90 protein-coding genes and 2 tRNA genes (1 of these 92 running past the window's edge) are annotated in these 115,343 nt (G+C 51.3%); 40 read left to right on the forward strand and 52 right to left on the reverse strand.

The features are described from left to right. The 8 genes from tnpA to BUF15_RS13480 all read right to left on the reverse strand — a co-directional run. Positions 1-249 (reverse strand): IS66 family insertion sequence element accessory protein TnpA (gene tnpA, locus BUF15_RS13445; RefSeq protein ID WP_327021867.1); only part of this gene is annotated, 249 nt, incomplete at its 3' end. 42 nt (positions 250-291) lie between these two features. Further along, entirely contained in the window at positions 292-471 is a 180-nt protein-coding gene (locus BUF15_RS28350) for a PQ-loop domain-containing transporter (protein ID WP_073614017.1), read from the reverse strand. A gap of 196 nt (positions 472-667) precedes the next feature. Further along, positions 668-1,678 carry a hypothetical protein gene (locus tag BUF15_RS13455; protein ID WP_073614018.1) on the reverse strand — a complete coding sequence of 337 codons (1,011 nt, stop codon included), beginning with the start codon at positions 1,676-1,678 and terminating at the stop codon, positions 668-670. A 42-nt stretch (positions 1,679-1,720) separates the two neighbouring features. Further along, positions 1,721-2,962 (reverse strand): MBL fold metallo-hydrolase, encoded by a 1,242-nt coding sequence (locus BUF15_RS13460; RefSeq protein WP_073614019.1) that lies wholly within the window; start codon positions 2,960-2,962, stop codon positions 1,721-1,723. A 102-nt stretch (positions 2,963-3,064) separates the two neighbouring features. Then, the gene (locus BUF15_RS13465) at positions 3,065-4,021 is read right to left on the reverse strand and encodes a radical SAM protein (RefSeq protein WP_073614020.1); all 957 of its coding nucleotides are present in this window, start codon (positions 4,019-4,021) and stop codon (positions 3,065-3,067) included. A 7-nt stretch (positions 4,022-4,028) separates the two neighbouring features. Further along, positions 4,029-4,496 carry a PcfJ domain-containing protein gene (locus tag BUF15_RS13470; RefSeq protein WP_073614021.1) on the reverse strand — a complete coding sequence of 156 codons (468 nt, stop codon included), beginning with the start codon at positions 4,494-4,496 and terminating at the stop codon, positions 4,029-4,031. 20 nt (positions 4,497-4,516) lie between these two features. Continuing rightward, on the reverse strand, positions 4,517-4,984 hold the full coding sequence (locus BUF15_RS13475) for a WapI family immunity protein (protein WP_073614022.1): 468 nt from the start codon (positions 4,982-4,984) through the stop codon (positions 4,517-4,519). Positions 4,985-5,087: 103 nt separating this feature from the next. Beyond that, a complete protein-coding gene (locus BUF15_RS13480) occupies positions 5,088-5,759 on the reverse strand; it encodes an SGNH/GDSL hydrolase family protein (RefSeq protein ID WP_084553981.1) in 672 nt (223 codons plus the stop codon). A 247-nt stretch (positions 5,760-6,006) separates the two neighbouring features. Here BUF15_RS13480 and BUF15_RS13485 point away from each other — a divergent pair, with 247 nt between their 5' ends. After that, on the forward strand, positions 6,007-7,521 hold the full coding sequence (locus BUF15_RS13485; RefSeq protein ID WP_073614023.1) for a sigma-54-dependent transcriptional regulator: 1,515 nt from the start codon (positions 6,007-6,009) through the stop codon (positions 7,519-7,521). Positions 7,522-7,665: 144 nt separating this feature from the next. Here BUF15_RS13485 and BUF15_RS13490 read toward each other — a convergent pair. The 4 genes from BUF15_RS13490 to BUF15_RS13505 form a co-directional block, all read right to left on the reverse strand. Then, positions 7,666-7,743 (reverse strand) — tRNA-Pro (locus BUF15_RS13490). A 52-nt stretch (positions 7,744-7,795) separates the two neighbouring features. Continuing rightward, positions 7,796-7,871, reverse strand: a tRNA-Asn gene (locus BUF15_RS13495). Positions 7,872-8,092: 221 nt separating this feature from the next. Beyond that, a complete protein-coding gene (locus BUF15_RS13500) occupies positions 8,093-8,953 on the reverse strand; it encodes a hypothetical protein (RefSeq protein ID WP_073614024.1) in 861 nt (286 codons plus the stop codon). A gap of 168 nt (positions 8,954-9,121) precedes the next feature. Beyond that, positions 9,122-10,282, reverse strand: coding sequence for an aminotransferase class V-fold PLP-dependent enzyme (locus BUF15_RS13505; RefSeq protein WP_073614025.1), 1,161 nt, complete (start codon positions 10,280-10,282; stop codon positions 9,122-9,124). Between the two features lie 473 nt (positions 10,283-10,755). Here BUF15_RS13505 and BUF15_RS13510 point away from each other — a divergent pair, with 473 nt between their 5' ends. Beyond that, positions 10,756-12,552, forward strand: a complete 1,797-nt coding sequence (locus BUF15_RS13510; protein ID WP_073614026.1) for an AMP-dependent synthetase/ligase — start codon at positions 10,756-10,758, stop codon at positions 12,550-12,552. 28 nt (positions 12,553-12,580) lie between these two features. On the opposite strand, the gene BUF15_RS13515 is transcribed toward BUF15_RS13510, so the two are convergent. Continuing rightward, entirely contained in the window at positions 12,581-14,743 is a 2,163-nt protein-coding gene (locus BUF15_RS13515) for an alpha/beta fold hydrolase (RefSeq protein ID WP_073614027.1), read from the reverse strand. Positions 14,744-15,141: 398 nt separating this feature from the next. Here BUF15_RS13515 and rocF point away from each other — a divergent pair, with 398 nt between their 5' ends. The 5 genes from rocF to BUF15_RS13540 all read left to right on the forward strand — a co-directional run bounded on the left by rocF (position 15,142) and on the right by BUF15_RS13540 (position 22,646). Beyond that, complete coding sequence (rocF, locus tag BUF15_RS13520; RefSeq protein ID WP_234981177.1) at positions 15,142-16,035, forward strand: arginase; 894 nt, start codon at positions 15,142-15,144, stop codon at positions 16,033-16,035. A gap of 290 nt (positions 16,036-16,325) precedes the next feature. Then, complete coding sequence (locus tag BUF15_RS13525) at positions 16,326-17,624, forward strand: OmpP1/FadL family transporter (protein ID WP_073614028.1); 1,299 nt, start codon at positions 16,326-16,328, stop codon at positions 17,622-17,624. Between the two features lie 50 nt (positions 17,625-17,674). Further along, positions 17,675-19,180, forward strand: coding sequence for a cyclic nucleotide-binding domain-containing protein (locus BUF15_RS13530; protein ID WP_073614029.1), 1,506 nt, complete (start codon positions 17,675-17,677; stop codon positions 19,178-19,180). A 74-nt stretch (positions 19,181-19,254) separates the two neighbouring features. Beyond that, positions 19,255-20,979, forward strand: a complete 1,725-nt coding sequence (locus BUF15_RS27400) for an HD-GYP domain-containing protein (RefSeq protein WP_073614030.1) — start codon at positions 19,255-19,257, stop codon at positions 20,977-20,979. Further along, positions 20,976-22,646, forward strand: a complete 1,671-nt coding sequence (locus BUF15_RS13540) for an HD-GYP domain-containing protein (RefSeq protein WP_073614031.1) — start codon at positions 20,976-20,978, stop codon at positions 22,644-22,646. The genes BUF15_RS27400 and BUF15_RS13540 overlap by 4 nt, the downstream gene beginning before the upstream one ends. Before the next feature lie 114 nt (positions 22,647-22,760). Here the strand turns inward: BUF15_RS13540 and BUF15_RS13545 are convergent, their stop codons facing one another. From BUF15_RS13545 to BUF15_RS13560, 4 genes are all read right to left on the reverse strand, one after another. Continuing rightward, positions 22,761-24,092, reverse strand: a complete 1,332-nt coding sequence (locus BUF15_RS13545; protein WP_073614032.1) for a TRAP transporter large permease — start codon at positions 24,090-24,092, stop codon at positions 22,761-22,763. Next, complete coding sequence (locus BUF15_RS13550) at positions 24,092-24,637, reverse strand: TRAP transporter small permease subunit (RefSeq protein ID WP_073614033.1); 546 nt, start codon at positions 24,635-24,637, stop codon at positions 24,092-24,094. The genes BUF15_RS13545 and BUF15_RS13550 overlap by 1 nt, the downstream gene beginning before the upstream one ends. Before the next feature lie 155 nt (positions 24,638-24,792). After that, positions 24,793-25,866 (reverse strand): TRAP transporter substrate-binding protein, encoded by a 1,074-nt coding sequence (locus BUF15_RS13555; protein WP_073614034.1) that lies wholly within the window; start codon positions 25,864-25,866, stop codon positions 24,793-24,795. A gap of 304 nt (positions 25,867-26,170) precedes the next feature. Continuing rightward, positions 26,171-26,872 carry a FadR/GntR family transcriptional regulator gene (locus BUF15_RS13560; protein WP_073614035.1) on the reverse strand — a complete coding sequence of 234 codons (702 nt, stop codon included), beginning with the start codon at positions 26,870-26,872 and terminating at the stop codon, positions 26,171-26,173. Between the two features lie 526 nt (positions 26,873-27,398). Between BUF15_RS13560 and acs (BUF15_RS13565) the strand changes: the two genes are divergently transcribed. From acs (BUF15_RS13565) to BUF15_RS13580, 4 genes are all read left to right on the forward strand, one after another. Next, positions 27,399-29,540: an acetate--CoA ligase alpha subunit gene (gene acs, locus BUF15_RS13565; protein ID WP_073614036.1), complete on the forward strand. Its 2,142-nt coding sequence runs from the start codon at positions 27,399-27,401 to the stop codon at positions 29,538-29,540. Further along, a complete protein-coding gene (locus BUF15_RS13570; protein WP_073614038.1) occupies positions 29,530-31,410 on the forward strand; it encodes a bifunctional acetyl-CoA hydrolase/transferase family protein/GNAT family N-acetyltransferase in 1,881 nt (626 codons plus the stop codon). The genes acs (BUF15_RS13565) and BUF15_RS13570 overlap by 11 nt, the downstream gene beginning before the upstream one ends. A 256-nt stretch (positions 31,411-31,666) precedes the next feature. After that, complete coding sequence (gene cimA, locus BUF15_RS13575) at positions 31,667-33,262, forward strand: citramalate synthase (RefSeq protein WP_073614039.1); 1,596 nt, start codon at positions 31,667-31,669, stop codon at positions 33,260-33,262. 45 nt (positions 33,263-33,307) lie between these two features. Continuing rightward, the gene (locus BUF15_RS13580) at positions 33,308-34,258 is read left to right on the forward strand and encodes a YbgA family protein (protein WP_073614040.1); all 951 of its coding nucleotides are present in this window, start codon (positions 33,308-33,310) and stop codon (positions 34,256-34,258) included. Positions 34,259-34,270: 12 nt separating this feature from the next. On the opposite strand, the gene BUF15_RS13585 is transcribed toward BUF15_RS13580, so the two are convergent. Beyond that, positions 34,271-35,860, reverse strand: coding sequence for an HD domain-containing response regulator (locus BUF15_RS13585; RefSeq protein ID WP_159441299.1), 1,590 nt, complete (start codon positions 35,858-35,860; stop codon positions 34,271-34,273). 336 nt (positions 35,861-36,196) lie between these two features. On the opposite strand from BUF15_RS13585, the gene BUF15_RS13590 reads away from it, so the two are divergent. From BUF15_RS13590 to BUF15_RS13600, 3 genes are all read left to right on the forward strand, one after another. Then, positions 36,197-39,808 (forward strand): hydantoinase B/oxoprolinase family protein, encoded by a 3,612-nt coding sequence (locus BUF15_RS13590; RefSeq protein ID WP_073614042.1) that lies wholly within the window; start codon positions 36,197-36,199, stop codon positions 39,806-39,808. A 232-nt stretch (positions 39,809-40,040) separates the two neighbouring features. Next, entirely contained in the window at positions 40,041-41,018 is a 978-nt protein-coding gene (locus tag BUF15_RS13595; protein ID WP_073614043.1) for a malate dehydrogenase, read from the forward strand. Positions 41,019-41,287: 269 nt separating this feature from the next. Beyond that, positions 41,288-43,159 carry a hypothetical protein gene (locus tag BUF15_RS13600; RefSeq protein ID WP_073614045.1) on the forward strand — a complete coding sequence of 624 codons (1,872 nt, stop codon included), beginning with the start codon at positions 41,288-41,290 and terminating at the stop codon, positions 43,157-43,159. 271 nt (positions 43,160-43,430) lie between these two features. Here BUF15_RS13600 and BUF15_RS13605 read toward each other — a convergent pair. Then, positions 43,431-44,560, reverse strand: a protein-coding gene (locus BUF15_RS13605; protein WP_407642616.1) for an IS3 family transposase whose coding sequence is annotated in 2 segments (ribosomal slippage) — positions 43,431-44,299 and positions 44,299-44,560 — 1,131 coding nt in all. Because the reading frame shifts where the segments join, the coding sequence is not laid out codon by codon here. 204 nt (positions 44,561-44,764) lie between these two features. Further along, positions 44,765-45,877, reverse strand: coding sequence for an Sfum_1244 family protein (locus BUF15_RS13615; protein ID WP_073614052.1), 1,113 nt, complete (start codon positions 45,875-45,877; stop codon positions 44,765-44,767). A 315-nt stretch (positions 45,878-46,192) separates the two neighbouring features. Between BUF15_RS13615 and BUF15_RS13620 the strand changes: the two genes are divergently transcribed. Next, positions 46,193-48,466 carry a diguanylate cyclase gene (locus BUF15_RS13620; protein WP_073614054.1) on the forward strand — a complete coding sequence of 758 codons (2,274 nt, stop codon included), beginning with the start codon at positions 46,193-46,195 and terminating at the stop codon, positions 48,464-48,466. 57 nt (positions 48,467-48,523) lie between these two features. Beyond that, positions 48,524-49,036, forward strand: coding sequence for a DUF2721 domain-containing protein (locus tag BUF15_RS13625; RefSeq protein ID WP_073614056.1), 513 nt, complete (start codon positions 48,524-48,526; stop codon positions 49,034-49,036). A gap of 6 nt (positions 49,037-49,042) precedes the next feature. Here the strand turns inward: BUF15_RS13625 and BUF15_RS13630 are convergent, their stop codons facing one another. From BUF15_RS13630 to BUF15_RS13640, 3 genes are all read right to left on the reverse strand, one after another. Then, positions 49,043-50,800: an aldehyde ferredoxin oxidoreductase C-terminal domain-containing protein gene (locus BUF15_RS13630; protein ID WP_073614058.1), complete on the reverse strand. Its 1,758-nt coding sequence runs from the start codon at positions 50,798-50,800 to the stop codon at positions 49,043-49,045. Continuing rightward, positions 50,797-51,219, reverse strand: coding sequence for a 4Fe-4S binding protein (locus BUF15_RS13635; protein ID WP_073614060.1), 423 nt, complete (start codon positions 51,217-51,219; stop codon positions 50,797-50,799). The genes BUF15_RS13630 and BUF15_RS13635 overlap by 4 nt, the downstream gene beginning before the upstream one ends. 398 nt (positions 51,220-51,617) lie before the next feature. Beyond that, on the reverse strand, positions 51,618-54,089 hold the full coding sequence (locus tag BUF15_RS13640) for a bacteriohemerythrin (protein ID WP_073614062.1): 2,472 nt from the start codon (positions 54,087-54,089) through the stop codon (positions 51,618-51,620). A 283-nt stretch (positions 54,090-54,372) separates the two neighbouring features. Between BUF15_RS13640 and BUF15_RS13645 the strand changes: the two genes are divergently transcribed. From BUF15_RS13645 to BUF15_RS13655, 3 genes are all read left to right on the forward strand, one after another. After that, on the forward strand, positions 54,373-55,245 hold the full coding sequence (locus tag BUF15_RS13645) for a hypothetical protein (protein ID WP_073614064.1): 873 nt from the start codon (positions 54,373-54,375) through the stop codon (positions 55,243-55,245). A 364-nt stretch (positions 55,246-55,609) separates the two neighbouring features. After that, on the forward strand, positions 55,610-57,097 hold the full coding sequence (locus BUF15_RS13650) for an FAD-binding oxidoreductase (protein WP_200802386.1): 1,488 nt from the start codon (positions 55,610-55,612) through the stop codon (positions 57,095-57,097). Positions 57,098-57,114: 17 nt separating this feature from the next. Continuing rightward, positions 57,115-58,419, forward strand: coding sequence for a (Fe-S)-binding protein (locus tag BUF15_RS13655; protein WP_073614065.1), 1,305 nt, complete (start codon positions 57,115-57,117; stop codon positions 58,417-58,419). A gap of 200 nt (positions 58,420-58,619) precedes the next feature. On the opposite strand, the gene acs (BUF15_RS13660) is transcribed toward BUF15_RS13655, so the two are convergent. From acs (BUF15_RS13660) to BUF15_RS27405, 9 genes are all read right to left on the reverse strand, one after another. Next, positions 58,620-60,656: an acetate--CoA ligase gene (acs, locus tag BUF15_RS13660; RefSeq protein WP_073614066.1), complete on the reverse strand. Its 2,037-nt coding sequence runs from the start codon at positions 60,654-60,656 to the stop codon at positions 58,620-58,622. A gap of 88 nt (positions 60,657-60,744) precedes the next feature. After that, the gene (locus tag BUF15_RS13665) at positions 60,745-62,070 is read right to left on the reverse strand and encodes an L-lactate MFS transporter (RefSeq protein WP_073614067.1); all 1,326 of its coding nucleotides are present in this window, start codon (positions 62,068-62,070) and stop codon (positions 60,745-60,747) included. A 980-nt stretch (positions 62,071-63,050) separates the two neighbouring features. After that, positions 63,051-63,680, reverse strand: a complete 630-nt coding sequence (locus tag BUF15_RS13670) for a CBS domain-containing protein (protein ID WP_073614068.1) — start codon at positions 63,678-63,680, stop codon at positions 63,051-63,053. A gap of 62 nt (positions 63,681-63,742) precedes the next feature. Further along, positions 63,743-65,701, reverse strand: a complete 1,959-nt coding sequence (locus BUF15_RS13675) for a hybrid sensor histidine kinase/response regulator (RefSeq protein ID WP_073614069.1) — start codon at positions 65,699-65,701, stop codon at positions 63,743-63,745. 165 nt (positions 65,702-65,866) lie between these two features. Continuing rightward, positions 65,867-66,358, reverse strand: coding sequence for a xanthine phosphoribosyltransferase (gpt, locus tag BUF15_RS13680; protein ID WP_073614070.1), 492 nt, complete (start codon positions 66,356-66,358; stop codon positions 65,867-65,869). A 373-nt stretch (positions 66,359-66,731) separates the two neighbouring features. Further along, positions 66,732-67,466 carry an amino acid ABC transporter ATP-binding protein gene (locus BUF15_RS13685; protein ID WP_073614071.1) on the reverse strand — a complete coding sequence of 245 codons (735 nt, stop codon included), beginning with the start codon at positions 67,464-67,466 and terminating at the stop codon, positions 66,732-66,734. Then, positions 67,459-68,418 carry an amino acid ABC transporter permease gene (locus BUF15_RS13690; RefSeq protein ID WP_073614072.1) on the reverse strand — a complete coding sequence of 320 codons (960 nt, stop codon included), beginning with the start codon at positions 68,416-68,418 and terminating at the stop codon, positions 67,459-67,461. The genes BUF15_RS13685 and BUF15_RS13690 overlap by 8 nt, the downstream gene beginning before the upstream one ends. 17 nt (positions 68,419-68,435) lie before the next feature. After that, entirely contained in the window at positions 68,436-69,236 is an 801-nt protein-coding gene (locus BUF15_RS13695; protein WP_234981178.1) for a transporter substrate-binding domain-containing protein, read from the reverse strand. A 76-nt stretch (positions 69,237-69,312) separates the two neighbouring features. After that, positions 69,313-69,474: a hypothetical protein gene (locus BUF15_RS27405; RefSeq protein ID WP_200802387.1), complete on the reverse strand. Its 162-nt coding sequence runs from the start codon at positions 69,472-69,474 to the stop codon at positions 69,313-69,315. 321 nt (positions 69,475-69,795) lie between these two features. Here BUF15_RS27405 and BUF15_RS13700 point away from each other — a divergent pair, with 321 nt between their 5' ends. From BUF15_RS13700 to BUF15_RS13715, 4 genes are read left to right on the forward strand one after another with little or no spacing between them, the layout of a single operon-like run. Then, positions 69,796-70,425, forward strand: coding sequence for a QcrA and Rieske domain-containing protein (locus tag BUF15_RS13700; RefSeq protein WP_159441300.1), 630 nt, complete (start codon positions 69,796-69,798; stop codon positions 70,423-70,425). 31 nt (positions 70,426-70,456) lie between these two features. Then, positions 70,457-71,953, forward strand: coding sequence for a cytochrome b (locus BUF15_RS13705; RefSeq protein ID WP_084553985.1), 1,497 nt, complete (start codon positions 70,457-70,459; stop codon positions 71,951-71,953). Continuing rightward, complete coding sequence (locus BUF15_RS13710; protein WP_073614075.1) at positions 71,943-72,740, forward strand: cytochrome c; 798 nt, start codon at positions 71,943-71,945, stop codon at positions 72,738-72,740. The genes BUF15_RS13705 and BUF15_RS13710 overlap by 11 nt, the downstream gene beginning before the upstream one ends. Continuing rightward, positions 72,715-73,839, forward strand: coding sequence for a c-type cytochrome (locus BUF15_RS13715; protein ID WP_073614076.1), 1,125 nt, complete (start codon positions 72,715-72,717; stop codon positions 73,837-73,839). Before BUF15_RS13710 ends, BUF15_RS13715 begins: the two co-directional genes overlap by 26 nt. 60 nt (positions 73,840-73,899) lie before the next feature. Here the strand turns inward: BUF15_RS13715 and BUF15_RS13720 are convergent, their stop codons facing one another. Next, the gene (locus tag BUF15_RS13720; protein ID WP_073614077.1) at positions 73,900-75,402 is read right to left on the reverse strand and encodes an alkaline phosphatase PhoX; all 1,503 of its coding nucleotides are present in this window, start codon (positions 75,400-75,402) and stop codon (positions 73,900-73,902) included. Positions 75,403-75,755: 353 nt separating this feature from the next. Between BUF15_RS13720 and BUF15_RS13725 the strand changes: the two genes are divergently transcribed. Further along, on the forward strand, positions 75,756-76,193 hold the full coding sequence (locus tag BUF15_RS13725) for a GNAT family acetyltransferase (protein WP_073614184.1): 438 nt from the start codon (positions 75,756-75,758) through the stop codon (positions 76,191-76,193). Next, positions 76,186-76,779 carry a DUF3786 domain-containing protein gene (locus tag BUF15_RS13730; protein WP_073614078.1) on the forward strand — a complete coding sequence of 198 codons (594 nt, stop codon included), beginning with the start codon at positions 76,186-76,188 and terminating at the stop codon, positions 76,777-76,779. The genes BUF15_RS13725 and BUF15_RS13730 overlap by 8 nt, the downstream gene beginning before the upstream one ends. 56 nt (positions 76,780-76,835) lie before the next feature. Here the strand turns inward: BUF15_RS13730 and BUF15_RS28085 are convergent, their stop codons facing one another. After that, a complete protein-coding gene (locus BUF15_RS28085) occupies positions 76,836-76,967 on the reverse strand; it encodes a hypothetical protein (protein ID WP_268753188.1) in 132 nt (43 codons plus the stop codon). Between BUF15_RS28085 and BUF15_RS13735 the strand changes: the two genes are divergently transcribed. Next, positions 76,966-78,702 (forward strand): cache domain-containing protein, encoded by a 1,737-nt coding sequence (locus BUF15_RS13735; RefSeq protein WP_073614079.1) that lies wholly within the window; start codon positions 76,966-76,968, stop codon positions 78,700-78,702. The two genes, BUF15_RS28085 and BUF15_RS13735, sit on opposite strands and share 2 nt — an antisense overlap. A gap of 9 nt (positions 78,703-78,711) precedes the next feature. Here the strand turns inward: BUF15_RS13735 and BUF15_RS13740 are convergent, their stop codons facing one another. The 3 genes from BUF15_RS13740 to BUF15_RS13750 are packed head-to-tail and all read right to left on the reverse strand — an operon-like array spanning position 78,712 to position 83,520. Further along, positions 78,712-79,152, reverse strand: coding sequence for a hypothetical protein (locus tag BUF15_RS13740; protein ID WP_073614080.1), 441 nt, complete (start codon positions 79,150-79,152; stop codon positions 78,712-78,714). A gap of 9 nt (positions 79,153-79,161) precedes the next feature. Next, positions 79,162-82,563, reverse strand: a complete 3,402-nt coding sequence (locus BUF15_RS13745) for an AAA family ATPase (RefSeq protein ID WP_073614081.1) — start codon at positions 82,561-82,563, stop codon at positions 79,162-79,164. Between the two features lie 15 nt (positions 82,564-82,578). Beyond that, positions 82,579-83,520, reverse strand: coding sequence for an SPFH domain-containing protein (locus tag BUF15_RS13750; RefSeq protein ID WP_073614082.1), 942 nt, complete (start codon positions 83,518-83,520; stop codon positions 82,579-82,581). Between the two features lie 381 nt (positions 83,521-83,901). Between BUF15_RS13750 and BUF15_RS13755 the strand changes: the two genes are divergently transcribed. The 5 genes from BUF15_RS13755 (at position 83,902) to BUF15_RS13775 (ending at position 87,684) form a co-directional block, all read left to right on the forward strand. After that, positions 83,902-84,411, forward strand: coding sequence for a ferritin family protein (locus BUF15_RS13755; RefSeq protein ID WP_073614084.1), 510 nt, complete (start codon positions 83,902-83,904; stop codon positions 84,409-84,411). Positions 84,412-84,414: 3 nt separating this feature from the next. Beyond that, on the forward strand, positions 84,415-85,326 hold the full coding sequence (locus BUF15_RS13760) for a tRNA modification radical SAM protein MnmL/YtqA (protein WP_073614086.1): 912 nt from the start codon (positions 84,415-84,417) through the stop codon (positions 85,324-85,326). A gap of 75 nt (positions 85,327-85,401) precedes the next feature. Then, positions 85,402-85,959 (forward strand): DJ-1 family glyoxalase III, encoded by a 558-nt coding sequence (locus BUF15_RS13765; protein WP_073614088.1) that lies wholly within the window; start codon positions 85,402-85,404, stop codon positions 85,957-85,959. A 220-nt stretch (positions 85,960-86,179) separates the two neighbouring features. Further along, entirely contained in the window at positions 86,180-86,875 is a 696-nt protein-coding gene (locus tag BUF15_RS13770; RefSeq protein WP_073614090.1) for a FadR/GntR family transcriptional regulator, read from the forward strand. A gap of 14 nt (positions 86,876-86,889) precedes the next feature. Next, on the forward strand, positions 86,890-87,684 hold the full coding sequence (locus BUF15_RS13775; RefSeq protein WP_073614092.1) for a sulfite exporter TauE/SafE family protein: 795 nt from the start codon (positions 86,890-86,892) through the stop codon (positions 87,682-87,684). A gap of 56 nt (positions 87,685-87,740) precedes the next feature. On the opposite strand, the gene BUF15_RS13780 is transcribed toward BUF15_RS13775, so the two are convergent. Next, a complete protein-coding gene (locus BUF15_RS13780) occupies positions 87,741-90,104 on the reverse strand; it encodes an SLC13 family permease (protein ID WP_073614094.1) in 2,364 nt (787 codons plus the stop codon). Between the two features lie 281 nt (positions 90,105-90,385). Here BUF15_RS13780 and BUF15_RS13785 point away from each other — a divergent pair, with 281 nt between their 5' ends. Then, on the forward strand, positions 90,386-90,769 hold the full coding sequence (locus tag BUF15_RS13785) for a PA2779 family protein (RefSeq protein ID WP_073614096.1): 384 nt from the start codon (positions 90,386-90,388) through the stop codon (positions 90,767-90,769). A gap of 14 nt (positions 90,770-90,783) precedes the next feature. Further along, positions 90,784-91,710: a PA2778 family cysteine peptidase gene (locus BUF15_RS13790; protein ID WP_073614098.1), complete on the forward strand. Its 927-nt coding sequence runs from the start codon at positions 90,784-90,786 to the stop codon at positions 91,708-91,710. Positions 91,711-91,846: 136 nt separating this feature from the next. On the opposite strand, the gene BUF15_RS13795 is transcribed toward BUF15_RS13790, so the two are convergent. The 3 genes from BUF15_RS13795 to BUF15_RS13805 all read right to left on the reverse strand — a co-directional run bounded on the left by BUF15_RS13795 (position 91,847) and on the right by BUF15_RS13805 (position 94,754). Beyond that, positions 91,847-92,407, reverse strand: a complete 561-nt coding sequence (locus BUF15_RS13795; protein WP_073614100.1) for a nitroreductase family protein — start codon at positions 92,405-92,407, stop codon at positions 91,847-91,849. 94 nt (positions 92,408-92,501) lie between these two features. After that, on the reverse strand, positions 92,502-93,905 hold the full coding sequence (locus BUF15_RS13800; protein ID WP_073614102.1) for an MFS transporter: 1,404 nt from the start codon (positions 93,903-93,905) through the stop codon (positions 92,502-92,504). 168 nt (positions 93,906-94,073) lie between these two features. After that, on the reverse strand, positions 94,074-94,754 hold the full coding sequence (locus BUF15_RS13805; RefSeq protein ID WP_073614104.1) for a DUF2293 domain-containing protein: 681 nt from the start codon (positions 94,752-94,754) through the stop codon (positions 94,074-94,076). 434 nt (positions 94,755-95,188) lie between these two features. Between BUF15_RS13805 and BUF15_RS13810 the strand changes: the two genes are divergently transcribed. The 3 genes from BUF15_RS13810 to BUF15_RS13820 all read left to right on the forward strand — a co-directional run bounded on the left by BUF15_RS13810 (position 95,189) and on the right by BUF15_RS13820 (position 97,905). After that, a complete protein-coding gene (locus tag BUF15_RS13810; protein WP_073614106.1) occupies positions 95,189-96,232 on the forward strand; it encodes an energy-coupling factor ABC transporter permease in 1,044 nt (347 codons plus the stop codon). Positions 96,233-96,334: 102 nt separating this feature from the next. Then, positions 96,335-97,147: a cobalt ECF transporter T component CbiQ gene (gene cbiQ, locus BUF15_RS13815; protein ID WP_073614108.1), complete on the forward strand. Its 813-nt coding sequence runs from the start codon at positions 96,335-96,337 to the stop codon at positions 97,145-97,147. Next, positions 97,144-97,905, forward strand: a complete 762-nt coding sequence (locus BUF15_RS13820) for an energy-coupling factor ABC transporter ATP-binding protein (RefSeq protein WP_073614110.1) — start codon at positions 97,144-97,146, stop codon at positions 97,903-97,905. The genes cbiQ and BUF15_RS13820 overlap by 4 nt, the downstream gene beginning before the upstream one ends. Positions 97,906-97,916: 11 nt before the next feature. On the opposite strand, the gene BUF15_RS13825 is transcribed toward BUF15_RS13820, so the two are convergent. The 11 genes from BUF15_RS13825 to BUF15_RS13880 all read right to left on the reverse strand — a co-directional run bounded on the left by BUF15_RS13825 (position 97,917) and on the right by BUF15_RS13880 (position 111,078). Continuing rightward, complete coding sequence (locus tag BUF15_RS13825) at positions 97,917-98,540, reverse strand: LysE family translocator (RefSeq protein ID WP_073614112.1); 624 nt, start codon at positions 98,538-98,540, stop codon at positions 97,917-97,919. Positions 98,541-98,624: 84 nt separating this feature from the next. Then, positions 98,625-100,514 (reverse strand): transketolase C-terminal domain-containing protein, encoded by a 1,890-nt coding sequence (locus BUF15_RS13830; protein ID WP_073614114.1) that lies wholly within the window; start codon positions 100,512-100,514, stop codon positions 98,625-98,627. Between the two features lie 219 nt (positions 100,515-100,733). Further along, positions 100,734-101,504: an IclR family transcriptional regulator gene (locus BUF15_RS13835; RefSeq protein ID WP_073614186.1), complete on the reverse strand. Its 771-nt coding sequence runs from the start codon at positions 101,502-101,504 to the stop codon at positions 100,734-100,736. A gap of 277 nt (positions 101,505-101,781) precedes the next feature. Then, positions 101,782-102,750, reverse strand: coding sequence for an ABC transporter ATP-binding protein (locus tag BUF15_RS13840; RefSeq protein ID WP_073614116.1), 969 nt, complete (start codon positions 102,748-102,750; stop codon positions 101,782-101,784). Continuing rightward, complete coding sequence (locus tag BUF15_RS13845) at positions 102,747-103,748, reverse strand: ABC transporter ATP-binding protein (protein ID WP_073614118.1); 1,002 nt, start codon at positions 103,746-103,748, stop codon at positions 102,747-102,749. Before BUF15_RS13845 ends, BUF15_RS13840 begins: the two co-directional genes overlap by 4 nt. 5 nt (positions 103,749-103,753) lie before the next feature. Then, the gene (locus BUF15_RS13850; RefSeq protein WP_073614120.1) at positions 103,754-104,665 is read right to left on the reverse strand and encodes an ABC transporter permease subunit; all 912 of its coding nucleotides are present in this window, start codon (positions 104,663-104,665) and stop codon (positions 103,754-103,756) included. A gap of 6 nt (positions 104,666-104,671) precedes the next feature. Further along, complete coding sequence (locus tag BUF15_RS13855) at positions 104,672-105,682, reverse strand: ABC transporter permease subunit (protein ID WP_073614122.1); 1,011 nt, start codon at positions 105,680-105,682, stop codon at positions 104,672-104,674. A gap of 84 nt (positions 105,683-105,766) precedes the next feature. Then, complete coding sequence (locus tag BUF15_RS13860; RefSeq protein WP_073614124.1) at positions 105,767-107,362, reverse strand: ABC transporter substrate-binding protein; 1,596 nt, start codon at positions 107,360-107,362, stop codon at positions 105,767-105,769. A 452-nt stretch (positions 107,363-107,814) separates the two neighbouring features. Next, positions 107,815-109,140, reverse strand: coding sequence for a uracil-xanthine permease family protein (locus tag BUF15_RS13870; RefSeq protein ID WP_073614128.1), 1,326 nt, complete (start codon positions 109,138-109,140; stop codon positions 107,815-107,817). Positions 109,141-109,313: 173 nt separating this feature from the next. Beyond that, positions 109,314-109,940, reverse strand: a complete 627-nt coding sequence (gene upp, locus BUF15_RS13875; protein ID WP_073614130.1) for a uracil phosphoribosyltransferase — start codon at positions 109,938-109,940, stop codon at positions 109,314-109,316. A gap of 235 nt (positions 109,941-110,175) precedes the next feature. Then, positions 110,176-111,078: a DMT family transporter gene (locus BUF15_RS13880; RefSeq protein WP_073614132.1), complete on the reverse strand. Its 903-nt coding sequence runs from the start codon at positions 111,076-111,078 to the stop codon at positions 110,176-110,178. Between the two features lie 270 nt (positions 111,079-111,348). On the opposite strand from BUF15_RS13880, the gene BUF15_RS13885 reads away from it, so the two are divergent. The 4 genes from BUF15_RS13885 to BUF15_RS13900 all read left to right on the forward strand — a co-directional run. Continuing rightward, the gene (locus tag BUF15_RS13885) at positions 111,349-112,116 is read left to right on the forward strand and encodes a DeoR/GlpR family DNA-binding transcription regulator (RefSeq protein WP_073614134.1); all 768 of its coding nucleotides are present in this window, start codon (positions 111,349-111,351) and stop codon (positions 112,114-112,116) included. A gap of 248 nt (positions 112,117-112,364) precedes the next feature. Then, a complete protein-coding gene (gene glpD / locus BUF15_RS13890; RefSeq protein ID WP_073614136.1) occupies positions 112,365-113,867 on the forward strand; it encodes a glycerol-3-phosphate dehydrogenase in 1,503 nt (500 codons plus the stop codon). Between the two features lie 29 nt (positions 113,868-113,896). Next, a complete protein-coding gene (locus BUF15_RS13895) occupies positions 113,897-114,985 on the forward strand; it encodes an ABC transporter ATP-binding protein (RefSeq protein WP_073614137.1) in 1,089 nt (362 codons plus the stop codon). Between the two features lie 12 nt (positions 114,986-114,997). After that, positions 114,998-115,343 carry the 5' portion of an ABC transporter ATP-binding protein gene (locus BUF15_RS13900; RefSeq protein ID WP_073614140.1) on the forward strand. 740 nt of this gene lie beyond the right edge of the window, so only the first 346 of its 1,086 coding nucleotides appear in the window; the start codon lies at positions 114,998-115,000; its stop codon lies beyond the right edge, outside the window.

The raw sequence follows: 115,343 nt of genomic DNA on the forward strand, positions 1-115,343 counted from the left end.
GACAGTATTGAAACCTGAACTCTGCTTTTCCTGGACCTGGGATTGTACCGCAAGAGGAAAAAAACGCGGTTGCGGTTCGTGAGAAACCTTCAATGAGCTCTTTCGACGCCAGTAACCAAATGTCGCCAAAGAGAGCATGTTCTCCCGGCAATATGATGATTGCGTCAGGCCGCTACTCTCCCATGAGCGGATGTGTTCCTGCCAATATTCCTGCTTGGCCGACCGATTCTTGCTATGCTCTGTTTTCATTGTGCCCTCCCGTGGTCTGGTTTGCCACAATGAAACAGATTGTTAACGATATGAAAAGATGGCGTTTGTTGAGCGCTTACGTATCACCCGCCACACCTGAGGTACAAAGGCCAGGCTTGTAAGACAAGCGGCAACAATACCGATCGAGGACGAAAACGTCATAGCATTCAACTGGTTCAGGAGGAAAAAGAAAAACGGGATGCAAAACTTTTCAGTCCACATCCCGCTTCAATATCATTGCATGGTCGGGGCGGAGGGATTCGAACTATCAACCTCCTGCTCCCAAGGCGTCAGACCTAAAAAGCGATATACACCGTAGTGATCTGTTTTTCAAGTAGATTAACGAGTTAACAAAAACAGCGTTTTCGTTTCACCCCTACTTATTTCGTTTTACATGGATCTAATTTGATTCAAACGTCTAATTATCGTTTAATAATTCTTTTTTCTTGCATTGCTTAAGGGAGGTTTCAATTTTTTTAATGCACTGATTTTCCTCTTGAAAATACAAGTAATGTAAGTGAAAGAAGTCTTGCTTATAATTAATCACTTTTTCCGCGAAAGAGATATCATTTACCTCTGATGACGGCATCGTACATACAATGTAAAGTTCAAGAGAGTCTGGAAGTTTCCCTTTAAACCCAAAAATTTTCCACCACAAATCTCCACTTTCACTTCTAAGTAGATTCAAAACAAATACACCATAGGATAGTCCTTGCAAAACTGCATTTCTAGGTGGCTCTGCTGCAACATTTTCATCTTTTACCTCCATGACACATAGTTTTGTACCTCTTCCAATACCAATCCGTGAAATTATGTCAATACCGCCACCAGATCCTGCTTTTTTTTCGTAACAAATATTGGATATATTACTTGAAGTTAAAGGCGTTTTCATCTGAAACCGAGCAATTCCTGAAAACTTAACAGGTTGAATGTTACAAATCATTTTGTCTTTGCTATCGGATTTAGAAAATTCAGTTAAAAGTAGACTTTCTACTCGATGTTCATCATTTTTTTTCGAGACATCTAATCTTATAGGTTTATTAGAAAAATGTTTCCTGAAATCTGACGCCTCTTTAGAACTCCATGAGTGATTGCTCAGATGGATATTACATCCAAAATCCCTCATATTTCGCTCAGTGAACGAATTAGTTGCGATAGTAACACCTTGTCCATCAACTTTTAGCTTAGCGACATCCTGCCCAACATATCGTAAACTAAAAAGCAAATTTCCTTTTGCTTCACCAATCGTCATGTACAAATACAAAGGAGCCCATTCATTAAAATTAGTTTTTTTATATTTCAGATCGTCTTCGTTTAATAATATTTGTTTTGCATATCCGCCATACCTTTGCACCCATTCAGAATTGTATTTAAGTATTTCATCAACTTTCTTAATCAGACTACAACACTGACTTGTAAAATCGTCCACAATAGACCTCTAAATTCTAATAATCTTTATAGTATCTTAGTTTCAAACGTCGTGACACTCGTTATCTGACAATTTTACTACATTGCTAAAATGATCTTCATAATTATCACCATATTCAGTGTGTATCGGTATGAGATTTTGGGGTTTCACTGCATCAGCAAACTGTTTCAAATCATCCAACACAGCGTGCCCACTCGTATGTGCATACACAAAACTAACTTCAGCATCGCCACGATACCTTGAAACAGCTTCTGCACCAAAATACTCCTCATCTAAGCAGTCCAGATACCCTAGCCACTGTGAGTAAATCACATTTACTGGTTTATCAAAGTTTCTATACAGATTTATCACCTTATGTTTAGACATCTTAGAAATCACTACGTAATCAGATGGGTTGGACTGTAACTCTTCTTTTGTAACACGAGAAGCATATGCCCTCTTTCTAAAATCACCAAAGTACTCAAGGTTGTCTTTCACGATCTGATCTGGGCGATAATCAGCATACAAACAAACATAATCCCAATCTACGTTAGGGACACTTTGCGAAACTGACTTTACTTGCTCCAGTATCCATGCAGTATAAAAATCGACAACTAGCTTTTTCCCAGTCCTGAGACAAGCCCTATAGGCCGACACAATTCTATCTATGTTCTGCGATGAACAGACTAAGAAACTGATATTTGATTGATCGCGAATAGTCTCTACAATTTTCTCTTCAACTGCTGCTTCACTAGGAAAGTCACTATTACTCCTTTTGAGCATGGTACCCTCCATCAGCAGTACATCAACATCCTTCGGGGGATTTGCGATTAAACGGTCAAATAAAATTGACTTCCTGCCATGCGCCCTAAAGTCACCACTATAAAATACCCTCTTTCCTTCTGCTTCAACAAGGAATGAATAGGCATCAACAGCAGAGTGGTCTACCAAGTAAGGTGTGATAGAGAAATCACCGACCTTGATTGTCTTTCTGTCAGAAATATATTGAAAGTGATTCGAATTAAGTTCCTTTCCTAAAAACATCTTAGTCGCCTCAATCAAATTCTTACCAAGCTCACCAATATAGACTGGCACTTCATCGGTTAATTCGTTGACGAGTCCATAGTGGTCCTGATGAGGATGGCTAATAAATACTGCATCTGGTTTTAATTGTGTGATGTCAATAGGTTTACTATCCAGGGACAGGGGGAGTCCTATATCTAAAAGAATATTTGTATTTGCAGTCAACAACTGAATGACTGTTCCGCCAATTTCACTGGCCCCACGATGGATAATGATTTTCATTTTCACTCATGAAATGTGTGTAAGAATTAAGTTGTGAAGTTGTAGGCGGTTGTTTGTCATTGTATGAAAAAATGAGATTTTGGACAAAACACAAAGAGCCTTCTACTTCTTCTTTAGCTCGATATCTTTTGCAATTTTTACCGCTAGAGCACATGGGTGTTTAGGTAAATGATTATCTTTGCGCGAGTAAATTTGCTCAACAAGATTACTTCTTGCGTCACAGTTGCTACTAAAAAATTCAACTACGACATTATTGTAAAATTTATCAGCAATTTCATTAAGGGATTCATGGTTGATATTTCCCAACCAACTTGAACCGGAAGCGTACATACAGGTGCGGGCTCCACCACTTGGGTTAACATGTAAGAACTGTGGCCGATAGAAACCTTTTCCCCCGCAATGCATTTGAGATTCTATATTTATGTTATCTGAGCCGGAAGCTTCTCCCAAATCAACCATTTCCATATTCACAGGGATCATATAGTCGAAGCGAATCTTCTTCTCTTGCTCCAACCTCTGCCAAAAGTGAGTACTTTCTGTCTGTAATGATCGAGTGTGTATCAGCTGATAATATAATCCTTGCTCTTCACACTCTTGCATTACGCTTAAAACTGAATTTAACAGCACAACATTTCTTTCATATCGTTGATCAAGGCTTAAGGCTAGAAGTGCAATATCCTGTCTCTTCAACCACTTGACAACTTGCCTGCCAGATGAAAAATACTCAGACCCGATGTTAATATCCTGACGCCCACCCCACCATCCATTGGTGTTCACCCTTACGTCAAGACCCAAACACTTCGCAGCCTTTAACCTTTCAGGGAGGTTACTTCCTCCAAGGAAAGGTTCACCACCTGTAAAATTCACTCCGGAATCTGTAAAGCCAAGCTCTTGCCCCTCCTTCATGCATCTAATTACACTTTCGGTATTCACCCATGAGTTAGCCCCCTGTTTCCTAAATTCATGCTGAAGGCAATGAGGACAGGACATGTTGCACTCGTAGGTAAGTTCAACATTTATAGCTTTAACAAAATGGAGAGAAGGTTTCTTTTTTACCATTAGACACTCATAAGACGGTGTATTCGCAATTCAGCAACCGAACGACTTCATGGGCAACTGAGAATATTTCAGTGTATTCCATCTCGTGAACAACAAGGTGGTCTGCACCGAGAGGCTCAATAGTTGTTTCGATAACATAGGTGTTATTTTTTCCGAGGCAATCGTCGAAATACCAACGATTATCATGCTTCCTAACACCTAATGTTGCGACCTTTTCTCCTGGTAAATTTTGAATCGAGAAGAGTAAGTAGTCGCCGCTCTTGCAGAGGTGAATATATTGTCGGACACAATTCTGCATTAAATACCCTTCAGATTTGATCATTCTTGCTGACGTTAATGGATTTACAACATACTCACCGATAATTCTTTTGGACAATTTACATGCCCACCTCGGGGATCGTTTACTAGTGTTTGCTCCTGACAACTCACCAGTAAGCAGGGTATTCAATTCATCAACTATTAATTGTGACAGCATTGTCTCCCCTCCTTATGAACTTAACAATTTGAATCCCCTCTCATGGGAAAATAGCCTATTTCTTTCTTAAGCTGTCTTGCAATCCCCCTCAAGCAGTCTTCTGTATGGTCAAAAATCATAATAAAATCTTCACCAGATTCCCCAATCGCGAAATCTGGTTTAAAACTATCATCAAGATGAATCGCATATTGGATACAATCAGGCGACCTACCAAGGAGTTCAAAGTGAAAAAGCTGCTCTAAAAAACCTAAGTGCGTACGCCTAGGAATTCTGTCGTTGGAAATAGATTGGAACCAATTGAAAATATCTTGAGCCTCACAGGTTAGCAAAGCAGGATCAGTAGCACAAAACTCTTTATCCTGAAAATTGACTTTAATATTAATCATTAACCAATTAGCATCAAAACCTGATGTAATATCAGGATACTCATAACGTTCAATGCCGAAAGAGAATTTTAACTGTTTTGAAGGATCTGCAAACTCGATCATCAGGTCTCCTATAATTTTGAGATCGTTAAATTTGATTCGGCTTAACAATATTCGGATTGAAAATGTGACTCAACACGCTGATAGGTTAATTATACAAAATTCGTTAATGATAAATGACAGATTTGCAAATTGAGAAATCACGCTTTTCCATCAGGTTTTTTATAACTTTCGCTATTTTCAGCCCACCTGTCTCAGAGGGCTCAATAGGTGATATCGAGGAATAATCGGAAGGACTATTACAAGTATGTCGGAAGTCTAAAACAGGAAACCCCAGTTTGAAAGCCTCATAAAATATGACATCATTAAAAACAGACAGTGCCGTTAACAATGGGACCTCTACTCCAGGGCATGTGTTGTAGATAGTACACAAAGCAACTTTCTTATCAAGTGAGACAACCTCCGCGAGCATCTCTTGATATGATTTTTGGAATTCATATTTTATCTCTGATAGATACTGCATTCCTTCATAGACAGATGATACTGTTTCTTCAAATATACTAATGTACCCCAAAGCGTTATTCCCACCAATACTGACAATAACATGATTGATCTTTTCATCGACTTTCTGACATTGAGTTGAAACATCTTTTAAGACGGCACCATCGACAGCTAGCAATTCTGCGTTCCAACTTGCTCTATCTAATAAGTTGATCTGATCAATTACTGCCTCGCCTGGCAACACATACTGCTCGTTGTCAAAAATAGAGTCACCAAGTAACGCCACTCTATTTACTGTTTTGATCTCAGCTTTCTTCTCAAACGCCATGTTCTGCATCGACCTCCTGTTCTCTTGGATTAGGTAACGGGTTCCCATATCATTTGCAGACACCATGCCAAACGATCGACTCTTCCAGTATATTGTTACATTACAGGTATATAGTCAGAATTAGGACGAAACAGACAAAGAGCTACATGTGTCATTATTTTGGATAAATTTATCCATTATTGACTAACTGTATCAATTTGTGATACGGTACATCCAAACTGCAGAGCAATCCAATCACCCTCGTTAAATCCTAGCAATGGCATCATTCATAATATTCCCAACGATCTCTTACACTTACTTCGCAACCCACATCTGCAATACGAGAAGTCTCACAATTGACAATATCTCCGTTTCAGCAAGGCATAACATAGTCGAGAAAATTGGAGCTTTTATTGAAAACTATGTCCCTCAAACCTTATTGATTTTTGCACCGTTCCTTTTTAACGAAACACTACAAGCCATGCTAGAGCAGGCTAGCAACGATAGAGTGAGGCTAGAATGGTATGGAGAATTTGATAAGGAAATTTGTAAAATATTAAATGGATACTCTATTCTCAAGACACATCCATCCAGCACCTTACCAACACCACCTCCACATATTGAAGATTATCTTAGATACAAAAAAACATTGGCTTTTTTAGGTGACGAGAATGGTAATTTTGCAACGATCCACCTCAAAGGTGCAATCGAGCAGTTAGCCAAAACGCCTAAAATAATCCCTGAGAACGATGAACAAGCAGTAATTGATTTTGCTGAAACAGATTTCCCCGCCATTGAGGGCTTGTCTTTCAAGATGACCTATCTAAAGAGGGAAATCCACAGAGTTGCTCTCGCAAGTTTAGATAAAATCCTTCTCCTAGGAGAAACAGGTACAGGTAAAGAGGCCGCAGCTTTCTTCCTACATACCCTTGATCCAAAAAGGAGAAAAGGAAGATTCGGCTCAATTAACTGCGCAGTCCTCCAAGAGGAGTTGCTCATATCAGAGCTTTTTGGACACGAGAAAGGAGCCTTTACTGGCGCAACAAAACAGAAACACGGCCTTGTATCAGAATTGAACGGAGGGACACTTTTTCTAGACGAACTACCAGATTTACCACCAAGAGTTCAAGCAATGCTGTTGAGATTTTTAGAAAGCGGAACCTATACCCCCTTAGGAAGTACCAAAACAAAGCAAGCAAATACAAAAATCATCTCAGCAGCTCAAAAAAGCCGCTTGATCGAGAAAATCAGCACCAAAGAGTTTAGGCAAGACCTGTACTACAGGATAGCTGGGAAAACAATCACACTCCCAAGTCTCAATGAAATACCAGAAGACATACCTGCGTTAATTGTCCATCTTGCTTACAAATTTGAACAAGACATTGAAAAAAGAGATCAAGCAATATCATACTTCCTCGGGCGAATGGAGGAACTGCAAAAACATTCATGGCCAGGGAATGTGAGAGAACTTGCTAACTATATAAACAGAAGGATAAAACTCGGTCAGGATGAACTCATTGACTTAGAAGAACATCGTTTCTTCTTAGAACAAACCCCTCAAGTCAACGAACATTATTCATCAAAATTTGAGATCGATAACTTCTTCAATCGTATCAAAAAGCCCGCATCTCCAAACGACCCCGGCATTGATACCATTGATACAATTAAAAAGGCCTACGCAAGGACTGTTTACGAATCTTTAACCAGCCAAGGGATATCACAGAACCAAGTAAGTAAACTTCTGGATGTTTCTGTAAACACCCTCAAAAGATTGATAGGCGACAACTACTGACAACTGGAATTCAGCAGATAAATATCGGTCAGAAACAATTTACGACTCCCTCCCATTTAGCTGCATCAATCCTGAAGAAGGAAGGGGAGCGGGAAACGAAAAAAGCCAACCACTATGCAAGTGATTGGCTTTTCCATGGAACGATGGTCGGGGCGGAGGGATTCGAACTCTCGACCTCCTGCTCCCAAGGCAGGCGCGCTAACCAGGCTGCGCTACGCCCCGACACAATGAAAAAAACAGCCCGATTTCTGTTACAAAATCGGGCCTGTATATCTGGCTCCCCGGGACGGACTCGAACCGCCGACAAGGTGGTTAACAGCCACCTGCTCTACCTACTGAGCTACCGAGGATTAGAAAGCTTCACAGAGCCGCAGTGCGTCAGCTCATCGAAATCTTGTAGCGCGAGAATGTACACGGATGGCTGGGGTGTGTCAACGTTTTTTTCCGCATCATATTCCACTTTTCTTCACAGCACCGGTGACGCGCACAATTACAGCAAGATCTCTCAAGTTCCACCTGGACTTTTCAATAACGTCATGCCCTACAAAGCATCTAATCAGTTTACCACAGATTACTGGCCGGCAGCACCCGGCATGGCACCTTGCATCCCTTTCATCATCTCTTCCATCTGCTTCATCATATCTGCCTGGTCCTCAGCGGGAACATATTGCATCCGTTCCGACTGGCCCATCTCGGCCATTGGCAATGGCTTGTTAGCAGCATCAGGATCTTTCAGCCAGGCAATAGCCTGCTGTGCCATCTGACGAGACATGGCATCCGCCTCTTCATCATGCTCCACCTCTATGCCTTCCGGGTGGGCAAAATATTTTTCACCAACCGGTCCGATATCAATGGCGGTGGCGACGTTCTGCATCTTAAAACCCATCATTTCCGATTCGGTTTTCATGACAACCGAAGAGCCGTGCAACGAATACACAATCGCACCCATGGCTTGCACCCTGTCGCATTGATACCCGAGAATTTCTGCCGCATTCTCCTCAACCTTACCACCCATACCGCTCATACTGCTCATCCCGATAAGCTTCCGGTTTTTCAAAACCTGATCTTGCTCTGCCCCGCTCAGTTTATCGAACTCCTCTTTCATATAGGACATGGGGTTATGGCTTTTCACGCCAACCTTTTCTACCAGATCAAAACTGTAGACCCAGTCACCTTCTACGATCTCCAACGTCTTGTTCTGTATCGTCATCCCCATCATGCTGGTGGCTGTCTCGCTATAGGCAGCGCTTCTGTTTCCGTAATCATCAATATAGACCGTCTCTCCGCCCTGCTCCATGCCACTCACTTCATAGGTAATGGTTGCACTTTTAAAGGGCAGCTTTTCTTCAAATGGATTTTCGGCCCAGGCAGTGGTAATTCCCAAGACAATAGCCATCCAGGCCAGCGGCAACACTGACTTCCTCATTCTCATTTTCTTCTCCTTTTCCGTTATGTAAAAATGGTAACTCACCTTATCCCATATAGAAATGGCAATAGTATCGAAGCCTCCTGACATTCACCTTACATCAATCCACGCTGGCGGATCATACTGCGATGGTAAAGACATCCCCCTATATCTTTACCTCTGCATCGGAGAAGATCATCTGCGGAGCACAGTATTCAATATTTCCGCCCCCCGGATCATTTGACTATCACTCATATAAAAATGGGGCGCCAGGCGTAGCACCCCGGTAGGCCCGGTAATCACTACTCCTCGTTCCTGCATGGCAGCCATGACATCCCTGGCTCTTGACCGGCCCCGCAACCGCAGCATAACGATTCCCGAACGATGGTGGTCGGAGAGAATGAGTGGTGAGACCCGATCACGATCGAGGTGGTCAATAAAAACATCCTGCAGTCGAAAGACCTCATCACGAATATTTTCCATGCTGTTTGTCAAAAACAACTCGGCGGCTGCTGCCTGTAGGGCCGCAATATGGTCCCAGGCACCGGTGGAAAACTCAAACCGGCGACCATCTTCATACGGGTCCCAACTGTGATCAAGATAATCAAACTCCTGCCGCATCATCCCGGGACCGGTCAACACCGGCTTGAGCTTTTTCCGGAGTTCTGAACTCGTATACATCACCCCACCCCCAAGCGGCCCCATCAGCCATTTCCAGCCAGAGCTGGCCAATGCCGCGATATTGTACTCTTCAGGGTAGACGGGCAAGCACCCGAGACTCTGAGCACAGTCGACAATGAGATCGATATTCCGCGCCTTACAGAATGCACCAAGATCAGCGAGATCGGCAGCAAAACCGCTGGCAAACTGGACATGGCTGATAGCCACAATCCTGGTTCGACCGGTTACTCGTCGCTCCAGCTCCTCCATCGACCAGCCCTGCAGCGACGCTGCACTTTTTCCATCACCAACATCTGACAGCAATATAAGCTCTACACCCCGCTCCTGCTGAAGTACCCATGGATAATGGTTGCTCGGGTATTCATGGGCATAACTGATCACCTGGTCACCCGGCTCAAACGGATAGCCATTGGCGATCATCGACATGGCCGTGGCGGTATTTGGCACGTAGGAAATATTTTCATCCGTTGTTTTCAACATGGATCCAAAAGTTTCACGAAATTCTGGCAACAGATGAGAATATTTCGGCAACGCGGTTATTCCGCCCTCAGCCACTGCCTCGGTAAAACTCCGCATTGCCGAAACCGCACCGGAAAACAGTGGCGATACGGCACAATGACCCAGAAAAACCTTATCCGTCGTACAGGTGAACCACGTCGAGCATTTATTGAGCATAACCATCACCAGATTGAAAAGCTTATACAGTTGAGGATCTCGTAAAAGTCATCATGACGCTTTAGATGGACTCCGAATAAAGCTCGATGGCCGGTGTAGTGTCTAAAAAAACGTAGCCCTGGCTTTTTACGAATCCAGCAAAGTTCATCGAACCCGTCTCACTGCTCTTATAGCAAAAGACAAGACAATGTCCATACTTTCGAAATATTTACACCGTTCCACTGGTGTAAGATGTAACTTTTTGCTTATACTATAGATAACAGCATACCATCTGCTGCCTCTCTTGCAAAATGGTGACGGTCGCAAATTCAGCAGGCTTATTGATTCATCTGCCCTGCCTGTCATCACCCAGCTAGCCACACAAGAGATGCTGCGCGCATGAAAGCGCAGATGCATACCGCAATGCTGCCCCTTCTGAACCAGAACAGCCGAAGAACACCGTAATTGGCTCCTTCGGCAAAGGAGAAGAACGGATGAGATCCTCACCTGACATCATCAGTCCGGAAGTGGCCACGACCCTCGCCCGCTTACTTGAAGAGAGAGTTCGCAGGAGCCCGGCCAACATTGCCTACCGCTACTACAACAAGGTAACAGGCAAATGGCAAAATCTCACCTGGAAAGAGACAGAACAGCGAGTATCACTCTGGCGTGCAGCCTTGTCGCAGGAAAACCTTACGACCGGTGACCGGATCGGCGTTATGTTGCCCAATGGACCGGACTGGGTCTGCCTTGATTTTGCAGCCCAATCCCTCGGCCTCATTATCGTGCCCCTCTATGTTAATGACCGCCCGGAGAATGTCGCCTACATCCTGGAGGACACCGGAGCAAAAGTGTTCGTTCTCCCCGGCAAAAACTATTGGGAGCAGCTACGCCAGACCATTCGGAAAATCGATTGTCTCACCCGGATTATCACCAGTGACGAATGTCGCACGATTGAGGATGATTCGCGCATTACCTGCCTCTCCGACTGGCTGCCGGAAGCTCCCGCACCGGATCCGCAACTCAATATTTCTCCTGACGACATCGCTACCATCGTGTATACCTCGGGCACTACCGGTCCCCCGAAAGGTGTTATGCTCAGCCACCGCAACATGATCTCAAATGCGGCTGCCGGTCTTCAATGCATCGACATCTTCCCCGAGGACCTGTTTCTCTCCTTTCTGCCACTCTCCCATATGCTGGAGCGCACCGCCGGCTACTATCTGCCGGTGATGGCCGGGGCCACCGTGGCTTTTGCCCGCTCGATTCCCGAACTGGCCGAGGATCTGGTCCATATCCGCCCAACTGTCATGGTAGCCGTGCCGCGGATCTTTGAGCGAATCCACAGTGGCTTGCGCCAAAAAATAGACAAAGCCTCTCCATTTGCCCAAAAGCTCTTTGCCGCAGCCGTCGATATCGGCTGGAGCCATTTCGAATATCGCCAAAAACGGGCACCATGGAAAATACCTCTCATCCTAAAGCCCCTACTTGACAAGACCATCGCGGGCAAGGTGCGTGCACGACTCGGAGGCCGGCTGCGCATTATCATCAGCGGCGGCGCCCCGCTTTCGCCCGAAATCGCCAGGGTTTTCATCGGCCTGGGCCTGCCGATTTATCAAGGCTACGGGCTGACCGAAACGAGTCCGGTCGTCTCCGTCAATATCATTGAAAATAATAACCCAGCAGGCGTAGGCTTGCCGCTGCCTGGTATTGAGGTGAAAATCGGCAAGCACGACGAACTGTTGGTCCGTGGCAGCTGCATCATGCTCGGCTACTGGAATCGCCCGGAAGCAACTGCGGAAACAATTGATAGCGATGGCTGGCTGCACACCGGCGACAGGGCTACATTGGTGGACGGTCACATCCGTATCACCGGCCGTTTAAAAGAGATCATCGTGCTCAGCAACGGTGAAAAAGTCTCGCCTAATGATGTAGAGCAGGCCATCTCAATGGATCCGCTCTTTGAGCAGTCGATGGTGATCGGTGAAGGAAAACCCTATCTGGTCCTGGTTGCGGTGCTGGCAAGAGATCGCTGGGAGATGCTAGCCGAAGAGCTGGGACTTTCGCCTGCCCCACAATCCCTGCAGGATCAGAGAGTGCAGCAGGCAATTCTCGCCCGGGTGGAAAAGTTGATGCACTCCATGCCAGGTTACGCCTTTATCAAACGGGCAGTGCTGACCCTTGATCCCTGGACGGTCGAAGGCGGTCTCCTGACCCCAACCATGAAGATCCGGCGAAAAAACGTGATCGACCACCTGAAGGAGGAAATCGACAAACTTTACCGGGATTAGGCAAAATTTCTCATCCGGAACAAGCCTGTCAGTCTGAGCCAAGATGCAGGATGAAATCGCTGATATGACGGTGTACCTTTTCTGCCCCCGGTCCATTAATAATGACGTGGCGATCAAAGCTGAACAGGGTGTACCGCTTGTCTTTACCTTTCAGCATGTCAAAGGCTTTTCTGCCACTTTTCACATTGACTACCGGGTCATGGTCGGCCTGGACGACCAGCACCGGCGTAGAGAGTTCCGGCAGCCGCTTCTCCACCTTTTCCAACAGCTTGCCAACTTCTCGGATGCCGGCGAACGGGTTCCGTCGATAGTTGATATGGGGATTATCGGCGGTAAACTCGAAAAACGGATCGCTTTCAGTACCCCGGATCTTCTTCACGACCCTGTTCCAGACATCAATGGCCGGCATGAAGTTGGTGGAATAATCTTGTAGCTTCAAGGGCGGGCAGATCCCGACAACTCCGGCAATTTCTCGCGCCCGACCAGCCACTTCAAAAGCAAGACTCGCCCCGACCGAAACCCCGCAGAGCACAACCCTGTCACAGATTGATCGCATCAGCACATAAGCGTTCTCCACCGCCTCAAGCCACTCTTCATGATGCCGGCCGGCCAGATCCCGTGAGGATGTGCCATGCCCAGGCAACCGCGGAGCATAGACCCACAAGCCATGGCTGCGCAGGTGACGCCCCAGCGCCTTTACCTCTTCAGGCGCTGACAGGTAACTATGGATCAGCACAACCCCGATTCGACGACGAAACGCCGGGAGCAGAAAAGGTTTGCCAAAGCTCTGCCGCTCCAAATCATCCCCATAGCCATAAGCTTCGTAATCCCTTCTATAGTGATCTTTTTCACGTTTCAGCAAATAACGGACCAGATTGAAACGGAGAAGGGGCTCAGGTTGCAAGGCAATGGAGATGAGGTACCTCTTGATCTTTTTCAGCGGCACCACCTCATTGACCATTATCTCTATGGGATTATCAATACGCCCCCGATGAAAGCTGACCGGGGCCGAGAGCTTGGTCCTATCTATCACCAGATTGTCTTTCTCCCGGCGAAGTACCCCTTTTTCAAGGGCGAGCTGCAGAAAGTTATCAAACTTGTGATATCTGTCGTCTGTCAGCAGGTGGGCCTGGTTCTCCTGCAGGGACTTGTGCAGAAAGAGTCCCGGCAGCTCAATATCACCGATCTTACAGGCCGCAAGGAAGACCCGCTTTCGAAGTTCATAATCGCATATTTGCCGACGAGGGTACATGCTGAGAAAGGAAGCAAACAGATGTTCATGATTCACTGTGGTCATGGAGTAGATATCCGCCATGTAGCGTTGCATGATGTTTTCTGCCTGCTCTTTCAAAGCCTCCTTCAGCCCCGGGGACATGAGAAAGCCGGTGAGTTCCTGTTTAGCCAACTCTTTTTTGACCCTGCCATGTTCGAGATAGGGTGCGATTTTGATGGGTTTTCCGAAACGGATATCGATATCGACCCCCGATAGCAGCATGGTACCCTCGGTCATGATCTCTTCCAACATCCGTTCCGGCAGATCCTTCACCATTTTCGTGGCGAGAGAAGACAACACATTCTCCCGGGCCCGGATCGGATAGTAGGTGACGTTGACCGGTACGATACAGGTGGATTTATCTCGCACCGGATCAAGGCTATCGATATTCAAAAACTCAAGCATCCCCCTGGCTTCTTCCACATTTTCACCACCCTTATTGAGCAGGTAGCGACGAAACAATTCACTTCTCAAAGCCAGCGATGCTGCACCGGTATGAGGCTTGTGCGGCCCACTTGGTGAGGTGACCATGAATTTACCATTCTGCATGATCTGCTTGGTCTTCACCATGCTCCCTTCCGGGAAAATCATCCAGTTGGCCTCGCCGATCAACAGGCTGCGGACAATCAGTTCGTCGCGTTTGGGATCGGTGGTGGAGATAACCCCAACCATGTCGAAAAAATTGCCCAGCCCACCCTGAAACAGACTGGAATGAGCCAGTGACCAGACCGGCATATCGGTGAGGTTGTAGAGATGATAAGGCAGAAGAACCGTTTCCAGCCGGGTGAAGTGATTGATGACGAAAATGGTGGGTTCGGCAGGCAATTGCTCTGTGCCGTGCAGGGCAACATCGGCCTTGGACAGACCGGCCAGGGCCTTGATGGCGAGACCGGTAGTCAGGTATGCGGATTTCTTCATAGAGTTACCACACCCATTCAAACTCAATTCTGAGTGGGAGAAAATTTTCTGCAATCCCCCCCGAAATTGCCGGCAAATCCCGACACCGGAAAGAATAGGACCGACATCCAGGATATTTCTTCTAATATCATAACTATATATGCCGCATAAGTTGAGGTCAAGAAGTTCCCAAAAGAGCAACCGCTTGAAACTTACAATCCTGTCGATTTCATGACCTCCACCTTTTCAGAGAGCAGAGACGTATTGCTGGATGGGCTCATTGCTTTTCAGCCGGCAACCCCTTATATTGAGCACCACTTGCTTTCATGATTCTGACACGAAAAGTTTCACCATAAATCGATCAACTTCCCAGCAAATTCGTCTCAATCTTCTCAACACTCTGAGGCAACATACCGGCTATGATGAGTAAAAAAATCCGTATAATCGGCATCCCCATGGATCTCGGGCAGAACCAGCGCGGCGTCGACATGGGACCGAGCGCAATTCGTTACGCAGGACTAGCCCCCACCCTCCAGGCGCTGGGGCACGAAACCTTCGACAGTGGAGACATCACCATTCCCGGACATTACAGCTTGAAAAATACCAGCCTCGAAGAACGTCTCCCCCCAATCCGTCAGGCCTGTCAGAGAGCATATGAGCTGGGCAAGACTGCCGTCACAAATGGAGAAATCCCCATCTTTCTCGGGGGCGACCACTCAGCATCCCTTGGTACAGTAGGCGGCGTCAGCCATGACAGCCCCGTCGGTCTGATATGGGTTGATGCGCATGGCGATTTCAACACTCCCGAGACTTCGGCCAGCGGCAATGTACACGGCATGCCGCTGGCTGTACTTCTTGGCAAGGGAGCAAAAGAACTGGTGGACGTTGGCCGCCCTGGAGCGAAGATGACACCGGAGCACGTGGTCGTCATCGGTGTTCGCGATCTCGATGAGAAAGAAAAGGTTTTGCTGAAAAATTCAGGCTGCACCGTCTTCACCATGCGTGACATTGACGAGTTCGGAATGCGCACCATCCTCCAGAATACTTTGGAAAAGTTCAAGGACCTACCGAGAATTCACCTCAGCTTCGACATGGATGTCATCGACCCCATCGAAGTCCCAGGGGTCGGCACCCCTTCCCACGGCGGACTCACCTACCGGGAAGCACAGCTGCTGATGGAGACCCTCGCCGACACCAATAAACTCCATTCCGTTGATGTGATGGAAATCAACCCGATTCTCGATATCAGCAATCGTTCTGCCCAGATGGCCGTTTCGCTCATGGCATCGCTCTTTGGTAAATCCATCATCTAATGTCCTCACCAGGCAGCTTTCCTTATATGGAAAGCTGCCTGGTTCCCAAGATCCCTCTCTCCCCATTTCATCCTGCCCCCTCTCCATCCGCATCAAAAACCCCTCTTTTGAAATGAACCGAAACAGGTTTTTCCATCCGTCGCCTTGTTATTTATTTTTCGTTGTCCCATACTGGAAGTAATCATATTGACTACAAAGAAGTAACCATAATGACTACTCACCATCGGTCTGCCCCCCAGCAGACCGTTTGGACCGGTGACATTTGCCCACATTGAGACCTAATACGTGCTATGAAAAAGACGAGCACTGCACCTGCCAGTTCTTTACGCAAACGTTCGCTGCTTTTTGCCAGCCTGCTTACCTGTGTTTTCCTTGGAGCTCCTTTTGCGTATGGCGCTGGATTCCAGATCCCTAACCAGTCTTTAAAAGCCATCGGCAGTGCTGGGGCCAATATCGCCTACAACACCGGCCCGGATGCGGCCTATTATAACCCTGCCAACATGAGTTTTCAGAGCGATAACTGGGCCATCGAAACGAGCCTGACCACCCTCTGGCTTCCCGAGGTGAATTACCAGGACAATCGTACCCCTGCTTTTGACGGTTCTTCCGATTTCGAGATGTTCTTTTTGCCCCAGATACACCTTGTCTCAAAAGAATATAACAATTTCCGTTTCGGTTTCGCCCTCACCTATCCCTATGGATTGGCCAAAAGCTGGGATCAGCCGTTTCCCCAGGTGGCCGCCCGCCATTTTTCCCTTGATGTAGTTGAGGCAAGCCCCAGCTTCTCCTACCGGGTGAACGATGATCTGAGCCTTGCTGTCGGCGTTCGCGCTATTTACGCAAAAGGGGAAGTGCGCAACACCGCCATCAACCCGCCCATTGGCGACATTGCCCCACTCACCACCCTTGACCGGGACCTCGATGCGGATGATATCGCCTTTGGTTATAACCTGGCGATGACCTTTCGCCCCACCCCGGCCTGGAGGCTGGCGGCAACCTACCGGTCTAAGGTGGATCTTAACCTGGAAGGGGACGCCGACCTCACGGCCCTTGTCGGTCAATTTCCGGTAGCTGGCTACAACGGCTCAGCTGCACTCGATCTGACACTGCCGGCCGTCTTCAGCCTTGCGACCTCCTACAGCTTTGGAGATCTCACCCTGGAAGTGGCCTGGAACCGGACATTCTGGTCGGACATCGATGAGCTCGACTTCAACTATGGTCAGTCGCTCGCAGGTTCCCCTTTTCAGGTTTTCGACGAACCAGTGGTGAAAGATTGGAAGGATTCCGACGCACTGCGCTTCGGCCTCACCTATCAGCTATCGGAACAGTTCACCACCACCCTCGGCTTTGCCATCGACAACACACCGATCCCCGAGCGCACGGTGAACTTCGACCTCCCCGATTCCGATGCCTATATGTACGGCCTTGGAGTCCAGTATGCAGCAAACGATTCACTGAAGCTGGGAGTCTCCTACATGTACTATCACACCACTTCACGAAGTGTGACCAGCAGTTCCACGGGAGTTGACGGCACCTTTGATGACGGCGGCGCCCACGCCATCACCGTAGGCGCCATTACCTCGTTTTAATCGGGAACAACAACCTATTCATTCAGAAAATATCTATCACGAGACCGACCATGAACATCACGACCGAACTGCAGGACCAGGATACCTTGCTGGAAAAGATTCTCCCTTACGCCGGATCCCACGCATTTTCCGCCGGGGATACAATCATGTCGCCGGACAACGATCCGCAGGCCTTTTACTATGTGAAAAAAGGCAGCGTCGAGGTCAGCTATACTGGCCAGAACGCTACCAGAATCACAGTGGCGTTGATCGGTGAACGGGAATTTTTCGGCGAAATCGGTTTTTTTGACGGTGAGACCAGGGTGCGAGACATCCAGGCCAACGGGCCGGTGGAAGTGGCAATTTTCAACGCGGAGACCATGAACTTCCTGCGCCGTGAAATCCCCACCCTCTATACGGACTTCCTCATCTTCATTACCCAGAAAATATGCCGAAAATTTCGTCGCATCGCTGGTGAAAGGGAGCCTGTAGCCAGCTATGCCGATCTGCTTTCCACAAAACATTCCAGTGTCTACACAGAATCGCGGCCCCTGCCGCCATCGCTTCTCCACTCTGAAGGGTGGCACGCCACCAGCAGTCGTACCGAAAGATTCAAGGCTGAACTCTTTGATCTGTCCCACAAGTTGCAAAGAAAGGACACCGAAGGCATAGCCGATCCCGAGGCGGAGCAGCGGTGCATCGACCTGCTCGGTGAATTGAGTGAATCTCTGCAGGATTTCAAAACCGCCATGGTCGGCATGGTTGGCAGCGGCAATGAAGAGATCATGTGGGGCTATGTGTTCAAGGAAATCTACCCCTATCTCATGCGCAGCCGGTTCGCTGAGCGTGCCTATTACAAGCCCAAGGGGTATGCCGGCGATTTTCTCATGATGGAGCACATCTATGCGAATATCCCCAAGGGCGACGGGAAACTTGGTGAGATCGTCGACAAATTCTGCCTGCAGCGCCCGGGCTCACTGGCCATCCACGGGCGACGCAAGCTGCTGAAAGAACAGATCGCAGCCATTAGCGCCGAAAATGCCAAACATGGCAAAGTGACCCGGATCATGAACCTGGCCTGCGGACCAAACCGCGAGCTGTTCGATTTCTTAAGCGAATGCCCTTACAGCGAATTGATCGAGGCCCTCTGTGTCGATATCGATCCGGAAGCACTCCAATACACCAATCAATATGTAAACATCTTTCCGCACCGGGCCTCGATCCGGCTAATGAGCGAGAACGTGATCAAATGGGCGCTGGGCAGAGTCACCCACCAGCTGGGCAAGCTGGATATCATCTATTCCGCCGGGCTCTGCGATTATCTTGAGCCGCGGCTGTTCAAGGCCCTGATCAAGCAATGTTATAATCATTTGAATCCGGGTGGCACTCTTCTTCTCGGCAACTTCACCGCTTATCCAGACTCACTCTTTCTCGACAAACTCCTGAAATGGGAGCTCATCTACCGAGACGAAGAAGAGTTACGCGAGCTGTTCTCCGCAACCCCCTTTGGTGACAAGGTGGACATTATTGCCGAACAGACCCTGGTCAATCTTTTTGCCGTTGCCCATAAAGACTAAGTTCGGAGTCCCTGTCCCGGTTTTGAACGTAGAAATCGAGACAGGGTCTCCAAACCATCAATTTCAGAAACGTGATGTCACAAGTACAGCAACTGTCGTCGCCATATATTTTTGAGGAAACACGCCTGCTGTTTTACCAGCGGACTCTCATCTGCTTATGGCTTGCGGTGGTGTTTTTTCCTCTTTTTTCCATACTCGACTATGCCTACTGCAACGAGTATTTCAGCCGTTTTCTGCTCTACCGACTGATCTATGTCATCATCCTGCTCGCCTTCATCAATCTTTTAAAGCAACAAACCTTCAAAAAACTTGCACCATACCTGATGTATCTTGCCATGGTGCTGGGCAGCCTGGTCATCTCTAAAATGGCGGTCGAACTGGGAGGATTTTCCTCCGGCTATTATGTGGGTATTCTACTTATGATCGCTGGCGCCCTGTTCGTACTGCCGCTCAGCGCCGCCACGGCTCTCTTTTATGGTCTTTCCATGTACGGGGTCTACCTGGCAACGGTGCTGACCACGCTTGGTCTTCCAGAACAGAACCAAATACATTTTGCCGTCAGCAATTCGTTTTTCTTTTTAAGTCTTGTCGGTATCGTCGCAACTCAGAGTTATGACGACCTGCACACCCTCCACAACCAACTCCGCGCCAAGGAGAATATCCGCAAGATTCATTACAAATTGTCCGCCTACACAGACGGTCTTGAGGAAACAATCCAACAACGCCTGATTGAACTCCAGGAAACCGACCTCAAATACCAGGATCTTTACAACAACATCATGGACATGGTTGTACTGGTCGATGATGAAGGGATAATCCACCAGTTCAACAACAACTGTCGAACCCTTCTTGGCATCGCCGAGAAAGAGCTTGAGGGAAAAAATATCAGGCAACTTCTCCGTCATGAGCGGGAAAAAACCGACTGGCTCACCCATATTATCCTGCAGCTGCGAGGCAACCTGCCACTGCGCAGCATCCAGCTCAACCTCGTCAACATCCTGGGCGAACCGCTGGAAGTGGAGCTAAGCGCCTCACGGATTGAAATTAACCACGCACCCTATTTCCAGCTGATACTGAGAGATATTTCCATTCAAAAAAGCATTGAGCGTAAACTGCTTGATGCAGAACGGCTGATCGGCACTTCCCGGCAGGCAGCAATATTCGGCCTGGCCCGACTGGCGGAATGCCGAGATGACGAAACAGGTCAGCACCTTTCCCGTATCCGGTCCTATACCCGCATTCTGACCGAAGAGTTGGCCAGCTCACATGAGTACGGCCCGCTTATCGATGACCGGTTCATCGACGAGATCGGATATTCCGCAGTGCTGCACGATATCGGCAAAGTCGGCATACCAGATTCGATCCTCATGAAACCGGGCAAACTCACTGAGGTCGAGTTTGAGTTGATGAAACAGCATACGATATTTGGCGCAAACGTTCTGGCTGCAGCGGACCATGGAAAAGAGAACTCCTCTTTTCTCCAGCTTGGCAGGGACATTGCCAGATCCCATCATGAACGATGGGATTCCCGTGGATATCCGGACGGCCTGCCGGGAGATGAAATACCTCTGGCCGCACGCATCATTTCCCTGGCTGATGTCTATGATGCGCTCACCTCCAACCGGGTGTACAAACCACCCTTCAGCCATGAAGAGAGCCGGGCAATTATAGTGAGAGAAAGCGGCCGGCAATTTGATCCCCATGTCGTGAATGCATTTCTCCGGCGTGAGAATGACTTCAAGGAGACCAGAATGAGGCTGCTTCTGCAGCAGCCCGAACCCGCCAGGAATGGGTCATGAAGAGTTACCGGGAAGAGCTCCTCGAACTTCATCACCGCCGGGTCTATTATATTTTGCTGGCGGGCGCCACCTTTATGGTGCTTTTTTCCGTCCTCGACTATTTCGTGGTCCCGGAAATGTTCGTGGAATTTCTGCTCTGCCGATTAGCCGGCACAGCAATCTGCCTGCTGTTTGTCTTCTTGAATTATCGTGACCAACAGAAAAAATTTGCCTTTGCCACTGGATTCTCGGGATACATTGCCATAAGTATGGTTCTGCTGGTGATAATTGCACGAATGGAAGGGATCGCCTCCCCCTACTATGTCGGCCTGATTCTTGTCATGACCCTTTACGCCGCATTAGCCCCGCTCACCATGGGCCAAACCCTTATCAGTGGCCTGCTGCTGGTTCTGCTTTACACTATCACAGTCCTTTACAGCACCCCCTTGAGCGAACCATTCCTGCTCGACCTGTTTGCCAACCTTTTCTTCATGCTGAGCATGGTCGGCCTCAACACCACCCAAAGCTGGGCGCACACCAGGGCGCGGGAGAAAGAGTACACACTCCGCGTTGAAGAAAACAGAATAGCCGAGCAGCTTTCACTGCACGCCGAGGCACTGGAAATAGAAGTGGAGAAACGCTCCCGCGAGCAGCAGGAACGTGAGGCACGCTATCGATTGCTTTTCAACCAGATCGCTGATGATGTGGTACTGGTCTCACCTGAAGGAATCATTCTGCAAACCAACAGCAACTTTGACCAGCATTACGGAGACGATATCCACTATGGCGAAACACCGCTCAGCACCATCATTCCCGAAGAAGAGCAGCGTAACCTCCGCAACATCCTGGCAGAAACGATAAGCAGCATCACACCGGTCCGTAACCGGCAGCTGCGCCTTATCAAGCGTGATGGAAACTCTACTGAAACAGAGGTCAGCGCCGGCCTGCTGCGCCGTGATCAGGCCGTTATCGTCATTCTCATGCTTATCAGGGATATCAGCGGAAGAAAGGTGATGGAGCAAAAGCTGCTCGCGTCCCTTGAGACCCGTAAGCAGACCGAGACTGCGGCCATACTTGCCCTGGCCAAACTCTCGGAGTTCAGGGATGCCACGTCAAGTAACCACCTGGAGCGGATTCGGGAATACTGCCAGCTTTTGGCAATTGAACTCTCGCAGTATCCTGAACTGCAAAGCGTCATGACACCAACCTATATTGAGGATATCTATCACGCCTCTATTCTCCACGATATCGGCAAAGTGGCAATCCCCGACAAATTCGGGGGGCTTGATGAACCTCAGCTAGAACATGAACACGAACTTGTCCGCCGCCACACCATCACCGGTGGCGACGTGATCCGAGAAATGCAGGAAGAAAGCAAAGGCAGCAGCTTCCTCGAGATGGCCAAACACATCGCCTATTTCCACCATGAGCGCTGGGACGGCAGGGGTTATCCCCATGGACTTATGCGCCGGGAAATTCCACTGGCCGCCCGGATCATGGCCCTAGCGGACGCCTACGAAGAAATGACCGCAGGAACCCCCAACAATCCAACCAGCAAGAGCCACGACGAAACGGTCTCTTACATCACATCACAGTCCGGATTGCGGTTCGACCCGATGGTGGTCGGAGCCTTCTTGGCAAGACAGGATGACTTCCAGGCAATCCTGAAACGTTTGATGAACGCCTGAACAACCCCTTGCATGCATAGTGGCGGCACGATACCGACAACCGAGCCTGATGATGCCAGCCCTTCCAAAAAGTAAGCCGCCTTCCTACCCCGTACACTTACGTTAGCTCAATCGTTATTCAAATCCATAAAGACCGGGGAAGACAATGATCGACAACAGCACCACCACCTGAATAAAAATAAATGGGATGACGCCTCGATAGATATCAATCGTACTCACCTCAGGCGGACAGACACCTTTTAAGTAGAACAGGGAAAAACCAAAAGGCGGTGTCAGGAAGGAAGTCTGCAGGTTCATGGCGATAAGAATGGCGAACCAGAGCGGGTTGAGACCGATAATATCGGCAATCGGCAACAGAATCGGTACGACAATATATGAAATCTCAATAAAATCGATGAAAAAGCCAAGCAGCATGATCGCCAGCATGGAGAGTGCGAGAAAGGTCCACTTCTGCCCGGGCAGATTGGTCAGGGCATCCTCAACAATGTAATCAGCACCACTATAGACAAACACCATCGAAAAGGCGGTGGCTCCAATCAGAATGGCAAAAACCATGGCACTGATCTTTACCGTCTCCAGCGCCGCTTCCTCGACAATCTGCAAACTCAAACGACGATACAGGGCGGCCAGCACCATGGCCCCCACACAGCCCACCGCTGCCGACTCGGTGGGAGTGGCGATACCGGCAAAGATCGAGCCGAGCACCATGACGATAAGGGTGAGTGGCGGCACGATGGCCATCAGCGCCTTCTGGATATTGACAAATTTCCCGCCCTCCTGGGGCGGCATGGCCGGCGCCACGTTTTTATCCAACAACGCCAGGATAAGTATATAAACGATATAACAGACAACCAATACCAGACCAGGCCCAACCGCAGCCTGAAACAGGTCTCCTACCGGTTGCTGGAACACATCGCCCAGGATGATGAGTACAATCGAGGGGGGAATGATCTGGCCGAGGGTTCCGGCCGCACAGATAGTCCCGGTAGCCAGTCTCTTGGAATAACCATATTTGAGCATGACCGGCAGCGAAATGACACCCATGGCCACTACCGATGCGCCTACAACTCCGGTTGAAGCGGCCAGGAGCGTCCCCACCAGCACGGTGCTCACCGCCACACCGCCCCGGATCTTGCCGAAAAGCGTACCCATGGCTTCCAGCAATCGTTCCGCCAGATTCGATTTCTGCAGAATGATGCCCATATAAATAAAAAGCGGCACAGCCATCAGGATGGTGTTGTTCATGATGGAATAGATACGAAAGGGCATCATGGAAAACATCTGCAGAAACTCATCCGTAACCGCACCAAGGGAAGGATCGGGCAGCAGTTCTACCAGGGCCGCGATCACCCCGAAAAAGATCGAAACAGAACCGAAGGTAAAGGCCACAGGATATCCAATTGCCAACAGGGCCAGAGCGGCGATGAACATAACGATACCGACCATTATTGCGCCCCTCCGTCTGTTGTAGAGGGTACGGACCCACCATCTTTATGAAACCGGTACAGGTTGATGTTTTTCACCGTATAGCCAACAGCCGAAAAAATCAGTACCCCAAAGGCGATGGGAATCATACCCTTGATAATCCAGCGATACCGTAAGCCGCCAGGATCTTCAGAAATCTCACCAATCTCCCATGCATCCCGGACAAAGTCGAAAGAACCAAAGAAGATTAATAACGCCAGGGGAAGAAGAAAAAAGATAGTACCGATAATGTTGATGATCGCCTTGTTCTTCGGCTTATACCGGTCATAGAGGAAATCAACGCGTACATGGCCCTCTTCAATCAGCGCCACAGACATGCCGAACAAGATCACCACCGAAAAGAGGTGCCACTCCATTTCCTGCATCCCAACCGAACTGTTGTGAAAGGTATAGCGCATGATCACATCGTAAAAGACATTCAGTGTCATTAAGAGCAATACAAACGACAGCCCTTTCCCAAGCCATCGGCTTAGCCGGTCATAAAATCGTTCCACCCGTATCAACATTATTGCACTCCCAAACATAGATGTATCGACCAGACGATTCCCTTCTCAATCGCCAGAGCCGGTACATGATGAACAACATTTCCAAAACAAAAAACCGTCCCTCCTCCAGAACAAAGGAGAACGGACGGTTTCACCTGCAACCGGTATCACCCGAATTATTCCTGAAGTGCTTCCACTGTCTTAATATACAGATAGTCTGACATCCTGGTCCACTCACGAACATCAGCCATGTACGCCTTCTGATTTTCCCAAATCTCCTTGAAGAGCGGATCTTTGGCGGCATAGTCACTCATGACCTCGTCGTTGGCCTTTTTCATCTCTTTTAAGACCGCGGGCGGAAAGCTCATAATCTTGATATCAGGATATTCGGCCTTGATCTGAGCCCAGGCACGAGCATTGGCGTCAAAGTTCATGGCGGTCTGATCGGCAGTTACTGCCTTTATGGCGGTGGTCAGGATTGCCTGATACTCAGGTGACAGCTGTTCAAAGGCCTTTTTATTGATCAAATAGTGCATCTCTGCACCCGGCTCATGCCAACCGGTGTAATAGTAGGGAGCGATTTTGTGGAAGCCCATTTTGATATCCATACCCGGGCCAACCCACTCAAGGGCGTCAATGGTACCACGGTCAAGGGAAGTATAGAGCTCACCCGGCGGGATATTGGTCACAGCCACACCAAGTTTGGCAAAAATCTCGCCCGCAACACCGGGAATGCGCATTTTTAGACCTTTCAGGTCGTCAACAGATGCGATTTCCTTTTTAAACCAGCCGCCCATCTGTACACCGGTATTGCCGCCGGGGTAGGAAAGAACATCAAACTTTTCAAAGGCCTTATCCTGCAAGGTCTGTCCATCACCATAATAGAACCAGGCATACTGCTCGTTGCTGGTCATGCCGAACGGTACAGTGGTGAAGAAAACAGAGGAGATGTCCTTGCCTTTCCAGTAATAGGAAGCGGAATGCCCCATCTCGTACTGGCCCCCTTTCACCATATCCAAAATACCCAAAGCAGCTTTGTGTTTTTCGGCACCTTCGACCCGGATCTCAAAATTACCACCAGACATCTTGCTGACCATATCTGCCAGCTTCGGCGCCGCCGCTGCCAATGGTGTCAGCGTACTCGACCAACTCATGGCCAGCTTCCAGCGAACTTTTTCCGCCGCCAAGGCAGGTGAAGCAACCAACATACAGGTTGCCAGCACTGTTGCAATTTTTCCAAAACGCTTCATATTTTCTCCTGTTTCTCCGTAGTTTCGTCTTTTCATGTCCTCAATACATCATGCCAGACAGCCCAACAAACCGGTCTGACAGCCATTTCATCCGGTAATATCTAATACGACAACCATTTTTGCGCAATATCAGAAACACGGTTCCGAGAAACAAAATTCAACAGAGCACAACGATGCCCTCAGAAAATTCAGAGCACACACACATAACGCACCAAAAGTGCGACAACTATAACAGCTGACTTAATAACCAGGGCCATCGGTCTCGGTGAAATCACCGAGACCGATGGCTCGAAGAAGAACACGATTATCTGGCGCGGAAATATTTCTGGACGTATCGAATATGTGATTTCATGGCATCACCAGCCTTTGCGGGCTCCCTGTCACGAATTGCGGCAAACACCTCACGATGATGTGCCAGCACGTCATGGAGGGTGTTGGCATCCTGATACATATGGGTCAGATTTTGCTTGATGCCAATGAAAAGAAAATCGTAGAAATTGCGCATCAAGTGAATAAGCACGGGATTTTTCGTGGCAAAGGCCACCGCCATATGAAAGGCCGCATCCGATTCGGTAGTGATCCTGTCTGTTGTTTCAAGATCTTCGGCCATCTCTTCAAGGGACCTTTCCATGGAGAGAATATCGTTTTCAGTAGCTCGTTGCGCGGCCAGCACCGCAGCATTGGCTTCAAGGCCCATGCGCACTTCGAGGAGGTCGTCAAGCGTCGCTTCTTCCGTAGCCATGACTGCGGCTAGAGGATTGCCTTTCCTGCTATCCGGTGAGCTGACAAAGGTACCCTGCCCCTGACGATGCTCAAGTAGCCCCATGGTCACCAGCTTATTAATGGCGTTTCGAACCGAGGTCCGGCTAACTGCCATGGAGATCGCCAGTTCCCGCTCAGGAAGAATCTGCTGACCCGGCTTGAATTCACCTTTATAAATAAGTTCCCGTATCTGTTCAAAGACCTGATCGGATATCCGTTTTGGTCGAATAGGCTTCAGTTTCATAACACCTTCACTACTGTAATATTATCGTTTACACCGCATTCATGTCCGAATATACGGTTTATTTATGACACCACGAATTTCTCTATGCAAAAACATTTGGTTACAGAAAAAATGATCTTCTACAATCACGGTAAACCGTGCCACCAGAACCATTGGTAATACCATTCGCGCAACTCTACGTCACTCCATCAACAATTTCAGAATAATCGCACTATGCCCCAGAATACGCATTATTGCAACATCCAACATCGCTATCCCTTGACATTTCCGTCCATTGCAAACGCTATTGGTCATACCAAACAGCCAGTTAAATTGTCCCGAACTGGTGTTTTCAATATACCTTTAAATATGAGGCAATGCTTGCTATAGGTATCTCGCGGTACCGTAGAGTCATTCCGCAAACGGTCGTTCAAATCAGAGGAAATTTTCCTGGACTTCGACCATAATCCCATTATTTTGACTACAGTCATACCGATGACTGCACCGGCCAAATCTAACATCAACAGCACACCTTCCGACATCAACCATGCTGACACACCTTTTCTACCCGCAAAAAATAGCGTTACTTGGCGCTTCGAGAGTCCCTGGCAAAGTCGGCCATGACATTATGGCCAACCTTGTCGATGGCGGCTATACCGGAACGATCATCCCGGTGAACCCTGCCGGCGGCGAACTCTTTGGCCATACAGTCCTCTCCAGTCTGGATGCTTACCGGGGCGCCATCGATCTCGCCATCATCGCTGTGCCACGATCAGAGGTAATGACGAGCGCCAGAGAATGTCTACAGAAAGGGGCCAGGACCATTGCCGTTATCACTGCCGGCTTCAAGGAAACAGGACGGGATGGGGCGATGCTTGAGCAGGAATTGGCTGAGCTTTGCCGACGTAACGGTGCTCGACTTCTCGGCCCCAACTGCCTGGGATTGCTGAACACCGGCCACAGCTTGAACGGCTCCTTTGCTGGCGCCATGCCGAAAGCGGGCCGAATTGGGGTTTTCTCACAGTCCGGTGCCCTCTGCACCTCAATTCTCGACGTGGCACGCGGCCGCGACCTCGGCCTCTCCAAGCTGGTCTCCATCGGCAACAAGGCGGACATCACCGAAGACGATCTACTGGAATATTTCGGCAACGACCCGGACACAGACGTGATCGTCGGTTATCTCGAAAACATCGTGGCCGGTGATAATTTCATCAAATGCGCCACCGAAGCCGCCTCAAAAAAACCGGTTATCATCCTGAAATCTGGCACCAGTCAGGCCGGTCGCCGGGCCGCAGCCAGTCACACCGGTGTCATGGCCGGAACCGACACCGCCTATGGAGCTGCTTTCAAACGGGCTGGGGTCATCCGCGCCGACACTTTTGAATCGCTCTTTGATTATGCCACGGCGCTTTCCATGCAGCCGCTGCCCAAGGGAAACCGGGTGCTTGTGGTCACCAATGCGGGCGGCCCCGGCACCATGGCCGCCGACGCCATCGAACATTCCGGAATGACAGTGGCCGAACTGGCCACCAACACTGCCGCCTCATTGCGAGAACGGCTACCAACAGCAGCCAGCGTCGCCAATCCCATCGACGTCCTGGGCGACGCCCCACCCGCCCGCTATGGCGAGACCATAGCCGCCGCACAGAATGACGACGAGGTGGATGCAATCATCATCATCCTTACGCCCCAGGCAATGACCGACCCGGCGGAAACCGCCCGCACCATAGCCCGCACCATCGACGGTTCAAAGCCAGTGCTGGTTTCCTTTATGGGTGGTCGCGAGGTTATGCCCGGCGCCGATGAACTTGTCAAAGCCGGTCTTCCCAATTTCCCCTCGCCGGAACGGGCGGTGGCGGCGCTCAAAGCCATGTACGACTATGCGGTCTGGAAGGCTCGACCGCCACGGATTGTCACCCGCTTCAAGGTGAACAGGAGACGGGCTGACCATATCATCACCCGGAGCCGCGCCAACAACGTGCTCCAATTGAATGAAGTCAAGACCAAAAAGATCCTCGACGCCTACGGCTTTGCCATCCCACCCGGCCGGCTGGTAGCTTCAGCCGAGGAGGCAGTAGAACATGCCCGCCACATCGGCTTCCCCCTGGCCATGAAAATAGTCTCGTCCGACATCATTCACAAAAGCGAGGTTGGCGGCGTTCGTCTGAACCTCACCACCATCCAGCAGGTACGCGACAGCTACGACCTGATGATGATGCGAATTAAGCAACGCGCGCCCGAAGCAAGAATCGACGGGATCTATGTCGAACATATGGGCGATCCTGGTATCGAGGTCATCCTCAGCATGACCCGCGACCCGCAGTTCGGGCCCATGCTGATGTTTGGCCTGGGCGGCATTTTTGTCGAAGTGTTGAAAGACGTCACCTTCCACCTGGCGCCCATTACCCACGAAGAGGCGATCGCCATGCTGCGCTCGACCCGTTCCTACACCATTCTCGAGGGCAAGCGCGGTGGCCGTGCGGTGGATATTGACAATATCGCCACCGGCCTGCAGCGCATCAGCCAGCTCACCACCGACTTCCCGGAAATCATCGAGATGGAGATCAACCCCTTTATTGTCGGCGAATTCGGCACCGACCCGGTTGTGGCCGACGCCCGCATCACGCTTGCCGAACCACCCAAACGATCTAAAAGCTATTTTTTGAAAGGCCAAGAACATGGAATTTGATACAAACTGGCAGGACCGCTATCGGGCCATGATCATGAGCCCCAGAAAAGCGCTGCGTAAAGTTCGCTCGGGCCAGCGGGTGTTCATCGGCACCGGCTGCGGCGAGCCCACCATGCTGGTAGAGGCCTTGGCAGCCAGGGCCGGCGAAGTTGCCGATGTCGAGATTCTGCAGCTCTTCACCAAGGGCGATGCCTCGTATGCGAGGCGGCAGTTTGCCGACAGTTTCCGGCTCAACTCCTTTTTCATTGGCCAGAATGTCCGCCCCATGATCCAGGAGGGTCTCGGCAGCTACACCCCTATGCTGCTCTCGAACATCCCCCACCTGTTCAACACCGGCCAGCTGCCCATCGACGTGGCCCTGATCCAGGTGAGCCCGCCAGATGAACAGGGTATGGTCAGCCTCGGCATTGCTGTGGACATCGTCAAAAGCGCCATCGAAAATGCGTCGCTCATCATCGCCCAGGTGAACCCCCAGATGCCGCGCACCATGGGCGACAGCCTGGTTGACGTCTACGACCTTGACGTGCTCGTACCCGTCGACCTGCCGCTGCTGGAGCGTGAGCTTGATACAGTCCACCCCACCAGCCGTGAGATCGGCCGCCGGGTGGCAGCACTCATCCCCGACGGAGCCACCATTGAGTTCGGTTTCGGGCGGTTGGACAGCTACGGCCGTATACCCCACGCCACCATGGAATTTCTCCATGGCAAAAAAGATCTGGGTATCCATAGCGAGATGATCACCGACGCCATCCTCGAGCTGATTGCTTCCGGCGCTATCACCGGCGCCCGAAAATCAAGCGATCGGGGACGCATCGTTGCCAGCTTCTGCCTCGGCACCCGAAAACTCTATGAGTTCGTCAACAACAACCCGCTCTTTTGCTTTCGCCCCACCGAGTATGTCAATGATCCCCGAGTCATCAGCCGGCAGACCCGGATGGTGGCCATCAACTCAGCCCGGGAAATTGACCTCACCGGCCAGGTAGCTGCAGACTCCCAGCAGGGACAACTCTATTCGGGAATCGGCGGCCTGATCGATTTCAATCGCGGAGCAGCCAGCAGCCGGGACGGCCTGGCTATCATCACCGTACCCTCCACCGACCCGGAGGGCAAGCGTTCCAACATTGTGCCACATCTCTCAAAAGGTTCAGGCGTTGTCGGGACGAGGGGTGATGTCTATTACGTGGTCACCGAATATGGAGTGGCCTATCTCTACGGCAAATCCATTCCTGAACGGGTCATGGCACTTATTTCCATCGCCCATCCCGATTTTCGCGAACAACTCTTTGCCGAAGCCATCGAGGCCCATTATCTGCGACCCGAGATGGCAGCTGTGGGCGGCAAGTTGGCCCTGCCACCCAATGAGGCCATGCAAACGACCATGCTTCTCCACGACGGCACTGAGATCCAGTTACGGGCAGTGTTGCCCACCGACGAAGCAAACATGCGTGACCTCGTCTACAACCTCTCCAGGGAAACAGTCTACTACCGGTTCAAGAGCCGGCAGCTCACCTTCTCCCCTCAACAGATCCAGGACTTTGTCTATGTCGATCACCGCAGGGAAGTAACCATCGTCGCCACGGTACCGGAGGCGCACGGTGAAATCATTATTGGTGTAGCCCGCTATTATCTGCATGAAGAGAGCAACCGGGCCGAGATTGCCTTTGTGGTTCGCGACACCTGGCAGAACATGGGAATCGGTTCCTTTCTCTACCGCCACCTGGCAAGCATAGCCGGGCGTAACGGAATTGCCGGCTTTTCCGCCAAGGTGTTGAGGGAAAACCAGCGTATGCAGACCATCTTCAACCATTCCGGCCATGCGGTAACAACCAGCTTCGAACAGGGCATCTATAGTTTTATTATAGATTTTTAACAGTCGGCATTCGATGGCACAATAAGACCGCGACTCAAGCTGCTTCGGGCACTAACCGTTTTCTCGGCCAGCGTGCCCGGAGCCCACCTCTGCACCACTGGAGGTGTAGCGCCCTGATAATTTTTATCTTCCTATTTTCGTCATTTTTCTTTATCGTGAAAGGTTCCGGCGGACCATCACATTTTTTTCCCGCTCTATTTTCCAGCCCATTACTTTTTACATATTTTATCAGCAGAACAGAGGACAACGATTCACCATGGGGAGATCAATAGAAATCTACGACACTACGCTGAGAGACGGCACTCAGGCAGAGAACTTCAACCTTTCCTCGGATGACAAAGTTCGCATCACCCGTGCCCTGGACGAACTCGGCATTGATTTCATTGAAGGCGGCTGGCCGGGTTCCAATCCCGTATCAGTCGAATATTTCCAGAAAATGCGAGGCGTGCAGTTACAACACGCCAAGCTTGCAGCATTCGGTTCCACCCGCCACTTCAAAAACCGACCGGAGGAAGACCCCAACCTGCAGGCGCTCCTTGACGCCAGGGTGCCGGCCATAACTATTTTCGGAAAGAGCTGGGACATTCATGTAATTGAGGCGCTGCACATCAAACTCGAGGACAACCTGCAGATTATTCAGGACACTCTGGCCTACCTGCGCCCCCAGGTAGAGCATCTCATTTATGATGCCGAACATTTTTTCGACGGCTTCAAAAACAATGAAGAGTACGCCCTGGCCACTCTCATGAAAGCGGCCGAAGGTGGTGCTGAAACCATCGTCCTCTGCGACACCAACGGTGGTACCCTGCCCCAGGAGATTGAACCCATCGTCAGGACGGTGAAGAAGCATATAGCCGATCACGGCCACACGGTGAAAATCGGCATCCACTCCCATAACGACTCGGATTCGGCGGTGGCTAATGCGCTGCTGGCAATCAGCTGCGGGGCCGATCATGTCCAGGGCACCATTAACGGTTTCGGCGAGCGGTGCGGCAACGCCAATCTCACCTCAATCATCCCGGCGGTGGTCTTCAAGATGGGGCTTTCCTGCAAGGTACAGCAGAATATCGACAGCCTCTACGCCACCTCGCGACTGGTGAACGAGCTGGCCAACCTGCCTCATAATCGCTACCAACCCTATGTTGGCGAGTCCGCTTTTGCCCACAAGGGCGGCATTCATGTCAGCGCCGTCAAACGCAACCCCCTTACGTATGAACATATCGATCCGGACAAGGTCGGCAATATCCGCCGCATCCTTATCTCCGACCAGGCGGGTCGCTCCAACATCCTGCATAAAGCCAAGCTCTGGGGGCTGAAGATCGGCCCCAATGATCCGGTACTCGCCACCATCATCAGCGAGTTGAAAGAACTTGAAAATAACGGTTTTTCATTTGAAGGTGCAGAGGCAAGCTTTGAGATCCTGATGCGTAAAGCTCTTGGCCTCCAGCGGAACTACTTCAAGTTCGAAACCTTCCGGGTCATGAACCATAAATACCGGATGGATAAACCACCGCTCACCGAGGCCACCATCCGCCTCTTTGTCGGAGGGGACGAGGTGCACACCGCCGCCATGGGCGACGGCCCGGTAAACGCCCTTGATCGCGCCATCCGCAAGGCACTGGTCCGTTTCTACCCCTGCCTTGAAGAGATGGAACTCTTCGACTACAAAGTGCGGGTGCTCTCCGGTGAGCATGGCACCGAGGCCAAGGTTCGGGTTCTGGTAGAAAGCCGCGATAAGCAATGCGCCTGGTCAACTGTCGGCGTCTCAGTGAACATCATCGAGGCAAGCTGGCAAGCACTGGTGGACAGTATCAACTATAAGCTGATGAAAGAAGAAAACCGTAGCGAATAAACCACCTATCAACATATCGGGTCACCAGCCCGGGAGGGGTAGAGCATGGATGAAAAAATACGTCTTGGTATCAGTTCCTGTCTCTTAGGTAATCCTGTGCGTTTTGACGGTGGTCACAAACATGACCGTTTCCTGACCGACACCCTCGGCCGCTATGCCGACTATATTCCGGTCTGCCCGGAAGTGGAGTGCGGCATGCCCATCCCCCGGGAAGCACTGCGGCTGGTAGGGACTCCGGAGGCACCACGGCTTGTAACCTCCCGAACAAATATCGACCACACTGAACAAATGCAGCAGTGGGCGGAGAAGCGCCTTCGGCTCCTGGCAGAGGAACAGCTCGACGGTTTTATCTTCAAAAGCCGCTCCCCCAGCAGCGGTATGGAACGGGTAAAGGTCTACACCAACAAGGGAATGCCGGAGAAAAACGGGATCGGCATCTTTGCCCGCGCCTTCATGGAACGTTTTCCAAACCTGCCGGTGGAAGAAGAAGGGAGATTACACGACCCGATCCTGCGGGAAAACTTCATCGAGCGGATTTTTGTCCACCGCCGCTGGCGCAGGCTTTTGGCCGAAAAACGAACGGTCGGCGCCCTGGTCCAGTTCCACACCAGCCACAAATTGCTGCTTTTCTCCCACAGCGAAAAAATCTACCGGGACTTGGGTCGACTGGTAGCACAGGCCCGGAAAATTCCGGACTATGAGCTTTTTACCCAGTATGAACAGCAACTGATGGCTGCGCTCAAGCTACGCTGCACTCTGAAAAAGCACACCAACGTCCTTATGCACATCCTTGGCTATTTCAAGAAAATGCTGACGAGCGACGAAAAACAGGAGCTGCTCACCATCATCGACAATTTCAAAGAGGGGCTGATACCACTCATCGTACCGGTAACCCTGATCAATCACTATGTGCGTAAATACAATGAGGAATATCTGGCGGATCAATATTACCTCAACCCCCATCCACTGGAGCTGAAATTGCGCAACCACGCCTGATCGCAACCGAAGTCAGTGATCGGGATATTTCTCACGTATTGCCAGGAATTCCGGAAGATTGCCTACAAGAATATCCACAAGCTCGGGGTCGAAATGACTCCCGCGTTCGCGCTTGACCAGAGCAACCACTTCATCCGTCGGCCAGGCTGCCTTATAACATCGGACAGAACCTAGAGCATCAAAGACATCGGCCAACGCCACAATCCGGCCATAGATATGAATATGCTCCTCGTTCAGGCCTTGCGGATACCCTCGACCGTCCCAACGTTCATGGTGCTGATGGGCGACAATGGCCGCCATCTGCAGGATCTGCCTCTGGGATTTCTTCAAGAGATCAAAGCCCATGATCGTATGATCATGCATCACTTCCATCTCCTCACGGGTCAGTCGACCGGGTTTATTCAACAGGGCGTCGGGAATGCCAATCTTACCGGCATCATGCATGGGCGAGGCAAAGCGCAGAGACATCGCTTCCTGTTCACCCATGCCGTATTTTCGTGCCAAAAGATAGGTGTATTCCGCCACCCTCCGAACGTGATTGGCTGTCTCGTGCGAGCGTGTCTCAATAACCTCGCCCAAAGTGATGACCACTTCTTTCTGGGTATTGACAATCTCCTCCTGCAGGGCCAGCGAATCGATGACACTGGCGATATTATTCATGTATATCTTTACCAGCCGCCGCTCCGTTTCTTCATCGAGACGACAACCATCGAGATAGATAACGCAACGCAGATCATTCGGTGTCCTGATATGGCCAAACCAGTCATTTTCCCCGTACTCGCTCGTTCCGTCCTCCAGCACCTGCATCAGTCGCTGATATAATGACGCGGGCAGGACCGCCTCAGGGGCGCTTTCATGACAGGCTGCAAAGGCCCCCCAGCCACTGATAATCTGACTTCTGTCGTCACTGCTGAACAGGACAAAGGCGTTGTGGTTTGTCCCAATATGCACCGCCTCTTCCCGCCCCATATCATGGTGGAGCAACTGGTACATCGACTGTAGAATCCCTCGCAACAGTTCATGCATGGTGACATAGCCAAACAGCCTGCTGGAAACCTCGACAACACCCTCTAGGTGCGTATTGATTCGCCGGACTTCCTCCTCTTTGTGCTTTCTTTCCGCCACCTCCTCCTGCAGGTCGATGTTTTTCTGTCGCAGCTCAACGGTTTTCCTGGCTACCTCCTCTTCAAGATGCTGCTGGTACATCCTGTTTTCCTGGACAAGCCGCACCTTCTCAAGGCAACGAGAGATGGTGTTTTCGAGGATCGCCATATTGGCGATAGGCTTGGTCAGATAGTCCCAGGCTCCAAGTTTGACACTCTGCACCGCATCATCCAGCTGACCCGCACCTGAGATGATAACAACCGGCGTATCTGGTGAATGCTCATGGATGTAAGCCAGCACCTCAAGGCCCCCCATCACTGGCATATCCAGATCAAGAAGAACCAGATCGATATTCTCTTTCTCAAAAATATCAAGGCCTACCCGACCGTTTTCCGCCTCAACACTGGCATAACCCCACTGGGCGAGAAAAGCGGCAAACACCTGCCGGATCATCGGTTCATCATCAATTATCAGAATCTGGATATTTTTTTTGGACATAACCATCCCGCCTCAAGTGTACACAGCACCACTATACCACCCAGGTTTCATAGCCTTACATTGTAGTGTAGCACAGCCGGCCCTCGTGCCAGAAAAGAAAAAGTGCACCAGCTAGCTCAAACTATCGCTGCATACCAAGGAACAGCGGCAACCTATTTTCACCATTCAGATTTTTCAGCGGGTATGGTAGAAATGAAAAAGATTGATACTACTACCTGTAACCCTCAACCTGAGTTGAGTTGTATTTTCTCCTCACCAATGATGCCCCTTTCATGAAGTTTTCCCGTTTCACATGAGACATCTGACTTTAACCATCTGTATTATCAGAGGCCGACAATGAACAAATGGCAGATCTGGGTTGACCGGGGTGGGACCTTTACCGATATCGTCGCTAAAGCTCCGGACGGCAGACTGGTAACCAAAAAACTGTTATCGGAAAATCCGGAATGTTATAAGGATGCTGCTATCCAGGGCATACGGGAGCTACTTGGCCTGCAGGGTTCCGACACCCTTCCCCAGGACCAGATTGCCCATGTAAAAATGGGGACCACCGTCGCAACCAACGCCCTGCTCGAACGTAAAGGTGACCGGACCTTGCTGGCCACCACCAAAGGTTTTGGCGATGCTCTGCGGATCGGCTACCAGAGCCGTCCGGACCTTTTTGCCCGCCACATCATCCTGCCGGAGATGCTTTACGAGGAGGTGGTGGAGATAAATGAGCGGATCAGTGCCACGGGCGAATGCCTGATCGCCCTTGACGCAGAACAGCACCGAGAAGCGCTCGTTGCAGCCTTTCACCGCGGCATCCGCTCAATCGCCATCGTTTTCATGCATGGCTACCGCTACACTACCCATGAAAAACTGCTGGCGGAGCTGGCTAAAGAGATCGGCTTCGAGCAGATCTCGGTGAGCCATGAGGTAAGCCCATTAATGAAGCTGGTCTCCCGTGGCGACACCACAGTAGTCGACGCCTATCTCTCGCCGATCCTCCGCCGCTATGTCAATCAGGTGGCAGGAGAACTGAACAGCAGAGAAGAAAACGGGCCGCACCTCATGTTCATGCAGTCCAACGGCGGCCTTACCGACGCCATGCTGTTCCAGGGAAAAGATGCAATCCTCTCCGGTCCGGCCGGCGGCGTAGTCGGAATGACCCGCACTGCCGCGATGAGCGATCTGACCCGGCTGATCGGCTTTGACATGGGTGGAACCTCTACCGACGTTACCCATTATGACGGCGAATATGAGCGGAGCTTTGAAACAGTCGTTGCCGGCATCCGGATGCGTTCGCCAATGATGCATATCCACACCGTTGCGGCCGGCGGAGGATCCATCCTCCAGTTTGACGGTTCCCGCTTCAGAGTGGGGCCCGAGTCCGCCGGCGCCAGTCCCGGTCCGGCCAGCTACCGGCGCGGCGGCCCTCTCACCGTCACCGACTGCAATGTCATGCTGGGCAAAATTCAGCCCGACCATTTCCCCAAGGTGTTCGGCCTAAACGGTGATGAGCCGCTTGATGCTCTTGCAGTCCGAAATAGTTTTCTCCAGATGGCTCAGGACATCGCTCATGCGACGGGGACAGAACCACAGCCCCCGGAGAGTATCGCTGAAGGATTTTTACGAATCGCAGTGGAAAACATGGCCAACGCCATCAAAAAGATATCGGTGCAGCGTGGTTACGATATCAGCGACTACACCCTCAACTGTTTTGGTGGTGCCGGCGGTCAGCACGCCTGCCTGGTTGCCGATGCACTTGGCATGCAACAGGTCTTTCTTCACCCTTTTGCCGGTGTACTCTCAGCCTACGGCATGGGCCTTGCCGACATCCGAGCCATGCGGGAAAAACAAATTGAACGGCCCTTGGGCGATGATGGAGAAACGGTCCTTGAACAGACAGCAGCACCACTGGTAACAGAAGCACGCACCGAGGTGCTGCGCCAGGGAATCAATGAAAAGGAGATTGCCATCATCTGCAAGGCGCATCTGCGTTACGAAGGCACGGACACCGCCCTGCTCGTTGATGCAGGGCCAGTAGCCAGGATGATCGGCGACTTCGAGCAGGCCCACCAGAAACGCTTTGGTTTTATCGCGGAAAGCCGCGGTCTGGTTATCGAGGCTGTCTCAGTGGAGGCGGTCGGTACCAGCGAATCGCTGATCGACCCGGAAACATCAACAACCACAACGACTCCCCTTCCTCCTACAGCGACTGTCGACCTCTTTCTGGAAGGCTGCTCACGCAAGGTCCCGCTCTATGGGCGAGAAGACATCCTGCCCGGCCATGTGGTGACCGGCCCGGCCATTATTGTCGAGACAACCGGCACCATTGTGGTAGAAGATGGCTGGCAGGCCAGGGTCAACAAGCGCCACCATCTCCTTTTGAACCGACATGTTCCCCGAAAACATGTAGAAGCCATCGGCACTACGATTGATCCGGTAATGCTGGAGATCTTCAACAATCTTTTTATGTCGATTGCTGAACAGATGGGTGCCACCCTCGCCAACACCGCCTACTCCGTCAACATCAAGGAGCGGCTCGATTTTTCCTGCGCCCTGTTTGATGCAGATGGCAATCTGGTGGCCAATGCGCCCCACGTCCCTGTCCATCTGGGCTCCATGGGTGAATCGGTCCGCACCGTGATCCGCGAAAACAGCGGCAAAATGCGGGCGGGGGATGTCTACATGTTGAACGCCCCCTATAACGGCGGCACACACTTGCCCGATGTCACCGTCATCACCCCAGTGTTTGACAGTGACAGTAACAATATCCTCTTTTACGTCGGCTCGCGCGGCCACCACGCCGATATCGGTGGCCGAACCCCTGGCTCCTCACCGCCCGACAGCTGCCACATCGAAGAAGAAGGGGTATTGATCGACAATTTTCTGCTGTTACGGGACGGCAGGCTTAGGGAGCGGGAAACCCGCGCCTTGCTGACCTCCGGTCGCTACCCTTGTCGTAATATTGAACAGAATATGGCCGATCTTACGGCCCAGATCGCAGCCAACGAAACCGGTGTGCGGGAACTGCGCCGGATGGTCGATCACTACGGCTTGGCGGTTGTTCACGCCTACATGCAGCATGTTCAGGACAACGCTGAAGAATCGGTACGACGAGTGCTTGGTGAACTGCCGAGTGGCGAGTTTATCTACCACCTTGATGGCGGCTCACAAATAGCGGTCAACATCACAGTCGATCACAAAGCCCGCGGAGCGACCATCGACTTCACCGGCACCTCACCCCAGAACCCCGGCAACTACAACGCCCCCCGTGCAGTCTGCCAGGCCGCGGTGCTCTATGTGTTCAGGACTCTGGTTGACGACAATATCCCGTTAAACCAGGGCTGCTTAAAGCCCCTGAACATCATCATTCCCGAAGGATCCATGATCAGTCCGGTCTATCCGGCAGCAGTTATCTCGGGCAACACCGAGGTGAGCCAGGCCATCACCGATACCCTCTACGGTGCCTTAGGGCTTCTCGCCTCCTCCCAGGGCACCATGAATAATTTTGTCTACGGCAATGAAACCTATCAGAATTATGAGACCATTTGCGGAGGCACCGGTGCCGGTCCGGACCATGACGGTACCAGCGCGGTACACAGCCACATGACCAACACCCGCATGACCGACCCGGAGGTGGTCGAGTGGCGATTCCCGGTCCGTATCGACCAGTTCTCCATCCGTCACGGCTCAGGCGGCAAGGGTAAATTTTCTGGCGGTGATGGCGTGGTGCGTGATATCCGCTTTCTGGAGCGTATGACCGCCACCATCCTCTCGTCACATCGTGAAGTCGCCCCATACGGTCTGGCAGGCGGCCTGCCGGGACGAACAGGAAAAAACTGTGTTATCCAAAATGATGGAACAATACATGAAATTGGCGGCAACGATGAAGTCGTGATGGAGCCAGGTGATATTTTTCGCATCGAAACCCCAGGTGGTGGCGGCTACGGAACATCATGAATTCAATTAGTTTTATCATAACGGTGCATTTTTTTTCATCACAAATTACCGCTTCCTGCTGGATTCTTACATGACAGTGTGTTAAGGTTCGCAAGTATAACGTTGTTACTGTCAACTCGGTTTCCGCGGGTTCGCAATAACAAGAGCGATCCTGCCGGGAGCAAATTCCCGAAAGCCTTTTACAAGGCGCCGTTCCTGGACATCTTTCACATTTCATTTCACGGAGGCGATAATGAAAAAACCAGTACGTGTAGCGATTACCGGTGCAGCAGGGCAGATCAGCTATTCCATCATTTTCCGGGTCGCGGCAGGCGATATGCTTGGCAAAGATCAGCCAGTCATTCTGCAGCTGCTGGAAATTCCACCGGCAATGGGCGCCTTAAATGGCGTAGTCATGGAACTCAATGACTGTGCTTTCCCGCTGGTTGCCGGCATTGTCGCCACCGACGATCCCAACGTTGCTTTCAAGGATACCGACTACGCCGTTCTGGTCGGCGCTCGTCCGCGTGGACCGGGTATGGAGCGTAGCGACCTGCTCATGGCCAATGCCAAGATTTTCTCAGTTCAGGGCAAAGCGCTGAATGACCACGCCAGCCGCGACGTCAAGGTACTGGTTGTCGGCAACCCTGCCAACACCAACGCCCTCATCACCTTGAAAAATGCTCCCGATCTCAATCCGCGCAACATCACCGCCATGATGCGTCTTGATCACAACCGCTCAATCTCCCAGATCAGTGAGAAACTTGGCTGCCCGACCACCAGCATCGAGAAGATGGTTGTCTGGGGCAATCACTCCGCCACCCAGTATCCGGACATCAGCTACGCAACCGCTGAGGGTGCACCGGTAAAAGATAAGGTGGATAACGACTGGTACGTTAAGACCTTCATCCCCACCGTCCAGCAGCGCGGCGCCGCCATCATCAAGGCCCGTGGCGCTTCCAGTGCCGCTTCGGCCGCTTCCGCTGCCATTGATCATATGCGTGACTGGGCTCTCGGCTCTAACGGCCAGTGGGTCAGCATGGGTGTCTATTCCAAAGGCAACTCCTACGGCATCGACGAGGATCTTATCTACTCTCGCCCCATCACCTGCGAAAACGGTGAGTGGAAAGAAATCACCGGCCTGGAAGTAAACAGCTTCTCCCGCGAGATGATGACAGCAACGGAAAAAGAGCTGGCTGGCGAACGTGAGGCTATTGCCGAAATGCTGTAATCTCCAGTTTCTGATCATAAGTAGAATCCCAAAAGAAAGGGGTTATCTCGTTTGAGATAGCCCCTTTTTCTTTTTCCAGTCAAACAACCGCCCATCCCGCCACGTAACGTAGAATCAACAAAGCGCCACCAGACAATCAAGGATTCGAATTTCAATAACCTTTTGGCACTGTACCAAAAGTCGACTAAGATACGACAATTGCGTACTGAAACACAGCACCCGGCCACTCATTTCCTACCTAGAACCTGTCACGCCACCTCGGAGGCCCTGTGATCCTGCAATCCCTGCTTGTACGACTGATTCTCGTCCTACTCCTCGCCCTCCCCTCTCTGGTATCTGCTCAGGACATCAACAGAATGGGTGATATCAACACCCGCCTGCAGCAGCTTTCGCAGAAAATGGCAACCTGCGCCCCAGGCAGTGACTGCCAGATGAGAACCATGCAGGAGATGCAGGCGTTGGTACAGGAACATCTTGGTATAAACATGGCACAGGGACAATCCATGGCACAGGTCCAACCGACCATTCCAACCTGCGCTGGTCAAATCAGACCAGGCTGGTCTTGCCTGCCGTTGAAGATGCATGTTTCTGACACAACCGACCGCAAGAACTGGGCCTCCTACTGCACCAACCCAGGACTGTTGCCGTGCGATGAACAGTGGTATGTCGCCGATGATTTGACTTTTGATTATTCAGCGACGGGAAGCGGCGCGCTTCACTACACTAAAGACTTCAAGGAATTTGAAATATGGGTGCGTTCACAACCGACTGATAACAAGGTGAAAGAGCTGAAAATCAACAGAAAATGGCGTGATCAGGTCTATATTGGCAACAACCCGGTAGAAAAGTGGGCGTCACGCACCGGTCCCGCCGGGACGGTGCATGTTGCCAACCCTTTCTCCTTTACCGTCATCCACCCGGATAATGACGCAGTGACCAGCAATATCAATTTCTTTGGTTTGTCGGTCAGCAGCACCGATCCGGAAATGTCCGAAGCGTATGGCTCTTCGATCCAATCCGGCAACCAGACCGTTAAATACATGATGACACCTGCCATCATCAAGGAAATGGTCACCACAGGGCAGTTCTCCAAGACATTGCAATGGAAAGAAAAAGAAAGCGACGGCAGGTCCTATGAAGCGCATACGGTAAAATTTGACATTGAAGCTCAGGCAATAAAGCCTGAGAAACCGGGAGCGCTGGTGGTCTCTCCCTCCACCGGTTTCAGCTCGAACCGGTCCGACCCCAAAAAGCCATTCGCCCCCCTTTCCAAGACCTACACCCTTAAGAACACGAGCGATAAAACAATCAACTTCATCGTAGCCAGAAAAGCAAAATGGCTGACTCTCGATAAAACAGGAGGCAGCCTGCCACCCGGAGGCAGTTCTACTGTAACGGTTGCGGTCGATGTCCCGGTCGCCGGTAAGCTTGCGGAGGATACTTACAAAGACACTGTGATTTTTACAAATACCACCGATGGCAAAGGCAGCACCACCCGCTCCGCTGAAATATCACTCGCCGAGGAGCAGATCTGGCAGGTCTGGCTCACCGGCCAGGAAACCGATGATATCGGCGGCAAGGCCATGTATATGAAGATCAAGGATACATGGGCTACTCAAGTGGTGGAATACAGTGTGCGATTTAACTATAAAATAATCGTCACGTTCACCATCATGAAAAAGAAAGGAGCCTGGGTCTATAAAGATGGAACGATCACCACAGCAAGTGTCACGCCAGCGCCCTCATTTGATCCAAAAATTTTCTTTGTTAAGTCTTGGAACTGCACAAACTGCAGCAAAGTGAACCAACTGCAAGGAACAAGCATTGGAGGAAAGGTGATCGGAAACGCTGTACAATTATCCTGGCTGAGAATCATTCCAAACGTCACGGTTCAGAATAAACTCATACTGCAATGGACCGCCAAGGACGGAAGCAGGCAAGAATCAATGAAGGGATATAGCAATAACTATTTCATGTCCGAACGCTTTTTTGACTACGCGAGCACGCACAAACTCCCCCTGGAGAACAGAGAATATATCCCGACGCCATTTAAGCAGAAAAGCGCGAACGACCAGTTCCGGCAAAAGGGCAGGCACCCCATTCATATGTACCACCGGTATACGATAAAACGGTTGAAGTAAGCGGCATACATACGAGACAAAAAAGCCTGGCAAAGACCATGGCTGCATAGAATACCAGTTTTTCAGTTATAGGCCATCTTGAAGCGATCATAATGAATGGTCGGCCCGCGTCCATGGGGAAAGCCACAACGTTACAGAAAGAAAAGTCCTGGCCCCAAAAACCATGACAACATTGACAGCCCCAAAAGACGCGGTACGAATGGAGTAGTCAGAGGTGGCTCAGTTCGTTTGAACAGGTTTCTCCATTTTTTAAGTGGAAAACCTACCTTTTCTACGCTGCCAGATTCAGTGCTGGCAGCGTTGCGTAATAGACCTCATCAGGTGTCCGCCTGTTCAGGCCGGAATGCGGTCGAGCTCCATTGTACCAATCAAAATATCTTCTTATAGATCTGCGTGCCTCAGAAACAGAGTTATATGCATGCAGATACACCTGCTCATATTTCACGGTTCTCCATAAACGCTCGACAAAAATATTGTCTCGCCACGCCCCTCTGCCATCCATGCTCAGCCTGCAACCATGGCTTTTCACGGTTTCCACAAACTCAAGCGCACTAAACTGACTCCCCTGATCGGTGTTGATGATCTCAGGTGTCCCATGGCGAGCGAATGCTTCATTGAGAACATCTACGGCATGACAGGCCTCCAGAGTAATGGCAACTTTCGCCGCCAGCATTTTCCGACTGGCCCAGTCAACAACCGCTGTCAAGTAAACAAAACCCTTAGCCATTGGGATGTACGTCGTATCCAGGGCCCATACTTGATTTGCCCTGCTGATGTTCATACCGCGCAGTAGGTAAGGATAAACGGCGTGACCGGAGTGCTTCTTACTCGTTTTCGGTTTTTGGTAGACGGCCTCGATTCCCATCCGTTTCATCAATGTGCCAACACGGCTACGACCTACAGGCTTTTCTTCCCGAACGAGTTGGTCGCGAAGCATTCGCGCGCCCATGAACGGGTACTCCAGATGGAGTTGGTCGATTCGGCGCATTAGCGCCAGATCGTCCTCACTGATTGGTCGAGGCTGGTAATACACACTGCCACGGCTTATCCCAAGCAGCTTTGCCTGTTGGCTGATTGCAAGTTCATGGCTACGGTTGATCATCGCTTTGCGCTCAGCAATCCCGCCTTGTTGAGCGCACCCTCTAAAAAATCATTTTCCAGAGTCAGTTGACCGATCTTGGCATGCAGAACCTTCAGATCGATCCCAGGTTCGCCACCTGTGCCTTTACTGAAAACAGTAGTTGCTTGTTCAACAAGTTGCTTCTTCCAGGTCGTGATCTGGTTGGGATGCACCCCGTATTGCTCTGCCAACTCGGACAAAGTCTTATCCCCAGCCATTGCGGCAAGCGCCACTTTCGCTTTGAAGTTCGCTGAATGGTTCCGTCTCGTTCTCTTTGCCATGCTCTGCTCCTTATTAAGCCTTGGGAAGGCTTTCATTGGTAGCAGATTTTCCACTTAACGGCTTGTTCAAATTTGCCGGGCCAGCTCTGTCTACACCCTGCATCAATTGGCTGCTGAACGCCGTGGAGCTGCATCATTTTTCCAAGCTTGATCGGCGGCCAGGGAATTAAAATCGGTGTGGCTACAAGCTGCCCACCGGCATGACTATTCCTGTCCCTTTGAAAGCAACGTATCCAGGCCGAGCGGTACCAAGATTTCACTGTTGAAATGCTCGACAATCTTCTCGTCGGGATCCTTGCCAATCCGCTCGGCAGCTAACGCTATCTGCTCCGCAATTTCCTGGTTTTTCTGCCAGCAGGAAGAGCGAGCCTGCTCGATATGGTGCCAGTCTCTGTCAACTAAAAATAGTTGCCAGGCAGCTTGGATCTCCGGAAAGAGTTTTGCCCGCAGCCCATCCATAAAAGCTAAATAAAATGCCAGCGATGATATCCGTTCCTCGCGGATAACATAGGCCAGGAGCCCTTGGGGATGAATATCGGCAAGAATATCTTTTACCGCCCGGCCGACAAACTCCAACACTGATCCAGGGAAATGGCCGATAATGGTTTTCAGAGATTCGGAGGTGAGGGTTGACTGCAGCATCTCGCCGACCTCATGATAGACAAACAGGTTCATTTCCTCCTCGACTATCCTGTCGAGTGTATCCCTGAACAGATTCTGATCCAGCACCCCGTCTCGCAGCACGCCATAATCATCTAGAGCATACCGTAACGAGCTCCTGCAGGATGAACGCACTTCCTGAACCTGATCCCAGAAAAAATAGCGTAACGACTGGCTGCGAATAATAATCTGGCCCTCCTGAACCATGGCAAAAGGGCTAGCCATCTCCCGTGCCTGCTCCAGCCCCAGAATTGTTACCGGGCAGCCTTCGACGATGCGTTGCTCCCGTTTTTCGGCGAGGAAAAACACAGCCTTCATTGAACGGCCGTAACCGGCGCCATAGAAGAGCGTGCCGTTCAGTGTCGCATTTACCTCTTCGAGATCCAAGGGAGCTATGGTTCCTCCAAAAGCAGAGAGTGGACGATATGGCTCATTGGCGATGGTCGCCCAGAATTTTTCCTTGGCATCGATCCAGTCGAGCAGATCGGCGGACTCCGGTTCCTCCCAAGGCTGCAACCCCTTTTCCCATTTATAGAGGTTACGCAGTTTCAAGACCATGGTACACATCGAATAGATTCCGTGGTCCCGGGCATCGGAAATATTACAGTTATGCTGAATATCTTCTATCAGCTCGGTATACAAAGGAGAGAGAGTCATAATTACCTAACAAGGTAGCGATTACACCTTTTGAACGCATATCGTGAAGAACAGCAATTCATAGGACTTGCAAAGTGTTTTTATCTTACAGACACTCATACCATAACCACTCTTGACAATTGGCAAAGACGAGCAGGTCCCCTTCTGCCCGCAAAAAAAGAACAAGCAGGTAAATAAAATCTCCCATCGCGGCTATCCTGAAACAGAGCAGGCACTTCAGGTGAGAACATCGAAAAAGAGTACTGTTTGTTTTTATCTCTGGGCGATGGTATGTATGCTTCTCGAAGAGGATCGCGTTAACACGAGGAGATTTTCATGGAACAGATTTTTCCAGCGTTACGAGCTATCTGGCGGAGGTGGTTCTGCTGCTTAATCATTATCTGCTGGGCGTCTATTGCCGCAGCCATATCAAACGAACCTGCTGGAGGTGAAAACCACCCCCCGGAAACGGGCGGATCACCAACACCGAAAATTCAACTCACACCTGAAGAACAGACCTGGCTGGATGCCCATCCTACCATTACGGTCTCCAACGAGTTTGACTGGCCGCCCTTTGACTTCGTAATTTCGGGGACCCCTCAAGGGTTTGGCATCGACCTCATGAATCTGCTCTCGGAACGATCAGGACTTCGTTTCCAGTATATTAACGGTTTCACCTGGGACGAACTGGTAGAGATGTTTTTCCAGGGAAAGATCGACCTTCTCCACTCTCTCAGTGTCACTCCCGAACGTGAAGAAAAGGCCTATTTTTCACCACCCTACTATCACAGCAAAAATGTTCTCATTCTCCGGCGGGATGCGGCCGACACCAGCGAGCTCCACGATCTGGAAGGAAAAATCATTGCCTTGCCTAAGGGCTGGTCATCCATCCAGTTTTTTAAGAAAAATTATCCAGCAGTTCATATAATTGAGGTCGAAAGTTCCAGACAGGCCCTCGAATATGTGGATCAGGGCAAGGTTTTCGCCACAGTGGAGCAGGAAGGCATTGCAGCATATTTCATCAAAAAATTCGGCTTTCATGACCTGAAACTGTCAAAATGGATCGATAATGACGAACTGCAAAAAACATCCTCCATGCATTTTGCGGTGCTGAAAAATCAACCGCTTCTCTTTGCCATTCTGAACAAGGCACTCGGAACCCTCCAGCCAGAAGACATGGGCCGCCTGGAACAGAAATGGTTCAGCCGTGAAGGGCGACAAATCGGCGACGACGATATTGGCCTGACACCGACAGAAAGAACGTTTCTTGCCGAAAAGAGAACCATTACCACCTGTGTTCTTCCGGACCGAATGCCGCTTGAAGCTTACCATCAGAACCAACTTGTCGGCATGACCGCTGATTTCCTGGAGATCTTCGCCGAGCGCCTTGGAACATCATTTACCATCATACCAACCTCATCAGCCACCGAATCACTCAAGAAAGTGCAGAGCGGGGAATGTGACATCGTGCCGATGGTAAACGAAACTCCTGACAGGCGTGGTTATATCGATTTCACCTCTTCGTACCTCAACTACAGCGTAGCTATCATCACACGAGAGCAGGAGGGGTTCATCGGGGGACTGCAGGACCTTGCCGGCAAGAAGGTTGGCATTCCGATAGGGGAGTTTACCTGGGAATCGGTGCCAAAGAATTACCCGACGGTTACCTTTGTAGCTTTTCCCGCAGCAACGGATTGTCTGCTGGCACTTGCTTCTGAAAATATCGATGCAGCCTTACTCTCACTGCCTGTAGCCACCTACAACATTCGTCATCTCGGCCTCAACAATCTCAAAGTCTCGGGTCATTCAGGCCTGCAGGACACCATTCGCATCGGAGTGAGGAAAAATGCCCAGCAACTGCATTCGGTGATGAGCAAGGTCACCCGGGCGATCTCTACCAAGGATGTCGACTCCGTCTACCAGAAGTGGGTATCCTTAACCTTTGAACACCGCTTGGATTACGGTCTCCTCTGGAAAATCCTTGGCGGCGGCAGCCTGCTGCTTGGACTGATACTGGTTTGGAACTGGCAGCTGGTGCGACTGAATAGAAAAATAGCCAGAGCCCATGAAGAGTTGAAAATCAAAACCCTGGAACTTGAACGCATCTCCAGAACCGATACCCTCACCGGCCTGGCCAACCGTCGTCATATTGAGGCCACGCTTGATGGGGAGATAGACCGGACTCGCCGCTACCAGCGTAATCTTTCTATCATCCTTATAGATCTCGACAATTTCAAACATGTTAATGACACCTACGGCCATCAGGTTGGGGACATCGTGCTGGTGAAATTCGCAGAAATGCTAAGAAGCGATATCCGTGCAAGCGATGTAGCAGGACGTTGGGGAGGAGAGGAATTTCTGGTAGTCTGCCCAGAGAACGATCTGGCCGGTGCCACAGCCCAGGCCGAACATTTACGTCAAAAGTTAACGGAAATCTCTTTCCCTGTGCCAGGTTGCCAGACTGCAAGTTTCGGTGTGGCATGTTTGGCGAGAAACGAGAGCAGGGATGGGCTGGTGCGAAGAGCAGATGATGCGCTCTACCGCGCCAAGAGCCTGGGACGCAACAGGGTGGAAAACGCTTTGACAGAGAGAAAAAACGATATACCGTAACAATTTGCAGTCTTAAACTGCATTAATCTTCCACATTTACGACAGGTATTTCCCACTATGGATCTGGCTTCCGGAGCAAGTGAACTACAAGCAAACCCATTTGTTGTCCTGACCTTTATTGTTGCCCCGGCCATACTCACCAATGCCTCAGCACTCATGATACTGAGCACCAGCAACCGCTTTGCCCGGGCCATCGATCGTTCGCGAGAGTTATCGCGACAGATTGTGGAGGCCAGAAAGGGAAATGATCCGGAATTACTTGATCGGCTCGACACAGAGATTTTGCTGACGGAAAAACGTGCCGTTTACTTGTTAAAAGCGATCCGCTCCTTTTATTTGTCCCTGGGCGGCTTTGCCCTGGGTGCGTTGGTCTCCCTGTTGGGGGCCAGCCTGGTCAGCATCCATATCAATGCGGCGAACCAGATTTTCGCCATTTCCTCAGTACTGGCGGTCTTCCTCGCGGTAGGCGGTTTAATTGTCGGTTCCGTATCACTTTTCCGCGAATCGAGGATCACCGTTGGCATCCTTCAGGACCGCATAAACAGGCTGCACAGAAACCGCAACTTGTAGCTACTCCTACGAGTCTTTTTCTCCAGCATCGATCAACGCCATAATCCGTCGCCCATACTCTTCTTTTAATTCCGTCATATAGGCAGGATCGACCCGCCCTTTCCAGGTCTTGACCTGGGTAAAACGTTTGGGGATCGAGAAGTTCTCGGGCCGGAATCCGGTAGCCGCCCTTACCCGCCATCGCAATTGTCGGATATTCTCGCTCACATGGTCCATGTTTTCGGCGAGTGTCGTATAGCCCACACTTTTCAAACAGGCTGCCAACTGAGCATCGCTATATACCGCACGGGCAAAGAGACAGGAGACCATTGAGGTGAGTAGCGCCCGGCCAGGCTCATCGGCCATGAGGAATTCGACGGCTTTTTCTACATCTTTCTCTGTATGTTTCTGGTCGTAGCTGTAAGCCCCGGTGTCCAGATGGGAGTGACGAAAACCGAGGGTCTGGGCGGCGAAATAGAGCTCGCCGGTGGCATATCCTGCCATTTCCTGGCCAAGCACACAGGCAAACTCTTCACCACCATAAACTTTAGCGGCTTTTAACGTGCCCTGACCGAGCAGACGGTAAAATTCGTTGGTACCGCGACCCAAATGAATCGCCGCCTGGCGATAGTGTTCGACCTCGCCAAAAGAAAGGGGAATAAGCGTCTCATTTTCAGAGACCAAGCCCCTGGCCGCTGCCTCCGTGGCCCAGGCCAGCGCCACCCCGGCCGACATGGCATCAAGACTTACCTTTTCGATCTCATCGAGAATCCGCAACACCCCGAAGGCATCCGTTACCCCCAACATGGTGCCTACCGCGAAAATCGGTTCGTAGTCGTACGCGACCTGATGATAGTGGTAGCGGTTGTCCAGCTTTGCCTTTTCACGGATATAGCCGATATGGATGCAGCCAACCGGGCAACCGGCACAGGCACCGTTGCGCAAAAGAGTTTCATCGGCAAACACTTTGCCGGTCACTTGCGCAATCCCCGGATCTGTCGTTTTCTGCAGGTTCAGCCAGGGAAGTGATTCAATGTCATTTAACGTCTGCAGATTTTCGGCGGTACCGAGGTTGTGATATTTGCGCATCATATCAGTAGAGGTCACCTTGTCGTAGACCTCCTGGTAGACCTTCAGGTACTCTTTGCCTGCCGGTAGTTCCAGATCACCCTCACCGTGAATAACGATGCCTTTCAAATTTTTTGCGCCCATGGTGGCACCGCCACCCATCCGCCCGAAATGACGGTAGGTATCGACGTTGATACAGGCCATAGAGGAGCAGATCTCACCCGAAGGCCCGATCCGTAGGATGGAACGATGCCCCGACCCTCCCTTGAAGATGCGGCGCAGGAGCTTGCCGGCGTTATCGGCATTCATGCCCCGCATGAACTCCACATCTTTCAATTCCAACCGGCGATTGGCAACATAAAGACAAGATAGGCGCCTGGCCTTACCGACAATCACCAGCGCGTCCAGATTACAAAACTGCAGCGCCAGAGCGGTCCTACCGCCGCCATGACTTTCCGTGTATTCATTATGATAGGATGAGCGAAAACCACAGACAGTCTTGCTCATCAGTGGAAAATACCCAGTAAGCGGCCCGATTGTAAAAATAAGGGGCTGCCCTTCATCATCCCAGGGTTTATCGTGCTTGCCATAGCGTTCATAGAGAAGAGCAGCCAAACCGCTGCCACCAGCTACCTGATCACGGCCATCAAGAAGAACAAACTCACCGATACCGCTCGCCAGATTAAATACCAGTATCCGAAACTGTTCACGTATCATAGCAGTACCTCATCGAGTTCGGTGACTTCGCGCATCTCAAGGCAATTCTGAGGACAGAAATCCACACAGCGACCACAGTGGATACAGACAAAGACATCACCCTGCGCGCTCTGGAATACCGCATCCACAGGGCAGGCAGTGACACATTTTCCACACTGGATGCAGAGTTTTTTTCTTACTATCACACCGCCGCCCTCACGTTGCTTGAAAGCTCCGGTGGGACAGGCTGCCGCACAGGGGGCGGGATCACAGGCCAGGCAACGGATGGCGACAAACCCGGTTGACAAACCACCCGATGAGGTGATCCGTATCCCAGCCGTAGACCAGGACAGCCGACGATGAACCAATCGGGCACAGGCAAGCGAACAGGAATGGCAGCCAATACACTGCTCCATTCGGGGCGTTGTCAATGTCTTCATATCGTGTCTCGTTTTGGGTATATGGTTGCGTGCTTTATTCCGAACCGGAAGAACCTCGGCCCCCGCAAGAAAACTGCTATGAAAGCGTTCGATTTACTTATCTTTGGTCATTCTATTACTCGTCAGACTTTGCCTCAAATCGGCAAATCCCTACAACGATAACAAATTCTCGAAATAAAATCATTATGAACAACCTACGACTCAATGATCCGGGGTTACAACAGGCCTCATTGAGGAGCTAGACTCTTCCCAGTTCTCCTCTGTTTGTCCGCACCAACGAAAAACGCCGACGGTCGATCCTGAATCGTTCGACCATCGGCGTCTCTCATCAATCATCGCAGCCCTCTTGGTAACGGTGCCAACAGGTTAGAACCATTCCTCATCAGCCTTGGCACACTCTACTTGACGCCTTTTTCTTTAAAATGAGAAACATAGGACATGTCTGTTTTCATAATATGCTCCCGCAGCCAGTCACAGAGAAAATCCATCAATTCTACTGACAAGCCAGCCTTGCCCTCCTGAAAATCACGCTGAAACGCCATCACCTTATCCACCAGATTTTTGTGCGCTTTTTTATGCTCAGCAGTGGCCGGGTAGCTGTACTTGGCAAACATTTTCTCCTCAAAGCCAAAGTGATAAACAGTATAATCCGTCAACTCCGCCAGAATTCGACCCGACTCTTCTGCACCTAGTCGCGATTTCATAGCCCGATGCAAAGCATTGATCAACTGCACCAGTTTCTTGTGTTGCTCATCAATATCGGATAGCCCCGTAACCAACCGGTTGTTCCAGACAAACACATCAGGAACTACCTTATCAGTTTTACTGCCGGCCATTTCTTTTCGTTTCGAATCACTCATCGACACCTTAAAGACGCTGATCATCTTCCTGAGTTGTCCGGCAAGCTCGGAGAGGCTCTCTGAACTCTCACGCATGTGGTGGGAGCGATTGGCCATATCCTGGGCCACGGCGCTGACATCGGCAATATCACCGGCAATCTGCGCCGACACTTGAGAACTCTGCGCCACATTTTCGTTCACTTCACCAATGCCCAGAGAGGCCTGCTCTATATTCTGGGCGACCTCGGCGGCCCGCTCGGACTGTTCGGTCATGGAAACAGCAATGGTTCCCATGATGGTCTCCACATCAGTTATGACTGTGGTAATAAGACCTACCTCCTTGACGGTATCATTCGTGGAGGTCTGAATCGATTCAATCCTTGCCTTGATCTGCTGGGTTGCCTCCTGGGTCTGATTCGCAAGAGCCTTGATTTCACTTGCCACAACCGCAAAACCTTTACCGGCCTCACCGGCCCGTGCCGCTTCGATAGTAGCATTCAAGGCCAGCAGGTTGGTCTGGTCGGCGATATCGGTAATTACCTGACTGACATTGCTGATTTCCCTGGCAGCTTCGCCGAGTTCACTGACTCTCGTGGCCGCGCTCTGAACCTGGCTGGAAGCGGAACTCGTTACTCCTTGGGCCCGGTTACACTCCATAACCACACTATCGAGAGCAAGGCGCATCTCTTCTGCCGCTTGAGCCACAAAACCAATATTGGTGGCAGCCTGCTCACAGGCCGCCGCCACGGAATTCATACTTACCGTCATCTCCTCACTGGCAACCGCAACCCCATTGGCCTTACTTTTCAATTCATCCGACTCCTCAAGCATCTGATCGGAAGCGGAAAGCACCTCCATGGAAGAGCTTGTCACTGTCTCTGCGTTCGCACCGATATCCACTATAATGTCATTGAGCTTTGCCACAAAAACATCGAACCACTTGGCCAGAACACCAATCTCGTCAGAACGTTGAACATTGAGCCGCTTGGTGAGATCACCCTCGCCCTCGGCCGTATCATGCAGCCCCGCCGTAACTCCCAGAATCGGCCGAATAACCATGAGCCGCAACATGACCGCCATAGCAAAAATTACACCAAGACAGCAGATCGTGCCCACCAGCAGTACCGCCCATGTGACACCTGAGCGTACCGCCTGGGCTGATGTCGCCAGAATAGCTCCGGTCTCCTCTATTGCCTGACTGTTTTTACTTGCGACACCGGCAAGATCGCTTTTCACTTTTGCAACCACCGCAGCCGATTCATCGCCAATGACTTTCTGAATGCTCGTTTCGTTATTCTTTTTCAGTGTTTCAAACCTTGCACTCAACGCTTCAATTTCCTTTGCCACCCCAGCCTTCGATATACAAATGACGATCTTGCCGATGGGCAAACTGTAATATTCCACCACCTGCTCATATAACATTACCGAAGAATCCTTTTTCGACTCATCGAGAATCCCCTTCATCTGCAGTAACTGGTCTTCCTCGTCGCTCAGACCACTTTTCTCCAGATAGGAAAGTATCAGATCATCCACCACATTGATATAACCAGGCAGCAAGGTATCATTCTGGTCGAGGAAGAAGACATAGACGATCTCCTCCGTCTTGGCAACAGATCGGCTGAAGTCGACCAGCTGATCATACTCTTTGGCCATTATCGCATCCTCGGCAACTTTGCCGAGCACCGAAACCACGGCCTTGGCATTGCTTACCAAGAGGTTGTTCATACCTTGCCGGATATTTTCTTCCTCGGCAGACAATACCACAGAAGTTGCTGTTGAAAGGCTATCTGCGGTCTCTTTTCCCATGGCCGTCAACTGTTCATCGACACTCCCTTCCAGAGAGGCAAACAACGACTCTGCATCTTTACCTGTTTTCTGCAGTTTTTCGCGAACACCCGTCCGCATCTCTGTCAGCAGATCTCCCTGCTTGGAAATGACGGACAGCCCCAGTGCTGCAAAAGAAACAACCAGAATGGCAACAAGGACCATCAGCACTTTAATACTCAGACGTTGTTTGCAATACTCAATCATTCTCGACCTCAAAACACGTGGATAATTAACCAACCGACCTTTTCGACCTCTCCTGCAAGAGTAACGCAGGTAGTCATGAATATTCAAGGAAGAGCGAAAAAAAAGATCATATCCCGGAATATGGCAGATTTCCTTTCACAGCAGGATGCCAAAAACATATGCTATATATTATGAAATACAATCTGTATGGTTGGCCTAAAGCCCGTTGCTTACGATCAGCCTCCTGTTCACCAGATAGATGCTACTCATTCCTCATGAAGCTGTATAACTGAAACATTCAGGCATGGAACACATCAATCCACTCCACAAGGCAGTAACCCTTACCGCATACCTTGAAACCGACAACGCCCCAGTGCGGGATGCCATTGCCGCAGTGATCTCATCTGTTCAGGCGTCGGCAAACCTTTCGGTCCAGGTCGTTCGCGATAACCGTGAACGCATTTCCGACGCAACCGATCACCTGGATGGGGTTTTTACTGGATCGCTCAATATGTCCCAATCAGATGAGATTCGTGAAATTGCGCTGATTGCGAAGGAACTTGACGCCTATTTTGATCATACCGTCAGTCGCAAGGCCTTCCCTCATCTGCTCAGGGATTTCGAAGAACGCATAGCCCAACTAGAAGCAAGGGAACTCGAACTGCAGCAAAAGGAAGCCCAGATTGAAAAAATCATCCACCAGCGAGTAGCCGACGTAGAAGCGAGAGTCAAGGAGGAGAGCACCAGCAGCAAATGGCTCTTTGAAAGCGCTCTGCAGAAGGCGGAAAAGGTGTTTGACCAGAACAAAATCACCCGCTTTGTCTGCTCTACCATCTCCCGCTTTCAAGATGAATTTGAACGCATCCGTTCAGGCCGGGATGTGGAACACGTGACCCGCTTGTTCCAACAGACCATCGAACCATTCCAGACCACTAAAATGATAGCAGATAAAAACGGTAAACTGACTAAAGTCATCACTAATTCATTTTCCGAAGACTGCTACCAGGATCTCTTTCTATTTTTCTTTAAATATTACAACGAACTGTTCGATCTCTACGAAACAAACAAAGGGCTCCCGTCTACAGCTGACGAACTTGCCAGGATCTTCAGAAAAAAAAGAAAGAGTGCGGCACAAATCATTGCCCAGATGCACCGTCATCCGCAGCAACAAAAATGATAGTCCGATTGTTTGTTCGACCCTCTCCATTTTACAGACAGCACTTCTCTCTGTTTGGAAACAACTTTCCCAATCGAAAATTCCGATAGATTTTCGCCTGAAACAGTCGCTGAGCACATTGGTACTACCAATAATGGTACCACGCAGCCAACCCCATCCGCGCCCAACACTACAGACAAAATGTCGCATCTGTGACCACATGCAACACCAGCAAAATCCACCATGGTCACTTTGGTATTGACAACGACAATGGTATCTCCTAATATTGGTACTACCTTTTAGCTGGTCGCAAGCAGAACGACACACCAGCAAAGGAAATCGGGTTTCAAATCACGTCAGCAGGGTCGGTGCAAACACATTTTAGATGTGTGACTGTATCGGGGTGCTGGCGGCAAGCGGCAGAGCAGGTGATAGGTTCACCATCGTCTCAGGCATTTTCAGCGAATGGAGCTACATGACAATGAAGAAAAGTATTATCGATGAATTGGTCTCAATTTTCGGCCAGGAAAACGTTCTCACCGAACGCGAGGACATGATCGCCTACAGCTATGACGCCGCACCGGTGGAAATTGAACCTGAAGCTGTTGTCTTCCCTACCACCACCGAGCAGGTCAGTAAGCTCATGAAAATGGCGTACCGTGAAGAGATTCCGGTAACCCCGCGCGGACAAGGCAGCGGCCTTTCCGGTGGCTCCATTCCGCTAAAAAAGGGCATCGTCCTCTCCATGGATAAAATGAAGAAGATGATCGAGTTTGACCCAAACAATCGTCTTATCACTGTTGAGGCCGGATTCACCACCTCTGACATCGACCCGATCGTTTCCGAAGCCAATCTCTTCTATCCGCCGGATCCGGGCTCCGTCGCGTTCTCCACCATCGGTGGTAATGTAGCTGAGAATGCCGGTGGTTTGCGCGGTCTGAAATATGGCGTTACCAAGAATTACGTGAAAATGCTCAAAGTAGTTCTACCGCAGGGCGACATCGTTACCGTCGGCTCCAAATGCGTCAAACACGTTGCCGGTTTCAACTCGGAGCTGATCTTTGTCGGCAGCGAGGGGCTGCTTGGCATCATGACCGAAGTCACCTTGGCACTGTTACCGATCCCCCAGCATCGTGAATCGGCACTCGCCATTTTCAACAGCCTCGACAGCGCCGCCCAGGCGGTCTCCGACATCATCGCCGCTGGCGTAACACCCTCGACAATGGAGTTCATGGACAACGCCACCATCAACGCTGTCCAGAACTTCAAGGATTGCGGTCTTCCCCGCGACGCTGAAGCTGTTCTCTTGATCGAAACCGACGGTGAGATGAATTCCGCTAAATGGGAGATGTCCGTTATTGAAGAGCAGGTCAAGAAAAACGATATCCGCGAGTTCCAGCGTGCCCAGAACACCGCCGAGCGTGACGCCCTGTTTGCCGGCCGCCGTGTCGCTTTGAACGCCCTCGCCAGTGTCAAGCCAAACCTTATTCTCGAAGATGCCACCGTCAAGCGTTCCGTTCTGCCCGATATGGTTCGAGGCATCACCGCCATTGCCAAGAAACACAATGTGCAGGTTGGCATCTTTGGACATGCCGGCGACGGTAACCTCCACCCGACGTTCCTCATCGACCAGAGCGATAAGGAAGAAATGGCTCGCTGCCACAAAGCTGTTGACGAGCTGTTCCAGCTGGCGATTGATCTCGACGGTACTATTTCCGGCGAGCACGGCATCGGCCTCGAGAAAAAGCCCTACCTGAAGAACCAGATCGGGGACGCCGGCATCAAGATGCTGCAGGACATGAAGCGCATGTTTGACCCGAAAAATCTTCTCAATCCAGGTAAAATGTTCGACATGCCTGGCGAAGCAGCCTGAGAACGGATGGATAGCCAATGAATGCACATATATCGCAGAAACAACTCGCAGAACAACATCTCCTTGAAGCGACCAAGGAATTCCAGAAGTGCATGCAGTGCGGCAAATGCCGCAGTGTCTGCCCGGTTTTCAAGGAGTTCGGCAATGAACTTTTCGTCGCACGAGGGAAAAACAAGATCGCTCAGAAACTCGTCTCTGGCGATCTTCAGATAACCAAAAGGGTTGAGCAGGCCATTAACGAATGTTTGAACTGCAAGACCTGCTCCGCCAACTGCCCGGCTGGTGTTAAACCTGAAAATGTGGTCCTTCGCATGCGCTGGTATATCACAACCCAACGCGGGCTCCATTTTTTCAAGGCGCTGATCTTCCGACAGCTCCTTTGGCGCAAATGGCCAATCACCCTCGGATGCGCCATTGTCGGTATCGCGCAGAAGGTACTCTTCGGCATAGGCCCGAAGAATCCAGTGCGGCATCTTTTCCCGCTGTTTGGTTTTTCCAAGCGCAGAAATTTTCCGCAGCTTGCCATTCGTAGCGCCCAATCAATGCTGCCCGAGGTAAGTCCGGCGAAAAACGGTCCGCGTAAAGCCCGAATCGGGTACTTCACCGGTTGCGCCGGCAACCTGATCTACACTAACGTGGCCAAATCGGTGGTGGATATCCTCACCGGCTATGGCTATGAAGTTGTCATTCCAAAAGCCCAGAAGTGCAACGGCACCCCGGTTCTGGCCAATGGCGACTATGAAGGCGCCAAGCGACTGATGGTGCATAACTTCGAGCTCTTTCAGAAATATGATCTCGACGCCATCGTTGTGGCCTGTTCTTCATGCGGAATGTCACTGAAAAAAGAGATCAAGGTTTTCATTGATGACAGCCCCGAGCTGCAGGAATTCACAAGCAAAGTCTTTGATATCAACGAATTCATCGAAAAAAATCTTGAGATCAAGCCGGAGCAGCTGAGTCGCCTGCCCTACAAGGTGACCTACCACGATCCCTGCCACATGGTTCGCGGCCAGGGCATCAAGGACCAGCCGCGTAATCTGTTGAAGATGATCCCCGGCGTTGAATTCACCGAGATGAAAAATGCCGATACCTGCTGCGGCTCAGCCGGCAGCTACTGCATCACCCATTACGACACCTCAATCAAGATCAACAATCACAAGATCAAGGATATTCAAGAGGCAAACGTCAATATGGTCGCAACTGGCTGCCCGACCTGCGTGATGCACATTGCCGACAACCTGGCACAACATAACAGCCATGAAAAGACCAGATTCGTGGTCGAACTCCTGGCGGATTCCATGCGGGCTGCAGGTACTATCTGATCCGTTTGTTTGTCACCATATGTTTTGCCATTGCTCGAGTCCCGAGGGGGACTCGAGCTTTTTTTTCATTCAACCACCTGCGATTTTTCTTCAAAAAGAATGAGGGGGAACCGACAAGCGGCTCCCCCTCACCACACAGGCCAGTCTGCTCACTCGCCCGTGCCTGCTACTGCGACATTAAAAGTTGTGCAGTACCGTGTTTATCCCTGAACCATCTTCCTGATCTCTTCAACGATCTCAGGATTCGCAAGAGTCATAACGTTGCCGACATCACCCTTGTTTGAGATTGCACCGAGTACCCTGCGCATCAACTTACCTGAGCGGGTCTTCGGCATATCCGGCACGATCCAGACGTTTTTACACTTGGCGATCTTGCCAATCTGGAAGGTGATAGCATCAGCAACCTTCTTCTGCAGTTCTGGTGTGGCCTCGATTCCCGGCTTTAAGGAGACATACAGCTCCGGCTCCTTGCCTTTGATCTCATGGGCAACCGGAACGACCGCAGCCTCAGCGACTTCAGGCACGGTGAGAGCCGCAGACTCGATCTCTTTGGTACCGAGCCGATGCCCTGAAACGTTGATTACGTCGTCGATCCTGCCAAGTACCCGGACATAGCCATCACTGGCGACCACTGCAGCGTCACCGGTCATATATGGCCAATCCTGCCACTTCTTGCTATTGCGGTCTTTATTGTACATACCGAAATAGCTCTCGACGAACCGGTTCCTGTCACCCCATACTGTCTGCATCATACCCGGCCACGGATTCTGGATGCAGATGTTGCCGGCCTTGCCACAGCCCGGCTCAAGCACTTCGCCAGTCTCGTCAAAAACGATAGGATGAATACCCGGAACACCCGGTCCAGCACTGCCCGGCTTCATTGGCTGAATACCCGGTACGGTAGAGCAGAGGAAACCACCGGTCTCTGTCTGCCAATAGGTGTCAACGATCGCGGCCTCTCCCCGACCGACAACGTTATAGTACCAGCGCCAGACCTCAGGCTCAATCGGCTCGCCAACCGTCGTCATATGCTTGAACTTATATCTGTATTTCTGCGGCTCATCCGGTCCGACCTTCCTGAGGGCGCGGATCGCGGTCGGTGCGGTATGGAAGATATTGACATCGAGTTCCTGGGCAATCCGCCATGAACGACCGGCATCCGGATAGGTCGGTACGCCCTCATAGATCACCGAAGAAGCGCAAAGCGCCAGCGGGCCGTATACGATAAAGGAGTGACCGGTAATCCAGCCGATATCAGCCATACACCAGTAGACATCTTCAGGATGAATATCCTGGATGTATTTTGACATGGCTGTGACATAGGCAAGATAACCACCGGTGCCGTGCTGAGCGCCTTTGGGTTTGCCGGTGGTGCCGGAAGTGTACATCAGGAACAGAGGTTCTTCAGCGAGCATTTGCTCAGGCTCGACGAGAGCGCCATAGTATTTCTTCAATTCCTGATTGACGATGATATCACGACCCTCGACCAGAGGCGACGGTGATGACATCTTGCCTGGGTAGCGCTGCCATACCAGCATGGTGTCAACTTTCTGTCCGCCCTTCTCTGCCAGAGCACAGGCCTCGTCATCAACCTCTTTGTGGTTGAGCAGTTTTCCGGCCCGGTAATAGGAGTCCATGGTGATCAGAACCCGGCTGTTGGAGTCAACAACCCTGTCGGCACAGGCACTGGATGAGAAACCACCAAAAACTACTGAGTGAATAACACCGATACGGGCACAGGCCAGCATGGTAATCGGCAGTTCTGCAGACATCGGCATATGAATAGTCACTCGATCGCCGCGCTTCAGTTTCGCTGTATTTTTCAGAAGGGCCGCAAACTCGTTAACACGAGTATAGAGTTCCTGATAGGTGATATGGCTTACCCTTTCATCCTCAGGCTCAGCGACGAAATGGATGGCTGTTTTATTCTTGTTCTTAGCCAGGTGACGATCAATACAGTTATAGCTGGCATTCAGCTTGCCGCCTTTGAACCATTTAAAGCATGGTGCATCACTGGTATCGAGTACTTCATCCCACTTCTTGTACCAGGTGAGCAGATCGGCAAATTCAGTGTAATAGTCCGGAAAATTCGCCAGGCTGAAACGCTCATAAATCGATTTGTCTGTCAGGTTGGCCTGGGCAATAAATTCCTCAGACGGATTGATCAACTCTTCTTCTTTCCAGTGAACGGCAATCTGTGCTTCGGAAGTCGATACGATTTTGCTGTCGTCACTCATGAATTTTCTCCTTTATTCGTGATGAATGATTGATACGATCGTAATACTCCTGTGCTTTCGTAAGAAACGATACAACCGTCCAGAGAGTTTAAACTCTCACATGTTCTACATTTGTTTCACCTTTGAATTTGGCATAGTTCGGCCTCTTGACGGAAAGCGCCACGATGACACCGACCACCAACAGGGCACCAGAAAGATAGAACGCATAGTTCAGACTACCAGTAATATCCTGGATCCAACCGCCGAGTTTGGCAACGAATACACCAAGACCCCAGCCGATAAAGACGATACCGTAATTCATTCCCATGTTTTTCGGGCCAAAGAAGTCAGCGGTAAAGGAAGGCATAAGCGCCAGACCACCACCGTACTGCCAGTACGCCACACCAACCAGGAGGAACAGCAGCGGGACATTCTTCGATGCTGTAACCATTGGCAGGGCAAACAGGCAGAGTGCAGAGATTGAGCAGTTCAACGCATAGGCATTAGTCCGACCAATCTTATCCGAGTACGCACCTGTTCCGACACGACCAGCCGCGTTGACAAAGCCACCGAATGAAACCAGCAGCCAGGCATTGGCCATGAAGAATGGTATGTTGCTAGCCGTTGTTTTCAGGATACCGGCAGCACTGCTGATAATAAGAAGTCCAGACTGGGTCGTAAGCATGAACATGAAGATGAGGGCATAACACTGCCAGGTTTTTGACATCTCTGCGGTTGTCCAGTTGGCAACATAGCTCGGTGCAGATGAAGCCTGTGGAGATGTATCGACTCCAGGAGGAACGTAACCAGCTTCCGGGGTCTTCAACAACTGACCTGCAATAATAACCACCACTGCAAAGAAACAGCCAAGACCTATAAAGCTGCCCGTTACACCATACTTATCAATCAGATACTGACCAAGATAGCCAATGTATAGTGCTGCGCCACCGTAACCGCCAACAACAAGACCGGAGATCAAACCACGCTTTTTCGGGCCGAACCACTTCAGAGCTGCAGGTGTAGGGGCCGCGTAACCGATGCCCATACCCATACCACCGAGGATACCGAAGCCAATAAGCAGACCGGTATAACTCTTCATTACCCCGGCGATAATACAACCACAGGCCAGCAAGAGGCCACCGAGAGTTGCACCAAATTTCGGGCTGATCTTATCCTGAATTTTACCACCCGGAATCATGAATACAGCAAAGATAATAACACACAGCGTATACGGCGTTGCCGCCTGCGCGTTGGTCAAATAGACCCAACCCGCATTCATGCTGTCTGCAGGAAATGCCTGGCCCGCTTTTTCCACATTGACCAGTGCAGCTTTCCAGATACTCCAGGCATACAGGATGCCTAGACAAAGGTTAATGGAGGTGCCAGCAAATGTCGTAATCCACGCTTGCGCGGGTACTTTTTGATCCTGTTGCATTTGTCAATCTCCCTTAAAATGGATAGTGATGGTTGATCAGTCACTGTTCTCAGCCGAACATCCCCCCAGTACTGCACCAGGAGACCTCGACCTCTCTTCTACCCACCGTAATTTCTGCTTGCTCTGTCCCCAAGCTGTAACCCTCCTCTTGTTGTTGCCGGCATCAGGACAGTCAACCGGACAGTTAGCATTGTGTGGATCTGAACAGCGGTTTTCAACCGGCCCCCAAGCCGCCCATGCATTGCGATGATCACCCCATCCAGACAACCCAAAACCTATTCGGAACATATTTTGTCCCCATGTACACCATTGGCATAACAGCCAAATTCTTATTTGAAACTTGGTTTCCTACGTGAGGCCATGCTCATCACCGTCTTTCTCACCTCACTTGGTGATCTGCGCATCCGTTTATTGCGGACGACACACAACAGCCGAACACATTACGTCGTCGGATCCAGGCAATCACATTGCCCGAATTTCAACTCTACTGCGATATGGAAAAAGAAAGAATGTCCCCTTAAATGCCTTCAATCTCAAGTAGTTAATGTATTATTGCAAAAAATACTACGAGAGAAGAAAGCTGCTGACCTGACAACCCTGCCCAGATTGTAGAGGCCAGGCGATGATGCTACCGGAACATATTTCCCGATGGCATCATCGACTTCTATCAATTTTATTTATCAAACCCTTCACAGTAACTCAAGCAAAAAATGCATATGCAGCGTATATTTTTTTTTACTGAACGAGAATTAATCACAAACATACAACATGATACACGTTTAGAAACTCGGTTTCTGCAAAGCTATCCATCAGTTAGCGTAGTCAGGCGACAGACATACAGTTTGACCGCCACATCAAGTTAGATGACCAACGAAAAGATACAGATGATTTTTTTGCTATCGTTGAAGGTATTGATGATGCCGCTTGTCATGAAAAATGACAGTGTGGAAACCCGAAACACGCCTTGTAATCGAAGCGTATCATCCCCAGAGATTGAGTCGGGGGTTTTCCGCAAAGCTTCGCAGAATATCTCCCCGGGTGACGATACCTACAAGTTGGCCATCCTCACGGGTGACAGGAAGCGAATCGATATGGGAAAATGCCATCACCCGCGCAACGCGGCGGATGTCGCTGATGGAGTCTGTGGCGACAACTTCCCGCTGCATGACATCAGCAACTTTCAGGGTAAGCTCCACTTCCACTTCGTCACCAATAATATTAATGCGCTTGAGGATGTCCCTGTCTGAAAGCATACCCGCAACAAGGTTCCTCTCGGAAACAACTACCAGTTGCCGGAGCCCGAGCCGCTCAAGGGTTCGCCAGGCCTCCAGCAACGATGTATCACCGTTTATGGTTTCCACCGGACTGTTCATTATCTGATAGATATGGACCAGGGGCTCCACCATACTCTCGCGATTCATAACCTGAAGATAGGCGGCTACGGCCAGGCTATTCGGTGCCGGGCGGCCACCCTCTTCCGGGAAAGGCGTAGTCCTGGCTCCACCTTTCAGCGGCTGGACAGGAGCACGGCGTTCGACCTTGCGCTCCCGTTCGAGTGCTTCCATTGGTCCGCGAAAGCGAAGGCCGTCCAGATCATAGACATAGAACATACTCGTTTCCCCGGATAGGATGAAGTTCTTCGTGATGGATTATCGCTAAAACCAGTTTCTGCTCAGCTATCCAGTATTGTACGGACTTTGCGAACCAGCTGGCTGCTGCTGAACGGTTTCTGAATGAATTCAACTCCCGGCTGAAGAATACCATATTTGCTGATGGTCTCACCGGTATATCCTGACATGAACAGGATTTTTTTATTGAGCTTTCGGCGCTCTATTTCATCGGCGAGCATCTTGCCGTTTATACCTGGCATGATCACATCGGTAAGGATCAGGCTATACTCCTTCCCTCTCTGTTCAAAGGCCAGAATTGCTTCCGCCCCGTTCTGGGCAGTGTGGACAGTATATCCATGGTCTGTGAGTATGGCTTCAACCAGATTCCGTACCTCCGCATCATCTTCAACCACCAGAATGGTTTCGCTGCCCCGGAAATCCTTTTCCACCAGCTGTGGTTCCTGTTCCGGTGGAGACTCAGGTTCATCTACTCTGGGAAGAAAGACCTGAAACTCGGCCCCAATGCTGTCACCACAATTATTGGCAAAAATGTGGCCTTTGTTCTGTTTTATTATCCCGAACACAGTGGCCAGGCCAAGCCCCGTCCCCTGATCGCGGGATTTCGTGGTGAAAAACGGCTCAAAAAGATGATCTTTCGCCTCCGAACGGATCCCTTCCCCCGTATCCCTTACCGCGAACATAACCCATTCACCTGGTCCTAAATTCGGATTAATCGCCGGAGATGAACTACTCACGGTAACATTGGCGGAAGTGATTGTCAGCTCTCCATTTCCCTCCATAGCATCCCTGGCGTTGGTAGCGAGATTGGCTACAACCTGTTCCAGCTGAGCGGGATCTATCCGTACCGGCCACAGTTGTTCTTCCAACACCAGATTGACAGTAATATTCTCACCAAGAAGCTCGGTGAGCATCGGTAGAATCATCTGCAACTGGCTGTTGAGGTTAACAACCCTGGACTGGGCAACCTGCTTACGACTAAACGCCAGCAATTGCCCGATCAGCTTGGCAGCGTTCCGGCCAGCCGTCAGCACCTTGCCAAGATTTTCATACTGCGGGCTGTCCGAAGGTGTAGTCAACTGGATCAGCTCAGTGTAGCCGTTAATAACAGAGAGCAGATTGTTAAAATCGTGGGCAATACCAGCTGTAAGGGTACCAATCGTCTCCATCTTTTGCGCATACTGCAACTGGCTTTCGAGGCGTTGGCGCTCTTTGTCGGCTTCCCGCTGTCGAGTCACATCGTGACCGATCCCGATTACTCCGCTGGTTTCGCCCTGGATGTTTTTTAGCGGCACCTTTGTGGTACGTATCCATCGCCTGCCCCCTGTATGATCTGTCAGACACTCCTCTTTCTCGATAACAGGTACCCCCGAGGCAATAATGGACTTTTCGTCGTCGCGAAACATTTTCGCCTGTTCCTCGGGGTAAAAATCCCTGTCCCTCTTACCCAGCAGTTTTTCTGGTCGATTTGCCCCCATCAAGCGGGCTACTGACACATTTGCCACTAAAAACCGGGACTCAACATCCTTGACGTAAATATAATCGGGTAGATTGTCGATCAAGGTTCTCAGCAGATTGCGCTCTTCAGCCAGAGCTATTTCATCCTTCTTCTTATCGCTAATATCCCAGAAAACCCCAATTGTCCCAACGATCTCATTACTCCCATGATTGCGAAGGGGAGCCTTGATGACCATAACCCATCCATTATCTTCATCGTTGTCATGCTTTTGCCAGAACTCCTCAATTTGCTCTGAGAGACCACTTTCCATGATGCGCTGATCGTCAATCCGATATTTCCTTGCAAACTCATGAGGATGAACATCAAAATCATCTAGACCGACGAGTTCTTCCAAAGACCTGCCAAGCCTGATACAATAACAGCGATTGGCATAGATGAACCGCCCGTCCCGGTCTTTAGCAAACACGTGCAACGGCAATGATTCAATGAGGGAGGTGATCATTTCAGGATCTGTTTGTCGGAACATCTCTACCGGATTCGGCATGACTTTCTCGTGCAGAGGGTGAATGATAAACGACAAAGTTTTTTAGATGAATGGCTTCCCCTTATATCCTATTTCCTAACCTCCGTCAGGTAAAGGACTCTCAGCATTTTATCAGGTATAGCCATTGAAAAAGAACAGTATGTCCATTTCCTCACCAACATGTCTCTACTTTTTATCCTGGCCGACGAGGGGGGTAACGAACTGTGATTCGGTATCCCAGGGAAAGAGAATCCAGGTATCCTGGCTCACCTCGGTAATATAGGTATCGACTGCCGGACGACCGGCAGGCTTAGCATAGACTGTAGCAAAGTGGGCTTTCGGCACCATTTCCCGCACGATCTGGGCCGTGCGTCCGGTATCAACCAGATCGTCAATCAACAGCCACCCTTCACCGTCACCTTCAAATGTCTTCAGCATTTCCGCGTTGCCTTTTTTATCTTTCCAGTTGTAGCTGGAAATGCAGATGGTATCCACCAGATGGATGTCAAGCTCACGGGCAATAATGGCAGCCGGCACCAGCCCGCCGCGGGTAATGGCAATGATCCCCTTGAATGGGTCATGACCGAGCAATCGCCAGGCCAGGGCCTTGGAGTCACGATGCAGCTGTTCCCAGGAAATCGGATATGTCTTCTTGTAGTTTGATGCACTTGTTGCCATTTCTTTCCCCTTTGCATATCGCCTTCACCGCTTTTCCCAAAAGGTCAGGGAAAAAACGGATAGTCATCAGTCGAAACCTCTTGAACCGGCCACCAACAGGCCCGGTTCATAAGCAGCCTTTTCCAACACTTCTTCCATAAAGTATATATTGCCCTATACCACTCTTCCATTCATCAAGCAACGGTACACGAGAATATCGTTATTGCCCCCCTCCTCCAGCGATGTGCCAAATCGATGCACGGGTAGTACAAACAAAAGTAGGCGTGACATGAAACGAGAGTGAGGATAACCCCCAATGGTGATTATCCTCACTCTCGTTTCATGTCACGCCTACCCTGTATTCGCAACAACCGGCCAGCCCGGATTTGGTTCTCTACAGCACCTGCTTCAGGAACAGTTTGGCCCGCTCCTCACGCGGATTGGTAAAGAAATGCTCGGGGGTCCCAACCTCCACAACCTTGCCTTCATCCATGAAAATGACCCTATCGGCTACTTCACGGGCAAAGCCCATCTCATGGGTCACCACGACCATGGTCATGCCCTCACGGGCCAGCTGTTTCATGACGTCAAGGACTTCACCCACCATCTCGGGATCAAGAGCTGAGGTCGGCTCGTCAAACAGCATAATCTTGGGGTCCATCGCCAGAGCCCTGGCTATGGCCACACGCTGCTGCTGCCCGCCGGACAGGCGAGAAGGATATTCATCAGCCTTTTCGGAAATACCGACCTTTTTCAGCAGCTGCCGCCCCTTTTCTATAGCGACCGCCTTGGAACGTTTACGTACCCGCATTTGGGCAAGCGTCAGGTTTTCCAGCACTGTTTTGTGCGGAAAGAGGTTGAACTGCTGGAACACCATGCCAACTTCAGCACGGATATGATTCAGGTTGGTTTTCTTATGGGCCAGATCAACCTTATCGATAAAGATATGACCGCTGTTAAATAACTCAAGGCCGTTGATACACCTGAGAAAGGTGGACTTGCCCGAACCAGATGGTCCAATAATGACCACCACCTCTCCTGAAGCCACTTCCACAGATACATTGTCCACCGCACGGACAGTAATACCGCGACCGGTGAAAATCTTTGTCACATTCTGTGCACTAATCACTGATCGCGAGCCTCCGTTCCATGTAGAAAACCAGTTGCGACAGAAGCGATGTCACAAGCAGGTACATTGCGGCGACAACCAGCCAAACCTCAAAGGTTGCAAAAGTACTGGTAATGATTTCGCGGCCGGATTTCGTCAGGTCGGTAATGGCAATAACGGAGACAAGGGAGGAATCCTTGATCAAACTGATGAATTGGCCGGAAAGCGGGGGCAGAATACGCTTGAACGCCTGCGGCAGAACAATATCCATCATTGCCTGGGGCATGGTCATGCCGAGCGAACGGGCCGCCTCCATCTGACCGCGTGGAATCGACTGGATACCCGCCCGGACTATTTCGGCCACATAGGCTCCGGCAAAAAGCGCCAGCGCCCCAACACCCGCCACATTCCGGCTGAGGTTAAACACCGTACCGATAAAGAAGTAGGCAATAAAAATCTGTACCAGAAGCGGTGTACCGCGAATGATCTCCACATAGATCGCCGCCAGCATATTGACCGTATAATTTTTGGAAATCCTCGCCAGACCGGTGCATAACCCGATCGCCAGCGCAAGAACACTGGAGATGGCAGACAACCACATCGTCGTCCACAATCCCTTCACCAAAGGCCCGAGATGCCAGGTGGCGGTGAAACCGACAGTATCACCGACAAAGAGATCCTCCCCTTCGGAAACCTTTATGGTTTTGGTGTCAACAGTGACGGTCTTCACCTCATCGGACTCTGAAGTCATGGTCACTGTTGACACATCACCATTGGCGACTACAGCGGTAATTCTCCCATCAAATGGAATTTTATGTACTTCTTCCCCCTGGTACACAAAGTACTGAGGAACCCTGTACCAGCGCCATTCATAGTCGATCTTTTTTACGGACCCATAAATTGCTGCGGCCATCCCTATCAGGATGACCGCAAGCAGGACCTTCCAGGGCCACGTATTCTGTGTGGCGTTCACGTATAAATATCCCTTAATTACTGGATTTCTTTAAGCCAGGCATCATCCTGGAACCACTTCTGGTAAATCTTGTCGTAGGTACCGTCGTTTTTGACCTGATACATAAAGTTGTTCAACCAGTTCAGAAAATCAGGGTCGCCTTTACGGATACCCCAAGCGAGTGGCTCGAAAGTGAAGGGTTCTTCAAGATGGGTAACTTTCCCTTCGCCACGTTGGCCAACGGCCACGACATTGTATGGTTTATCATAGACAAAGGCATCGATCTTACCGTTGACAACTTCCATGACACCCTCTTGCTCGGTCTCAAAACTGATATACTTGGCGTTGGGAATCAAGCGTTTGGTAGCCTGCTCACCGGTGGTACCCAGCTTGGAGGCGACGGTATACTTCGGATCATTGAGGTCTTTATAGGACTTGACTTCGCCGGCAATTTTATTGCTGACCAGAACAGTCTGACCAATCTCGATATAGGGACTGGCAAAGTTGATGGACATGTTCCGCTCCTGGGTAAGCGTCATACCGGACATAATGACATCAAACTTGTCGGTGAGAAGCGCAGGGATAATACCGTCCCAGGCGGTGGAAACCAGCTCAAGCTCAACACCCATGGCCTTGGCCATACGCTTGGCCATATCCACGTCAAAGCCGATAATCTCACCTTTCTGGTTGGTAAGCTCAAACGGCATATAAGCAGGCTCCATACCAACTCTCAACTTACCGCGCTTGGCAATCTCATCAAGAGTACCGGCAACAGCTACGCCGGCGGTAACAACCATGACAGCCAACACAGCTGCCAACAACTTTTTCATCTTTTTCATGCTCTTCTCCTCTTGTTCATGCTTTTCGGATAAAAAAAACGGGTCCACCACGACCCCTCTTACAGCACGGTTTGTCTCAGTAGGACTTTCCCTCATCGAGCAGCTCTTCCAGTATCATTTTCACTCCTTCGCACTCAGGATTCTGACACCGGGGAAACTCTTCGATGGGAAGGTAGACAATAACTGTTTCACGGCATTTCGGGCATACAAGCAGTACAGGTTCTTGATCACCTCGCATGACACACCCCCTTGTCACTGTTTGAATAGCTGGAAACCCAGATTAAACAATAACTTTTTATTAACATAGGAAATCTTTCAGTACAACACTGTTTTTCACAATGTAAAATTACTCACAAATATGTAAAAAACATCAGCTAACACTCTGCAATAACAAAACAATAGCTCCATTTCCAACCTATACTTCGTAAACCTGCAATCCTGGGAAGAAATCCATGCATTCACTATAGATATCGAACACCCACTTCACCTCTCAAGTGAAGTATCATTTTCTCACACACTTGTAACATAATTCTAACGCGAAACAGTGTATATGATGACGATGACACGTATAAAACCACATCCCCAAACACAAGACGTGGAATCATCTGCGACCAGGCCACCCGTCCCCCCCATCAACCGCCGCCATACCATCATCGGCATCCTGGCGCTTGCTGTTGCAACCCTTCTGGGTTCTCTTGGCCGGATGGCGATGTCGTTTATCCTCCCGCCAAAACCGGTAAACAGCTATGGTGGCATCGTCGATGTCGGTCCATTGACGCAGCTACCTGCTCCAGGAAGCCCTCCAAAACAGATACCCCATGGTCGTTTCTGGCTCATCCATACTGACAAAGGTATCTTGGCCCTCCATAGCTCCTGCACACATCTGGAATGTTTCTTTGGCTGGGACTCCGAGCAACAATTGTTTATCTGCCCATGTCACGGCTCAACATTCAACCTTGACGGACAGGTGCTGAGGGGACCGGCCCAACGCAACCTTGATCGTTTCCCGGTCCGGCTTGTCCAGGTCGACGGAACGATAGTACGCGATAGCAACACCAAAGCAATGGCAGTCCGGGTTGCAGATCTGCTCTTTAAGGAAAATGCTCAATCAAATCCAGGCATCGACACTCCGACGGCTTTACCAATTCTGGTTCAGGTAGACACCGGACAAAAGATCGTCTCGCCTTAGCCCCATATTTCAGCTTTTCGTATTCTTTCCCATGACTCTCCCATCAACGTTACCAAATGATGTACCAGCAACAACAGTATTGAAGGTTAAAGGGGCAAGTCACTCCCGAACAAGTTTTTTGCTGCATTTGCGGCCGAAGTATTATCCCTCCCTGTCTATCTACTGCCGGGCCACCTGGCTGCTTGGCTTTTTCTCAGTTTTCTTTTTTGTCCTCGAATCCATTACCGGCTTGATCCTGATGGTGTATTATGTGCCGACACCGGGTGAAGCTTACAGTTCAATAGGAAGGCTGATCACGGAAATCCCCTTTGGCTGGCTCATCCGCGACCTGCACAGACTGGGCGGGGAAGCAATGATCGTTGTCGTAACCCTGCACCTGCTACGGGTATATATTGCCGGTGCATATCAACAACAACGCCGAATGACCTGGGTCACCGGAATCGGTCTCTGGTTGTTGACATTAGCACTCGCCTTCAGCGGTTACCTCCTCCCCTGGGACCAGTTGGCTTACTGGGCGGTGACCATCGGGACTTCTATTGCCGACACCATTCCGTTTATCGGCCAGACACTCACCACCATCCTGCGCGGTGGATCAAGCTTCGGTGCGGAAGGCCTCTTGCGTTTTTATCTGCTGCATATCATTGCCCTGCCAACCATTTTCCTATTGCTGCTTGCTATCCATTATTATCGGGTCATCAGGCTGCATGGTATCTCTTTTGTCCAAGGTCCCGGTAGCGATGACCGCACATCTTGCGACGCCAAAAACCTGGAAAGGCAAACATTCTTCCCACAAATACCGCTGGCTGAACTTTTTCTCAGCCTGGTTTGCCTGATCTTCTTGACGGTGGTCGCAACCTGGTTCTACAATGCACCGCTGCAGCACCATGCCGATCCCCTCCATACCCCGGGTCAAACCAAGGCACCATGGTTTTTCCTCTGGCTCCAGGGAGCACTCAAACTCGGAGACAGCTTTGTCATAGGTATCTGCCTTCCGCTTACGGGTTTGTTACTGTTTACATTGTTTCCCTATTTTCCATCCAACACCGCCAAACAGTTCAATCCTTTTTACAGAAAGATCATTTTCGTCATCTGCAGCATGACGCTAATCGGTCTCACAGTCCTGGGCCTACCCCGATTTGGGGTCACTCTCAACCCAGCAGCCGTCATCCTCCTGTCCTTTATGCCTGAGGAGTCCACAAGCAGATTTCACGCTATCGGTTTTGACAACCTTCCCCAGGGTATCTACTCAACCAACCAATCCTATGCGGAACTACCCAGCCAGTTACAAACGTTGCTTAATGATTTCAGCGTTGCCCTCCGCGAATTGCCTGACACTGCCATAGACGGCAACATACAGGGCATTCTCATGATTGAGGACTGGCAGGCTGATCTGAAACGGATCACCCTACGGATTCATCGACAAGCCGGCCCCAACTTAAACACACCGACAAGTCTCGAAAAACAGTTGTACTTACACCGGAAGCAACCACGTATATCTCCGACCGAAACATCCAGCCATGAACGCTGATCGACTCTTTGCGGCAGTAGCCGGTGCAGCAGTCATCTTCACTACACTTCTTGTAGTTATTATCGCGACAGAACCCTCCCGGCTACAACGGGCACGAGCAGAAGCGAAAGGGAATGGCATTGAACGTGGTGCATCCCTCTATCATGATCATTGCCGCAGTTGCCACGGGAGCAGGGGTGAAGGAGTTGGTCAACTCGGCCCACCCCTGGCCAATATAACGTTTTTCACAGCCAGGCTCCCGGAGGTCGGCTGGCCGTCGACGCTTGAAGCCTATATCTTTGCCACTCTCGAGCACGGTCGGTTAATGGGTACCCGCCCGATCTATGCCGGCAACGGTTCGACGGCGGTGATGCCGGCCTGGCTCGATCGTTACGGTGGCCCCCTCAGATCAGACCAGATTCAAGCTATCGCGTTGTTCATCCAAAATTATGAGGATAGCGCCCTTGGCCGCATAACACTTGAACCGCTGGATCTCGAAGAAATCCAGCCACACGATCCGAAAATTTTGTCCCGTGGTCGCGAAGTGTTTATCCGTTCCTGCGCCGGTTGTCACACATTTCACGACATCAATACGGCTCCTGCAGCAGGCCCGGATCTCAGCAATATCGCACTACCGGCTTCTGACAAATCCGAGTCATCTGAGCCGGAAAACTATATCCATGAGTCGGTCCTGATCCCCGAGGCAACGATCAAAAAAGAGTATGCTGAGCAGGCTAAGACCAGTCCCTGTGGAGCCATCCTGACGATCAAGGAGTTGCGCGATGTTTCGACATATCTGCTTCAGTAAACTCTCCGGCAATAAACAAAAAGGCTCGAGCTGCCTTCTGTCTGTAACCCTGCTCCTAGCCTCCGTTTTTTTCTGTATTGCCGAAAGCGTGTACTGTCGAACCTATGACGGGGTATTGGCAGAATCGGTGCCACTTGGTGCCTGGCTCTACGCACGAAACTGTCTTGAATGTCACGACAAGTATGCCAGTTCCAGGCTTGCCGAAATATATAATGACAGCAACGAACTCATCGCGGCCATCGGTGAACAAGGCTGCAAAATCGCCTGGGCCCGCAGCAGAGGTGGCTCCTTGGGCAGCAATGAGCTTGCCGCCCTGGCGGCTTACATGCAAAAATGGGAGGAATTGGGCGACGAACCACAACTCCCAGCCCTGCCTCCGCAATCGGTTCATACAGTTGCAGCACCACCGCCAAAGGTGACAGCAGCAGAGAAAAATCAAACCACCAGCGATACTGTCCCCAACGAGGAACAGCTCAGCCCTCCCCTTGCCCACCTCATCGCCACCAACCCGGTTGCAGCCGGAGGCTTCCTCTATACCCGAAACTGCTTTCGCTGCCACCTCTCCTACGAACAGGCCCGGATGGGTAGAGGCATCAGCAAAGAACTCGTGCTCCGTTTTATCACCGAAGGAAAGACCTCTACCCAGATGCGAGCCTTTAGTCGAATGCTGGGAGGGCCATTGAAAGGAACTGAAATCAGGGAGATTGTTACCTACATCTCCACCTGGGAAGAACGAGGTGAACCACCTGCAATAGCGGATATACTGATGACCCCGCCTGCAATTGATCCCTCTGAGTTTATCCCGATCAGGCTGACCCGATTTCAGCAAGTGAAAGGTGATGCCGCTGAAGGTTCCCTGTTGTTCAGACGCAACTGTTCCATCTGCCATGGCCCGAAGGGGGAAGGGTATGTCGCCCCGCCTCTCAGAACCAAACAACTCGGTATACGCCCAGATATTTTTATCAAATCTGTTATGAAAACCGGGGTCCCCGGCAGCCTGATGAAGGGATGGGACAGTGGCCGTGGCGGCATCCTTTCGGCAAAAGATATTGACGACATCACCAGCGCCATTCTTGCTTTGGACATGTCACCCCCGTAAAACGACAAAAGCCCGGGAAAACCCGGGCTTTTGTTCAGACTCGTTCATTACTTCGAACGGTTACTTCAGTTCCACCTTGCGGATGGCATCATAGACATCGCCACTGTTTCCACGAGCGAGTTCCAGCCATTCCAGGTTGAAACTCTGATCCGGTTGCTGGGCTACCTTGGCGGCGTAGATTGTTCCCGCGCTCAGGTCACCTTCCTTGTCGGCAACAAATTTTGAGAGAATAACACCGGTTCCGTCATCGCCGCTGTACACCGTCTTGTGATCCTTCATAACCCGGCTCATCTCATAGCTGAGCCGACCCATGGCGTAATGCTTTACCACTTGGGTTGTCACAGACTCGCCGCGGGTATCAGGGATAAGCTCAACCGGAAAGCCGTAATCATAAGGATTAGCCTGGGCGCCCAGATAGTCAGTCATGTCGACAACGTTTTCCTTCCAACCGGCTTTGTTGGCCAGCGGCTCGTATTCCTCACTGGTCAAACCGGTATTCCAGGGTGTTACACTGGCGTTACAGTTGTTCCAGGTACCATGAACACCATCATAGTTAATATTTTCGCCGTCCAGCACAGACCAGCTCTCGCCGTTCTTTTTCAGATACATCTTGGCGGTGTTACCCGGCCGGCATTCGAAGTTAGTGAACAGATAAGCTTCATCGCTGGAACTGGTAATCGGCACGAACATATTACCGTCCGGCTGATTGCACATTTCCTTTAAAGAACCATCGAGACGGTTGACCTGGCCAAACTTCTGGCCCCGGATATCACCCGGGATCTCTGCACCAACCCGAGCCAGAACCTGATAGTTGCCCGAAGCAACTTTGACATCATACACATCATCTCCAGTCGGAACACCGACAGGAGTAAAGGAGTCGCCCGCCTTGAAACCATTGACAATTCCGATCACACCCCTGTTATAGGGAAACCTGCTCATCGCCGAAGGATGCTGGACATTGAACAGTACCTCATCGTTGGGCGTAACGGTAATGCCGGTTATCTCCGCACCGGTCGGTACCGTGGCAAACCGCTCAAGTTTCTGGCCATCCCAGCGCCACAACATGTTGTTGGTGTGATCGCTGGTATCTTCAGAAATCCATAGATTGCCATGATGATCCACATAGAGACCGTCCGGGTTTGCCACATTATTGACATCGCATCTGTCCTTGAAACCAGAGGAAACAGTCGACTTCACCGATTTATCATAGCCGCCGCCAACAATGAGAGGTTTCAGGTTGCTGATATTCTGGTTGGCATCAAGAGCAGCTTCATAGACAATACCGCATTTGTTTTCCTCAAGCTTAATATCCCCTTCACCATCGCTCATGGTCTTATCGATAGAGCTCATGGCGATATACAGTTTATTGTTCTTTTCGTCATAGGCCACGCCTTCCATTTTCCTGAATTCGGCGCTTGCACCCATCTGTTTTGCATATTCCCGGGTCTCGAGAAACGGTGCCATAGGGTCCTTCAGTGAGAGCAGACGATCATCGTCAGCCATGACATTGGTTACTACACACGACAGCCCAGCCAGAGCAATGAGAGACAACTTTTTCTTCATTTTCCTTCTCCTAATAAATGAGTATTCAATAATATACAGCACAGTCACAACAATAGAGATACAAACACTGCAAGGTTAGGAAAAGGTTATATTATGTTAAAATTCGTGCTAAGCGTGCTCGAAATTATTTACAATTTTTTATGCACAATCAGAAACATACAAAGGAACAACTCATTAACAACGAAAGGCCATAAAGATCAACAAACTCCCAGGAAATGGAGTCTACCGACCTGAGATACAGACCAGTTGCGGTCAGGAATCCACTTATCGCTGGACAGATATTTTCCCATCACCTACTCTACAAACGACACGTGACCTGTTATCCAATCCATTTTAACAAATACAACATAAACATGAAGATCAGAACCTTTCAAACAGATGATACCGCGGCGGTCATACAGCTCTGGCAGGCATGCGGCCTGACCACTGCCACCAACGATCCCCTGCGGGACATCGAGAGAAAACTGCTGGTCGACGCGGACCTCTTTCTGGTCGGCGAAAAAGACGGCAGAATTGTCGCCACTGTCATGGGTGGCTATGAAGGCCATCGCGGCTGGTTGAACTATCTTGCCGTCGCACCCGAACTACGACGGCAAGGCTATGGTCAGGCAATTGTCCATGCTATTGAGCAAATGCTTACGGCAAAGGGTGCTCCCAAAATCAACCTGCAAGTCCGCACATCAAACCAAACTGTCATTGAATTTTACCAAACACTTGGTTACCACATTGACAACGTTGTCAGCCTCGGCAAACGGCTGGTGCAGGATAACAAAGGAGAGTCAGATGGTTGAACTGATCGATAAACGCCACTTCACAGCCCTTTCCGAACTTGATCCCAACGAAGTCATTTCCCGTACCCATTGCACCTTCGATTCGGGAAAAAACTGCTACACCCTGCCTGTCTGGACCGGTTCCTGCGCAATTTATCCGGGGAGAGCAGAGGTTGAGTGGCAGGCAGGCTCATCGGTGTTGCATGAATATTTCAGTCTTTTTGCGGTCCATTATCTGCTTTCCGCCAAGGATATCCAGCCTGCTGGCCAGTGGATTTCCGAAAAGGATATGGCTGGAGGTGCCACTTTTTTTCGCGGCCCCCATGCCATTCCAACCCAACTGATCACCGAAAAAGTTGAGAATTCCTGTGATCGTTTTCATCAACTCTGCCGCGATTACAACGGCTCGCCTCTGGCGATGGCTGACGCCGCAGCTGTGTTTTCCATAACGTCCCGCATCCCTGTAGCCGTTCTCTACTGGGCCGGCGACGACGAATTCCCTGCCGAAGCAAAACTTCTTTTTGACAAAACACTCCCCGACCACTTCGCCCTGGACATTGTCTTTGCCTTGGCAGTTGGCATTACCGAAGAACTCAGTAGAAGCTGATCCAGGTCAACCCTCATTAAATGGTCCTGCTGTTTTCTGCAGGGAGTCACCCTTTACTATCGCCCCGATTTTGCGATAAGATAAATAAGGTAACTCCCTGCACATCCGGCAATCCGCCCCCGACGACAATCAGCGGCAGTGGGTGCGATTCCACCGGTGCGCTCGACTCCGGAATGAGGGAACGCCATGCCCGAGAAACACCTCAAGAAGCTTTCCACCTCTGTTTCCCTGCGTATTGCCCTTCCTGCGCTGCTCACTATCTTCCTGTTTATTGTTGCCATCTTTTTTATCCTGCTGCCAGAACTCGAACAGAGCTTTATGAGCAGAAAGCAAGAGACCATCAAAGAACTGACGGAAACGGTCTGGAGCCTGCTCGAATCGTACCATGAGAGGGAAGTCCTTGGAGAACTCTCACGGGAAGAAGCACAGAAACGAGCAATCCTGCGTATCAGGACATTGCGCTACGGAGTAGAAAAGAAAGACTATTTCTGGATCAATGACATGCATCCCAACCTGATCATGCATCCCTATCGAACTGATCTGGTGGGAACGGATGTCTCCGGTTTCCGTGACCCTAATGGGAAATATCTGTTCAAGGAATTTGTCGAGGTGGTCAAACAGCAGGGCGCGGGTTATGTCGATTATATGTGGCAGTGGAAAGACAACCCGGTAAAAATCGCTCCCAAAACCTCATATATCAAAGGTTTTCCAGCATGGGGATGGATCATCGGCACGGGCATATACATCAATGACGTTTACGCCGAGATCGCAGCGATACGTAACAAGCTGACTGCCATCTCCACCTTTATCCTCTTTATCGTCTCGCTGCTCGCGCTCTATTCCATCCGCCAGTCGATGCTGGCCGACCGGGAACGGATGACAATTTTCCGCGAACGGGAAGGTTTGATGACATCACTTGCCCAGAGTAACGAACGGTTTCGAAATCTGCTGGAAACCACCAGCGACTGGATCTGGGAAACGGATATGGGCGGCAGATACACCTACTCCAGCCCGAGACTCAGGAACCTGCTGGGCTATACGCCGGAGGAGGTGTTGGGGAAAACCATGATGGATCTTGCCTCGCCTCGTACCCGTGAAACATTAAAGAACGAATTCGAAGCGTTACTAGCGGCAGAAAAGCCCTACAGCGGTTTTGAATGCACCTGTCTGGGAAAAAGCGGCCAGGTGGTGGTGCTGGAAAACAACGCTGTGCCCATTTTCAACGGCACTGAAAGGCTGCTGGGCTACCGTGGTATCGCCCGGGATATCACCGAGCGCAAAATCGCGATGGAAGCGCTCAAAAAAAGCAGAGACGAACTGCATTCCAGTCTCGAGGAGACGGTTGCCTCACTTGCCTCCACCGCTGAAAAGCGCGACCCCTATACCGCCGGCCATCAGCAGCGGGTTGACCGGCTGGCCTGCGCCATTGCAAAGGAACTTGGCCTATCCGAAGAGAGAATAGAAGGGCTCCATATAGCTGCTCTCCTCCACGATATCGGCAAGATCACCCTGCCTTCCGAATACCTCACAAAACCCACCCTCTTGACCAGAGAGGAACGCGCGATCATTAAATGCCATCCTGCAGTCGGGTACGAAATTTTGAAAACAATCCATTTTCCCTGGCCGGTGGCCGATATAGTTCACCAGCACCATGAACATCTGGACGGCAGCGGCTACCCACTCGGCCTCACCGAAACGGATATCCTGCTGGAGGCTAAGATCCTGGCAGTGGCCGATGTGGTTGAGGCGATGTCTTCACATCGTCCCTACCGCCCGGCACTTGGTGTAGAAAGAGCAATTGAAGAAATCCAGGAGGGGCGGGAAAGCCGCTATCACGCGCCAAGCGTCGATGCCTGCCTTCGCCTTATTGCGGAAAAGAAAATCGAATTTGTCTCCGAAGACTGGTGCCCGGTCTTTCAGTAACCCCAGCGTTTACCCAGATTCTCCTTTGGTTTTCTTTTTCTCTGGGAACAGATCTAGTCCCGGATAGAGTCGAGCTGCACATTCAGGACAGATGGAATGACTGAAATCGGCGTCGGTTCGATCCCGGATGTAGGACTCGATTTGATGCCATTTATTCTCTTGATCACGTATTTTCTTGCATGAAGCACAGACTGGCAGAATGCCTTCGAGATATTTCATCCGTTCAAAAATCCTGTGGGTATAATAGACGATCACTATCCCGACGATGGCAATCACCACACTCTCCACAAGAGACTCCCGCCAGTTAATGGGCGTTGCCTCCGCTCCAAAAAATATCCGTGGTAAATCAAGCAGCTCATCGAGCCAGATAAAAAGGATGATACTCAAGAATGCTACACCCTCGTAAACAAGTACGCGTCGTGAAACCGATTCTCTGCCTGGCGATTCCATCTCCACCTCCTAACCCAACAACCGCTCTTTAAGCGATTCGAACAAACCGAGTACCTGTTTCACCGGCCTATTTTTCTGCCGCTGGTATATGACATCGATGGATGTGAAAGGGTCGTTATCGGGGTTACTGATATAGCTCCGGATAGCGGCAAGTTTTCTGACGATCTCCGTCTCAGCCTGCTGCCGGAGAATCGATCTCAGGCGGATTATCCGCTCCTTGGCTGCTTCGTCACGCTCATTATGCTGATATTTCTTGATCTTGTATTTGATACGGAGATCAATCAACTCCAGTAGCATCTCCTCGTATTCATCGTTCAGCCAGATAGTTTCCGGCACCAGTTCACCGAAATAGGTGACCGCCAGGATATCCTTGTTCTGTGTCCAGTATCCCATGAGAAAATCGATTTCAAGAGATCTATAGTTCTGCCGCGGCATATACATCCGCCGCAGGTATTGTAGAACTTTTTCCGCCTTTTTCTTCTGGCCGCCAATAATTACCGAACCTCCCACCTCAGCCTTGGTGACCCCTTTGGTCCAGGGCGCGCCGGTAATACCGAAATCGTGGTAGATGGGAATATGGAGGATGGCCGAAAGCGTGTTCAGCGCAAGGGCATAGCCGGCTGAAGGCCCGCCGACGTTGTACGAGGCGGAAAGCAGTTGATGATGGATCGTATACTTTCCTAAAAATTCACCTAACAGCTTCACCATACTCACTTCCGGAGCCAGGGCCTGGAAATAATTTTTCACGAGCGTCAGCGCTTCCTGAGCCGACTGCTGGGTCATCTGTACGGCCATTTCCATCTGGGCACCCTGACCGCCCGATGAGGAAACCGCCCCGGTAACCAGCACCTTCTCGGGCGAGAGACTGTAGGTAAGACTGGTGGCGATGGGCAGCAACACGCCTTCGGTCTCGTTGGCGCCGACACCGACAATAAAGCCCTTCTGGGGTTCCCGGCTGAGTTCGGTCTCGAGATAATCGTCGAGTTCAACCTTGCCTTTACGGGTCGGGCTCTGGGAGAGTTCCAACCGGGAATTCTTCAAATGCGACAGGCAAAGCGGATAATCGCTGTCACCATGAATGGCACCGAAACGAACCAGTACCTCATCATATTTCAGAAGGAAACTTGCCGGCGATTCCCGGAGCGCTTGCCGCAGACTGTTACTATCACCCAGCGCGTCTAGAATTCCGGCGATGGTCTTCATGTTGAATTTGAGGAATTTTTCCTGCTTTTCACGGGAGAGAGTGGAGATCGTGCGAAACTTCCTGAGTACCGTCAGTTCGGTTGACCTCAGCGACAGCGCCTTTTCGACAAAGGCCGTAAAATCGGCCGGAGTGTTGCATATGCCTTTGGCAGATTCGATGATTTTCTCAGCGTTCACTCCTGATGCCACCGGAATACCATGCAGGGCCGCACCGATGATGCCGCTGATATCCCGCTGCCCAAGCTGCCCAGACACCTCCAGCACCTTCAAACGTTTGGAACGTATCAAGGCCGGGTCGAGCAGATCAAGCCGGTTGGTGGTCAGCACCGTAAACACCCTGGCCAGCGGTTTCTCGCCGTCAATAATGGAAAGGAAGGTATTGGTCAATCGATCGGAGGGTGAACCACCGGTAGCGGACCTTCGTGGCGCCAGCGCATCACCCTCGTCAAAAAAAACCACCACCGGTCCGATCATCTTGGCAATATCATAGACCTTAACCAGATTCTCCACTGTTCCATCGATAGGGTTGATCGGGTTATGCAGCGTCGAGGGGCTGGCGCTGATATCATGGATCTTCTCATTTTCACTGAGCCAACTCCGCACTAGAAAGGTCTTGCCGGAACCCGGAGGACCGTTCAACACCACTCCCTTTTCTTCGTTCACATTATAGAGCAGGCAGTTGTTGGCCATCTCGGAAAAGGTGTTTTTGATATCTCCTACATAATCATCCCACATGGCACTACGATCAATCCGGTTCACCACTTTCTTGAACAGGTCGCCAAAAGAGTTTTTCGCCACCATCTCAAAGGCATTTCGCACCAGCATCCCGTCATCAAGGTGCTCAGCCTGAAAAGAACCCTTGATGCTGAAGATGAACGCCACCAGTTTACGAACATAGGAAGGCGTCACATGCAGGGCACGCTCCGAAAAAACCCGGTAGATCTTGCCCACCGCAACCATCAGCTCCTCGGGAGTAAGCCACTGGAGCGACGGGTGGTCAAAGTGGTCTTCCACCACCGCAACCCGGATGTTATGACGCATCAACTCGATACGCACAATCTCCCGCATATTGCTTTTATTCTGCCAGTAGTCGACTACATCGATCACCAGCCCTTTTTCCGCAAAACGGCGGTAAATAGCGCTGTCAAACACCTCGGGTTGATCCGAGGTGGCGATAAGCAGACAATCCCGGCTACCGTTGATAATCTCATCAAGAATGATGTTTGAGGTGTCGACCAGAGTCCCCTGCTGGCGCTCGACCCCGCCACCGCCACCGCTGGTATTCTCTTTTCTGGCAAAGGCGCTGTGCGCCTCTTCAAGGTGGCGGATAGAGGCAATAAGCGGATTGCCGAAGGCTTTTTTCAGATAGTTACCGGGCTCACCGGCCAGAGAGGTCTGGAAATCATTGGGTGTGATCTTGGCGTAATCGATGGCGACGGACTGCTCCTCCAGTTCGCTTAAATTTCTGGCGATCCGTTTTTTCAGAAACAACCGGATCATGGGGGTACGCGAGAGCAGTTGATAAAAGCGGAGTTCTTTGTGGCGCCTGATTTCATGGGCCAGCTCCGGGGCTACCTCGTCGAGGGATTTCCAGAACGGCACACCGGCCATGATTTTGTCTTTCTTCAGCAAAAGATCAACCTCCGGCCGCACTTCGCTTTTGAAAATCACTTGCTCAATGGCGGCCACTGCGGTGGCTGATTTGCCGCTGCCACTCGTCCCGACAAAAAGTATTAATGGTGCCTGGGGCACCTCGGGGTCGGCGATATACTCCTTTCGTATATGGGCGCGGTAAACCTTGTTGAAGATGGTCGAGAGCTCTTCCGGCAGATGGACGTCATTGAGCTCCCGGTCAAGCAGAGAGACGAGGTAGGACTTATCCTTTGCCGAGATCTCCTTTTGCAGGATGGCATTCCAGGCCTTTCGTGGCGACGACTGACCGGAGACCTCGAACCGTTTCTGCCAGTCGGTAATGATCTCGGGATCACGCAGCATGGTGAAGTCCTCCCGCCTTCTGGCACCCCACACCCAGCGCATAAACGCTCTGAGCCAGGTGATCAGCGCCAGCGGTGGCTGGTACTGGTTGAGCCGTGCCCGCATGAACTCCTTGGTCTCGAAAGGCCAGGCAGCAACGATCTCTTCCATTTCCCGGATACGTTTTTCCGGCAGGCAGATGTAACGTATGGTTCTTGTATGTCGGCGAGGCATGAGGATACCAGTCAGCTAGGGATGAGTTTGCTGTGCGTTGGCCGGCAACAACGGCGGCAGGGTCACGGCCGGCGCCGTATCTGTATTCTGGATCACCACCGTGTTCTGCCCGGTCTGGTTCTTTTCATAGGCTGCTGCCCAGCGCTGCTGATCGAGAAACTGGAGAAGCGCCGTATCGGTTCTGCCATCCGGCTGCCCCACCGCCTGTAACAGTTGGCTGACCCCGTCGACATAGGCCGCATAAAGTTTTCTGATCCGGCTCGCCTCCTGATCCGCCGCATAGTTTTCCGCCTCAGCGATAAGTTCTCGTTTCTTTTTCTCCTCCGAAGCCTCAACCAGTTTGTCGCCAAACCGGGTCTCCCGCAGGACAAAACTGATAACCTCGATTCCGTACTTCTCTTCAAGTGTTGGACCGCCTTCATTGATCGGGCTTGCTTTCAGGGACTTGAAAATTTTTTCTTTCACCATCTCCCGGTCACTGATGAGCGAGGCAACGGTCTGCGACTGGAGCTTGTCTTTCACCAGACCGTCATAATCGCCCTGGAGCAGCACCATGGGTTCCTGGTTTTCGATCGCCCAGATATTGAGATCCCGGATCCGGAAGGTGAGAAGCGCCGAGGCCCAGAGGGTTACATTCTCCCGGGTGATAATGCGCATTGGTTCGACAGAATCGCCTAGAAAAACGGTCTGGTTCATCAGTGTCACTTCCTGCTCGATGCGGGTGAAATAGGGGAGGCGAACATGCCAGCCAACCTCGGTTACCGCCTCCCGGTGGCCGCCAAGCCGCTCCAGTACCACTGCGTAATTCATCTTCACCTTGAAAATCGTCCGGGAAGCATACACCGTAACGATCAGGCCATAGCCGATGACAATGAGCAGAATCAACAACAGGGTAAGACGCAGAATGCGGAACACAAAAGCCCGCTGCACAAAACTCCCCACCGGTTTGTCAGACATAGCGACTCCTCTCTTGCGAGACTTCAGTTCATTGCTGAGCGGTCGACCCCAGACAGAAATGAGCAGTCAGGATTTTACCGACAGCCTCAAAGAAGGATGCTTACTCGTATAGTTGAAGTGGTGATAGCTGCGATGGTCATCATACTACCATCACTTTGTCATAGGATATAGGAGATGTGACATTCCTGTCAAATTGATGATTGACAATGATCAGTCTGTTGCTGCGAAAAAAAACAACCGGTTATGAGATGTGATGACAAGCATGAGTCAGTTGGCCCAGCTTTCCCGCACTGGTCGACAAAGCTTGCGCTTGCTGCTATCATAACAATACCGTTATCATATCCTCACCGGCCACAGCCCCCTTAACTATGGAGAACAACAATGGATTCGACACCCATTTTCCAAGAAGCCCTGGCATTTGAAGAAAAAATTCGTGATCTGTATCGTACGGCCGAATCGACCGTTGATGATCCTCGTGGTAAGGCCATCTTCCAGGCACTTGCCAAAGACGAACAGTCCCACGTCGATTTTCTCAACTACAGCCTGGAGCAACAGAAAAATAATGGCTCTATAGATATCTCCAGACTTTTCAGCCCGCTGCCAGCCCCGGAGAGAGTTGAGAAAAAAATCGAGTCGATGAAAGCGGGAATCCCCGAACGGATGCTGGGGGACATCAAGACCGTGCTCAACAGCGCTCTCATAATGGAAAAGGAAACATCCGCCTTCTACGAACAGGCAATCAGCAAAACTGAAGGAGAAATTCGAACCATTATGGAAAAATTTCTGGAGATCGAACAGCGCCATACAGAACTGGTGCGGCTGGAGCTGGATCACGCCCAAGGGTACGGTATGTGGTTTGATTTCATGGAAATCAACCTGGAAGCGGAATAGCCGGTGCTGCCGCCTGAATCTCCGCTGATTAACACCTTCAGCCACCATTATCGTCAAAAATATGGGGAGCCAGTCGGTAAGCTCCCTATAGACGTCGATGTTGTCTGCCCAAACCGGGAACAGGGTGGATGCATATTCTGCCGCCCTGCCAGCTTCACAGCCGGTCATCTTGAGGCCACCGACCATGTCCTGCAGCAAATGGAACGCGGCAAAAGACACCTTCTGCATGGGAGGTTCAAACGGTATCTCGCCTATTTTCAACAGGAAACCTGTACCGCTTTACCAATAGATCAATTACTTGCCAAAATTCAGATGGTATTGGAGGACCCGGACTGTCTCGGTCTCATCATCTCCACCCGGCCAGACTATGTCCCGGACCCATTTCTGAAAGAATTATCACCACTCATTGGCGCCACAGAAAAAGAATGCCTCTTTGAGCTTGGCATGCAGACTGCTCATAAGCACAGTTTACAACTGCTCAATCGCAACCACACCTTCGCCGAGGTGAAGGATGCTCTACGACGCATCAAGACGGCAGGTCCTTTCGAAACCGGGGTGCATCTCATCTTTGGCATCCCCGGTGAAAGTGAAGACAACATGCTGCACTCCCTCACTGCCGCCTGTGACATGGGCATCGACGCACTGAAGATACACCATCTGCAGGTTATCCGTGACACCCCGCTGCATGAGATGTACACTCGGGGCGAGGTGGAATTGTTTACCCTGGAACACTATATGGCCTTTCTCTTGCGAGCCCTGCCCCGCATTCCCGTCAGGGTCGTCATCCACCGGCTCTGGGCAACCTCCCATCCCGACCTGCTGGTTGCACCCAAATGGAACATTTTAGCAACGCAGCTGAGCGAAGAGTTGTTGGGACGGATGCGGCAGCAGGGTGTCCGGCAAGGAACCACATAAGCAACCCATAAACCATTTTCGATAGCCTCAACGGTTGAAAACATGTAATAAAAACTACACCAAGAGAGACAGACTATGACGAAAAAAATTCTGGTCCCCGTTGCAAACGGTATTGAAATGATCGAGGCCCTCAGTATCGTCGATGTGTTTCGCCGAGCCGGTGCCATCGTCGATATCGCCTCGGTCCATGAGTTGGTAATCACTTCATCTCACAACGTCAAAATACACGCCGACAAACTGATTGATGAGTGTGTAAACGAAGAGTACGACCTGGTGGCAGTTCCCGGCGGCATTCCCGGTGCGGAGAACCTGAAAAACTGCGAGACACTCATCACCATTTTGAAAAAACAGAATGCGGCCAACAAGCTCTATGGAGCGATCTGCGCCTCACCGGCACTGGTATTGAAACATCATGGCCTGTTGGAAGGAAAGAAGGCGACCTGCCATCCGCTCTTTATTGCCAACCTCAGCAGTGAACAGGCCTCGGAAATGAAGGTCGTCTTCGACCAGAACTGCGTCACCAGTCGCGGCGCCGGCACCTCCGTTGATTTTGCGCTGGAACTTGTTGAGATACTCATGGGAAAAGAAAAGAAACTGGAAGTCGCCAAGGGAATGGTGGTACAGACGTCCTGATTTTTCTTTTTTATTCAGCTAAAACAATTAGCTGCGGAACACACTCACCATACGGTGCCGGTTGCTGTAACAGAGAGCGCTCCTGCAACCGGCACCACTTTTCCTGCCCTCCCGGCACCAAAAACCTGCATTGTTCGCCAGTTTAACCACCTAACACCTCTTGACAAAATAGTACCGATACGATATTGGTTGGACCAATTCACCTTTTGCGGAGCGAGCAATGTCAATACATCGCCATGATGAAATAGTCCAGATGATCGAGGACCTGATCCGAAGCGGAGAACTGCGTCCAAGCGACAGGCTACCCGCCGAGCGGCACCTGGCCGAGTCATGCAAGGTATCGCGCAACACAATCCGGGAAGCCATAAAGGTTATGACGGAAAAAGGGGTTGTCGTCAGTCGCAGAGGCGCAGGCACCTATGTCTCCGAAGGTGCCCTCGCCTGCATAATCGATGGGGCGGCCCGAAGACGCAAAAGGCTGCAGGAGGTTTTCGAGTTACGGAAGATTCTCGAACCGCAAATAGCCGCTCTTGCTGCCCAACGCATCACTGCTGCTGATCTGGCTGAACTGGAAAAGGTACTATCCCGCCAACGGAAAGCTGTCGAACACGGCCGCGATCAGGTGGAACTGGATGAGCACTTTCACCGTCTCATAGCTCAAGCAGCCGACAACAGCCTGCTCGGTGAAGTGTATGAGACGCTGCATGAGGTATTGGCCGAAAGTCGGGTGCGCGAGCTCCAAAGCCCGGAGCGAAACAGACTCTCCCTCAACCATCATGAGAAAATCGCTGGTGCATTACAGGATCACTCTCCGGAAAGGGCTGCAGAAATGATGCGCCAGCACATGGAGCAGGTCGAAAAAAACCTGCAGCACCAAAACACCATAGAATCGCTTGACACATTCCCCACATTTTAAAGAGACAAAAAACAATGACAATTTTCCTGATGTTCCTTCTGCTTGGTTCCATTGCCGGCATTCTTGCCGGACTTCTCGGAGTAGGCGGCGGTCTCGTTATTGTCCCCATGCTCACCTTCGCCTTTACTATTGAAGGAATTCCCCATGAACATATCCTCCATATGGCTCTCGGAACCTCAATGGCGAGCATTATCTTCACCGCAATCTCGAGTCTCAGAGCCCATAATCGGCGCGGCGCGGTTATCTGGAAAATCGTGACCAGGATAACGCCTGGCATTCTGGCCGGCACCTTTTTCGGCAGTTGGATTGCCGCCCAGCTCTCCACCAACTTTCTGAAAGTATTCTTTTCACTGTTTCTGCTCTTTGTCGGAACCCAGATGCTGCTCGACATGAAGCCCAAAGCCACACGGGAAATCCCTGGAAATGCAGGTATGTTTGGTGCCGGTGGTATTATCGGTATTTTCTCCAGCCTGGTCGGAATAGGTGGCGGCACCCTGTCTGTACCCTTTATGCTTTACCATAACGTCACATTACACCGAGCCATAGGAACCTCGGCTGCTATCGGTCTGCCCATCGCCATAGCGGGTACCCTCGGATATATTACCAACGGCTTCGGGGTGAACGGTCTGCCGTCAGGAAGCTTTGGTTACATTCACCTGACCGGACTCTGCGGGGTAGCGATGGCCAGTATCTGCACAGCACCCCTCGGCGCACGCCTCGCCCACAGCCTACCGGTGAAAAATCTGAAAAAAATCTTTGCAATACTGCTCTATGGTGTCGGTCTGAAGATGCTGATTGGCGCTTTGTAGACAGATTGCCAAACAGACACCCAAACGGCGACATGTGACCCGCAGACTGCCATTCATCACGTCATGGGCCAGAAAATCGGGATCACGATCATCAGAACGACGAGGATCACAAGGGTAAGCGGAACACCAACTTTCACATAGTCGATGAATCTATACCCACCTGGACCCATGACTAGGACATTGGCAGGATGCGATATGGGTGAAGTAAAACTTGACGAGGCGCTCATGGCAATACCCATCATCAGCGGGTAGGGAGAAATGCCAAGTCCTGCCGAGGTCTTCAGGGCAATAGGCACCATCAGCACCACCAGGGCGGCAGTGGGGATAATACTGGTGGCAAGAAAAGTGATGGAAAGCAGCCCGAACAGCACCCCATAAGGCCCCATTGGACCAAGCAGAGCAATAACGCTTTCGGCCACCATAGAGGCGGCACCGGTCTTATCAAGCGCCACACCAAGCGGCAGCATACCGGCGATGAGAAACACCGCCTTCCATTCGATATAGCGATAGGCCTCATCCATGGTCAGACAGCGAGTTAATACCATGCAGGCCGCGCCGATCACCACGGCGATATAGATCTGCACCCAGCCAAAAATGACCGGTACCAGCACCGCCCCCATGATAGTGAGCGCAGTGACCGCTTTTTCCTCCCGGGCAACTTCCTGCACTTTTTCAGTGAGCACCACAAAATCCGGCTCTTTACCAAGCACCGTCAGTTTCTTCCACGGCCCAAACAGCAGGAGGGCATCGCCCAGCTGCAACTGCAGGTCCCTGAGACCAGTTCGCACCACCTTCCCTTTTCGCCACACCGCCAACACGGTCAGGCCAAATTTTTCGCGAAAGCTGAGCTCCTGCAGGGTCTGTCCGCCCAAAACCGAATAGGGTGAGAGAATCACCTCGACCAGTCCCACCTGATCGTTTTCCAGAATCGAAATATCGGCCACTTGCTCCTGATTGCGATCAAACACCGCCTCCAGCCCCTGCATCAAGAGAATTGCCACTAAATCAGACATACCCCAGACCACCAGCCTGTCACCAGGCTCAAATATCACATCTGAAGAGGGAACAATCGTTGTATCGTCTTCCCGGATAATTGCCAGGATCTGCACATCGAGGGCATCGCCCAGACAACTGTTTGACACCGTCATTCCCAGAAGACGTGAAGAATTCGGGATACTGAAAAGCCGCACCTTCCCGCCGAGCTCGTCATCATTTTCCACATCAACTGCGTCAAGGATGACCGGCACCAGCTTGGCCTCGCTCCCCGCCAGGTCATCAATGGAGTGTACCGGCCCATGCACCACCAGCACATCGCCAGCCCGCAGATGCTGCGACTTGACATTCTGGGTGATACTGCGTTCGAAACGGCGAATCTCCAGGACATTCAGCCCGTATTTATTACGAAAACCAAGCTCGGAAAGGGTCCTGCCCAACCAGGGACTGTCGCCACTTAACTGGATCTCGGCCACCTCCATCCCGAAACCTGTGAGGATATGCTCATGGGAGTGCATACTTGAAGAAAGCAGCTGGCCCCAGTTGTTCATCTCCTGAATGCGGTCGAGGCGCCCTTCAACGATCAACTCATCACCCTGGTTGATTTTTTCATGAATATCAGGAGCGAGTGAGGTCTGTCGACCTCGATTGATACCGATCACATTGAGGCCAAGGCGGGAACCGAGATGGCTTGATGCCAGGGTATGGCCAATGAGAGCAGACTTTTCAGGTATACGGATTCGAAACAACCGTTCCTGAATGCGGTACTGAGTGAGCACCTGTTTTTCCGTAGTCGCACCTTCGGCAAATGCGCCCTGCCTGGGCAGCAGGCGGGGGGCGACAAACGCCATAAACAGCATCCCTACAACCATGACCACAAGCCCCACCGGGGTAAAGTCAAACAAACCGAACGGGGTCAGGCCGTTGGTGCGAAGCGCCTCACTTACCAGAATGTTGGGCGGTGTGCCAATCATGGTCGTCAAACCGCCGAGCAGGGAGCCAAAAGCCAGGGGCATCAGTAACAGTGACGGCGGCCTTCCGGTTTTCCTGGCAATATCCATAACTACCGGCAACATCAGCGCTGCTACAGCAACATTGTTCATAAAGGCCGACAATACCCCGGCAATGGTCATGATGATGAGCAGTATCCTGACTTCACCGGTCCCCGCCACGCGGAGCAGATTCCTGCCAAGGATGTTGGCGATACCGGTCCTGGTGAGTCCGCCGGAGAGGATGAACACCGCCCAGATGGTCACCACCGCCGGATTGGAAAAACCGGCCAGGGCCTCGGTCGGACTCACCAGTCCTGTCACAGCCAATACTCCCAGCACCAGCAGAGCCAGAACCTCCAACGGCATGATCTCCGTCACCAGGACCGCAATAACAACGATCAGGATGCCAAAAACGAGTAGTATTTCAGGTGTCATAGTTATCTCCACATCTCCGTGTCTTCATTTATGAGGACAGCACCAACCTATCTGCCTCTGGACAGTACCTGATAGTCGGGAAGCACGCAGCTTTTTCACCGAAAACAAATAAATGTTGCCCCATTGGCTCGCCAGGTGTACATCTACGGCGATGGGTAAAGGCCTATTTTCACCGCTCTCACCTGGTAGTCGACATGCCAAAGCAGCGCTGCCTCCAGCAGACAGGCACCATCTCCGTTAAGACCACACATCGACCGATTCTTCCTGCAAGGAGCATATTGATGAACACACAGTTGAAAAAATGTATCACGTTCTTCGTTCTTTTTCAGTTTTTCCTCATTTCTGGTCTTTTACCTGCAACCAAGGCCGAGATCATTTCCACTCAGACGTTCATTGAGTCATCGGCTGCCAACCAAACTCGAAATGAACTGCAGACCATCATTGCCCGCGATGATGTGCGTGGTGAACTCATCCGTCTTGGTGTTGATCCTGCTGACGCCGAACAGCGCTTGGCACGCCTTTCCGCCGATGAGTTGCAGCAGCTTCAAGGAAAAATGGATGAGTTGCCAGCAGGCGGAAGTGTCCTGGCCCTTGTCGGCGCTGTTTTTCTGGTCCTGCTCATTCTGGAGATTGTTGGTGTCACCAACGTTTTCAACAAAATATAATTTTTGCAAAGGTGATGCCCGTCAGTATTAACAGAACAAGACGAAAAGAGAAAACGCTGGTCAACAGGAATCTATTTTTTTTTCGGCCAGCGAAAGTACTGGTGATCGTACTGCTCTGTATAGCAAGTCTTCTCACCGGTTGCAGTCTGCCCAGATCGGTAACGACTGACGGGGCGACGGTTGAAATCGAGCTGAACACCGTCCCCTTCTTTCCCCAGGAGGAGTACCAATGTGGACCGGCTGCCCTTGCCGCGCTTCTGGTCAGCTCCGATGTAGTGACCCTCCCCGACCTCCTGTCCCCGGCTCTTTATATCCCTAAACGCCATGGCACCCTGCAGCTGGAAATGATCGCCTCAATCAGGAGCTTCAACCGGGTTCCTTACCAGCTCCGACCTGAAGTTGACGACATCGTCGGTGAACTCCGTGCCGGTCGGCCGGTACTGGTGCTGCAAAATCTTGGCTTGAATATCTGGCCGGTTTACCACTATGCGGTGGTGATCGGTGTACTGAGAAATGGTAGCCTCATCCTCCGCTCCGGCACCACTGAACGGCTTATTATAGAGAGAGACACCTTCCTCAATTCATGGGAAAAAGCCGGGCAATGGGCGATGGTTGCACTCAAAGGAAACGAGTTGCCTGCCGATCATGACCTCGCGCGCTACCTCTCGGCCGTGAGCCGGATTGAGGCCATCGGCAATTCGCAACTCGCCGAAGAATGCTACAAAACCGTATTAACCCGCCATCCCTACAATGACTTGGCGGTTTTCGGCCTGGCCAACACCATGTTCGCCCAGGCCAACTTTACCGCCGCCGCCACATTTTACAGCTATCTGCTCCGCCGTGATCCTACACGTGCTGAGGCAGCCAACAACCTGGCAGAATCACTGGCCGCCCTCCACTGCTACCAGTTGGCGATCGAGCTACTCGATCGATTCCTCTGACCTTCGCTCGGGCAGTCAGGGCTGACTGCCATCCTCAACAGAACCCGTGAGAATATTGACGCCCGAGCATCAGAGGAACCGCCCGTCAATCCGGCATGTGAGACGCTTCACGGGCTGATTGATTTTTGAGGCCGCTTTAGTCCTTTTGGCCTTTGCCAAAACACTCATAATGGGTGAACTCACTCACCTCCCGCCGCTTGGGTGCTGACGGCGCATGATCGGGATAACCCATGGGGATAAGCGCCACAACTTCGTACTTCTCGGGAACCTGCAGCAATTCCCGTACTTTCTCATGATTGAAAAAACCGGCAACCACCGAGCCCAACCCCTCACTATGGGCAGCCAGGCTGATGGTCTGGGTAAACAGCCCGAGATCGAACATCAACCAGTCGCCAAGCATTGTCGACTGTTCACCTTTATAAAAACCCGACTTCTGTTTTTCGCCACAGATGGCAAGAGTGAGGGGCCCGCGAGCCATAGCAAGAGACGCGGGATTCTTGGGGGACAGTTCTGCCGCCAGCTTCTCTAATAATTGTGGTTCTGTCACCGCAATCACCTCCCAGCACTGGGTGTTTGCCCAGGATGGTGTCCAGCGGGCCAGCTCGAGTATCCTATCAAGCTTTTCCTTTTCAATGGATTGTGATTGAAACCGGCGGATACTTCTTCGTGTGGTGACGAGCTCAGTGAAACTCTGCATTCATTTTCTCCTTACGTTATTGCGACATCTAGGGAAACACAGGCAAGATCCGTTACTATTTCCCTGAGGATGCCTTGAGTGAGAGTGGTTGCATTTATTTCGGGTTATTTTTCGCCCGCATTGAGCCACGGGAAAAAGAAAAGTAGACTCCTGCCGCACAGAAGCAGGCGGAGATGATGAACACCGTCTTAACCGACAGAAGAAAGCGGTCATAATTCTCCGGCGCAATTGCTTCCCGCCCGACCAATATGGCCAGCACCACTGTTACCACCGCCATACTGAACATCTGGCCCAAAAGGCGCATGGTAGCAACCAGACCAGAGGCAAGTCCATACTGACGTTTCTCCACTGCCCCCATCATCGCACTCATGTTGGGTGAACTGAACAGGGAAAAACCGGTACCAAGGAGGATCAGGTTGGCAATAATGAAACTGGTCGGAGTGGAAGGCCCTAGGCGACTGAAAAGAAAGACACACAGTACGGTGATGGACATCCCGGTCGTGGCCAGGATACGCGGTTCAATCCGGTCGGAAAGCCGACCAGCCAAGGGCGAGAGCAGAGCCATCATCACCGGCTGAGCCATAAGGACACTACCGGCAGTTTGTGGTGACATCCCTTTGATATACTGAAGATAAAGGCTCAGCAAAAAGGTAACACCGAAGGTAGCAGAATAGTTCAACAAGGCGGCATAGCTCGAATAGGCAAACCCCTTGTTCGCAACAAACAAGGTCACATCAAAAACAGGGTAATGACTCCGTCCCTGCTGTTTGACAAAGAGAGCCAAGCCGACAATACCACCGATCAACAGGCCCGCCCCCGTAGCAGTAAGCAATCGGGTTGCGCCATACACCACGGCCATAATAGCCACTCCGTAGAGGATACAGCCAAATATATCAAGCTTCTGGCCCGGCTCACCATACCACTCGCCTTTTAAAAAACGGAAGGTCAGGTAAAGTGAAAGTAATCCAAAGGGGATCATTAATAGAAATATCGACCGCCATCCCAGATACTGGGTGATATAACCGCCGGCAAAAGGACCGACAGAAAGTCCCACATAGACCGCAGCTACATAGATACCAATGACCCGACCACGCCTCTCCGGCGGAAAGATGGAAGTAAGAATGGCCATACCTGTCGTGAGAAACATGGCTGTCCCAAGCCCCTGCACCACCCGCAAGCCTATCAGCATCGAACCACTGTTGGAAAATGCTGCCAGCCCAGCGCCGATGGTGTAGACCACCAATCCCGTCCCAAAAACACGCTTTCGCCCTTTGATATCGGCAATTTTCCCGGCAGGCAGCAACACCACCGCCACCGCCAGCAGATACGAGGTGGCGATCCAGCTGAGCTGCACGGCATTCATCTGCAGTTCTGCTTGAATGGTCGGCAAAGCGACGTTCACCGAGGAGATCATGAACGGGGCTATAAACGAGGTAAGAGTGGCAACAAACAGGGCCGAACGTTCTAAAGACTTATCAGCTTGCGATTGCTGTTCCATGCAATTCACCGAGATAGAGGAGAGAGCCACCGGAGTCGGGCCACTTACCCACCGGCTTGCATTACGTGGTTCACACGTCTGTCCTAAGGTATTCCCTTAACGACCCGCCGACAACAGAAAACTGCGGCAAGTGTTGGTGAATGATGTCAAATGGATATAAGAGGCGGATCAAACCGGTTTGATCAAGGCCCGATAGAGCGGGCAATTGGGATCAACGACATTCCCCCGGCGGTAACTGTCGAGCAGGGCATTGGAGCGCTGGGCCAGCATTCTCCGAACCTCCCGGCGTTTTCCTTTGATCCGGGCAATGCTCATCCGATCATAAGCCGTGGTATTATGCCGCATCCAGGCGATAACCGCCGCCTGCACCCGTTCGGCAACCGGGATGCACTCGGTCCTGGCCACTGTACCCGAACCCACCGGGGTGGCATGCTCGGTCACTGCCCGGGCAAGTTTTTCTGCAAAATCCTGATGGTCTGGGTGAAAAGCGAGAAAGGTCAGGGTCTCACCATAAAAGTCCTCAACATAGGCCTGCTGCTTTCTTGCCCGCCGGTCCCTGTCGGCCGCCAGTCGTTTTTCATATTGCGGAGTTGCCCGCTTGGCCTCGACTTCTTTTTTTGCCGCAGCAACATTTTCACCAGGTGCCCAGATGCCTTTTTTGATATTGCGGCGCCCCATCTGCACCTGCACCTGCCAAGAAACCCCGCGGCTCTTGACGTTTCTGGTCAGCGGACCGTCGCCGGCGGCCAGATAGACCCAATCGGCGGGAGGCACAAGCACTTCACCTTCTTCACTTACGACGGTACCTTTTTTATAACCAAGACTCACGATTCTGTTTTTTGTGGGCATGAAGATATTACCTCAATGACGTATTCTATGACCTATCACAACGACAAGACTCCGGCAAAACACGAACAGAGTCTACTTTTTTCAAGCGCCCGGCATCCTAAACGACTTTTCCGGGCACCACAAGTGTGGACCCCAATGCCCATAGAACAGAAAGGCATTTCCTGACAAAAACCCATCGGGGTTTGATACTATTTTATTATTTCCATCCAGTTACATATACAATCGAATCGCAACAATTGATGCTCTTAGAGCAAGAGCAAAGGGAAATTCCTCAAGTCACACATTTTCATTTGACACACGATTTCATCTTTTGTACTACTATCTCCGGTGTTACAAATTATCCGCGCGTGTTACCACGGATGTCCACACTGTCCTGAGTTGTTACGAAAACCGTTGTTATCAGCTGTATTCATTAACTGCAGGAGAACATTATCATGCATATGGCAGACGCCTTACTCTCCCCCGCTGTCGGTGGCACCATGTGGGTTGCAACCGCCGGAACCATCGCACATTGCGCCAAGAAGGTGCAACGCGATCTCGATGATCGGAAAATACCGCTCATGGGCGTTCTCGGCGCCTTTATCTTTGCTGCCCAGATGATCAACTTCACCATTCCGGCAACCGGCTCCTCCGGCCATCTCGGTGGCGGCATGATTCTCGCCATACTCCTGGGCCCATACGCGGCATTTCTGACCATCGCCTCTGTACTTACCGTCCAGGCCCTCTTCTTCGCCGACGGCGGACTGCTGGCACTCGGCTGCAACATCTTTAATCTTGGGATATTTCCCTGTTTTATTTCCTACCCTCTTATCTATAAACCTATTGCCGGACGGCGTCCTTCACCTACGAAAATCGCCATTGGCGCAACACTAGGTGCTGTGGTCGCTCTCCAGCTCGGGGCACTTGGCGTGGTCGTCGAAACTGTGACCTCGGGTATTTCATCCCTTCCCCTGAAACCCTTTCTTTCGGTCATGCTGCCGATTCACCTGGCCATTGGCCTGGTTGAAGGACTTGTCACCACTGCTGTTGTTTCCTTTGTCTGGAAGGCACGTCCGGAAATCCTTGAATTGACTGCAGCCGCAAAACCTCTTGGTGCACTGAACCTTAGAAATGTTCTGGCGGGCCTGATGGTCGCAGCAGTCGTCACCGGCGGCGCTCTTTCCTGGTTCGCCTCCTCTTCTCCAGATGGCCTCGAATGGTCGATGTTCAAGGTTACCGGCAGTGAAGAGCTGGATGCTCCTGAAGAAGGTGTCCATCACACTCTTGCCACCCTGCAGGAAAAGACCGCCTTTCTTCCCGATTACGGTTTTAAACAGAGCAGTCCTACCGAAAGTATTGAAAATAGCGAGCCAGAAACATCCAGCTGGCCGATGATTGATAGCGGCACCAGCACCTCAGGTCTTGTTGGCGGCATTCTCACCCTGATGATGGCTGCAGCCCTCGGTCTCCTTTTCAAAAGGCGCGCTCACACCGTATAATTCTTGCAGAAGTCTCATCCACTTGTCATCAACGGGCAGTGGTGGTAATGTGCCACCTCTGCCCGTTTTTCATTGTCGTATCCATCATGAGGGACTCTTGGTATGGCCAAAATCGAATCAGCGTTTTTTGATCTGAGCTATCTCGATGCTCTGGCCCGTCGTAACACCTGCATTCATCGCCTCGATCCCCGGATCAAGGTCATAGCAACTGCTGTTTTTGTCATCTGTGTTGTGTCGTTTCACAAATACGCCATCTCCGCCATGCTGCCCTTTGCCCTCGTTCTCGTACTGGTGATGGGGCTGGCAGAGGTCCCTGCCAGCTATGTGGCGCGAAAACTGCTGATTGTCTCGCCCTTTGCGGTTATGGTGGGGATCTTCAATCCCCTGCTCGATCACCAGCCGCTCATGCAGCTTGGCCCCATCGTCATAAGTGGCGGCTGGATCTCCTTCTTCTCTATCCTGCTCCGTTTCAGTCTGACGGTGAGCGCGGTGCTGCTGCTTATCGCCAGCACCGGTTTCAATGCGGTTTGCATGGCCATGGTCAAGCTCGGCATGCCCCGCATTTTTGCAGTACAACTGCTGATGCTCTACCGTTATATCTTCGTGCTCGTCGACGAAGGAATTCGTATCCATCAGGCCCGCGCCCTGCGCTCGTTTCAAAAACGGGGTCTTTCCATGAAAACCTTCAGCCATCTAGTGGGCCAGCTACTCCTCAGAACCCTGGACCGGGCCCAGCGCATTCATCTGGCCATGCTCTGTCGTGGGTTCGACGGTACCATCCGCATTCAGCGCGTCTTTACAATTACCAAAGGCGATCTGTTCTTTCTCGCCAACTGCTGCACAGTACTCTTTCTTCTCCGCTATTTTGATCTGCCGCTTTACATCGGCCGATTGCTTACAAGGTTGCTATCATGAGCCATCATATTGTCGAAGTTACCGATCTCACCCACACCTACCCCGACGGCACCATGGCAGTACGCGGTATCTCGTTTCGGATTCATCACGGTGAGTCAGTGGCTGTGGTCGGGGCCAATGGTGCCGGCAAATCAACCCTTCTCCTTCACCTGAACGGCTATCTCACCCCGCAGCACGGCTCGGTGCGAATCGGTGATTTCCCCCTAACCAAAGCAACTGTGCAGGATATCAGGAAGACAGTCGGCATGATATTCCAGGATCCCGACGATCAGCTGTTCATGCCAACCGTCTACGATGATGTGGCTTTCGGACCATTGAACCTGGGATTGCCACCGGAGGAGGTGGAGATTCGGGTGCAGGACGCTCTTGTCCGCACCGCAGTTGCCCATCTACGGGAAAGGCCGCCCTATAAGCTCTCAGGCGGTGAAAAGCGGGCGGTGGCGATCGCCACAGTACTGGCCATGACCCCGGACATTTTAGTGATGGATGAGCCGAGTTCCAATCTTGACCCTCGCGCGCGCCGCACCCTTATCGAACTTCTGGCCGGATTTCATCACACCAAGATTATCGCCACCCATGATCTGGATATGGTGCTCGATCTGTGTGAACGGACCATCGTTATCCATGAAGGCACTATCATGGCAGACGGCCCGACACTGGATATTTTCAACGACATGGAGCTTCTTGCGAGAAGCCATCTGGAAAAACCCTTCCGGCTTCAGGGCTGCCCTATCTGTAGCGGCGAGTTGTCACGGTAAAGGGTTTGCGCTCATTTATGAGCCGTCATGAGTTTTACCGCCAGAACCATAAAAATCGACCCTGCCGTTCTATTGAGGATTTTCCCTGCCCGCTCCGAGCGTGCCAGCCACTGGCCGAAGGTCCCAGCCAAAAGACTTACCGCGCCAAAGATAAGAATGGTGGAGACGATAAAGACAGCTCCCAGAATCAGCATCTGAAAAACAATACTTCCCCGGGCAGGATCGACAAACTGCGGCAGAAATGCCATGAAGAAGATCGAAACCTTGGGGTTGGTGACATTCATGATCACCCCGCGGCGATAGAGTTTTCCCATACTGAGTTGCTGGACCGAACCAACGCCGTTCACACCACTGGCCTTAAACGAGAGATACGCCAGGTAGAGAAGGTAGGCCGCCCCCACCCCTTTTAAAAGATTAAAGGCCAGCATCGAGGTCTGAAAAATTGCAGCCACCCCAAGTGAGACCGCCGCTGTATGAACAAGAATACCGGTACAGAGCCCTAAAGTCACTATCAGCCCGGCACGCCGTCCATGCTGAGCCGACTGGGCCAGGACGAAAATATTGTCTGGTCCGGGGGCTAACGCCAGCAAGAGCGATGATGTGAAAAAGAGCAGGAACGTCTCAACAGGAATCATTTTTCCCTCCATAAAGCATACAAAAGGGGCAGACCGGAATAACCGATCTGCCCCTGTTTTTTCATCGATAAGTGGTGCCTGCCATCAGCCGATCAGGGCACGGATCTTCGCCTTGATATCCTCGCTACCCATACCCTGGTAAGGGATCTGCTCAGTAAGACCGCCCTGTCCCAGTTTGCAGGTACCCATGGTACCAAACTTTGGCGTCAAAGCACGCTCCAGCAGCCAGGTTCCGAAACGACTGCCCAGACCGGTCTTCTGGTTCTGGGTTTCCACTACGAGCACGAAAGGTGCCTTGCCGACTTTAGCGAGCATGTCTTCATCGATCACATTCAGGGTCGGTTTGTTGATAAGACCGACATCGATGCCCTCGGCTTTCAGTTGTTCAACCACGTCGAGGCAGCGATACAGCATCTCGCCATAGCTGACGATATAACCTGCTGAACCTTCGCGAACAACCTCGTCCTTACCCGGAACAAAGGTATACCCTTCATCATACATTTTCTTGCCCGCGGTATCCAAAATCCACGGGGTTGCCGAACGGGTGGAATAGACGAAGCGCAGGCCGGAATCGTTGAATATCGCCTTCAGCATCGATTTCATCTGCAGAGTGTCCGCCGGGAAATAGAGGCGGGTATCATCGTTTTCCGCCAGCGCGTTATCGGCAAAGAAATTGTTGATACCGAAATGACAGGTATTGTCGGCCATGTCATCAACACCGGAGTGAGAGAAATGGGCTATCACATTGGCTTTATTTAAGCGGGCCATAGTGATTTCAGAAATAACCATTTCCTGAAACGCGGCAAAGGTCCCAAAAATGCCAAGACGTCCCGGTTCAGAGCCGAAACCGGCGGCAACCGAATAGTTATTGCGCTCCATGATACCTGCGGTCACATACACTTCTGGGTGGTTCTTACGGATATGGTGCAGACCACAGGAGCCTTCGAGATCGGAGTCAACGACCAGTACTTTTTTCGCCGGCTCGTCAATGCCATCAAGAATTTCACAGACAATCTTGCCGAAATCGTCACGGCATTTGCCAGACTCAGGAGTTGACCCCAGGTAGGTGGTTTTGGTCTTCTCGACCTTGAACGTTTCGAGAATCTCAACAGCTGCGCTGTAGTTCCGTGCTTTCAGGTAATCAACGGCCAAATTCACCGGAATAACATCGTGTCCCTTGGGCAGTCCTTCAATACCTGGTACACCCACTGCCATCTTCCGTCGGTTCACCAGCGCCACAGGGCCGTCAGCAACCATCGCCTGCTGGATGCGGGTAAAGAGTGCATCCAGATCCTCCCCGTTACCAGCATTAACACTGAGTCCGTGTCCTTCCAGGGTTTTCACCAGGTCATAGCCTGGCATATACTGCGTCGGATGACCGGCGATGGTGACATCGTTATCATCGAGCATGAGCTTAACCTTCAGATTACGCATCACCGCATAGCGGGCGGCCTCAGCATCATCACCTTCCATCTGCGAGCCGTCGGAACCGAACATAACCACGATCTTTTCACGGTCAGCCTCAGCAACACCGTTCACGTAGCTCCACATATGACCGAGGCGACCGGAGGAGAAGAATACTCCATCCTTGTCCTCACGCTCCGGATGACCGTAGTAGCCTTTGCCAAATTCCCGATAATGGAGCAAAGATTCTTCATCGCGATGACCGTTTAAAACTGCCATCATATACTGGATGGCAACCCGATGACCCGCCTCATCAAAATAGACCGGGTGCACGGTGTTCGAGCCTTTCATAAAACCGTCAACAATCAGCAACTCCGGCACGATGTCATATGCACCACCGGTATGTCCACCAAGTCCTTTCACATTGGCAAGGGCAGTGAAAAAGACGAGGCTGTCACGGACGATACGGATATTTTCCACCAGAGTGGCACGCTGCTCAGCAGTCAGGGCGGTCTGGCTCAAGTCCAGCTTCAGCGGGGTGTAACCGCTGAGATCAATCGGGAATTTCATTTCTTTCCTCCAGGAAGATCAGCACAATATGACAAGGGTTGTGGTCGAAAAAGTAACGCACCGGGATTAGGCCGTATTTTTATTACTCTACGCCATGCTCACCGGGGAACATGGCTGGACCATAAATCAAGCATGGGTATAGGCACCATTGAGGTACCCATACCCATGTTCAACAACTGCAATACGCATCCCGCCAGCAATACCAGCGGGTCGAGATAATTAATTTTCCGGGCCGCCCAACCGTTTGGTCAGCTCGCTGGCGGTTTCGATGACCTTATTGGTAATGCTCAGCATCTGCTCATAGCTGTCAAGATCGGTCAAAGTAGAAACAGACAGCGCTGCAACCACCTCTCCGGAGTTGTCCCGGACGGGTGCGGAAACGCAGCGAACCATCTTCCAGTTCTCTTCGTCGTCGCTGGCCCAACCTCGCTTGCGAACCTCCTGCAGAGTAGCCTTGACCTCTTCGGGATTGACCCTGGTATTGGGAGTAAGCTTCACGAAATCAACTTTTTTCAGTATCTTGTCCACCTCTTTTTCAGGTTTCCAGGCTAAAAGCACCTTGCCCATGGCGGTGGAGTGAACCCCAACTCGCTTTCCGGCCCAGGTGTCGATAGAGATTGACCCGTGGACGTTTTCCTTTAAGAGATAAATGACCTGAGAATCGTCGAGGATACCCAGATGGACGGTTCTCTGAGTTTCGGTAGAAAGCGATTTGACCAGTGGACGAGCCTCAGTGGTGAGATCCACATGGGAAGCGGCCTTGGCACCCAACTCAATCAATCGAAGACCGAGAGTGTAGCGGGCACTGTCACCAACTTCCCTGACAAAGCCGAGTGATTCCAGTGTGCTGATGGTTTTATAGGTGCTGCTTTTCGGATGGCCGAGCGTTGTATGAATTTCCGTAAACGAAGCTTCACCGCGCTGTAGGAGAAAATCAAGGATCTCGTTGGCCTTGATGAGTGCCGAAACGGCATAGAATTTTTTTGGCATAACCTGAAACACTTAGACATGGGGACTCAGCCGTCCGCATTGATCCAGCTGAGCTGTTACTTACTATTTCGTAAGAATTGCGGGTATCATAAAAACGCACGATGCAACCAACTTCTCCGTCCTGCAGTTTTCAAGACTCTTGGGGGGTGCGTCAAAGTTTCATTTATGAAACCTTTTCCAAAAAATGCTCAATATCGGCCATTATGTCAATATAAAACTCACCGTATACCGTCACCCGGCTGCGCTTTTCTCGCAACCGGGATCAATTGTCCGGTTCTCATTCCTTGGCCACATGACAGGCTACCAGACTTTGACCGACAGTTCGAATCTCGGGTTTCACCTTTGGACAGACATCTATCTTATACGAACAGCGGGGATGGAAAGTACATCCGGAGGGAGGATTCATTGGAGAGGGCAGCTCACCTTTCAAGACAATCCGTCGCTTCTCCTTGAACGGATCTGCTACCGGTGTAGCTGATAAGAGCGCCTGGGTATAGGGGTGTTTGGGATCTTCAAATACCGTATCCCTGCTACCGGATTCCACCGGTACACCCAGATACATAACCATTACCTCATCGGCAATATGATGGACCACCGACAGGTCATGGCTGATAAACAGATATGCCAGTTCCAGACGCTCCTGCAGCTCTACAAGAAGATTCAATATCTGCGCCTGAATCGATACATCGAGGGCGGATACCGGCTCATCAAGTACAAGAATTTCCGGATCAAGCATCAAAGCCCGTGCCACGGCAATACGCTGCCGCTGCCCGCCGGAGAACATATGCGGGTAGCGATCGTAATGCTCCGGCCGGAGGCCGACCAAGGCCAGCATATCCCGTGCTGCCTTTTCACGTTCAGCCTTACTTTGGGTGGTATTGACAAGGAGGGGTTCCTCCAGAGCGTGACCGATCTTCTGCCGGGGATTGAGGGAGCCATAAGGGTCCTGGAAAACAATCTGCACCCTTTTATGGTATTTACGACGCTCGTTGTCGCTCAGTTTCGCCATATCCACGCCGCCGATATTCAGAGAACCGGACGTGGGCCTCTCAATCAGTGTAACCAGGCGGGCCAGGGTTGATTTACCGCAGCCGGACTCACCGACCACTGCCAGCGTTTTGCCACGCTGGAGATTGAAGGTCGCTCCGTCAAGCGCCTTGACCACAGCCGGAGATTTGAAAGCGCCCCGGCTCACATCGTAATGCCGGGCGAGATTTTGTGCCTGAAGTACAATTTCGTTTTTCATGCTGCCGCCTCCCTGTTCTCCGGGTGGCCAACAGGCAGACCCTCTGCCAGAGGATAGTGGCAGAGGGCCCGGCCCATCTCATGGGATGCAACCTTCGGCGGCGTGGTGCGACACAGCTCGGTGGCAAAAGAACATCGTGGCGAAAAGAGGCACCCCTCAGGCCGGTCGAACTGGCCGGGAACCACACCGGGAATTGACGGGAGTTTGCGGGCCTGGCTTCTCTCCGGCAAGGAAGCAAGAAGCGCAGAGGTATAGGGGTGATGAGGGTTGGAAAAGAGCCCACGCACCTCCTGCTTTTCCACCTGCTGACCAGCATATTGGACAACCACCCGCTCGGCCGTCTCCGCTACTACCCCCATGTCATGGGTGATAAGAATGAGCGACATATCCTGTTCTTTCTGGAGTTTCAACAGCAGATCGAGAATCTGTGCCTGGATGGTCACATCAAGTGCGGTAGTCGGTTCGTCGGCAATCAACAGCCGGGGGTTGCAGCTGATGGCCATGGCAATCATCACCCTTTGACTCATACCACCGGACAACTGGTGCGGGAAAGCCGATAACCGTTTTTGCGGCTCGGGAATACCCACCAGTTCAAGAAGTTCCAAAGCCCTGGCGTTGCATGCCCGACGGTCCATATTTTTATGAACCTTGAGGGACTCGGTAAGCTGAAAACCGACGGTGAAGCAGGGGTTGAGGCTCGTCATCGGTTCCTGGAAGATCATGGTCATTTCCGAGCCGACGATGGACCGTCGTGTCTTCTTGTCCATTGTCAGCATATCTTTGCCGTCAAACCTGAGCACATCGGCAGTGACAGTGGCAGTCCAGGGGAGTAACCCCATCAAGGCCAGCATAGCCACCGATTTCCCGGAGCCGGACTCGCCGACAATGGAGACGATGTCGCCGGGTTCAACATTGAGTGTCACTCCGTCTACCGCCTTGAATTGCCCTCCGGCGGTGAGAAATGAAACCGATAAATTCTGTATTTCAAGTAATGGCATTTCGTTTATGACCGTTTAAGTTTCGGATCAAGGGCATCACGCAGCCCGTCCCCCATCAGATTGATCGCCAGAACCGTGAGCAGGATAGCAAGACCTGGGAAAGTCACTACCCACCAGGCCCTCAGGATAAACTCCCGCGCTTCAGCGAGCATTGTGCCCCATTCCGGGGTCGGTGGCTGAGCGCCAAGACCAAGGAAACCGAGCGCCGCGGCATCAAGAATGGCGGTGGAAAAACTGAGTGCAGCCTGGACGATCAACGGGGCCATGCAGTTCGGGAGGATGGTGACAAACATCAGGCGTAACTGTTTCACCCCGATAACCCGGGCAGCCGTCACATAATCCTTTGTCATCTCGCCGATCACCGCAGCACGGGTAAGTCGCACGTAATGCGGCTGTTGAACAATGGCGATGGCTATCATGGCGTTCATCAGGCTCGGCCCCAAAAGGGCGACGAGTACCAGCGCCAGCAGCAAGCTGGGAAAGGCCAGCACGACATCCATGATCCGCATAATGGCGGTATCCACCCGGCCCCGGAAAAAACCGGCACAGAGCCCAAGAAAGATGCCGGCAAAGAGTGATATCGAAACAACGATACAGCCGATAAACAAGGAGTAACGGGACCCGTAGATCAGCCGGGACAACACATCGCGGCCAACCGCATCGGTGCCAAGCGGAAAGCGCAGGCTGCCACCATCCTGCCAGAACGGCGGTTGCAGAAACGCTTCGCGATACTGGACATTGGATGCATGTGGCGCCAGGAAATCGGCGAAAACTGCGATGAGCACAATGCAGACGAAAAAGAAAAGACCGACTACGGCGCCCCGGTTTTCGCTGAAGTAAGCCCAGAACTCTTGAAGAAGAGCCATTCTACCACTCCGGCGAGTATCCAGTGGGACCTGAAGAGAGACTTCTGACATAATAAATTACTCTGTGTGTCGAATTTGGGGATTGATAAGTCCGTAAAGCAGATCAACAACGAGATTGACCATCATGACTACCGCAGCAATGAGCAGCAGTCCGCCCTGCACCGAGGGATAATCACGCCGGGAAATCGAATCGACCATCCATTTGCCGATTCCCGGCCAGGAGAAGATCGTTTCTGTGAGAATGGCACCGGCAAAGAGTACGCCCACCTGGAGACCTATAACGGTTATAACCGGAATCATCGCGTTACGAAGCGCGTGCAATCCGATAACACGACCCGGCCCTAATCCTTTCGCTTTGGCGGTGCGAACATAATCTTCACCCAGCACTTCGAGCATAGCCGAACGGGTTTGCCGGGCGATCACCGCGAGCGGTATGGTGCCAAGCACAATGGCAGGCAATATCAGGTGCGAAAGCGCTGAAGAAAACGCACCTTCCTGCCCTGACATGAGGCTGTCTATCAGCATGAAACCAGTAACAGGCTCAAAATAATACAGGAGCGAAATGCGACCTGAAACAGGCGTCCATCCGAGGATACCGGAAAAGAAAATAATAAGCAGCAAGCCCCACCAGAAAATCGGCATGGAGTAACCGGTGAGCGCCCCCGCCATTACTGTATGATCAAAAACCGACCCCCGTCTTGTGGCGGCAATCATCCCGGCCGGCAAGCCGATAAACACGGCAATTATAATGGCACAGAGCGACAGCTCGATGGTGGCGGGAAAAAGCGTGAAAAACTCTTTTGTAACCGGTTTCTTGGTGATAATTGACTTACCGAGATCCCCCTGAGCAAGATCACCGATATAGGAGAGGTACTGCTCCCAGACCGGGCGGTCAAAGCCATACTCCTTCATCAACGCGGTGTGGCGTTCCTCACTCATACCGCGTTCACCCGCCATCAGGAGGACAGGATCACCCGGCAGCAGCCGGATGAAGATAAAGGCTACCAAGGTTACCCCGAAAAAAGTGGGGATGAGCACGCCCAGTTTTCGTAACAGAAATGTAATCATGTGGAATTACGTCTAAGTGACTTCATTATTAAACACAGATGAGGGCCGGAAACCTTTATGGCAATCCGGCCCGCAGGGAGAACACTACTTCAGGTCAACGCCATAGAAGATATGGCCACCGAAAGGATCGATCTTGTAATTGACGACCTCTTTGCGGAGCGGTTCATAAACAACTGAGTGAGCGATGGTTGCCCATGGGGCCTGCTCTTTAAAAACAACCTGGGCCTGTTCATACAGCTTGGTCCGCTCAGCCGGATCGGCAACGATCTTAGCTTTCTGGATCAGGTCCTCAAACGGCTGGTAGCACCATTGAGAGCGGTTTGCACCACCAACGGCATCACAACCAAGGAGTACGGCCAGGAAGTTGTCTGGATCACCATTGTCACCGGTCCAGCCCAGCAGTACCGCACCATCACGATCCTTCTCTTTTGAACGCTTGAGGTACTCGCCCCACTCGTAGGAAACGATCTCGGCATTGACACCGACTTTAGCCCAGTCGGCCTGAATAATCTCGGCCATCCGGCGAGCATTGGGATTATACGGACGCTGTACCGGCATTGCCCAGACTTTGGTAGTCAGATCCTTGACCCCGGCTTCTTCCAGCATCTTCTTGGCTGCGACTGGATCATAGGGATCATCCTGGACCGCATCGTTATAGGACCAGATGGTCGGCGGAATCGGGTTCTTTGCAACTTTACCAGCGCCCTGGAAAACGGCGTCGAGAATCGCCTGTTTGTTAATCGCCATATTCAGCGCTTTACGTACGGCAGGCTTGTCAAACGGCGGGGTCATGGTGTTATACGCCAGATACCCTACGTTCAGTCCCTCTTTCTGCATCAGGTTGACATCCGGATCCTTGCTCATTGCCTCAAGATCAGCCGGGTTCGGATACGGCATGACATGACACTCGCCAGCCTTCAACTTCTGGTAACGAACGGAAGCATCAGGAGTAATGGCGAAAACCAGATCATCGATAGGTGCTTTACCAGCCCAGTATTCCGGGTTGGCTTTATAGCGAATAACCGCGTCCTTCTGATAGGCGACGAGTTGGAAAGGACCGGTGCCGACAGGCTCCTGATCAATCACTTCCGGCGTACCTGCAGCCATCAATTTGTCTGCATATTCAGCCGAGAAAATGGAAGCAAAGTCCATAGCGAGGTTTGCCAGCATCGGCGCTTCCGGTTTTTTCAGGACAAACTTCACGGTATAATCATCGACCTTTTCGATTTTCTCGATCAGATCGGGCATGCCCATACCGTCAAAATATTCATAAGTGCCGCCGGAAACCTTATGGAACGGATGTTCTTTGTCGAGCTGACGCATAAAGGAGAACACGACGTCATCCGCATTGAAATCACGGCTGGGGGTGAACCCTTTGGTGGTATGAAACTTGACGCCTTTTCGAAGATTGAAGGTGTATACTTTACCATCTTCGGAAATATCCCAGGTCTCAGCCAGACCGGGAACGATCTTGGTTTCGCCACGCTCAAACTCCACCAGTTTGTTGAAGATCTGACGGGACGTAGCGTCAAAGGTGGTGCCGGCGGTGTAAAAGGCCGGGTTGAACCCTTCGGGACTGCCTTCAGAGCAGTAAACCAGGGTTTTGGCCTGGGCGCCAAGTGCCGCCATGGTTAATAATGATGCACCGCAGAACGCTGCAAACAGTTGGGTCTTCTTCATGTTGTGTCTCTCCTCTTTTCATGTTTTTCCGATGGTTGCCGGTCACGCAAAAAAAGTGCGAAAACCGACTTCGGTCTGGCAACAGGTCGTACTTTTTCTGAAAGCGTATTCAGCTTTCGCCAGGTCCCTCAGGGCCTGGTTGATCGAAAAAAAACAGCTCTTCAATTCTCTTCTCCCGGAAATTCTCTCGCCGCCCACTCTCAATTCGCAACGTTGAGAAGACACGGAGAGCACTGCCTCAGCAGTTTTCCAGGAATTACTGTCGCAACAATCAGATTTCTTCTGCCTAGAGCTATACCCTATTTGACGTTAAGGTCAAGCACATTAGACAGCTTTTTATCGGTGATAGATGACTATCACCTCGCGACACTCTACACCACTGTGTATCAAGGCACAACAGCCCGTCGACCTGCCAAATGATTTACCGGCATGCCGACGGGTTATAAAAGATGCTACCCTCTTTCTTTAGGCAGTATGAGGTTTAAAAGCAAGCCCAGAATGCCTGCAAGGCCTATCTTTTCTATTGCAAAGGCACCAGCAGTAAATTTCATGCCGCCGATACCACAAACCAGGATGACGGCCACAATGATGAGATTGCGTGGTGTAGTGAGATCCTTTCCGGCCCTTACCAGGGTATTGATACCGACAACGGTGATCATACCAAAAAGCAGGATCATAATGCCCCCCATAACCGGCGTCGGAATGGTGGCCAGCAACGCCCCGATCTTACCGACAAAAGAGAGCATAATGGCACACAGCGCCGCCCAGGTCATGATGGCCGGGTTAAAAGCCTTGGTCAGTGCCACCGCACCACTTACCTCTGAATAGGTGGTGTTCGGCGGACCACCGAGCATGGAGGCAATGGAAGTTGCAATTCCGTCTCCCAACATGGTTTTATGGATACCAGGATTTTTCACATAATCCTTGCCAGTAATGGAACTCACAGCCAGAATATCGCCCACATGCTCGATCGCCGGGGCAATGGCCACAGGCACGATAAAGAGCACCGCTTCCCAACGCCATTCGGGCATAACGAAAGCGGGCATCGCCAGCCAGGCTTTTTCCGCCACCGGTTTCATGGAGATAAGTGCGGGAGCAGTCCAGTTCTGCAGCCCCTGGAGGTCACCATTTGCGAAAGCGGTCTGCACCGAAGCGGTGAACCCGGTCATATCCAACACCAATGAGGTGGCATAACCGGCGATGATGCCGCAGAGAATCGGGATAAGCTTCAACCAGCCACGCCCCAGCAGTGAGACCATCGCAGTGGTGACCAGCGAGACACCAGCAATGATCATGGCGGTTTTTTCCGGCACCAGCCAGGCAGAGCCGTCTCCGGTACGACCCATGGCCATATGGACGGCCACCGGTGCCAAGACCAGGCCGATAACCATGATCACCGGCCCGGTAACAATGGGCGGCAGAATCTTCTGCAGCACTTCCGAGCCGAAAACTCGAATGAGAAAACTGATTATCACATACAGGAGGCCGGCGGCGGCAAGTCCACACATGGTTGCAGGAATGCCCCAAGTCTGGACACCGTAAATAATCGGGGCGATAAAGGCAAAAGAGGACGCCAGGAAGACCGGTACCTGTCCTTTGGTAATCACTTGGAAAACAAGGGTTCCGAGACCGGCGGTAAAGAGCGCGACGTTCGGGTCAAGCCCCGTCAGGATCGGAACCAGTACCAAGGCACCGAAAGCCACAAAGAGCATCTGTGCTCCCAGCAGGCTGTCACTGAGCCGGAAGCAGTAATCAGTGGCAAGCTTTTTGTCTGACATAACACATTCCTCCAATTGCATAATAGCGGTAATTCTATTGGTAAAAAACCGGCGTATCGCACTGTTTTTCAGACAGCATCGAGCCGGGGTAAAATGTCGCCCCTAACCGGGTTCGACAGGAACACTCATGACAAAAAAAAAGTCATTACAGAGACTGTAATGACTTGTATCGGCTACTTGGTGCCGAAGATCTTATCTCCGGCGTCCCCTAGCCCTGGTAATATATATCCTACCTCGTTGAGTTTTTCATCTATTGAGGCAACATAGATATCAACATCCGGGTGTGCTGCGGTGATCTTGGCAATGCCTTCAGGCGCCGCCACAAGGAACAGTCCCTTGATGGTCTTGCAGCCAGCTTTCTTTAAGGTTTCAATGGTGGCCATAAGGGTGCCGCCTGTGGCCAGCATCGGATCAAGGATAAGCGCTGTGCGCTCTTCAATGTTCAACGCCGTCTTCACATAATATTCCACCGGCATAAGGGTTTCCTCATTACGGTAGTAACCGACAACGCTCACCTTGGCTGACGGAATCATGTCAATGACGCCATTCATCATCCCAAGTCCGGCCCGAAGAATTGGTACAATGGTAATTTTTTTCCCCTTGATCTCTTCGACCACCACAGGACCGGCCCAGCCTTGGATAGTTTTGGTCTGGGTCTCCATTCCTTTGGTCGCTTCGTAGGTCAACAATCTGGCAACTTCTGATGAAAGATCGCGGAAGTCTTTGGTGGAAATATCATGCTGACGCATGAGACCCAGCTTGTGCTTAATCAGTGGATGATCGGCAACATGAACAGCCATGGTGTTCTCCTTGTGTAGGCGTTGGTGGGTGAACAAAATGAGGCACTGCCCGCTCGAACAGACAACAGCACCACGGGGACGCATGTCGGCAGGATAACATCAGAATATCATGCAAAACTCAGCACCTGCTCGATTTGTCAGGATAGCATTCGTGCGCCACAGATGGTTCATCTGATAAAAAAAAACGCGGGAAAAAGCAAGGTTTTTCACGGGCCGGTTCCACCCGGTTTTTTGTTTATTGGAGCGGGCGCGGACGACCGATTCCTGTAAGCGGCACCAGCTCGACCGCCATAATCCCGACGAGAATCAGCACTGCGCCCGACATCTGGAAAAGACTGAGACGCTCACCAAGAAAAAGATAGCCGGCACAGGCGGCAAAAACCGTTTCCGAACTGAGGATAATGGCCGCATCGGCCGCCTGGGTATAGCGCTGCCCAACCACCTGCAGGGTAAAGGCCATGCCGACGGAAAAGACCCCGACATAACCGATGCCGAAAAGTGCGCTGGTAAAGTCGTGAAGCTGTGGATACTCCACAATAGCCCCAAGCGTCAGCCCAAAAACTCCGCATACCAGAAACTGCGTGGTTGCGACAACGAGAGGCGCACGGGTGCGGGAGGCAGCATGCCCGACCATCAGCACATGGGCAGCCCAGAACAGGGTGCTACCGATGACCCAGAAATCACCAATCCGCAACTCAACATCTGCAGCACCACTCATTATATAGGTACCTATGAAACAGCCAACAGAAGCCGGCCAAACCACCCAGTGCACCCGACGTCTGAGGAGCACCAGGCCGATCAAGGGAACCATGGGCACGTAAAGGGCGGTAAGAAAGCCGGCATTGGTTACGGTGGTTCGCAAAATTCCGTGCTGCTGCAGCATTGCTGCTGTGCCAAGGGTCAGCCCGATCAGGATCATCAGATACCAGTCGTTTGGGACGAAGCGATGTTCGTTTGCATGAACCCGGCGAAACTGCATGGAGGCGAACGGCAACACCACCAGTCCCCCCAACAGAAAACGGGCCCCGGTAAAGCTGATGGTCCCGAGGGTGCCGGTCCCCACCTGCTGGGCCACAAAAGCACTGCCCCAGATCATGGCGGCGAGCATAAGAATGAGATTGGCCCGTAATCGGCTCATACTAATATCCAGTGTTAAAACAATATGTGAAAAACGTGATTTCGCTGACAGGAAGGCGCCTGGCAGTATACCTATTTAATCTGATTTGACAAGATACCTGCACGGGAAAGCAGACACAGTCGAAAGCAACCCTTTCGTTCCCCATCTTCTATATGTTCGTTTTTGCACTTTTAGAGTTTCATTTGAAATTGCAATTGACATTGGCAGGGGGTTACAGAATAATACATGAAGTTGCAGTGTTGCCAACTCCTTCTCATACAGGAACCATCTATGGATTATCTCTCCCCAAGGCAAAATCAGATTCTGGCCATCGCCCGCGAGCAGGGCCGAGTCGACGTCGAGGATCTTTCCCGGTCATTTGAAGTATCTCCCCAGACCATCCGGAAAGACTTGAACGACCTCTGCGAAAGGCAGCTGCTCCAACGTATTCATGGTGGAGCGATTGTCGGTTCCGGCATCGAGAACGTCAGCTACGAAGCGCGTCGCCTGCTGGCCCCAGACAGCAAGAAGGTAATTGGCATCCGCGCCGCCCAACTCATTCCCGACAATAGCTCCATGCTGATCAACATCGGCACAACCACCGAACAGGTGGCCCACGCCCTCAAGGATCACCACGGTCTCCTGGTAATCACCAACAACGTCAACGCTGTCCATATCATGAAAAATTTCATGGGCATTGAGCTGATCATCGCCGGCGGCCTGGTTCGCCGCTCGGACGGCGGCATCATTGGTGTAGCGGCGGTGGACTTTATCAACCAGTTCAAGGTCGATTATGCCGTTATCGGGGTTTCTGCCATCGATGAGGATGGCTCACTCCTCGACTACGACTACAGGGAGGTTCGAGTGGCCCAGGCGATTATCGAAAACGCTCGCCAGGTCATTCTGGTGGCGGACTTGATGAAACTCGAACGTAACGCCCCTGTTCGTATCGGCCACATCTCCCAGATCGACACGGTTGTCACCGATGGCGAGTTTCCTCAGAAGCTGAAAGCCATCTGCAAAGAAAATGGCGTCAAAATCGTGATCGCCAGAAATTAAAGCCCCTGCCAAACTCGTAAACCGAGTTTCTGTAACAATAAGAGACATAAAGATATCATTATATTTTGGCCTTTTTTGTTAGGTACGCACCCACAAGGAACTTTTTGTAAAACTGATCAATATTTTCACTTGAATAGATATTTATTTTCGATTAATTGTTGATTCAGGTTTGATTCGAAACCACATATTGCTTAAGATGAAACCAGTTTTCTAATAAAGCAGTAACTCTTTGAGCGGAGGCTACAACCATGAACACCCCTGTTTACGATGTCGCTATAATAGGTGGAGGCATTAATGGCTGTGGTATTGCGCGAGACGCGGCCGGCAGGGGGTTGTCAGTATTTCTCTGTGAGCAAAACGACCTGGCCAGTGGAACGTCCTCATCTTCCACCAAACTCATCCATGGCGGACTGAGATATCTCGAATATTATGAATTCCGCCTTGTCCGGGAAGCGCTGACCGAACGTGAAGTACTCCTCAGGGCCGCCCCGCACATCATTTGGCCGCTTCGCTTTATCCTTCCCCATCATAAAGGTCTTCGTCCAGCCTGGCTCATCAGGCTCGGACTCTTTCTCTATGACAACCTGGGCGGCAGAAAACTCCTGCCCGGCACCACCACTGTCGACCTCACCACCGACGAAGCTGGTACTCCACTTAAAGGCGACTTCAGCAAAGGATTTGAATATTCCGACTGCTGGGTCATTGACAGCCGGCTCGTGGTGTTAAATGCCATGGACGCCGTCGACCACGGCGCGGTGATTCATACCCGCACAACCTGCCTTGGCGCCATCCGGGAAAACAACCTCTGGACCATAACCCTTGCCGACGGCCGCACCGGGGAGAAACGAACCATCCAGGCGAAAGCGTTAGTCAATGCCAGCGGCCCCTGGATGGATACGACCATTGCCACCCTGGAGCACAAAGCCTCCAAGGAACATATCCGCATGGTGAAGGGCAGCCATATTATCGTGAAGAAGATTTTCAACCATTCACGTGCCTATATCTTCCAGAATGCGGACGGACGAATCATCTTCGCGATCCCCTATGAACAGGACTTCACCCTCATCGGCACAACCGATGTCGATTTCCATGGAGATCCATCCGCTGTAGCCATTACTGACGATGAGATTAATTACCTTTGCCAGGCGGCCAGTGAATACTTCACATCTCCCGTTACCCCTGAAAGCGTGGTGAGCAGTTACTCCGGTATTCGGCCGCTGTTTGATGACGGAAAAAGTGACGCCAAGGCCGCAACCCGCGACTATGTGTTAAAACTGGAATCGTCAAACGAAACCGCGCCACTCATTTCCATCTACGGTGGCAAGATCACCACCTACCGAAAGCTGGCGGAATCGGTACTTGAAAAGTTGTCTCCATATCTACCTGGAATGGGCCATCCCTGGACAGCTGACGCCTCCATGCCCGGCGGTGATTTTGCACCCGACAAGTTTGCTGGAGAAGTTCAGCGACTTATGAATGGCTGCCCCATTCTCTCAAAAACACACGCTACCCGCCTGGTGCGGACCTATGGCACCAAGGCTTTGGTTATGACCAGGCCGCTTGCCAAGACAGAAGATATGGGTGTCTGCTTTGGCGGCGATCTTTACGAATTTGAGGTCAAGTATCTCATCCGGCACGAATGGGCACAGACAGCAGCAGATGTGCTCTGGCGCCGGACCAATCTGGGCCTTGTGCTCAGCAGCCAGGAAGCGGATGTTCTGCAAGCCTGGATGGAACAACAGCACCAGTAAATCCTTCTTACAACTAAAAGGGCGAAACGATGCAGCTTCAGCTAGAAAATGTCTGCAAAAAGGTTGGTAAAGACTTTCACATCCGTGACGTCAACCTGACCCTGGAAGCTGGAACGCTTAACATTCTTCTCGGACCGACGCTGTCAGGAAAAACTTCCCTGATGCGGCTGATGGCCGGACTTGACCAACCGACCTCCGGTCGGGTCCTGGTTAACGGTGAAGATGTTACCGGCGTTCCTGTGCAGAAACGAAACGTGGCAATGGTCTATCAGCAGTTCATTAACTATCCGAATCTGACTGTTTACGAAAATATCGCCTCCCCGCTACGGATTGCCAAAACTCCTAAGGACGTTATCGCGAAGAAAGTGCAGGAAATGGCAGACCTGTTAAAACTCGGACCGATGCTGAAACGCAGCCCACAGGAGCTCTCCGGTGGCCAGCAGCAGCGTACGGCGCTTGCCCGGGCCCTGGTAAAAGGTGCGGGGCTGGTCCTGCTCGATGAGCCGCTTGCCAACCTCGACTACAAACTGCGTGAGGAGTTGCGCGAGGAGTTCCCGAGAATATTCGCCGCCACCGGCTCCATCTTCGTCTATGCCACCACCGAACCTTCGGAAGCACTGCTTTTAGGCGGCAACACCGCACCGCTCCATGAAGGCACGGTGACCCAGTTCGGCGAAACCATTAAGGTTTTCCGCAGGCCACAAAATCTGATCACAGCCCAGATTTTCTCCGATCCCCCGCTGAATGTTCTTCCGGTAACCAAGCTGAACAATACCATGCTCTTCAAAAGCCATGTAGAGGTACCGCTGGTTGGCAAACTACCGGAACTGCCGGATGCTGACTACACCATCGCCTTCCAGCCCAACAATCTCTCCATTATCCGAAAGGCTGATTCAGATATCAGCGTGAAGGCCAAGGTGGCGGTTACAGAGATAACCGGTTCCGAAAGTTATATTCACGTTGATGTTGCCGGGCTACGCTGGGTTGTTCTCGCCCATGGCATTCATAACATCGATATCGACGCCACCATCGAGGTCTTTCTCGATCCCTCCACATTTTATGTCTTTGACAAAAATCATAACCTCGTGGTCACCCCAGCGTCTGTTTCCGAGGCATAAAAGGAGAATATCATGGCCAATATCACCTTAAAGGAAATTGCCCACTCGTACACAGGAGAATCGGAAAATCCTGATGACTTCGCCTTAAAAAGGCTGGATCTCACCTGGCGCGATGGCGGCGCTTATGCATTGCTGGGCCCTTCCGGCTGCGGTAAGACTACCCTGTTGAACATCATCTCAGGATTGTTGATACCCACCCGAGGGCAGATCCTCTTTAACGACCAGGATGTCACCAGACTCTCAACTGAGCAGCGCAATATTGCTCAGATCTTCCAGTTTCCTGTAATCTACGACACGATGACGGTGTTTGAGAACCTGGCATTTCCTCTCAAAAACCGTGGACGATCCAAAAAAGAGA

Origin of the sequence: Desulfopila aestuarii DSM 18488, from assembly GCF_900143695.1 — a bacterium.
GTDB lineage: Bacteria > Desulfobacterota > Desulfobulbia > Desulfobulbales > Desulfocapsaceae > Desulfopila > Desulfopila aestuarii.

What these genes read in the sequence shown, in the direction of transcription:
- BUF15_RS28350 (WP_073614017.1), bottom strand. Translation starts at nt 471, where the DNA reads ATGTGGACTGAAAAGTTTTGCATCCCGTTTTTCTTTTTCCTCCTGAAC.
- BUF15_RS13460 (WP_073614019.1), bottom strand. Translation starts at nt 2,962, where the DNA reads ATGAAAATCATTATCCATCGTGGGGCCAGTGAAATTGGCGGAACAGTC.
- BUF15_RS13465 (WP_073614020.1), bottom strand. Translation starts at nt 4,021, where the DNA reads ATGGTAAAAAAGAAACCTTCTCTCCATTTTGTTAAAGCTATAAATGTT.
- BUF15_RS13470 (WP_073614021.1), bottom strand. Translation starts at nt 4,496, where the DNA reads ATGCTGTCACAATTAATAGTTGATGAATTGAATACCCTGCTTACTGGT.
- BUF15_RS13475 (WP_073614022.1), bottom strand. Translation starts at nt 4,984, where the DNA reads ATGATCGAGTTTGCAGATCCTTCAAAACAGTTAAAATTCTCTTTCGGC.
- BUF15_RS13480 (WP_084553981.1), bottom strand. Translation starts at nt 5,759, where the DNA reads ATGCAGAACATGGCGTTTGAGAAGAAAGCTGAGATCAAAACAGTAAAT.
- BUF15_RS13485 (WP_073614023.1), top strand. Translation starts at nt 6,007, where the DNA reads ATGGCATCATTCATAATATTCCCAACGATCTCTTACACTTACTTCGCA.
- BUF15_RS13500 (WP_073614024.1), bottom strand. Translation starts at nt 8,953, where the DNA reads ATGAGAATGAGGAAGTCAGTGTTGCCGCTGGCCTGGATGGCTATTGTC.
- BUF15_RS13505 (WP_073614025.1), bottom strand. Translation starts at nt 10,282, where the DNA reads ATGCTCAATAAATGCTCGACGTGGTTCACCTGTACGACGGATAAGGTT.
- BUF15_RS13510 (WP_073614026.1), top strand. Translation starts at nt 10,756, where the DNA reads ATGAGATCCTCACCTGACATCATCAGTCCGGAAGTGGCCACGACCCTC.
- BUF15_RS13515 (WP_073614027.1), bottom strand. Translation starts at nt 14,743, where the DNA reads ATGAAGAAATCCGCATACCTGACTACCGGTCTCGCCATCAAGGCCCTG.
- rocF (WP_234981177.1), top strand. Translation starts at nt 15,142, where the DNA reads ATGATGAGTAAAAAAATCCGTATAATCGGCATCCCCATGGATCTCGGG.
- BUF15_RS13525 (WP_073614028.1), top strand. Translation starts at nt 16,326, where the DNA reads ATGAAAAAGACGAGCACTGCACCTGCCAGTTCTTTACGCAAACGTTCG.
- BUF15_RS13530 (WP_073614029.1), top strand. Translation starts at nt 17,675, where the DNA reads ATGAACATCACGACCGAACTGCAGGACCAGGATACCTTGCTGGAAAAG.
- BUF15_RS27400 (WP_073614030.1), top strand. Translation starts at nt 19,255, where the DNA reads ATGTCACAAGTACAGCAACTGTCGTCGCCATATATTTTTGAGGAAACA.
- BUF15_RS13540 (WP_073614031.1), top strand. Translation starts at nt 20,976, where the DNA reads ATGAAGAGTTACCGGGAAGAGCTCCTCGAACTTCATCACCGCCGGGTC.
- BUF15_RS13545 (WP_073614032.1), bottom strand. Translation starts at nt 24,092, where the DNA reads ATGGTCGGTATCGTTATGTTCATCGCCGCTCTGGCCCTGTTGGCAATT.
- BUF15_RS13550 (WP_073614033.1), bottom strand. Translation starts at nt 24,637, where the DNA reads ATGTTGATACGGGTGGAACGATTTTATGACCGGCTAAGCCGATGGCTT.
- BUF15_RS13555 (WP_073614034.1), bottom strand. Translation starts at nt 25,866, where the DNA reads ATGAAGCGTTTTGGAAAAATTGCAACAGTGCTGGCAACCTGTATGTTG.
- BUF15_RS13560 (WP_073614035.1), bottom strand. Translation starts at nt 26,872, where the DNA reads ATGAAACTGAAGCCTATTCGACCAAAACGGATATCCGATCAGGTCTTT.
- acs (WP_073614036.1), top strand. Translation starts at nt 27,399, where the DNA reads ATGCTGACACACCTTTTCTACCCGCAAAAAATAGCGTTACTTGGCGCT.
- BUF15_RS13570 (WP_073614038.1), top strand. Translation starts at nt 29,530, where the DNA reads ATGGAATTTGATACAAACTGGCAGGACCGCTATCGGGCCATGATCATG.
- cimA (WP_073614039.1), top strand. Translation starts at nt 31,667, where the DNA reads ATGGGGAGATCAATAGAAATCTACGACACTACGCTGAGAGACGGCACT.
- BUF15_RS13580 (WP_073614040.1), top strand. Translation starts at nt 33,308, where the DNA reads ATGGATGAAAAAATACGTCTTGGTATCAGTTCCTGTCTCTTAGGTAAT.
- BUF15_RS13585 (WP_159441299.1), bottom strand. Translation starts at nt 35,860, where the DNA reads ATGTCCAAAAAAAATATCCAGATTCTGATAATTGATGATGAACCGATG.
- BUF15_RS13590 (WP_073614042.1), top strand. Translation starts at nt 36,197, where the DNA reads ATGAACAAATGGCAGATCTGGGTTGACCGGGGTGGGACCTTTACCGAT.
- BUF15_RS13595 (WP_073614043.1), top strand. Translation starts at nt 40,041, where the DNA reads ATGAAAAAACCAGTACGTGTAGCGATTACCGGTGCAGCAGGGCAGATC.
- BUF15_RS13615 (WP_073614052.1), bottom strand. Translation starts at nt 45,877, where the DNA reads ATGACTCTCTCTCCTTTGTATACCGAGCTGATAGAAGATATTCAGCAT.
- BUF15_RS13620 (WP_073614054.1), top strand. Translation starts at nt 46,193, where the DNA reads ATGGAACAGATTTTTCCAGCGTTACGAGCTATCTGGCGGAGGTGGTTC.
- BUF15_RS13625 (WP_073614056.1), top strand. Translation starts at nt 48,524, where the DNA reads ATGGATCTGGCTTCCGGAGCAAGTGAACTACAAGCAAACCCATTTGTT.
- BUF15_RS13630 (WP_073614058.1), bottom strand. Translation starts at nt 50,800, where the DNA reads ATGATACGTGAACAGTTTCGGATACTGGTATTTAATCTGGCGAGCGGT.
- BUF15_RS13635 (WP_073614060.1), bottom strand. Translation starts at nt 51,219, where the DNA reads ATGAAGACATTGACAACGCCCCGAATGGAGCAGTGTATTGGCTGCCAT.
- BUF15_RS13640 (WP_073614062.1), bottom strand. Translation starts at nt 54,089, where the DNA reads ATGATTGAGTATTGCAAACAACGTCTGAGTATTAAAGTGCTGATGGTC.
- BUF15_RS13645 (WP_073614064.1), top strand. Translation starts at nt 54,373, where the DNA reads ATGGAACACATCAATCCACTCCACAAGGCAGTAACCCTTACCGCATAC.
- BUF15_RS13650 (WP_200802386.1), top strand. Translation starts at nt 55,610, where the DNA reads ATGTGTGACTGTATCGGGGTGCTGGCGGCAAGCGGCAGAGCAGGTGAT.
- BUF15_RS13655 (WP_073614065.1), top strand. Translation starts at nt 57,115, where the DNA reads ATGAATGCACATATATCGCAGAAACAACTCGCAGAACAACATCTCCTT.
- acs (WP_073614066.1), bottom strand. Translation starts at nt 60,656, where the DNA reads ATGAGTGACGACAGCAAAATCGTATCGACTTCCGAAGCACAGATTGCC.
- BUF15_RS13665 (WP_073614067.1), bottom strand. Translation starts at nt 62,070, where the DNA reads ATGCAACAGGATCAAAAAGTACCCGCGCAAGCGTGGATTACGACATTT.
- BUF15_RS13670 (WP_073614068.1), bottom strand. Translation starts at nt 63,680, where the DNA reads ATGTTCTATGTCTATGATCTGGACGGCCTTCGCTTTCGCGGACCAATG.
- BUF15_RS13675 (WP_073614069.1), bottom strand. Translation starts at nt 65,701, where the DNA reads ATGCCGAATCCGGTAGAGATGTTCCGACAAACAGATCCTGAAATGATC.
- gpt (WP_073614070.1), bottom strand. Translation starts at nt 66,358, where the DNA reads ATGGCAACAAGTGCATCAAACTACAAGAAGACATATCCGATTTCCTGG.
- BUF15_RS13695 (WP_234981178.1), bottom strand. Translation starts at nt 69,236, where the DNA reads ATGAAAAAGATGAAAAAGTTGTTGGCAGCTGTGTTGGCTGTCATGGTT.
- BUF15_RS27405 (WP_200802387.1), bottom strand. Translation starts at nt 69,474, where the DNA reads ATGCGAGGTGATCAAGAACCTGTACTGCTTGTATGCCCGAAATGCCGT.
- BUF15_RS13700 (WP_159441300.1), top strand. Translation starts at nt 69,796, where the DNA reads ATGACACGTATAAAACCACATCCCCAAACACAAGACGTGGAATCATCT.
- BUF15_RS13705 (WP_084553985.1), top strand. Translation starts at nt 70,457, where the DNA reads ATGACTCTCCCATCAACGTTACCAAATGATGTACCAGCAACAACAGTA.
- BUF15_RS13710 (WP_073614075.1), top strand. Translation starts at nt 71,943, where the DNA reads ATGAACGCTGATCGACTCTTTGCGGCAGTAGCCGGTGCAGCAGTCATC.
- BUF15_RS13715 (WP_073614076.1), top strand. Translation starts at nt 72,715, where the DNA reads ATGTTTCGACATATCTGCTTCAGTAAACTCTCCGGCAATAAACAAAAA.
- BUF15_RS13720 (WP_073614077.1), bottom strand. Translation starts at nt 75,402, where the DNA reads ATGAAGAAAAAGTTGTCTCTCATTGCTCTGGCTGGGCTGTCGTGTGTA.
- BUF15_RS13725 (WP_073614184.1), top strand. Translation starts at nt 75,756, where the DNA reads ATGAAGATCAGAACCTTTCAAACAGATGATACCGCGGCGGTCATACAG.
- BUF15_RS13730 (WP_073614078.1), top strand. Translation starts at nt 76,186, where the DNA reads ATGGTTGAACTGATCGATAAACGCCACTTCACAGCCCTTTCCGAACTT.
- BUF15_RS13735 (WP_073614079.1), top strand. Translation starts at nt 76,966, where the DNA reads ATGCCCGAGAAACACCTCAAGAAGCTTTCCACCTCTGTTTCCCTGCGT.
- BUF15_RS28085 (WP_268753188.1), bottom strand. Translation starts at nt 76,967, where the DNA reads ATGGCGTTCCCTCATTCCGGAGTCGAGCGCACCGGTGGAATCGCACCC.
- BUF15_RS13740 (WP_073614080.1), bottom strand. Translation starts at nt 79,152, where the DNA reads ATGGAATCGCCAGGCAGAGAATCGGTTTCACGACGCGTACTTGTTTAC.
- BUF15_RS13745 (WP_073614081.1), bottom strand. Translation starts at nt 82,563, where the DNA reads ATGCCTCGCCGACATACAAGAACCATACGTTACATCTGCCTGCCGGAA.
- BUF15_RS13750 (WP_073614082.1), bottom strand. Translation starts at nt 83,520, where the DNA reads ATGTCTGACAAACCGGTGGGGAGTTTTGTGCAGCGGGCTTTTGTGTTC.
- BUF15_RS13755 (WP_073614084.1), top strand. Translation starts at nt 83,902, where the DNA reads ATGGATTCGACACCCATTTTCCAAGAAGCCCTGGCATTTGAAGAAAAA.
- BUF15_RS13765 (WP_073614088.1), top strand. Translation starts at nt 85,402, where the DNA reads ATGACGAAAAAAATTCTGGTCCCCGTTGCAAACGGTATTGAAATGATC.
- BUF15_RS13770 (WP_073614090.1), top strand. Translation starts at nt 86,180, where the DNA reads ATGTCAATACATCGCCATGATGAAATAGTCCAGATGATCGAGGACCTG.
- BUF15_RS13775 (WP_073614092.1), top strand. Translation starts at nt 86,890, where the DNA reads ATGACAATTTTCCTGATGTTCCTTCTGCTTGGTTCCATTGCCGGCATT.
- BUF15_RS13780 (WP_073614094.1), bottom strand. Translation starts at nt 90,104, where the DNA reads ATGACACCTGAAATACTACTCGTTTTTGGCATCCTGATCGTTGTTATT.
- BUF15_RS13785 (WP_073614096.1), top strand. Translation starts at nt 90,386, where the DNA reads ATGAACACACAGTTGAAAAAATGTATCACGTTCTTCGTTCTTTTTCAG.
- BUF15_RS13790 (WP_073614098.1), top strand. Translation starts at nt 90,784, where the DNA reads ATGCCCGTCAGTATTAACAGAACAAGACGAAAAGAGAAAACGCTGGTC.
- BUF15_RS13795 (WP_073614100.1), bottom strand. Translation starts at nt 92,407, where the DNA reads ATGCAGAGTTTCACTGAGCTCGTCACCACACGAAGAAGTATCCGCCGG.
- BUF15_RS13800 (WP_073614102.1), bottom strand. Translation starts at nt 93,905, where the DNA reads ATGGAACAGCAATCGCAAGCTGATAAGTCTTTAGAACGTTCGGCCCTG.
- BUF15_RS13805 (WP_073614104.1), bottom strand. Translation starts at nt 94,754, where the DNA reads ATGCCCACAAAAAACAGAATCGTGAGTCTTGGTTATAAAAAAGGTACC.
- BUF15_RS13810 (WP_073614106.1), top strand. Translation starts at nt 95,189, where the DNA reads ATGCATATGGCAGACGCCTTACTCTCCCCCGCTGTCGGTGGCACCATG.
- cbiQ (WP_073614108.1), top strand. Translation starts at nt 96,335, where the DNA reads ATGGCCAAAATCGAATCAGCGTTTTTTGATCTGAGCTATCTCGATGCT.
- BUF15_RS13820 (WP_073614110.1), top strand. Translation starts at nt 97,144, where the DNA reads ATGAGCCATCATATTGTCGAAGTTACCGATCTCACCCACACCTACCCC.
- BUF15_RS13825 (WP_073614112.1), bottom strand. Translation starts at nt 98,540, where the DNA reads ATGATTCCTGTTGAGACGTTCCTGCTCTTTTTCACATCATCGCTCTTG.
- BUF15_RS13830 (WP_073614114.1), bottom strand. Translation starts at nt 100,514, where the DNA reads ATGAAATTCCCGATTGATCTCAGCGGTTACACCCCGCTGAAGCTGGAC.
- BUF15_RS13835 (WP_073614186.1), bottom strand. Translation starts at nt 101,504, where the DNA reads ATGCCAAAAAAATTCTATGCCGTTTCGGCACTCATCAAGGCCAACGAG.
- BUF15_RS13840 (WP_073614116.1), bottom strand. Translation starts at nt 102,750, where the DNA reads ATGAAAAACGAAATTGTACTTCAGGCACAAAATCTCGCCCGGCATTAC.
- BUF15_RS13845 (WP_073614118.1), bottom strand. Translation starts at nt 103,748, where the DNA reads ATGCCATTACTTGAAATACAGAATTTATCGGTTTCATTTCTCACCGCC.
- BUF15_RS13850 (WP_073614120.1), bottom strand. Translation starts at nt 104,665, where the DNA reads ATGTCAGAAGTCTCTCTTCAGGTCCCACTGGATACTCGCCGGAGTGGT.
- BUF15_RS13855 (WP_073614122.1), bottom strand. Translation starts at nt 105,682, where the DNA reads ATGATTACATTTCTGTTACGAAAACTGGGCGTGCTCATCCCCACTTTT.
- BUF15_RS13860 (WP_073614124.1), bottom strand. Translation starts at nt 107,362, where the DNA reads ATGAAGAAGACCCAACTGTTTGCAGCGTTCTGCGGTGCATCATTATTA.
- BUF15_RS13870 (WP_073614128.1), bottom strand. Translation starts at nt 109,140, where the DNA reads ATGTCAGACAAAAAGCTTGCCACTGATTACTGCTTCCGGCTCAGTGAC.
- upp (WP_073614130.1), bottom strand. Translation starts at nt 109,940, where the DNA reads ATGGCTGTTCATGTTGCCGATCATCCACTGATTAAGCACAAGCTGGGT.
- BUF15_RS13880 (WP_073614132.1), bottom strand. Translation starts at nt 111,078, where the DNA reads ATGAGCCGATTACGGGCCAATCTCATTCTTATGCTCGCCGCCATGATC.
- BUF15_RS13885 (WP_073614134.1), top strand. Translation starts at nt 111,349, where the DNA reads ATGGATTATCTCTCCCCAAGGCAAAATCAGATTCTGGCCATCGCCCGC.
- glpD (WP_073614136.1), top strand. Translation starts at nt 112,365, where the DNA reads ATGAACACCCCTGTTTACGATGTCGCTATAATAGGTGGAGGCATTAAT.
- BUF15_RS13895 (WP_073614137.1), top strand. Translation starts at nt 113,897, where the DNA reads ATGCAGCTTCAGCTAGAAAATGTCTGCAAAAAGGTTGGTAAAGACTTT.